Annotated in this window: 102 protein-coding genes and 1 other RNA gene (1 of these 103 cut by a window edge); 65 read left to right on the top strand and 38 right to left on the bottom strand. The window is 71.3% G+C overall.

Annotation, left to right across the window (positions count from 1 at the left end; genetic code table 11):
- The 4 genes in view from D9C15_RS19995 to D9C15_RS19980 are tightly spaced (at most 46 nt apart) and all read left to right on the top strand, a layout consistent with a single transcriptional unit that may run on beyond the window.
- Positions 1-571: the 3' portion of an alpha/beta hydrolase gene (locus D9C15_RS19995; protein ID WP_205854853.1), read on the top strand. 281 nt of this gene lie to the left of the window's left edge; 571 of the gene's 852 nt are visible here — the last part of the coding sequence; its start codon lies beyond the left edge, outside the window; its stop codon occupies positions 569-571.
- A gap of 27 nt (positions 572-598) precedes the next feature.
- Positions 599-1558 carry a pseudouridine synthase gene (locus tag D9C15_RS19990; RefSeq protein ID WP_128000228.1) on the top strand — a complete coding sequence of 320 codons (960 nt, stop codon included), beginning with the start codon at positions 599-601 and terminating at the stop codon, positions 1556-1558.
- 7 nt (positions 1559-1565) lie between these two features.
- On the top strand, positions 1566-2645 hold the full coding sequence (locus D9C15_RS19985) for a cupin-like domain-containing protein (protein WP_128000227.1): 1080 nt from the start codon (positions 1566-1568) through the stop codon (positions 2643-2645).
- A gap of 46 nt (positions 2646-2691) precedes the next feature.
- Positions 2692-3216 (top strand): MarR family winged helix-turn-helix transcriptional regulator, encoded by a 525-nt coding sequence (locus D9C15_RS19980; RefSeq protein WP_128000226.1) that lies wholly within the window; start codon positions 2692-2694, stop codon positions 3214-3216.
- Here the strand turns inward: D9C15_RS19980 and D9C15_RS19975 are convergent.
- Positions 3213-4121 (bottom strand): mechanosensitive ion channel family protein, encoded by a 909-nt coding sequence (locus D9C15_RS19975; protein ID WP_128000225.1) that lies wholly within the window; start codon positions 4119-4121, stop codon positions 3213-3215. The genes D9C15_RS19980 and D9C15_RS19975 overlap by 4 nt on opposite strands.
- Before the next feature lie 200 nt (positions 4122-4321).
- On the opposite strand from D9C15_RS19975, the gene D9C15_RS19970 reads away from it, so the two are divergent.
- The 5 genes from D9C15_RS19970 to D9C15_RS19950 are packed head-to-tail and all read left to right on the top strand — an operon-like array spanning position 4322 to position 9259.
- Entirely contained in the window at positions 4322-5098 is a 777-nt protein-coding gene (locus tag D9C15_RS19970) for a class I SAM-dependent DNA methyltransferase (RefSeq protein ID WP_205854852.1), read from the top strand.
- A gap of 2 nt (positions 5099-5100) precedes the next feature.
- Positions 5101-6099 carry an ABC transporter substrate-binding protein gene (locus D9C15_RS19965; protein WP_128000224.1) on the top strand — a complete coding sequence of 333 codons (999 nt, stop codon included), beginning with the start codon at positions 5101-5103 and terminating at the stop codon, positions 6097-6099.
- Positions 6096-6962 carry an ABC transporter permease gene (locus tag D9C15_RS19960; RefSeq protein ID WP_240668483.1) on the top strand — a complete coding sequence of 289 codons (867 nt, stop codon included), beginning with the start codon at positions 6096-6098 and terminating at the stop codon, positions 6960-6962. The genes D9C15_RS19965 and D9C15_RS19960 overlap by 4 nt, the downstream gene beginning before the upstream one ends.
- 12 nt (positions 6963-6974) lie before the next feature.
- Complete coding sequence (locus tag D9C15_RS19955) at positions 6975-7994, top strand: ATP-binding cassette domain-containing protein (protein ID WP_128000223.1); 1020 nt, start codon at positions 6975-6977, stop codon at positions 7992-7994.
- The gene (locus tag D9C15_RS19950; RefSeq protein WP_128000222.1) at positions 7991-9259 is read left to right on the top strand and encodes an MFS transporter; all 1269 of its coding nucleotides are present in this window, start codon (positions 7991-7993) and stop codon (positions 9257-9259) included. Before D9C15_RS19955 ends, D9C15_RS19950 begins: the two co-directional genes overlap by 4 nt.
- Before the next feature lie 7 nt (positions 9260-9266).
- Here the strand turns inward: D9C15_RS19950 and D9C15_RS19945 are convergent, their stop codons facing one another.
- Both D9C15_RS19945 and D9C15_RS19940 read right to left on the bottom strand, forming a co-directional pair.
- Entirely contained in the window at positions 9267-10202 is a 936-nt protein-coding gene (locus D9C15_RS19945) for a PA2778 family cysteine peptidase (RefSeq protein ID WP_128000221.1), read from the bottom strand.
- A gap of 7 nt (positions 10203-10209) precedes the next feature.
- Positions 10210-10611, bottom strand: a complete 402-nt coding sequence (locus D9C15_RS19940; protein WP_128000220.1) for a PA2779 family protein — start codon at positions 10609-10611, stop codon at positions 10210-10212.
- A gap of 99 nt (positions 10612-10710) precedes the next feature.
- Between D9C15_RS19940 and D9C15_RS19935 the strand changes: the two genes are divergently transcribed.
- The 6 genes from D9C15_RS19935 to D9C15_RS19910 all read left to right on the top strand — a co-directional run bounded on the left by D9C15_RS19935 (position 10711) and on the right by D9C15_RS19910 (position 18226).
- Positions 10711-11952 carry a multidrug effflux MFS transporter gene (locus D9C15_RS19935; RefSeq protein ID WP_128000219.1) on the top strand — a complete coding sequence of 414 codons (1242 nt, stop codon included), beginning with the start codon at positions 10711-10713 and terminating at the stop codon, positions 11950-11952.
- Entirely contained in the window at positions 11949-12887 is a 939-nt protein-coding gene (gene miaA / locus D9C15_RS19930) for a tRNA (adenosine(37)-N6)-dimethylallyltransferase MiaA (RefSeq protein ID WP_128000218.1), read from the top strand. The genes D9C15_RS19935 and miaA overlap by 4 nt, the downstream gene beginning before the upstream one ends.
- Positions 12880-13542, top strand: coding sequence for an ABC transporter ATP-binding protein (locus tag D9C15_RS19925; RefSeq protein WP_128000217.1), 663 nt, complete (start codon positions 12880-12882; stop codon positions 13540-13542). The genes miaA and D9C15_RS19925 overlap by 8 nt, the downstream gene beginning before the upstream one ends.
- 63 nt (positions 13543-13605) lie before the next feature.
- Complete coding sequence (locus D9C15_RS19920; RefSeq protein WP_128000216.1) at positions 13606-14376, top strand: oxygen-binding di-iron domain-containing protein; 771 nt, start codon at positions 13606-13608, stop codon at positions 14374-14376.
- A gap of 246 nt (positions 14377-14622) precedes the next feature.
- Positions 14623-15672 (top strand): AraC family transcriptional regulator, encoded by a 1050-nt coding sequence (locus tag D9C15_RS19915; protein WP_164886792.1) that lies wholly within the window; start codon positions 14623-14625, stop codon positions 15670-15672.
- Between the two features lie 91 nt (positions 15673-15763).
- Positions 15764-18226, top strand: coding sequence for an ABC transporter permease (locus D9C15_RS19910; RefSeq protein ID WP_128000402.1), 2463 nt, complete (start codon positions 15764-15766; stop codon positions 18224-18226).
- Here the strand turns inward: D9C15_RS19910 and D9C15_RS19905 are convergent.
- The gene (locus D9C15_RS19905; RefSeq protein ID WP_128000214.1) at positions 18210-19127 is read right to left on the bottom strand and encodes a glycerophosphodiester phosphodiesterase; all 918 of its coding nucleotides are present in this window, start codon (positions 19125-19127) and stop codon (positions 18210-18212) included. The two genes, D9C15_RS19910 and D9C15_RS19905, sit on opposite strands and share 17 nt — an antisense overlap.
- A 121-nt stretch (positions 19128-19248) precedes the next feature.
- Between D9C15_RS19905 and D9C15_RS19900 the strand changes: the two genes are divergently transcribed.
- Both D9C15_RS19900 and D9C15_RS19895 read left to right on the top strand, forming a co-directional pair.
- Positions 19249-20268 (top strand): lipocalin-like domain-containing protein, encoded by a 1020-nt coding sequence (locus tag D9C15_RS19900; protein ID WP_240668482.1) that lies wholly within the window; start codon positions 19249-19251, stop codon positions 20266-20268.
- 71 nt (positions 20269-20339) lie between these two features.
- On the top strand, positions 20340-22469 hold the full coding sequence (locus D9C15_RS19895) for an acetyl-CoA hydrolase/transferase C-terminal domain-containing protein (RefSeq protein WP_128000212.1): 2130 nt from the start codon (positions 20340-20342) through the stop codon (positions 22467-22469).
- On the opposite strand, the gene D9C15_RS19890 is transcribed toward D9C15_RS19895, so the two are convergent.
- Together D9C15_RS19890 and D9C15_RS19885 are read right to left on the bottom strand one after the other, a co-directional pair.
- Positions 22470-22955 (bottom strand): SRPBCC family protein, encoded by a 486-nt coding sequence (locus D9C15_RS19890; protein ID WP_240668481.1) that lies wholly within the window; start codon positions 22953-22955, stop codon positions 22470-22472.
- Positions 22927-23295: an ArsR/SmtB family transcription factor gene (locus D9C15_RS19885; protein ID WP_128000210.1), complete on the bottom strand. Its 369-nt coding sequence runs from the start codon at positions 23293-23295 to the stop codon at positions 22927-22929. The genes D9C15_RS19890 and D9C15_RS19885 overlap by 29 nt, the downstream gene beginning before the upstream one ends.
- A 64-nt stretch (positions 23296-23359) precedes the next feature.
- On the opposite strand from D9C15_RS19885, the gene D9C15_RS19880 reads away from it, so the two are divergent.
- From D9C15_RS19880 to D9C15_RS19860, 5 genes are all read left to right on the top strand, one after another.
- On the top strand, positions 23360-24241 hold the full coding sequence (locus D9C15_RS19880; protein WP_128000209.1) for a fructosamine kinase family protein: 882 nt from the start codon (positions 23360-23362) through the stop codon (positions 24239-24241).
- Positions 24242-24250: 9 nt separating this feature from the next.
- Positions 24251-26065, top strand: a complete 1815-nt coding sequence (locus D9C15_RS19875) for an ABC transporter transmembrane domain-containing protein (protein WP_128000208.1) — start codon at positions 24251-24253, stop codon at positions 26063-26065.
- Between the two features lie 88 nt (positions 26066-26153).
- Complete coding sequence (locus D9C15_RS19870) at positions 26154-26804, top strand: YiaD family glycine zipper/OmpA-like lipoprotein (protein ID WP_128000207.1); 651 nt, start codon at positions 26154-26156, stop codon at positions 26802-26804.
- Between the two features lie 36 nt (positions 26805-26840).
- A complete protein-coding gene (locus tag D9C15_RS19865; protein ID WP_128000401.1) occupies positions 26841-27656 on the top strand; it encodes a thymidylate synthase in 816 nt (271 codons plus the stop codon).
- A 23-nt stretch (positions 27657-27679) separates the two neighbouring features.
- Positions 27680-27997 carry a hypothetical protein gene (locus D9C15_RS19860; protein WP_128000206.1) on the top strand — a complete coding sequence of 106 codons (318 nt, stop codon included), beginning with the start codon at positions 27680-27682 and terminating at the stop codon, positions 27995-27997.
- Here D9C15_RS19860 and D9C15_RS19855 read toward each other — a convergent pair whose 3' ends face one another.
- The gene (locus D9C15_RS19855; protein ID WP_164886791.1) at positions 27998-28756 is read right to left on the bottom strand and encodes a Crp/Fnr family transcriptional regulator; all 759 of its coding nucleotides are present in this window, start codon (positions 28754-28756) and stop codon (positions 27998-28000) included.
- 185 nt (positions 28757-28941) lie between these two features.
- Here D9C15_RS19855 and D9C15_RS19850 point away from each other — a divergent pair, with 185 nt between their 5' ends.
- Complete coding sequence (locus D9C15_RS19850) at positions 28942-30435, top strand: PAS domain-containing sensor histidine kinase (protein WP_128000204.1); 1494 nt, start codon at positions 28942-28944, stop codon at positions 30433-30435.
- A complete protein-coding gene (locus D9C15_RS19845; RefSeq protein WP_128000203.1) occupies positions 30420-31097 on the top strand; it encodes a response regulator transcription factor in 678 nt (225 codons plus the stop codon). Before D9C15_RS19850 ends, D9C15_RS19845 begins: the two co-directional genes overlap by 16 nt.
- Before the next feature lie 5 nt (positions 31098-31102).
- Here the strand turns inward: D9C15_RS19845 and D9C15_RS19840 are convergent, their stop codons facing one another.
- Both D9C15_RS19840 and D9C15_RS19835 read right to left on the bottom strand, forming a co-directional pair.
- Complete coding sequence (locus tag D9C15_RS19840) at positions 31103-31645, bottom strand: hypothetical protein (RefSeq protein ID WP_128000202.1); 543 nt, start codon at positions 31643-31645, stop codon at positions 31103-31105.
- 43 nt (positions 31646-31688) lie between these two features.
- Positions 31689-32324, bottom strand: coding sequence for an alpha/beta fold hydrolase (locus D9C15_RS19835; RefSeq protein WP_128000201.1), 636 nt, complete (start codon positions 32322-32324; stop codon positions 31689-31691).
- 198 nt (positions 32325-32522) lie between these two features.
- On the opposite strand from D9C15_RS19835, the gene D9C15_RS19830 reads away from it, so the two are divergent.
- Positions 32523-33500, top strand: coding sequence for a gluconeogenesis factor YvcK family protein (locus tag D9C15_RS19830; protein ID WP_128000200.1), 978 nt, complete (start codon positions 32523-32525; stop codon positions 33498-33500).
- A gap of 105 nt (positions 33501-33605) precedes the next feature.
- On the opposite strand, the gene D9C15_RS33750 is transcribed toward D9C15_RS19830, so the two are convergent.
- Positions 33606-37622 (bottom strand): hypothetical protein, encoded by a 4017-nt coding sequence (locus D9C15_RS33750; RefSeq protein ID WP_205854851.1) that lies wholly within the window; start codon positions 37620-37622, stop codon positions 33606-33608.
- Positions 37623-37885: 263 nt separating this feature from the next.
- On the opposite strand from D9C15_RS33750, the gene D9C15_RS19820 reads away from it, so the two are divergent.
- Positions 37886-40885, top strand: coding sequence for a winged helix-turn-helix domain-containing protein (locus tag D9C15_RS19820; protein WP_164886790.1), 3000 nt, complete (start codon positions 37886-37888; stop codon positions 40883-40885).
- A gap of 110 nt (positions 40886-40995) precedes the next feature.
- Positions 40996-45525 carry a hybrid sensor histidine kinase/response regulator gene (locus D9C15_RS19815; RefSeq protein WP_128000198.1) on the top strand — a complete coding sequence of 1510 codons (4530 nt, stop codon included), beginning with the start codon at positions 40996-40998 and terminating at the stop codon, positions 45523-45525.
- 203 nt (positions 45526-45728) lie between these two features.
- Here the strand turns inward: D9C15_RS19815 and D9C15_RS19810 are convergent, their stop codons facing one another.
- Both D9C15_RS19810 and D9C15_RS19805 read right to left on the bottom strand, forming a co-directional pair.
- Positions 45729-46376 (bottom strand): hypothetical protein, encoded by a 648-nt coding sequence (locus D9C15_RS19810; RefSeq protein ID WP_128000197.1) that lies wholly within the window; start codon positions 46374-46376, stop codon positions 45729-45731.
- A gap of 533 nt (positions 46377-46909) precedes the next feature.
- Positions 46910-47170 (bottom strand): hypothetical protein, encoded by a 261-nt coding sequence (locus D9C15_RS19805; protein ID WP_128000196.1) that lies wholly within the window; start codon positions 47168-47170, stop codon positions 46910-46912.
- 11 nt (positions 47171-47181) lie between these two features.
- Between D9C15_RS19805 and D9C15_RS19800 the strand changes: the two genes are divergently transcribed.
- Positions 47182-47451, top strand: coding sequence for a hypothetical protein (locus tag D9C15_RS19800; protein WP_128000195.1), 270 nt, complete (start codon positions 47182-47184; stop codon positions 47449-47451).
- A gap of 120 nt (positions 47452-47571) precedes the next feature.
- Positions 47572-48849: a GIY-YIG nuclease family protein gene (locus D9C15_RS19795; protein WP_128000194.1), complete on the top strand. Its 1278-nt coding sequence runs from the start codon at positions 47572-47574 to the stop codon at positions 48847-48849.
- Between the two features lie 97 nt (positions 48850-48946).
- On the opposite strand, the gene D9C15_RS19790 is transcribed toward D9C15_RS19795, so the two are convergent.
- The 5 genes from D9C15_RS19790 to D9C15_RS33460 form a co-directional block, all read right to left on the bottom strand.
- Positions 48947-49444 (bottom strand): hypothetical protein, encoded by a 498-nt coding sequence (locus tag D9C15_RS19790; RefSeq protein ID WP_128000193.1) that lies wholly within the window; start codon positions 49442-49444, stop codon positions 48947-48949.
- A 130-nt stretch (positions 49445-49574) separates the two neighbouring features.
- Positions 49575-50123, bottom strand: coding sequence for a hypothetical protein (locus tag D9C15_RS19785; protein WP_128000192.1), 549 nt, complete (start codon positions 50121-50123; stop codon positions 49575-49577).
- Between the two features lie 3 nt (positions 50124-50126).
- Entirely contained in the window at positions 50127-51002 is an 876-nt protein-coding gene (locus D9C15_RS19780) for a hypothetical protein (RefSeq protein WP_128000191.1), read from the bottom strand.
- Positions 51003-51234: 232 nt separating this feature from the next.
- Positions 51235-51942, bottom strand: a complete 708-nt coding sequence (locus tag D9C15_RS19775; protein WP_164886789.1) for a DUF1028 domain-containing protein — start codon at positions 51940-51942, stop codon at positions 51235-51237.
- Positions 51939-52259 carry a helix-turn-helix transcriptional regulator gene (locus D9C15_RS33460; protein WP_164886788.1) on the bottom strand — a complete coding sequence of 107 codons (321 nt, stop codon included), beginning with the start codon at positions 52257-52259 and terminating at the stop codon, positions 51939-51941. Before D9C15_RS33460 ends, D9C15_RS19775 begins: the two co-directional genes overlap by 4 nt.
- Before the next feature lie 231 nt (positions 52260-52490).
- Between D9C15_RS33460 and D9C15_RS19770 the strand changes: the two genes are divergently transcribed.
- Positions 52491-52883, top strand: a complete 393-nt coding sequence (locus D9C15_RS19770) for a hypothetical protein (protein WP_164886787.1) — start codon at positions 52491-52493, stop codon at positions 52881-52883.
- Here the strand turns inward: D9C15_RS19770 and D9C15_RS19765 are convergent.
- Positions 52861-53370 carry a hypothetical protein gene (locus D9C15_RS19765; protein WP_128000188.1) on the bottom strand — a complete coding sequence of 170 codons (510 nt, stop codon included), beginning with the start codon at positions 53368-53370 and terminating at the stop codon, positions 52861-52863. The genes D9C15_RS19770 and D9C15_RS19765 overlap by 23 nt on opposite strands.
- Positions 53371-53524: 154 nt before the next feature.
- Here D9C15_RS19765 and D9C15_RS19760 point away from each other — a divergent pair, with 154 nt between their 5' ends.
- The 3 genes from D9C15_RS19760 (at position 53525) to D9C15_RS19750 (ending at position 57858) form a co-directional block, all read left to right on the top strand.
- A complete protein-coding gene (locus tag D9C15_RS19760; protein WP_128000187.1) occupies positions 53525-53713 on the top strand; it encodes a hypothetical protein in 189 nt (62 codons plus the stop codon).
- Positions 53714-53813: 100 nt separating this feature from the next.
- Positions 53814-54179: a hypothetical protein gene (locus tag D9C15_RS19755; protein WP_128000186.1), complete on the top strand. Its 366-nt coding sequence runs from the start codon at positions 53814-53816 to the stop codon at positions 54177-54179.
- Between the two features lie 166 nt (positions 54180-54345).
- Positions 54346-57858 carry a class I SAM-dependent DNA methyltransferase gene (locus D9C15_RS19750; protein WP_128000185.1) on the top strand — a complete coding sequence of 1171 codons (3513 nt, stop codon included), beginning with the start codon at positions 54346-54348 and terminating at the stop codon, positions 57856-57858.
- A 45-nt stretch (positions 57859-57903) separates the two neighbouring features.
- Here D9C15_RS19750 and D9C15_RS19745 read toward each other — a convergent pair whose 3' ends face one another.
- The 5 genes from D9C15_RS19745 to ompA form a co-directional block, all read right to left on the bottom strand.
- Positions 57904-59208, bottom strand: coding sequence for a tyrosine-type recombinase/integrase (locus tag D9C15_RS19745; protein WP_128000184.1), 1305 nt, complete (start codon positions 59206-59208; stop codon positions 57904-57906).
- A 173-nt stretch (positions 59209-59381) separates the two neighbouring features.
- Positions 59382-59752: a transfer-messenger RNA gene (gene ssrA, locus D9C15_RS19740) on the bottom strand.
- A 12-nt stretch (positions 59753-59764) separates the two neighbouring features.
- Complete coding sequence (gph, locus tag D9C15_RS19735; protein ID WP_128000183.1) at positions 59765-60430, bottom strand: phosphoglycolate phosphatase; 666 nt, start codon at positions 60428-60430, stop codon at positions 59765-59767.
- The gene (ubiG, locus tag D9C15_RS19730; RefSeq protein WP_128000182.1) at positions 60427-61137 is read right to left on the bottom strand and encodes a bifunctional 2-polyprenyl-6-hydroxyphenol methylase/3-demethylubiquinol 3-O-methyltransferase UbiG; all 711 of its coding nucleotides are present in this window, start codon (positions 61135-61137) and stop codon (positions 60427-60429) included. The genes gph and ubiG overlap by 4 nt, the downstream gene beginning before the upstream one ends.
- 76 nt (positions 61138-61213) lie before the next feature.
- A complete protein-coding gene (gene ompA, locus D9C15_RS19725) occupies positions 61214-61885 on the bottom strand; it encodes an outer membrane protein OmpA (RefSeq protein WP_128000399.1) in 672 nt (223 codons plus the stop codon).
- A gap of 259 nt (positions 61886-62144) precedes the next feature.
- Between ompA and gyrA the strand changes: the two genes are divergently transcribed.
- From gyrA to D9C15_RS19670, 11 genes are all read left to right on the top strand, one after another.
- On the top strand, positions 62145-64748 hold the full coding sequence (gene gyrA / locus D9C15_RS19720; protein ID WP_128000181.1) for a DNA gyrase subunit A: 2604 nt from the start codon (positions 62145-62147) through the stop codon (positions 64746-64748).
- A 74-nt stretch (positions 64749-64822) separates the two neighbouring features.
- Positions 64823-65929 (top strand): prephenate dehydratase, encoded by a 1107-nt coding sequence (gene pheA / locus D9C15_RS19715; protein ID WP_128000180.1) that lies wholly within the window; start codon positions 64823-64825, stop codon positions 65927-65929.
- Positions 65930-65946: 17 nt separating this feature from the next.
- Positions 65947-66831, top strand: coding sequence for a prephenate dehydrogenase (locus tag D9C15_RS19710; protein WP_128000179.1), 885 nt, complete (start codon positions 65947-65949; stop codon positions 66829-66831).
- A 10-nt stretch (positions 66832-66841) separates the two neighbouring features.
- Positions 66842-68842 (top strand): bifunctional 3-phosphoshikimate 1-carboxyvinyltransferase/cytidylate kinase, encoded by a 2001-nt coding sequence (locus D9C15_RS19705; RefSeq protein WP_128000178.1) that lies wholly within the window; start codon positions 66842-66844, stop codon positions 68840-68842.
- A gap of 96 nt (positions 68843-68938) precedes the next feature.
- A complete protein-coding gene (gene rpsA, locus D9C15_RS19700; RefSeq protein ID WP_128000177.1) occupies positions 68939-70654 on the top strand; it encodes a 30S ribosomal protein S1 in 1716 nt (571 codons plus the stop codon).
- A gap of 24 nt (positions 70655-70678) precedes the next feature.
- On the top strand, positions 70679-71002 hold the full coding sequence (locus D9C15_RS19695; protein ID WP_128000176.1) for an integration host factor subunit beta: 324 nt from the start codon (positions 70679-70681) through the stop codon (positions 71000-71002).
- 40 nt (positions 71003-71042) lie between these two features.
- A complete protein-coding gene (locus D9C15_RS19690) occupies positions 71043-71354 on the top strand; it encodes a lipopolysaccharide assembly protein LapA domain-containing protein (RefSeq protein ID WP_128000175.1) in 312 nt (103 codons plus the stop codon).
- Complete coding sequence (lapB, locus tag D9C15_RS19685) at positions 71344-72492, top strand: lipopolysaccharide assembly protein LapB (protein ID WP_128000174.1); 1149 nt, start codon at positions 71344-71346, stop codon at positions 72490-72492. The genes D9C15_RS19690 and lapB overlap by 11 nt, the downstream gene beginning before the upstream one ends.
- Positions 72492-73439, top strand: coding sequence for a D-glycero-beta-D-manno-heptose-7-phosphate kinase (rfaE1, locus tag D9C15_RS19680; RefSeq protein WP_128000173.1), 948 nt, complete (start codon positions 72492-72494; stop codon positions 73437-73439). The genes lapB and rfaE1 overlap by 1 nt, the downstream gene beginning before the upstream one ends.
- Before the next feature lie 70 nt (positions 73440-73509).
- Positions 73510-74508, top strand: coding sequence for an ADP-glyceromanno-heptose 6-epimerase (gene rfaD, locus D9C15_RS19675; RefSeq protein ID WP_128000398.1), 999 nt, complete (start codon positions 73510-73512; stop codon positions 74506-74508).
- Positions 74509-74634: 126 nt separating this feature from the next.
- Positions 74635-74979, top strand: a complete 345-nt coding sequence (locus D9C15_RS19670) for a ComEA family DNA-binding protein (protein WP_128000172.1) — start codon at positions 74635-74637, stop codon at positions 74977-74979.
- A gap of 7 nt (positions 74980-74986) precedes the next feature.
- Here D9C15_RS19670 and D9C15_RS19665 read toward each other — a convergent pair whose 3' ends face one another.
- Both D9C15_RS19665 and dnaE read right to left on the bottom strand, forming a co-directional pair.
- Positions 74987-76168, bottom strand: coding sequence for a patatin-like phospholipase family protein (locus D9C15_RS19665; RefSeq protein WP_128000171.1), 1182 nt, complete (start codon positions 76166-76168; stop codon positions 74987-74989).
- A complete protein-coding gene (gene dnaE, locus D9C15_RS19660) occupies positions 76165-79668 on the bottom strand; it encodes a DNA polymerase III subunit alpha (RefSeq protein WP_128000170.1) in 3504 nt (1167 codons plus the stop codon). The genes D9C15_RS19665 and dnaE overlap by 4 nt, the downstream gene beginning before the upstream one ends.
- 42 nt (positions 79669-79710) lie before the next feature.
- On the opposite strand from dnaE, the gene D9C15_RS19655 reads away from it, so the two are divergent.
- Together D9C15_RS19655 and egtB are read left to right on the top strand one after the other, a co-directional pair.
- Entirely contained in the window at positions 79711-80445 is a 735-nt protein-coding gene (locus D9C15_RS19655) for a sulfurtransferase (protein ID WP_128000169.1), read from the top strand.
- 42 nt (positions 80446-80487) lie between these two features.
- Positions 80488-81684: an ergothioneine biosynthesis protein EgtB gene (gene egtB / locus D9C15_RS19650; protein ID WP_128000168.1), complete on the top strand. Its 1197-nt coding sequence runs from the start codon at positions 80488-80490 to the stop codon at positions 81682-81684.
- Here egtB and D9C15_RS19645 read toward each other — a convergent pair whose 3' ends face one another.
- From D9C15_RS19645 to D9C15_RS19625, 5 genes are all read right to left on the bottom strand, one after another.
- Positions 81685-85074, bottom strand: a complete 3390-nt coding sequence (locus tag D9C15_RS19645) for a beta strand repeat-containing protein (protein ID WP_128000167.1) — start codon at positions 85072-85074, stop codon at positions 81685-81687.
- An 85-nt stretch (positions 85075-85159) separates the two neighbouring features.
- Positions 85160-85879 carry a DUF599 domain-containing protein gene (locus tag D9C15_RS19640; protein ID WP_128000166.1) on the bottom strand — a complete coding sequence of 240 codons (720 nt, stop codon included), beginning with the start codon at positions 85877-85879 and terminating at the stop codon, positions 85160-85162.
- Positions 85880-85895: 16 nt separating this feature from the next.
- The gene (locus D9C15_RS19635) at positions 85896-86489 is read right to left on the bottom strand and encodes an NADPH-dependent FMN reductase (RefSeq protein WP_128000165.1); all 594 of its coding nucleotides are present in this window, start codon (positions 86487-86489) and stop codon (positions 85896-85898) included.
- A 7-nt stretch (positions 86490-86496) separates the two neighbouring features.
- Entirely contained in the window at positions 86497-87051 is a 555-nt protein-coding gene (locus D9C15_RS19630; protein WP_128000164.1) for a flavodoxin family protein, read from the bottom strand.
- 33 nt (positions 87052-87084) lie between these two features.
- Positions 87085-87813, bottom strand: a complete 729-nt coding sequence (locus D9C15_RS19625; RefSeq protein WP_128000163.1) for a pirin family protein — start codon at positions 87811-87813, stop codon at positions 87085-87087.
- Between the two features lie 132 nt (positions 87814-87945).
- Between D9C15_RS19625 and D9C15_RS19620 the strand changes: the two genes are divergently transcribed.
- The 5 genes from D9C15_RS19620 (at position 87946) to D9C15_RS19600 (ending at position 91568) form a co-directional block, all read left to right on the top strand.
- Positions 87946-88929 (top strand): LysR family transcriptional regulator, encoded by a 984-nt coding sequence (locus D9C15_RS19620; RefSeq protein ID WP_128000162.1) that lies wholly within the window; start codon positions 87946-87948, stop codon positions 88927-88929.
- A 7-nt stretch (positions 88930-88936) separates the two neighbouring features.
- Positions 88937-89812 carry a tRNA glutamyl-Q(34) synthetase GluQRS gene (gene gluQRS / locus D9C15_RS19615; RefSeq protein ID WP_128000161.1) on the top strand — a complete coding sequence of 292 codons (876 nt, stop codon included), beginning with the start codon at positions 88937-88939 and terminating at the stop codon, positions 89810-89812.
- Positions 89813-89843: 31 nt separating this feature from the next.
- Positions 89844-90191, top strand: a complete 348-nt coding sequence (locus tag D9C15_RS19610; protein ID WP_128000160.1) for an FKBP-type peptidyl-prolyl cis-trans isomerase — start codon at positions 89844-89846, stop codon at positions 90189-90191.
- Positions 90188-91087 carry a transglutaminase family protein gene (locus tag D9C15_RS19605; RefSeq protein ID WP_128000159.1) on the top strand — a complete coding sequence of 300 codons (900 nt, stop codon included), beginning with the start codon at positions 90188-90190 and terminating at the stop codon, positions 91085-91087. Before D9C15_RS19610 ends, D9C15_RS19605 begins: the two co-directional genes overlap by 4 nt.
- A 91-nt stretch (positions 91088-91178) precedes the next feature.
- Positions 91179-91568, top strand: coding sequence for a response regulator (locus D9C15_RS19600; RefSeq protein WP_112184426.1), 390 nt, complete (start codon positions 91179-91181; stop codon positions 91566-91568).
- A gap of 20 nt (positions 91569-91588) precedes the next feature.
- Here D9C15_RS19600 and D9C15_RS19595 read toward each other — a convergent pair whose 3' ends face one another.
- On the bottom strand, positions 91589-92221 hold the full coding sequence (locus D9C15_RS19595; RefSeq protein WP_128000158.1) for a response regulator: 633 nt from the start codon (positions 92219-92221) through the stop codon (positions 91589-91591).
- A gap of 27 nt (positions 92222-92248) precedes the next feature.
- Between D9C15_RS19595 and D9C15_RS19590 the strand changes: the two genes are divergently transcribed.
- The 6 genes from D9C15_RS19590 (at position 92249) to D9C15_RS19570 (ending at position 95436) form a co-directional block, all read left to right on the top strand.
- Positions 92249-93610 carry a CHASE3 domain-containing protein gene (locus D9C15_RS19590; RefSeq protein ID WP_128000157.1) on the top strand — a complete coding sequence of 454 codons (1362 nt, stop codon included), beginning with the start codon at positions 92249-92251 and terminating at the stop codon, positions 93608-93610.
- Positions 93611-93736: 126 nt separating this feature from the next.
- Entirely contained in the window at positions 93737-93895 is a 159-nt protein-coding gene (locus D9C15_RS19585) for a DUF1328 domain-containing protein (protein ID WP_128000156.1), read from the top strand.
- A 34-nt stretch (positions 93896-93929) separates the two neighbouring features.
- The gene (locus tag D9C15_RS19580) at positions 93930-94250 is read left to right on the top strand and encodes a hypothetical protein (protein ID WP_128000155.1); all 321 of its coding nucleotides are present in this window, start codon (positions 93930-93932) and stop codon (positions 94248-94250) included.
- Positions 94251-94264: 14 nt separating this feature from the next.
- Positions 94265-94945, top strand: a complete 681-nt coding sequence (locus D9C15_RS19575; RefSeq protein WP_128000154.1) for a serine/threonine-protein kinase — start codon at positions 94265-94267, stop codon at positions 94943-94945.
- A 3-nt stretch (positions 94946-94948) separates the two neighbouring features.
- Positions 94949-95071, top strand: a complete 123-nt coding sequence (locus tag D9C15_RS34375; protein ID WP_259372611.1) for a hypothetical protein — start codon at positions 94949-94951, stop codon at positions 95069-95071.
- A 44-nt stretch (positions 95072-95115) separates the two neighbouring features.
- On the top strand, positions 95116-95436 hold the full coding sequence (locus tag D9C15_RS19570) for a BON domain-containing protein (RefSeq protein ID WP_128000153.1): 321 nt from the start codon (positions 95116-95118) through the stop codon (positions 95434-95436).
- On the opposite strand, the gene D9C15_RS19565 is transcribed toward D9C15_RS19570, so the two are convergent.
- Positions 95414-96721: a DEAD/DEAH box helicase gene (locus D9C15_RS19565; protein ID WP_128000152.1), complete on the bottom strand. Its 1308-nt coding sequence runs from the start codon at positions 96719-96721 to the stop codon at positions 95414-95416. The genes D9C15_RS19570 and D9C15_RS19565 overlap by 23 nt on opposite strands.
- 272 nt (positions 96722-96993) lie before the next feature.
- Here D9C15_RS19565 and D9C15_RS19560 point away from each other — a divergent pair, with 272 nt between their 5' ends.
- Genes D9C15_RS19560 through D9C15_RS19550 form a run of 3 tightly spaced genes read left to right on the top strand, consistent with a single transcriptional unit; the run spans position 96994 to position 98616 of the window.
- Positions 96994-97782 carry a DUF2189 domain-containing protein gene (locus tag D9C15_RS19560; protein ID WP_128000151.1) on the top strand — a complete coding sequence of 263 codons (789 nt, stop codon included), beginning with the start codon at positions 96994-96996 and terminating at the stop codon, positions 97780-97782.
- A gap of 13 nt (positions 97783-97795) precedes the next feature.
- Positions 97796-98014 (top strand): DUF2788 domain-containing protein, encoded by a 219-nt coding sequence (locus D9C15_RS19555; protein ID WP_128000150.1) that lies wholly within the window; start codon positions 97796-97798, stop codon positions 98012-98014.
- A complete protein-coding gene (locus D9C15_RS19550) occupies positions 98011-98616 on the top strand; it encodes a YitT family protein (protein ID WP_240668480.1) in 606 nt (201 codons plus the stop codon). Before D9C15_RS19555 ends, D9C15_RS19550 begins: the two co-directional genes overlap by 4 nt.
- 54 nt (positions 98617-98670) lie before the next feature.
- Here D9C15_RS19550 and D9C15_RS19545 read toward each other — a convergent pair whose 3' ends face one another.
- The 3 genes from D9C15_RS19545 to phaC form a co-directional block, all read right to left on the bottom strand.
- Positions 98671-99408, bottom strand: coding sequence for a 3-ketoacyl-ACP reductase (locus D9C15_RS19545; protein WP_128000149.1), 738 nt, complete (start codon positions 99406-99408; stop codon positions 98671-98673).
- 40 nt (positions 99409-99448) lie between these two features.
- Positions 99449-100630 carry an acetyl-CoA C-acetyltransferase gene (locus tag D9C15_RS19540; RefSeq protein ID WP_128000148.1) on the bottom strand — a complete coding sequence of 394 codons (1182 nt, stop codon included), beginning with the start codon at positions 100628-100630 and terminating at the stop codon, positions 99449-99451.
- Positions 100631-100717: 87 nt separating this feature from the next.
- On the bottom strand, positions 100718-102340 hold the full coding sequence (gene phaC, locus D9C15_RS19535; RefSeq protein WP_128000396.1) for a class I poly(R)-hydroxyalkanoic acid synthase: 1623 nt from the start codon (positions 102338-102340) through the stop codon (positions 100718-100720).
- A gap of 248 nt (positions 102341-102588) precedes the next feature.
- Here phaC and D9C15_RS19530 point away from each other — a divergent pair, with 248 nt between their 5' ends.
- Positions 102589-102867: a hypothetical protein gene (locus D9C15_RS19530; RefSeq protein ID WP_375138809.1), complete on the top strand. Its 279-nt coding sequence runs from the start codon at positions 102589-102591 to the stop codon at positions 102865-102867.
- Here the strand turns inward: D9C15_RS19530 and pgeF are convergent.
- Genes pgeF through D9C15_RS19515 form a run of 3 tightly spaced genes read right to left on the bottom strand, consistent with a single transcriptional unit; the run spans position 102796 to position 104903 of the window.
- Complete coding sequence (gene pgeF / locus D9C15_RS19525; protein ID WP_240668479.1) at positions 102796-103542, bottom strand: peptidoglycan editing factor PgeF; 747 nt, start codon at positions 103540-103542, stop codon at positions 102796-102798. The two genes, D9C15_RS19530 and pgeF, sit on opposite strands and share 72 nt — an antisense overlap.
- Positions 103543-104184, bottom strand: coding sequence for a maleylacetoacetate isomerase (gene maiA, locus D9C15_RS19520; RefSeq protein ID WP_128000147.1), 642 nt, complete (start codon positions 104182-104184; stop codon positions 103543-103545).
- A gap of 5 nt (positions 104185-104189) precedes the next feature.
- Complete coding sequence (locus D9C15_RS19515; protein ID WP_128000146.1) at positions 104190-104903, bottom strand: fumarylacetoacetate hydrolase family protein; 714 nt, start codon at positions 104901-104903, stop codon at positions 104190-104192.
- Between the two features lie 89 nt (positions 104904-104992).
- Between D9C15_RS19515 and D9C15_RS19510 the strand changes: the two genes are divergently transcribed.
- The 4 genes from D9C15_RS19510 to D9C15_RS19495 form a co-directional block, all read left to right on the top strand.
- Positions 104993-105538 carry an NUDIX hydrolase gene (locus tag D9C15_RS19510; RefSeq protein WP_128000145.1) on the top strand — a complete coding sequence of 182 codons (546 nt, stop codon included), beginning with the start codon at positions 104993-104995 and terminating at the stop codon, positions 105536-105538.
- 16 nt (positions 105539-105554) lie between these two features.
- On the top strand, positions 105555-107735 hold the full coding sequence (locus D9C15_RS19505; protein ID WP_128000144.1) for a type I secretion system permease/ATPase: 2181 nt from the start codon (positions 105555-105557) through the stop codon (positions 107733-107735).
- Positions 107736-107793: 58 nt separating this feature from the next.
- The gene (locus D9C15_RS19500) at positions 107794-109170 is read left to right on the top strand and encodes an HlyD family type I secretion periplasmic adaptor subunit (RefSeq protein ID WP_128000143.1); all 1377 of its coding nucleotides are present in this window, start codon (positions 107794-107796) and stop codon (positions 109168-109170) included.
- A gap of 219 nt (positions 109171-109389) precedes the next feature.
- A partial coding sequence (locus D9C15_RS19495; protein WP_240668478.1) for an Ig-like domain-containing protein occupies positions 109390-112222 on the top strand: 2833 nt, incomplete at its 3' end.

Here is a 112222-nt window from a genome sequence, read left to right as displayed (position 1 = left end):
CATCTGGGGCAGCACCTTCCGCATCCGCAACATGCACGAGCTGGGCTTCTCGGTGCTGGCCATCGACTACCGCGGCTTCGGCCGCAGCAGCGACGAGCTGCCCTCCGAAGCGGCAGTGGTGGAGGACGCCCGCGCCGCCTGGGACTGGCTGGCGCGCAGCGAGCCGCAGCGGCCGCGCTACGTGTTCGGGCATTCGCTCGGCGGCGCGATCGCGGTGCAGCTGGCCGGTGCGGTGGACGACGCGCGCGGGCTGATCGTCGAGGGCACCTTCACCTCGATCCCCGACGTGTTCCGCAGCCTCAAGTGGGGCTGGCTGCCGATCACGCCGCTGATCACGCAGCGCTTCGACTCGACCGAGCACATCCGCCGCGTGCGTGCCCCGGTGCTGGTGGTGCACGGCAGCGAGGACCGGCTGATCCGCCCCGAACTCGGCCGCGCGCTGTTCGAGCAGGCCGGCGTGCCCAAGCGCTTCGTGCTGGTGCAAGGCGGCACGCACTACAGCACCAACGGCGTCGGCCAGGCGCTGTACCGCGACGCGCTGCGCGAGCTGTTCGGCCTCGCGGGCAGCTGAGCGCGCCGGGCGTGGTCCAATCCGCGCATGGCCACGCTGAAACTCAAACGCCCCGCGGTCGCCCGCGGCGACCGCGCCCCGGTGCGCGGCCAGACGCCGCGGGCCCGGCCGACGCTGGCCGAGGCCCAGGCGCGGCGCGAGGCGGCCCCGCCCCGTGCGCAGCCCGCGGCGCCGCGCCCGCCGGCATCCCGCCCGCCCGCCCCCCGCCCTCCGGCGCCGGCTGCTGCGGCCGCGCATCCGCCCGGCAGCCTGCGCCTGTCCAAGCGCATGGCCGAGCTCGGCCTGGCCTCGCGCCGCGAGGCCGACGAGTGGATCGCCCACGGCTGGGTGCGGGTCGACGGCCAGGTGGTCGACCAGCTCGGCGCGCGCGTGCTGCCGTCACAGCAGGTGACGATCGACCGCCGCGCCCGCGAGCAGCAGGCCGAGCGCGTCACCGTGCTGCTGAACAAGCCGGTGGGTTACGTCAGCGGCCAGGCCGAGGACGGCTACGAGCCGGCGGTGGTGCTGGTCACGCCCGAGAACCACTGGTCCGAGGACCCGAGCGGCCGGGCCTTCCGGCGCGAGCACCTGCGCCACCTGGCGCCGGCCGGCCGGCTCGACATCGACTCGGTCGGCCTGCTGGTGCTGACGCAGGACGGCCGCATCGCGCGCCAGCTGATCGGCGCGGACAGCGAGGTCGAGAAGGAGTACCTGGTGCGCGTCGCGCCGCAGGAGGGCACGCCGCTGTCCGACGACGGCCTGCGGCTCCTGCGCCACGGCCTCGAACTCGACGGCGTGGCGCTCGCGCCGGCGCAGGTGGACTGGGTCAACGCGGACCAGCTGCGCTTCGTGCTCACCGAGGGCCGCAAGCGCCAGATCCGCCGCATGTGCGAGGCCGTGGGCCTGAAGGTGACCGGACTCAAGCGGGTGCGCATCGGGCGCGTGATGCTCGGCAACCTGCCGCCCGGGCAATGGCGCTATCTTGAGGCGGGTGAAACTTTCGACTGAGTCCGCGATGACCCTCCCTTCAACCGTGACCCGCGCCGCGCCGCTGCCGCAGGCCGCGCCGCAGGCGCCGGCGGCGGCCGCATCGATCGACGACGGCTGGATCCAGTGGATGGCCGAGAACCGGCTGCGCAACTGCACGCCCGAGTCGATGGCGCAGACCATGGCCGCGGCCGGCCACGATCCGGCCCTGGCGCTGGCGGCGATCCGCGAGCTCGAGCGCGACCCGGTGTTCCTGGCCGCGCGGCGCCACCAGCAGCTGCTGCGCAAGCTCGAGTCGGTGGTCGGCAACCTGCAGAAGATCTGGGAACTGGCGCCCGGCTACACCCACGTCGAGAAGCGCCGCATGCCCACGCGCGACGAGTTCCTCGAGCGCTACGTGGTCGGCTGCCGGCCGGTGGTGCTGACCGACGTGGCGCGCGACTGGCCGGCGCTGCAGCGCTGGTCGCCGGCCGACCTGAAGGCGCGCTTCGGCATGCACCAGGTGGAGATCCAGGCCGAACGCAACGCCGACCCGCGCTACGAGGAGAACAAGCTCGCGCTGAAGCGCCAGGTGCGCCTCTCCGACTTCGTCGACCAGGTGCTGGCCGGCGGCAGCACCAACGACTACTACCTGACCGCCAACAACGAGGTGCTGCGCCGGCCCGAGTTCGCGCCGCTGCTGGCCGACATCGGCCCGCTGCCGTCGGTGTGCGACCGCGGCCAGCTCGCCGCGCGCTCCTCGTTCTGGTTCGGCCCGGGCGGCACGGTGACGCCGCTGCACCACGACACGATCATGCTGTTCCACACCCAGATCGTCGGGCGCAAGCGCTGGCGCTTCATCTCGCCGCTGGAGTGGCCGAAGCTCTACAACTACAACAACGTGTTCAGCCCGATCGACATCGACCGGCCCGACCTGCAGCGCTTTCCCGACTTCGCCGGCGTGAAGGTGCTGGAGGTGGTGGCCGAGCCCGGCGAGACGGTGTTCCTGCCGCTGGGCTGGTGGCACCAGGTGGCCTCGCTCGACGTGAGCCTGTCCTTCTCGTACTCCAACCTGGCGCTGCCGAACCACTACCTCTACACCAACCCCGAGATCACGAACTGGACCTGAAGGCGCGCCGCGCAGGCTGCGCGGGCGGCGCCCGTATGATCCGCGCATGCCTTCCAGGAAGCCCCCCGGCGGCGCCACCGTCCGAGCGGCCGGGGCGCTGGCCAGCAGCGAGATCGGCGAACCCGCCGCACGGGTGCTGCGCCGCTTCCGCATCGTCTTCAACGCGGTCAAGACGCACTTCCAGCAGGTCGAGAAGCTCGCCGGCGTCGGCGGGGCGCAGCTCTGGGCGCTGAGCGTGGTGCGGGCCCATCCGGGCATCGGCATCGGCGACCTGGCGCGCTCGATGGACGTGCACCAGTCCACTGCCAGCAACCTGGTGCGCACGCTGGTCGAGCGGGGTCTCGTCGCCACTATGCGTGACGGCATCGACCGCCGCGCGGTGCAGCTGCAGCTGCTGCCGGCCGGACGGGCGGTGCTGCGCCGCGCGCCGGGCCCGTTCGCCGGCGTGCTGCCGCAGGCGCTGGGACGGCTCGACGCCGCCACGCTGGCACGCCTGGACGAGGACCTCGCCGCGCTGATCGCCGTGCTGGACGTCGACCGGCGCTCGCCCAACATCCCGCTGGGCCGCTAGGGGCGCGAACGCACCACCCGCAGCGGCAGCGGCGGCGCCTGGCCGCTGCGGTCGGCCCCGGCGTACACGGTGAGGTGCGGGAACGGGATCTCGATGCCGGCCGCATCGAAGGCCGCCTTGAGCCGGCGCAGGTACTCACGGCGCACGCCCCACTGCTGCAGCGGCGCCACCCGGAAGCGGCAGCGCAGCACGACCGCGGAGTCGTCCCAGCGCTCGACACCGGCGACCTCGAGCTCGGACAGGATGGCCGGTCCCAGCTGCGGGTCTGCACGCAGCGCCGCGCCGACCGCCTTCATCTCGGCGATCACCTGATCGACGTCCTCGCGGTAGGCCACGCCCACGTCCACCACCGCCTGCGCGAAGTCGCGGCCCATGTTCGTGACGGTGCTGATCAGGCCGTTGGGCACGAAATGCACATTGCCGTGGTAGTCGCGCAGCCGCACATGGCGCAGCGTGATGTCCTCGACGACGCCGGTCAGCTCCGCCACCGTCACCACGTCGCCGGTGCGGATCTGGTCCTCGAGCAGAAGGAAGAAGCCGGTGAAGTAGTCCTTCACCAGGCTCTGCGCGCCGAAGCCGATCGCCAGGCCCACCACGCCGGCGGCGCCGAGGATGGGCGCCAGCGTGACGCCGAGTTCGGCCATCACCAGCATGAACGCGATCGCGCCGACCACCAGCGCGACCAGGTAACGCACCACGCGTCCCAGCGTCTCGGCGCGGCGCGCCGTGTCGGCGCCGCCGAGGCGCTCGGCCACACGCACGCGCACCAGGCGCACGAGGCGCTGCAGCAGCACGATGGCCAGCCACGCGCCGAGCACGATGCCGACGATGCGCAGCCCCGCCGCGGCAGGCGCGCCCCAGCGGGACCAGTCGAGATCGGCGAGGCGCTGCAGCAGGTCGTTCATGGCAGTCGTCGTGGGGTGATTTCCGGAAGGGTATGTCGCCGATGTTATATTTGGACAAATCCACATCGGCGTCGGGGCACCTTCGCGGCCCCCGTCCGACTCCGATGCGCCGGCCCCGCTGCGTCGGGGTGGCGTCTGGCTTCGCCCACCTTCGGGTGCCCCTGCTCCCGCCCCGGGAGCGTCCACACTGAGGAGTCGCCATGGCCATGGTCAGACAGGTCCACAACATCAGCTTCCCGATCTCCGAGCCCGGTGCGCTCGCGCAGGACGAGGCCTACTTCCTGCTCAAGGAGGACGGGCGCGAACTGCGCCTGCGCTTCCACGACTACGACGCGATCTACGATCGCCCGGGCCTGTACGAGCAGCTCTTCTACCAGCGCCTGCGCTGCGCCTCGCCGCGCAAGGCGCGCGACCTGCTCGCCAAGGTGCTGCAGGAGAACCGCATCGAGCTCAGCGAGCTGCGCGTGCTCGACCTCGGCGCGGGCAACGGCATGGTCGGCGAGCTGCTGGATGCGGCGCGCGTGATCGGCGTGGACATCTCCGAGAGCGCGCGCCAGGCCTGCGAGCGCGACCGGCCCGACGCCTACGACGCCTACTACGTGACCGACATGAGCCGGCTGCAGGAGCCGCTGGCCGGCGAGATGAAGAGCTGGCAGCTCGACCTGCTCACCTGCATCGCGGCGCTGGGCTTCGGCGACATCCCGGTGCGCGCCTTCGCCAACGCGTTCAACCTGATCCGCAACGACGGCTGGGTGGTGTTCAACATCAAGGAGACCTTCCTGCAGGAAGGCGACCGCACCGGCTTCTCGATGCTGGTCAAGCACCTGCTGGTCAGCGACACGCTGGAGGTGCACCACCTGGAGCGCTACCGCCACCGCATCTCGATCGACGGCCGTGCGCTCTTCTACTACGTGCTGGTCGGACGCAAGCATGCCGACATCCCGGCCGGCGTGATGAGCAGCCTCGGGCACGATTGAGCATGCGCCGGTTGCTCGTCGCCGCGGGGCTGGCGCTCGCCGCGCTGCGCACCGCCGCCTGCGAGGTGGAGCATCCGGTCGTGTTCGCCGGGCTGGACTGGGATTCGAACGCCTTCCACACCGCCGTCGCGCAGCGCATCGTGCGCGACGGCTACGGCTGCCGGGTCGACCTGGTGCCCGGCTCGACCATCCCGCTGCACAACGGCATGGCACGTGGCGACATCCACGTGATGATGGAGGTCTGGAAGTCCAACACGCCGCCGAGCTGGACCCGGGGCGTGGCCGAGGGCAAGCTGGTCGAACTCGGCGTCAACTTCCCGGATGCGACGCAGGGCTGGTTCGTGCCGCGCTACCTCGTCGAAGGCCCGAAGGCGGCCGCGCCGGGACTGCGCTCGGTGCGCGACCTGCCGCGCTACAAGGCCCTGTTCCGCGACCCGGAGGAGCCGGGCAAGGGCCGCTTCCTGAACTGCATCGCCGGCTGGCAGTGCGAGCTGACCAACACCAAGAAGCTGCATGCCTACGGCCTGGACCGCGACTTCACCAACGTCCGCCCGGGCACCGGCGCGGCGCTCGACGCGGCGATCCTGTCGGCACTGAAACGGCACCGCCCGGTGCTCTTCTACTACTGGGGCCCGACCTGGCTGCTCGGCCAGATCGGCCGTGAGGTGGTGATGCTCGAGGAGCCCGCGTACGACCCGGCGCGCTGGGACGCGCTGATGGCGCTGAAGGACCCGGCCCAGGCACGCGACGCGACCGCCTACCCGGTGGTCGAGGTGCTGGTCGGGGCAAACAGGGCCTTCGCCGAGCGCGCCCCGTCGCTGGCCGCCTTCCTGGCACGCTACCGCACCAGCGCCGCACTCGTCTCCGAGGCGCTGGCCTACCTGCAGCGCACCCGCGGCAGCGTCGACGACGCGGCGCGCCACTTCCTGCGCACGCACCCGGAGGTCTGGACGGCCTGGGTGCCGGCCGACGTGGCGGCGCGGGTGAAGAGCGCGCTGTGACGGACCCGCCCGCCACTGCCGCGCTCTTCCCGGACTGGCAGCCGGTCGTGCGCGACGGCGCCAACGCCGCGGTCGATGCGCTGGTGCTGCACCACGGCGACCGGCTCGAGGCCGCGGCCGACGGCCTGCTCGCCCTGCTGGTCACGTTCGAGCAGGCCCTGCGTGCGGTGCATCCCTGGCTGCTCATCGTCCTGGTGGCCGGGCTCGCGCTGGCCGCCAGCCGGCAGTGGACCGTGGCGCTGATCGGTGCGGGCGGGCTGTGGCTGGTCGGTGCGCTCGGCCAGTGGGAGCAGGCGATGCAGTCGCTTGCGCTGGTGCTGGTGTCGGTGGCGATCTGCCTGCTGCTGGGCCTGCCGCTGGGCATCGCCAGCGGCCGCTCGCGCTGGGTGCGGCGCGCGCTGGCACCGTTGCTCGACCTGATGCAGACCATCCCGAGCTTCGTCTACCTGATCCCGGCGGCGATGCTGTTCGGCCTGGGCAAGGTGCCGGCCATCCTGGCCACGGTGGTGTACGCGCTGCCGCCGCTGGTGCGGCTGACCGACCTCGGCCTGCGCCAGGTCGGCGGCGAGGCGGTCGAGGCGGCACGCGCCTTCGGTGCGACCCGCTGGCAGCTGCTCGCCAAGGTGCAGATCCCGCTGTCGCTGCCGTCCATCCTGCAGGGCGTCAACCAGTGCACGATGATGGCGCTGGCGATGGTGGTGATCGCCTCGATGATCGGCGCACGTGGCGTCGGCGAGACGGTCCTGGTGGGCCTGCAGCGCAACGACCCGGGCACCGGCCTGGTCGGCGGGCTGGTGATCGTGATCCTGGCCATCGTGCTCGACCGGCTGCTGCAGGCCGCCGGGCGCCGCCTGCAGCCCTGAGAAGGTGTACCGGTGGCGCTGATCGAGGTCCGCGGGCTCACGACGCTGTTCGGGCCGCGTCCGCAGGCCGGCCTGGCGCTGTGGCGCCAGGGCCTGGACAAGGCGGCGCTGCTCGCGCACGGCCATGTGCTGGCGCTGCAGAGCGTCTCGCTGGACATCCAGCCCGGCGAGATCTTCGTGATCATGGGCCTGTCCGGCTCGGGCAAGTCGACGCTGGTGCGCCACCTCAACGGGCTGCAGCGGCCCACGGCCGGCCAGGTCTGGATCGGCGAGGACGAGCTCACCGTGCTGCCCTCGCGCCGCCTGAACGCGCTGCGCCGCCAGCGCCTGGCGATGGTGTTCCAGCGCTTCGGCCTGCTGGCCCACCGCAGCGTGCTCGACAACGTCGCCTTCGGCCTGGAGCTGCGCGGCGTCGCGGCGCGCGAGCGCGAGGCGCGGGCGCGGCACTGGATCGAGCGGGTCGGCCTGCAGGGCTGGGAGGCGCATCGGCCGGCGCAACTGTCCGGCGGCATGCAGCAGCGCGTCGGCCTCGCGCGTGCGCTGTGCAGCGACACCGACATCATCCTGATGGACGAGGCCTTCTCGGCCCTCGACCCGCTGATCCGCTCGCAGCTGCAGGGCGAGCTGCTGTCGCTGCAGGCCGAACTCGGCCGCACCATCGTCTTCATCACGCACGACCTGGACGAGGCGCTGCGCATCGGCAGCCGGGTGGCGATCCTGCGCGATGGCGCGGTGCTGCAGGTCGGCACGCCGCGCGAGCTGCTGCTGCAGCCCACCGACGCGCACGTGGCCGCCTTCGTGGCCGACGTCAACCGGGCACGCGCGCTGCGTGTCGACAGCGCGCTCGCGCCCTGGCCGGCCGGCCAGCCGGCCCCGGCGCCCGAGCGCGCGGTCGACGCCGACGCGACGCTCGAGCAGGTGCTGCCGCGCCTGGTCGGGCGCCAGGCACCGCTGGCGGTGCGCCGCGGCGGCGCCGTGGTCGGCCAGGTGGCGCTCGACGAAGTGCGCGCCCTGCTCGTGCCGCCCGAGTGAGCCGCACCGACACCGCCTCGCTGCAGGGCCTGCGCGTGCCGCTGGCCGCGCTGCTCGGCGGCGTGGCGCTGCTGGTGGTCGGGGTCGGCCTGCTGTTCTCGACGCTCGGCCTGCGTGCCGGCCTGGAGGGTTTCCCGACCGTCGTGACCGGGCTGGTGACCTCGGCCTACTTCGCCGGCTTCGTGCTCGGCACGCGAATCTGCCCGCTGCTGATCCGCCGCGTCGGCCATGTGCGTGCCTTCGCGGCACTCGCCTCGCTCGCCTCGACCATGCCGATCCTGCACGTGCTGTGGGTGGCGCCGGCCTGGTGGGCGCTGCTGCGCGGCCTCACCGGGGTCTGCCTGGTCGGCCTGTACATCGTGGTCGAGAGCTGGCTCAACGTGCTGGCAGCGCCGGCCCAGCGCGGCCGCGTGTTCTCGCTCTACCTGGCCGTCAGCGGGCTGGCGATGGCGCTCGGCCAGGGCCTGCTGCTGGTGGGCGACCGGCTCGGCTTCGTGCCCTTCGCCCTGGTGTCGGTGCTGCTGTCCTTCGCGCTGCTGCCGCTCACGCTGACGCCGGTGGTCGAGCCCGAGCCGCTGCCCGCGCCTCGGCTCGGGCTGCGCGCGCTGTACCGGCTGTCGCCGCTGGGGCTGGCCGGTGCGTTCGGCTCGGGCGCCCTGGCCGGCGCGCTGTACGGCCTCGGTGCGGTGTTCGTGCAGCGCCTGGGCTACGGCGACGCGGCCGCGGCCGGGTTCATGGCCTCGGCGATCCTCGGCGGCGCCTTGTTCCAGTGGCCGATCGGCCAGTGGTCGGACCGCCACGACCGCCGTGTCGTGCTGCTCGCGTCGGCCGTCGGCATAGCGCTGCTGGCAGGCGCGGGCTTCGTGCTGGTTCGCCTGTGGCCGTCAGCGCTGGTGCCGCTCGGATTTGCGATCGGGGCGCTGCTGTTCGCGCTGTACGGACTCTCGGCAGCGCATGTCAACGACCTGGTCGAGCCGGCGCGTGCCCTCGAGACCAGCGGCGGGCTGCTGCTGGTGCACGGCGCCGGCGCAGCGCTCGGGCCGACGCTGGCCGGCGCGCTGATGGCCGCGCTCGGGCCCGGCAGCCTGCTGCTCTACTTCGCTGGCGTCGCGGCGCTGCTGGCAGCCTACACGCTGCAGCGCATGCGCGCCGCGCCCGCAGTGCCGGCGCAAGACAAGACCGGCTTCGTGCCGATGGGCGACGTGGGCCCGGCCGCACTGCACCTGGACCCGCGCATCTCCCGCTTTCCGGACGAGCGGACCTGAGCCGGGGCTAGGGCGACTGCAGCCGTGCGAGCAGGTCCGCCGCCGCCCGTGCCCACGGGCCGCCGGCGGCGCGCCGCTCGGCCTCGCGGGCCGCGGCCAGGGCCTCGCTCGGCCGGCCCAGCTCGGACAAGGTGCTGGCGAGGTTCAGCCAGGCCGGGGCGCTGTCTGGATGGGCCTGCGCGGCGGCCTCGAATGCGGCCGCGGCGGCGGCCCGGTCGCCGGCCGCGTGCAGCGCGTTGCCCAGGCCGATCTGCAGGCTCAGGCGCCCCGGGTGGCGAGCCAGCGCGCTGCGGTAGACCGGCACCGCCACGGCCGGCGCCGCGCTGCGCTCGACGCCGACCGCGGCCTCGACGACGGCGTCCTCGGTGGCGGTGCTCGGCCAGTCGCCCGGGCGCGTCGCGACGAAGGCCCAGGCGCCGGCACGCACCCAGGTGCGCTCGAAGACCGAGAGCGAGAACACGGCGCGCTCGGTCCTGCCCGAGCGCAGCAGCATCTCGCCGCGCGCGAGGTCGTAGCCCACCGGCACGGCGTAGTGCCAGACCGGCGCCCAGCCGAGCCCGAGGTTGAGCAGCACCACCGGCGCATGGCCGGCCTGCAGTTCGCGCAGCAGCGCCTCCAGCGTGCCGGGCAGCCGGGTGGCCACCGCGCCCTGGCGCCGCGCGCCGGCGATCATCTCGATCTGCAAGGTGCCGGCGCGCGCGGGCAGGAACACCTGTTCGCCCAGCAGCGCCGGATCGGCCGGCAGGCCGAGCGCCGCCAGCACCGTGGCCAGCGCAGCCGGGCCGCAGTGGTAGGCGGTCTGCGCGAAGAACGGCGTGGCCGTCAGCTCGACGCGCGGCGCCAGCCCGGCCGGCGGCGCCTGCGTCAGGGCATCGGTCTGCACGGCGGCGCAGCCGCCCAGCCCGGACAGTGCCGCGCCGGCCAGCAGCGCGCGGCGGCGCATCGGCGCGTCAGCGGATCGAGCGGGTGAAGGGGAAGACCTTGGTGAAGCCGAGGATGTCGGTGATCAGCAGCAGCAGGAAGATGAACACGATCGTGCCCAGCACGTCGGAGGCACCGGCCGGCGCGGTGTCCAGCGTGTGCGCCAGGTGCTCGACCTCGGCATCGGTCAGCGCGGCGATGCGGGCCTGCGCCTGCGCCAGGTCGACCCCACGCTCCTGCAGCGCGGCGGCCACGTCGGCGCGGTTCAGCAGCTGGCTGACGCGCTCGCGCTGTGCGGCGGCGCTCAGCACGCCCTCGGCCGCGGCCACCTGCTCGGTGCCCACCAACGTGGCCTGCGCGCTGTGCACGAAGCCGGCGAAGCTGAGGCTGGCGGCGACGATGCGGGTGGTCCAACGGATGCTGTTCTTCATGGGGTCCTCGCGACGGTGGGAAGCGGTGCGCGGATCGTACTCATCCGCGGTGCACGGCCGTCACCGATTGCAACCGCGCGGCCCTGCTACGCTCGCAGCATGTCGTCTCCCGCTCCGGCACGCCAGGGCATGACCCCGGCCGTCGTGGTGCTGCTGCTCACGCTGCTGCTGGGCATTCAGCCCATCGCCACCGACCTCTACCTGCCCGCGCTGCCGACGCTGCAGCGCGAACTCGGCGCCTCGATCGGCGCAACGCAGCTGACGCTGTCGGTGCTGATCATCTGCTTCGGCCTCGCGCAGCTGGTGTGCGGCCCGCTGGCCGACCGCTTCGGCCGCCGCCCGGTGCTGCTCGCCGGCCTGGCGCTGTTCACGCTCGCCAGCGTCGGCTGCGCGCTCTCGCGCAGCATCGAGGCGCTGATCGCCGCGCGTGCGCTGCAGGGCGCGGCGATGGCCGCGGCAGTGACCTGCGGCCGCTCGATCGTGCGCGACCTGTACGCGCCGCAGGAAGGCGCGCGCGTGATGTCCAAGGCGCTCAGCGGCCTGGGCGTGATCGCGATGGCCAGCCCGCTGGTCGGCGGCTTCGTGGTGCAGGCCTTCGACTGGCATGCCACGCTGGCCGTGGTCGCTGCCTTCGGCGCCGCCTCGCTGGCGCTGGTGGCCTGGCGCTACGAGGAGACCGTGCCGCAGCGCAACCCGCTCGCCACCCGGCCCTGGGCGCTGCTGCGCAACTGGGCCGTGGTGGCGGCCCACCCGAGCTTCCGCGCCTGGACGCTGCTGTCGGGCTTCGCCTACGGCGGGCTGTTCTTCCTGCTGGCCGGCTCGTCCTTCGTCTACATCGAGGTGCTGGGCACCTCGCGCGTGGCCTACGGCGCGATCATGCTCAGCCAGTCGGCCACCTACCTGGCCGGCACCTTCTGGTGCCGCCGCCTGCTGGCACGCCACGGGCTGCGCGGCGCGGTGCGGCGCGGCGCGCTGTTCAGCCTGGCCGGCGGCGTGGCGATGGCCGGCTTCGCGCTGGCCGGGGTGCACACGGTGTGGGCGGTGCTGCTGCCCTCGTGGCTGTTCATGATCGGCCATGGCGTGCACCAGCCCTGCGGCCAGGCCGGCGCGGTCGGCCCCTTCCCCGACAAGGCCGGCACCGCGGCCTCGCTGTCGGGCTTCTGGATGATGCTGGTGGCCTTCGGCGTCGGCCAGATCCTGGGCGCGACGATGAACGGCACGGTGTTCCCGATGGCCCTGGGCCTGGCGGCCTGCGCGCTGCTGGTCACCGGCATTGCCTGGACGCTGGTGCAGCGCCACGGCGACCCGGTGGCCGAACACCTGGCCGCGCGGCCGGCATGAGGCGCCCGGGCTGCCTTTGCCTGGCCGGGCCGACGGCTGCCGGCAAGACCGCCGCCGCGCTGGCCATCGCGCAGGTGCTGCCGGTGGAGATCGTCAGCGTCGACTCGGCGCTGGTCTACCGCGGCATGGACATCGGCACCGCCAAGCCCAGCGCGGCCGAACGCGCGCAGGTGCCGCACCACCTGATCGACATCCTCGATCCGGCCGAGGCCTATTCCGCCGCGCGCTTCGTCGCCGAGGCGCAGGCGCTGGTCGAGGGGATCCGTGCGCGCGGCCGCCTGCCGCTGCTGGTGGGCGGCACCATGCTCTACTTCAAGGCACTGTTCGACGGACTGGATGTGATGCCCGCGGCCGATCCGGCCGTGCGCGCCGCGCTCGACGCGCAAGCCGCCGAACGCGGCTGGCCGGCGTTGCACGCCGAACTGGCGCGCGTCGACCCGGCCACGGCGGCGCGCCTGCCGCCCACCGACGCGCAGCGCATCCAGCGCGCGCTGGAGGTGTTCCGCCAGACCGGCCGGCCGATCTCGGCGTTCCAGCGCGGTACGCGCCCGGCGCATCCGCTGCCGCCGCTGCTCTCGCTCGAGCCTGGCTCGCGCGCCTGGCTGCACGAGCGCATCGGGCAGCGCTTCGACACGATGCTGCGCGCCGGCCTGGTCGACGAGGTGGCCGCGCTGCGCGCGCGCGGCGACCTGCACCCCGGCCTGCCGTCGATGCGCTGCGTCGGCTACCGCCAGGCCTGGGAGGCGCTCGAGGCGGACAACCTGGCCGCGCTGCCCGAACGCGGCCGCGCCGCGACGCGCCAGCTCGCCAAGCGCCAGCTCACCTGGCTGCGCGCCATGCCGCAGCGCGAGACCGTCGCCGCCGATGCGCCCGATGCGATCGCACGCGTGGTGGATGCAGCCCGGCGCCACGCGGAGGCCCTGACCCATGCTTGAGCTGCGCGGTCTGGCCAAGCGCTACGCCGGCGTGCCGGTGTTCGAGGGCGTGGACCTCGACCTCGCCGCCGGCGAGTTCGTCGCGGTGGTCGGCGAGTCGGGCGTCGGCAAGTCGACGCTGCTCAACGGCATCGCCGCGCTCGATACGCTCGATGCCGGCACGGTGCGGCTCGACGGCGAGCCCATGCTCGGCCTGCCCGAAGCGCGCCACGCCCTGCGCCGGCGTGCCGAACTGGGCTTCGTGTTCCAGGCCTTCCACGTGCTGCCGCACCTGAGCGTGGCGCAGAACGTCGCGCTGCCCCTGTTGCTGCTGCAGTGCCCCGACGACGCGCAGGTCGAGACCATGCTCGCCGAGGTCGGCCTGGCCGGGCTGGGCACGCGCCTGCCCGAGACGCTGTCGGGCGGCCAGCTGCAGCGCGTGGCGATCGCCCGTGCGCTGGTGCATCGCCCCAAACTGATCCTGGCCGACGAGCCGACCGGCAACCTCGACCCCGGCAATGCGGAGCGCGTGCTGGAACTGCTCGCGCAGCGCGTGCGCGAACACCGCACGGCCTGCCTGCTGGTGACGCACTCGCTGGCGGCCGCCGCACGGGCCGACCGTGTGATGGAGTTGCGCCGCAACGGCCTGGTCGCGCGCCCCGACCTGCGCCCTTGACGCGCCGCAACCGGCAGCGACTGAGGGCTGCCTACAGTCCGGCGCTTCGCGTCAGGAGCTCACATGCCGATCCCGCTCTACAACCGTGACGGGCACCAGTGCCTGATGTTCACCGACCTCTGCCAGGAGGGCGGCGACGTGGTGCAGTCGAACCAGTTCCTGATCGTCGATGGCGACACCGGTGCACTGATCGACCCGGGCGGCAACCTCGCCTATGGCGAGCTCTACCTCGCGATGACGCGGCACTTCGCGCCGGCGCAGCTCAGCGCGATCCTCGCCTCGCACGCCGACCCGGACATCATCGCGGGGCTGGACCGCTGGATGACCGCCACCAGCAGCGCGAAGCTCTACATCTCGCGCATCTGGGAGCGCTTCGTGCCGCACTTCTGCAAGGCCGGCAAGACGGCCGGGCGCATCGTCGGCATCCCGGACGCGGGGCAGCGCATTTATATCGGCCGAAGCGAACTCATCGCATTGCCAGCGCATTTCATGCATTCGGAAGGCAACTTTCAGTTCTACGACCCGGTCAGCCGCATCTTGTTCTCGGGCGATCTCGGCGCCTCGATGACGGGCGGGCTGGAGGCCCAGCAGCCGGTCGGTTCGCTGGCCGCGCAGTTGCCCAAGATGGAGGCGTTCCACCGCCGCTACATGGTGTCGAACAAGGTGCTGCGCCTGTGGGCGCGCATGGTGCGCACGCTGGACATCGCGATGATCGTGCCGCAGCACGGCGCGCCGCTGAAGGGGCGTGCGGTGGCCGAATTCATCGACTGGGTCGAGGGCCTGCCCTGCGGCGTGGACCTGCTGAACGAACGCGATTACGCGGTGCCGGCCTAGACCAGGTCGGGGCGAACCCCGATACGCCCGCGACAGCGAGGGACTGCATCGGACACTCATGGGGTCCCCATCCGGCCAACGTGAAGGGTGATGGCGCGAGAGCGGCCTGCTGCGTCGTATCGTCGTGCCCCGAAACAAGCCGCCACCGCATTGAAAGGCCGGGGCACGCGTCGCCGGTTGGGTGGCGAGCGGACGAACCGGACGGCAGTCGGCGGTGGGATCTCTCTCAGCGTCGCCGAACCCATCGTGGACATCGAAACCCAACCCGACCCGGCCGCGCTGCGGCGCAGCCACCGTGCCACCATCGCCGACGCCGAACCGATCCTCGTGCGCCAGCTGGTCGGCGAGTTCACCCGACGCGACATGGACGCCGCCGCGCTGGTCCGCGGCCTCGGCTTCGGACTCGAGGACCTCACCGCGTTCGAGTTCCGCGTCTCGTATGCGCAGACCTCGCGCCTGATCCGCCGCGCCACGCTGCTGCTGCCGCAGCAGCAGCTCGGGCTGCTGCTGGCGCGGGCCTCCAGCCTCGCGTCCTGGGGCCTGGGCCTGATCGGGCTGATGGCCAGTGCCGACACGGTCGACATGCTCGATCTGGCGACCGAGTACCTGCGCTCGACCGACCACTTCGTCTCGCTGCATCGCAGCGATGGCGAGGGCGGGATCGAGCTGATCGCCGAACCGCGCTTCCCGGACCCGGACGTCTCCGCCGTGCTGGTGGAGAACGCCTTCGCCGCGCTGGTGCGGCTGAGCCGCTTCGTCGCCGGGCCGAACTTCGCGCCGCTGTCGGTCGGCTTCGGCTGCGCCGCACCGCCGGCGGCCGCGGCGCTGGAGGAGTACTTCCGCTGCCCGGTGCAGTTCGGTCAGGGGCAGAACCGGATCGTCTTCCCCGCCGCGCCGCAGCCGATCGCCAGCGCCGACCTGCTCACGGCGCAGCTGTGCCGGCAACTGCTGGCGCAGCGCCAGCGCGGCGAGCGTGCCGCCTCCGAACTCGAGGAGGCGATCGTGCGCGCGCTGCGTGCCGACCTGCGTCGGCCGCCGCCGGTCAAGTCCATCGCGCAGTCGGTCAACCTGAGCGAACGCACGCTGCGCCGGCGCCTGCAGCAGTCGGGCCTGAGCTACGCGGCGCTGCTGGACAACGAGCGCATGCGCCGCGCCGTCGCGCTGCTGGCCGAGTCCGAGCGCTCGCTGGTGGAGGTGGCCGAGCAGTCCGGCTTCACCGACACGCGCAGCCTGCGCCGCGCCATCAAGCGCTGGACCGGGCGCACGCCGACGCAGGTGCGGCGCGGCGAGGGCTGAGCCCGGGCATCGCCTTGGGCGCCGGCGCCACAATGCGCCGGTGACCTCGCCCCTGCGCTCGCTGCTGCGCCACGTCTCGTGGCGCCAGGTGATGCACGAGCCGATGCGCCATGCCGTGGTGGTGCTGGCGGTCGCGCTCGGCGTCGCACTTGCCTTCTCGGTGCACCTGATCAACCAGTCCGCGCTCGACGAGTTCAGCGGCGCGGTGCGCCAGGTCAACGGCCAGCCCGACTTCGAGCTGCGTGCGCAGCGCGACGGCTTCGACGAGGCGCTGCTCGAGCGGGTGGCCGCGCATCCGCAGGTGGCGCTGGCCAGCCCGGTGGTCGAGCTCAGCACCCAGGCGCTGGCCGCAGACGGCCCGCCCGTCGCGCTGCGCGTGATCGGCCTGGACGCGCTGGTGGCCGCGCCGCTGACGCCGGCGCTGATGCCGCGCCCGCGCGAGGGCGAGGACCGGCTCGCGCTGGTCGACCCCACGGCCGTCTACCTCAACCCGGCCGCGGCGCAGAAGCTCGGCGAGCACGCACCGCTGCGCCTGCGGCACGGCGCGCAGCAGGTGCTGCTGACGCCGCGCGGCCAGGTGCTGGTCGACGGCCCGCCGCTGGCGGTGATGGACATCGCCGGCGCGCAGGCCGGCTTCGGCTGGCTCGGCCGGCTCAGCCGCATCGACGTGCGCCTGGTGCCCGGCGCCGACCGCGCGCGCGTGCTGCAGGAGCTCGCGCTGCCGCCCGCGCTGCGCGCCGCCGCGCCGGACGAATCGGCGCAGCGCGTCTCCAACCTGTCGCGCGCCTACCGCGTCAACCTGAGCGTGCTGTCGCTGGTGGCGCTGTTCACCGGTGCCTTCCTGGTGTTCTCGATCCTGTCGCTGTCGATCGCCCGGCGCGCACCGCAGCTCGCGCTGCTGGGCGTGCTCGGCCTCGGCGCACGCGAGCGCCTGGTGCTGGTGCTGGCCGAGTCGGCGCTGCTCGGGCTGGCGGGCAGCCTGCTCGGGCTGGCACTCGGCACCGCGCTGGCCCAGCTCGCGCTGCGCCTGCTGGCCGGCGACCTGGGCGGGGCCTACTTCCCCGGCGTGCAGCCGCGCCTGCAGTTCGGCCTCGGCGCCGCGGCGCTGTACGGCGCCCTCGGCCTGGCGGTGGCCGTGGCCGGCGGCTGGCTGCCGGCCCGGCAGGCGCAGCGCCTCGCGCCGGCGCGCGTGCTCAAGGGCCTGGGCGAACGCGACAGCGGTGGCCGCCATGCCTGGGCCGGCCCGGCGCTGCTGGCCCTCGGCGCAGGGCTGAGCCTGCTGCCGCCCTGGGGCGGCATCCCCCTGGCGGCCTACCTGGCGGTGGCCTGCCTGCTGCTCGGCGGCATCGCCTGCGTGCCGGCCGGCGTCGGGCTGCTGCTGGGCGGCATCGCGCCGACCCGGCGGCCGCTCTGGCTGCTGGCGGTGGAGCGTGCCCGCCACCTGCGCCGCAGCGCGACGATCGCGGTGGCCGGCGTGGTGGCGAGCCTGGCGCTCGCGGTGGCGTTGACGGTGATGGTGGCGAGCTTCCGCGACGCGGTCGACCGCTGGCTCGAGCAGGTGCTGCCGGCCGACCTGTACGCGCGCAGCGCGACCACCTTGTCGGTGGTCGACACGGTGTTCATCGAGCCGGCGCTGCTTGACGCGGTGGCACGGCTGCCCGGCGTGGCGCGTGTCGAGGGCCAGCGCACGGTCGGCGTGCAGCTCGACCCGCGCCGGCCCGACGTGCTGGTGCTGGCGCGCCCGCTGGGCGCGCCCGAGCAGCGCCTGCCGATGCTCGGCGGCCTGCTGCCGGCGCCGGCCGGCCAGCTGGCGGTGTATGCCAGCGAGCCGCTGGCCCAGCTCTACGGCCTGCGTGCCGGGCAGACGCTGGAGCTGCCGCTGCCCGACGGCCGGCGCGTGCCGACCTTCGTGCGCGGCGTGTGGCGCGACTACGCCCGACAGCACGGCGCGCTGGCGATCGACACGCCCGACTGGCAGCGACTCACCGGCGACCGGCGCGTGAACGACCTGGCGCTGTGGCTCGCGCCCGGCGCCGACGCGCCAGCCGTGCAGGCGGCGATCCGCACGCTGGCGGGAGCGCAGACGCCGCTCGAGTTCTCGGCGCCGGGCGAGATCCGCGCGCTCTCGCTGCGCATCTTCGACCGCAGCTTCGCCGTCACCTACTGGCTGCAGGCGGTGGCCATCGCGATCGGCCTGGCCGGCATCGCCGCCAGCTTCTCGGCCCAGGTGCTGGCACGGCGGCGCGAGTTCGGCCTGCTCGCGCACCTCGGGCTGACCCGCGGCCAGGTGCTCGCCGTGGTGGCCGGCGAAGGCGCGGTGTGGAGCGCCACCGGCGTGGCGCTCGGGCTGCTGCTGGGCATCGCCGTGGCGGCGGTGCTGGTGCACGTGGTGAACCCGCAGAGCTTCCACTGGACCATGGAGCTGCTGCTGCCCGCCGGGCGCCTGGCGGCGCTGTGCGGCGCGATGTTCGCTGCCGGCACGCTGACCGCCTGGTGGGCCGGCCGCGCCGCCGCCTCGCGCAGCGCCGTGCTGGCCGTCAAGGACGACTGGTGACGAGCGGGAAGCGGTTCGGGTAGTCGGTGATGATGCCGCTCACGCCGGCCTCGGCCAGCGTGCGCATCTGGGCCGGATCGTTGCAGGTCCAGACGAACACGCCGCGGCCGCTGGCACGCACCGCGTCGAGGCCGCGGGTCTCCAGCGTGCCGGCCACCGAATGGAAGCCGAGCGAATCGCTCTCGCCGCTGCAGCCCGGGTGGTACGCGTCGGCATCCAGCAGCGCGAGGTAACGCTCGGGCTGCGCCAGCCGCTCGGCCACCAGCACGCCGAGCGCGAGCGAGGCGTCCAGCGCGCGCAGCGCGACCAGCTGCTCGTGGTCGAACGAGGACACGATCACGCGTTCGCGCAGGCCGCTGCGGTCGATGTCCTGCAGCACGCGTGCCGCGATGCCCGGGTACATGCGCGGGATCGACTTGATCTCGACATTGACACCGAGGCCGAGCGACCGGGCCGCATCGAGCACCTCGCTCAGGGTCGGAATACGGACCCGGCCGCCGCCGAAGGCCGCGTGGTGCCCGGGGCTCAGATGCAGCGCCTGCTCCTCGTCCGACAGCGTACGCAGGAAGGGCTGGCGCTGCGCCGCCGGCAGCGCGAGCTCGCGCAGGTACCAGCTGCCGGCGTCCAGCGACTGCAGCTCGGCGAGCGTGAAATCCGACAGCCAGGCGTCGGCCCGATCGGGGAAGCGTTCGGCCACGTCGGTGCAGCGCCGCAGCGTGTCGTCGTGGTGGACCACCGGCACGCCGTCGCGGCTCAGGTGCACGTCGATCTCGACCATCGCACAGCCGAACTCGGCGGCGCGTTCGATCGCCGGCAGCGTGTTCTCGGGCGCGAAGGCACGCGCGCCGCGGTGGCCGATCAGCAGCGGCGCGGGGCCGAGTTCGGGCAGGCGTGAGGGCATCGTCGGCCTTGTCTCATGGGGGCTGCGCAGCCGGCCCACAATGCATCGCATGCACCCGCGCGCCCTGCCTCGCCGGACGATTCTGGCATGCCCCCTTTTCGCGTGGCCGCTGCCGGCGCGCATGCAGCCGGTCGGGCCGCGCCGGCTCGAGTTCCCGCGCGACCACGGCGCGCACCCGGCGCAGCGCACCGAGTGGTGGTACGCCACCGGCTGGCTGGCCGCGCCGGGGCGCTCCGAGCCGGCCTACGGCTTCCAGGTGACCTTCTTCCGCGCCCGCACCGAGGTGGCGGCGGAGCACCCGAGCCGCTTCGCTGCGCGCCAGCTGCTGTTCGCCCATGCGGCACTGACCGACCTGGCCGCGGGCCGGCTGCTGCACGACCAGCGCATCGCCCGCGCCGCCTTCGGCGAGCGGGCCGACGAGCATGACACCCGCATTGCGCTGCGCCACTGGCGCTTCGAGCGCGCCGGCCCGGTCGACGCGAGCCGCTACCGGGCCGAACTGGCGAGCGATGCCGGCGGCTTCGCCTTCGCGCTCGAGCTGGCGGCCACCCAGCCGCTGCTGCTGCAGGGCGAGGCCGGGCTGTCGCGCAAGGGCCCGCGCCCGGAGCAGGCGAGCCACTACTACAGCCAGCCGCAGCTCGCCGTGAGCGGCACGCTGACGCGCCAGGGCCGGCCGCAGCCCGTGCAGGGCCGCGCCTGGCTGGACCACGAGTGGAGCGACGAGTACCTCGCCGCCGAGGCCCAGGGCTGGGACTGGGTCGGGCTGAACCTCGCCGACGGCAGCGCGCTGATGGCCTTCCGCATCCGGCGTCCGGACGACAGCGCCTACTGGGCCGGCGGCACGCTGCGCCGCGCCGACGGCACGCTGCGCCGCTTCGGCCCGGACGAGCTGCGCTTCGAGCCGCTGCGGCGCTGGACGAGCCCGGCCTCGCGCGCCACCTACCCGGTGCAGTGGCGCCTGGCCACGCCGGCCGGCGTCTTCGTCGTGCGTGCCCTGCTCGACCCGCAGGAACTCGACAGTCGCGACAGCACCGGCGCGATCTACTGGGAGGGCCTGTCGGAGGTGCTCGACGAGGCCGGCCGGCGCATCGGCCTGGGTTACCTCGAGATGACCGGCCGGGCCGAGCGGCTTCGCATGTAGCGCTTGCTCGTGGTCAATCCGGGCCGGGCCGCGCGGGCGCACCATCGGCACCAAAGACCCAGGAGACAACCGTGACCTTGCCGCTGTTCATCGATTCGATCGAAGCCGCCGTCGACCATGTGCTGGACACCGTGTCCGGCGACATCGTGCTCGGCATCCCGCTGGCCATCGGCAAGCCCAACCCCTTCGTCAATGCGCTGTACCGCCGCATCAAGGCCAACCCGGCGCGGCGGCTGCGCATCGTCACCGCGCTGTCGCTCGAGAAGCCGGTCGGCAAGAGCGAGCTCGAGCAGCATTTCCTCGGGCCCCTGGTCGAGCGTGTGTTCGAGGACTACCCCGACCTGCTGTACGTGAAGGACCTGCGCGCCGGTGCGCTGCCGCCCAACGTCGAGGTGCGCGAGTTCTTCATGAAGACCGGCGACTACCTCGGCAACCCGGCCGCGCAGCAGAACTACATCTCGACGAACTACACCTTCGTCGCGCGCGACATGGCGGTGCAGGGCATGAACGTGATCGCCCAGGCGGTGGCCGCACGCGGCGAGGGCGAGGCGATGCGGCTGTCGCTGTCGAGCAACCCGGAGGTCACCTTCGAGGTGGTGGAGAAGCTGCGCGCGGCCGGCCAGCCGCTGCTGACCGTCGGCGTGGTGAACCGGAAGATGCCCTTCATGCCCAACGGCGCCGAGGTCGGGCCGGCGTTCTTCGACCTGGTGATCACCGACCCGGCCGGCACGCATGCGGTGTTCGCGCCGCCGAACAACAAGGTCAGCCTGGCCGACTACGCGATCGGCCTGCACGCGGCGAGCCTGGTGGCCGATGGCGGCACGCTGCAGATCGGCATCGGCTCGCTGGGCGACGCGATCGCCCAGGCGCTGATCGTGCGCGACCGGCAGGGCGACGCGTTCCGCGCCATCCTCGAGTCGCTCTGCCCGGACGGCACCGCGGGGCGCGAGCTGGGCCGCTTCGACCAGGGCCTGTACGGCTGCTCGGAGATGTTCGTCAACGGCTTCCTGAAGCTGATCGAGGCCGGCATCATCCGCCGCGAGGTGTTCGCCGACGTGCTGCTGCAGCAGCTCGTCAACGACGGCGAGATCGACGAGGTCGTCACGCCGGCCACGCTCTCCGTGCTGCTGCGCCACGGCCGCATCCGCTCGCCGCTGGTGCCCGACGACCTGCGCTGGCTGCAGCACTGGGGCATCCTGCGCCCCGAGGTGACGCTGGAGGAGGGCCAGCTGGCGATCGACGGCAAGCGGCTGCGCAACGACATGGTCGACCCGGAGAACCTGGCGCGCATCGGCGAGACGATGCTCGGCGGCCGGCTCGCGCACGGCATCTTCATGACCGGCGGCTTCTTCCTCGGCCCGCGCGACTTCTACGAGCGCCTGCGCACCATGCCCCCGCAGGAGCTGGCGAAGATCGACATGACCCGCATCGACTTCATCAACCAGCTCTACTCCGAGGACGGCACGCAGGGCGCGCTGAAGCGTGTGCAGCGGCGCAAGGCACGCTTCATGAACACGACGATGATCGTCACGCTGCTCGGCGCCGCCTGCAGCGACGCGCTGGAGACCGGCCAGGTGGTCAGCGGCGTGGGCGGGCAGTACAACTTCGTGGCGATGGCGCACGCGCTGCCCGATGCGCGGCTGCTGATGATGCTGCGTGCCACGCACGACAACAAGGACGGCCTGACCAGCAGCATCGTCTGGAACTACGGCCATGTGACCATCCCGCGCCACCTGCGCGACATCGTCGTCACCGAGTACGGCGTGGCCGACCTGCGCGGCCAGTCCGACGGCGAGGTGATCAAGCGCCTGATCGCGATCGCCGACTCGCGCTTCCAGGACGAGCTCGTGCGCCAGGCCAAGGCGCACGGCAAGCTGGAGGCGGGCTACGAGCTGCCCGAGCGCTACCGCCACAACCTGCCGCAGGCGCTCGAGGACAAGCTCGAGCCCTGGGTGCAGGCCGGGCTGCTGCCCGACTTCCCGTTCGGCACCGACCTGACCGACGACGAGCTGAAGATCGTGCGCGCGCTCAAGAAGCTCAAGCACGCCAGCCAGCACCCGGCCGAGATGGTGACCCTGATCCTGAAGAGCCTGTGGGAGGGCAAGGAGGCGCCGCTGCCCTACCTCGAGCGCCTCGGCCTGGCCGACGCGCACAGCTTCAAGGACCTGTTCGTGCGACGCCTGTTCGCCAACAACCTGTGATCAGGCGAGGCCCTGCGCGAACTCGTCGAGCTGCGTGATGCAGGTGTTCCAGCCCTCGAAGAAGCCGAGCTGCTCGTGCCGCTCGCGCGTGGCCGGGTCCGGGTGCATCACGCGCGCGACGTAGCGCGTGCCGCCGACCGCGTCGTCCAGCGTGATGACGGCGGTGAACCCCATCCACGGCGTGGCCGGGCGCCAGCCGCCGGTCAGCATCGAGGTGAACACGAGCCGCTGCTGCGGCACGATCTCGAGGAAGCAGCCGGGGTTGTCGCTCTGCCCGCCGTCGGGGCCGCGCATGAAGGTGTGGAAGGCACCGCCCGGCCGCAGCTCGAAGGCGCGCACCTCGGTGGTCCAGGGTTTCGGGCACCACCACTGCTTCAGCAGCGTCGGGTCCGTCCAGGCGCGCCAGAGACTGGCACGCGGCGCCTTGACGAGGCGGTCGATGAGGAGGTCGTGCCGCTCAGCGGCGGGGGTGTCGGACGGGGTCAACTGGCTGCTCCTGTTCATGCAGGGTTTCGACGAATCGCGCCATGCGCTCGGTGCGCGCCTCCCACACGGTGCGCTGCTGCGCGAGCCAGCGCTCGGCCTGGGTCAGGGTGCGCGGCACCAGCTCGCAGGTGCGCACCCGCCCCGTCTTGTGCGAGCGCACCACGCCGCTGCGCTCGAGCACCGACAGGTGCTTCATGAACGAGGGCAGCGCCATCTCGAACGGTGCGGCGAGTGCCGACACCGTCTGCGGCCCGCGGCCGAGCGCGCCGACGATGGCGCGCCGGGTCGGGTCGGCGAGCGCGCAGAACACGTCGGTGAGCTGGGCCACTTGGTTGGCCATTTTGTTAGCCATTCGGCTAACTGTATGCGACGCCGCCGGTCCCGGCAAGCGGCATGATGCACACATGGATGCCGCCGTCGCCACCCTGCTCGCGCAGCGCCTCGGCGGGCGCTGGACGCTGCGCCCGGCCGGCGGCAGCGGCTTCGCCGCCACCTGGCACGCGCGCGGCGGCGCGGGCGATCTGTTCGTCAAGTCGGCGCCGCCCGCGCAGCACGCGATGCTGGAAGCCGAGGCCGACGGGCTGGCGGCCCTGGGCGCCACCGGCACGGTCCGTGTGCCCGCGGTGGTCGATTGCTGGACCACCGAAACCGCCTGCGTTCTCGCGATCGAGGGTCTGACGTTCGCGCCGCCGCCGCCCGATTTCGGCGCGCGCTTCGGCGCGGTGCTGGCCGCCCTGCACCGCGCGAGCGCCCCGGGCGAGGGCCGCTACGGCTGGCAGCGCGACAACTGGATCGGCGGCACGCCGCAGACCAACCGCTGGCACGACGACTGGCCCGGCTTCTTCGCGCACGAACGGCTCGGCGCGCTGGCCGCGCAGCTCGCGCAGCGCGGCGCGCCGGCCCGGCTGCTCGACGGCGTGGCGGCGCTGGCCGAGCGGCTCGGGGACTTCTTCGACGACGGCCACGCGCCGCGCCCGGCGCTGGTCCACGGCGACCTGTGGAGCGGCAACTGGGCCGCCCTGGCCGACGGCACGCCGGTCGTCTACGACCCGGCGGTGTCGGTCTCCGACGCCGAGGCCGAGCTGGCGATGATGGAGCTGTTCGGCGGCCCGCCCGCGGGCTTCTGGGAGAAGTACCGCGCCGCGGCGGGGTTGGCGCCAGGGTATGCGCACCGGCGCGGCCTGTACCAGCTCTACCACCTGCTCAACCACGCGCTGCTGTTCGGCGGCGGCTACCTCGGCTCGGCGCAGCGCCTGCTCGACACGCTGCGGCACGCGCGCCCCTAGACTCGGCTCATGGCTGTCACCCCTCCCTCGCGCCCCGGCGCGGCCGACAAGCGCCCCGTGCGCTCGCTCTCCGGCCTGCTGCCCTTCCTGCGCCCGTACCGCGGCCGCATCGCGCTCGCGCTGCTGTTCCTCGTGCTGGCGGCGCTCGCCACGCTGGCCTTCCCGATCGCGCTGAAGTCGCTGATCGACCAGGGCCTGGTCGCGAGCGACCCCGGCGAGCGCGTGATGGCGCTGCGCGGCCACTTCTTCGCGCTGTTCGGCGTCGGCGCGGCGCTGGGCGTGTTCTCGGCGGCGCGCTTCTACATGGTCACCTGGCTGGGCGAGCGCGTCACCGCCGACCTGCGCAACGCCGTCTATGCCCATGTGGTGCGGCAGAGCCCGCAGTTCTTCGAGACCACGCAGACCGGCGAGGTGATCTCGCGCCTGACCACCGACACGACGCTGGTGCAGACCGTGGTCGGTTCGAGCCTCAGCATGGGCCTGCGCAACACGGTGATGGGCATCGGCGCGCTCGGCATGCTGATCGTCACCAACCCCTACGTGATGTCTCAGGTGCTGGGCACGCTGGTGCTGGTGGTGCTGCCGAGCGTGTGGCTCGGCCGGCGCGTGCGCAAGCTCAGCCGCGCCAGCCAGGACCGTGTGGCCGACTCGAGCGCCATCGCCGCCGAGGTGCTGAACGCAATCCCCGTGGTGCAGAGCTACGTGCAGGAGGCGCGCGAGGCACGGCGCTTCGACGCCGCCACCGAGAACGCCTTCGACACCGCGCGGCGCCGCACCCGGGTGCGCTCGTTCCTGGTCGCCTTCATCATCACCGCCACCTTCGGCGCGCTGCTGTGGGGCCTGTACCAGGGCACGCAGGCGGTGCTGGACGGCAAGACCAGCGCCGGCCACCTGGCGCAGACGGTGGTGTTCGTGACCATCCTGATCGGCTCGGTGGCGGTGCTGTCCGAGGTCTACGGCGACCTGCTGCGCGCCGCCGGCGCCACCGAGCGGCTGATGGAGCTGCTCGCGGCGCGCTCGCCGATCGAGTCGCCGAGCGACCCGAAGCCGCTGCCGCCCACGCGCGGCGGCTCGTCGCTGGCGCTGCGCGGCGTGACCTTCCGCTACCCCTCGCGCCCGCAGCACGCGGCGCTGGACGGTTTCGAGCTCGAGGTGCGGCCGGGCGAGACGGTCGCGCTGGTGGGCCCGAGCGGCGCCGGCAAGACCACCGTGTTCCAGCTCCTGCTGCGCTACTACGACGCCGACGTCGGCCGCATCGAACTCGACGGCGTGCCGGTGCGCGAGGCCGCGCTGGAGGCGCTGCGCGGCCGCATCGGCATCGTGCCGCAGGACAGCGTGATCTTCTCGGCCGACGCGCTGGAGAACATCCGCTACGGCCGGCCCGGGGCGAGCGATGCGGACGTGATGGCCGCGGCGCAGGCGGCCTTCGCGCACGACTTCATCAGCGCCCTGCCCGAGGGCTACAAGACCTTCCTCGGCGAGCGTGGCGTGCGCCTGTCGGGCGGGCAGCGCCAGCGCATCAGCATCGCGCGGGCGATCCTGAAGAACCCGCCGCTGCTGCTGCTCGACGAGGCCACCAGCGCGCTCGACGCCGAAAGCGAGCGCGCCGTGCAGGCCGCGCTCGAGGCGGCGATGAAGGACCGCACCACGCTCGTGATCGCGCACCGCCTGGCCACGGTGCAGAGCGCCGACCGCATCGTGGTGATGGAGGCTGGCCGCATCGTCGAGACCGGCACGCATGCTCAGCTGGCCGCCGCCGGCGGCCTGTACGCCCGGCTGGCGGCGCTGCAGTTCGACCAGCCGGCCTCCGCCGTCACCGCCTGACACAGCCGGAAACCTTGCCGCGCCGGCGGGGTCGAACTCGGTAACGGGCCTTGGGGTCGATCCGGGGTCCATTGCCGAGGAGATCACCATGCACGAACGTCTTCGCCCCATCACGTCCGTCGCGCTCGCCGCCGCGCTGCTGACCGGCTGCGCCAACATGAGCGAGCGCCAGAAGGGCACGGCCATCGGCGCTGGCGTGGGCGCCGGCGTCGGCGCGGTGCTGAGCTCCGCCACCGGCGGCAAGGCCGGCACCGGCGCGGTGGTCGGCGGCGCGATCGGCGCGGTGGCCGGCAACCTCTGGTCCAAGCGCATGGAGGAGAAGCGCGCCGCCATGCAGCAGGCCACCCAGGGCACCGGCATCGACGTGAGCCGCACCGCCGACAACCAGCTCAAGGTCAACGTGCCGAGCGACTTCTCGTTCGACGTCGGCCGCGCCGCCATCAAGCCGGCGATGCGGCCGGTGCTCGACCAGTTCGCCGCCGGGCTCGACCCCGCGATGCGCGTGCGCATCGTCGGCCACACCGACAGCACCGGCAGCGACGCGATCAACAACCCGCTGTCCATCGAGCGCGCACAGAGCGTGCGCGACTACCTGGCCACGCGCGGCGTGGTGCCGGCGCGTGTCGAGACCGAGGGCCGCGGCTCGCACGAGCCGGTGGCCGACAACGCCAGCGAGGCCGGCCGGGCGCAGAACCGGCGCGTGGAGATCTTCCTGAGGGAGCCGGCGCCACAGGGGTGAACACCTAGAATCGGGTGCATGCCGGCTCACTCGCAGATGCACCCCACGCGCCCCGTCCGCTCGCAGTACGAGGACTTCATGCGCCATGTGTTCGAACATGGCGTGGACCGCGGCGACCGCACCGGTACTGGCACGCGCAGCGTGTTCGGCCACCAGATGCGCTTCGACCTGCGCGAGGGCTTCCCGCTGGTCACCACGAAGAAGGTGCACCTGAAGTCCATCATCCTCGAGCTGCTGTGGTTCCTGCGCGGCGACAGCAACGTGCGCTGGCTGCAGGAGCGCGGCGTGACGATCTGGGACGAATGGGCGCGCGCGGACGGCGAACTCGGCCCCGTCTACGGCGTGCAGTGGCGCTCCTGGCCCACGCCCGACGGCGGGCATGTCGACCAGATCGCCGAGGTGGTGCGCCAGATCAAGACCACGCCCGAATCGCGCCGCATCATCGTCAGCGCGTGGAACGTGGCCGAGCTGTCGAAGATGGCGCTGCTGCCCTGCCACGCGTTCTTCCAGTTCTACGTCGCCGAGGGCCGCCTGAGTTGCCAGCTCTACCAGCGCAGCGCCGACATCTTCCTCGGCGTGCCGTTCAACATCGCGAGCTACGCGCTGCTGACCCACATGCTGGCGCAGCAGTGCGATCTCGAGGTCGGCGATTTCGTCTGGACCGGCGGCGACTGCCACATCTACAGCAACCACACCGACCAGGTGCGCGAGCAGCTCTCGCGCTCGCCCTTCCCCTACCCGGTGCTGGCGATCAAGCGGCGCCCGGCGTCGATCTTCGAGTACGCGTACGAGGATTTCGAGGTGCTCGAGTACCAGCACCACGCGGCGATCAAGGCGCCCGTCGCCGTGTAGCCGCGCCACCCAGGAGCATCAGCATGGCAAGAGGCAAGCCGGCGGCCGAGGCCGTCGTGACCGACGTCCGCTTCGATTCGAACGAGGCGCTGGACAGCTGGATCGGGCAGCAGCGCGAGTGGTTCGACGCTGTGCTGGGAAGCTGGACCCAGCAGCAGCAGATCGCCACGCAGGCCTGGCTGAGCTGGCTCGACGCCCTGTCCGCGCCGGCCTCGGCCTGGATGCAGGCCGCCTGGCCTGCCGTGCCCGACAACCCGCTGATGGCCGGCCCGCGCCTGCTGCAGGCCTGGTGGGCTCCCTGGGCACCCTTCCTCGAGCGCGGCGGCGAGCAGCTGGGCTGATCAGGCGGCCAGCACGGGCGCGCGCCGCGTCGCGGCCGTGGCCGGCAGGTCCACCAGCGAGCTGCGCGTGGCGCGTGTGCAGCGGCGCAGGCCGTCCAGGTCGAGCAGTTCCACGTCGCGGTTCTCGACGCGCAGCAGCCCCAGCTCGGTGAGTGCCGAGAAGGCCCGGCTGACGGTCTCGTGGGCGATGCCCAGCAGGCTGGCGATGTCGCGCCGGCTCATGCGCAGCAGCAGCCGGCGCGGCGACTGGCCGCGCGTGGCCATGCTCTCCGACAGCCAGAGCAGGAAGCGCCCGAGCCGCACCTCGGCGGCCACGGCCGACATCATCTCGACCGCGCGGCGCGCATCGGCCAGCTGGCGCGCCACGGCGCGCTGCAGGCCCTGGTCGAGCGCCGGGTGCAGCAGGCGCAGCCGGTCGAGTTCGCGTGCCGGCAGCGCGTAGACGGTGCTGTCCTCCAGCGCGACCACGCTGCAGCTCTGCCGGCCCGACCCGAGGGCATCGATGCCCGGCACGTCGCCCGGGCCGAGGAAGGCCAGCACCTGTTCGTAGCCGTCCTCGCCGACCCGCTGGCACTTGAAGGAGCCGGTGCGGACCACGTGCACCAGGTCCGCCGGGGCACCTTCCAGCAGCAGCGGCGCGCCGGCGCGCACGCGCCATACCGGCAGCACCGTCTGCCCGGCACAGGCGGCGCGTGGCAGGTCGCCGCCCCACAGGCGCAGCAGATCGTTGAGCGACTCGGACAGGGACACGACGGGCATGGCAGTCTCCGGGGTTCGAGGCATCCAGCATCCGCGCGGCGCCGCGGCACGGCAATCGGCCGTTCCTGCGGGCCGGCGTCGGCCCTTTCCGGACCCGCGTTAGGACGATTCCGACCCCGCTGCGAGGGCCGCGTTTCTTGCGCTGCGTCATCCCGCCGCGGCGCGATCCGGGCAGGGTATGGGTCATGAGCGACGCGACGCCGGCGGGGGGTCTGGACCTTTTCGCGCTGCCCCTGGGCGGCGTACTGCAGGCCGCGCACGAGGCCATCCTGATGGTCGACGAGAGCCAGCAGGTGGTCGCGCTGAACCCGGCGGCGCAGCGCATCTTCGGCTGCAGCGCCGGGCAGGCACTCGGCCGGCGGCTGGAGGAGTTCATCCCGACGCGCCACCGCGGCCTGCACGAGCAGCTGGTGCGCGACTGGTCGGCCGCGCTTGGCGACGACCACTCGGTGCGCACGCACCGCCAGGTGACGGCACTGCGCGCCGACGGCCGCGAGTTCCCGGCCGAGGTGTGGCTCAGCGGGGTCGACGTGGCCGGCCCGGAAGGCACGCGCCGCTTCGTTGCCGCGCTGCTGCACGACCTGAGCGGCGAGCGCGGGCTGCGCGACGAGCTGCGCAGCCTGCAGCAGCGCCTGCGTGCGGTGTTCGAGCTGGCGCCGGTGGCGCTGTGGATCGCCGACAGCGACCGCATCGTGTTCGCCAACCGGGCGGCCGGGCGCCTGCTCGGCGACGCCCACCCGCTGGTGGGCGAATCGGTCTACTCGCTGCTGCAGCCGGATTCGCACGCGGCACTGCGAGACCAGGTCGCCGGCGTGCTCGCGGGCGCACATGGCGTCGGCATGGTGCAGGGCCGCCTGCTGCGCCCCGACGGACAGCCGCGCGAGGTCGAGATCGCGCTGGCCGCCCTGCCCGACCACGGCCGCACCACGGTGCAGATGGTGGTGGCCGACGTCACCCAGCGGCGCGCCGAGGCCCGCGAGGCACGGCGCACGCAGCGCCAGCTGCGGCAGCTCTCGGTCAGCGTGATGGAGGCGCGCGAGGAGGAGCGCCGCCGCATCGCGCGCGAGCTGCACGACGAGCTCGGCCAGCGCCTGACCGCGCTGAAGATGGAGCTGTCCAGCCTGTCGGACGGCGGCACGGACCGCGGCACGCGCCTGCCGGCCATGCTCGGGATGCTCGACGAGACGGTGGCCGCGCTGCGCCGCATCGCGGCCGACCTGCGGCCGCTGATGCTCGACGACCTCGGCCTGAACGCCGCGATCGAGTGGCTGGGCAACGAGGCGTCGCGCCGGCTCGGCATCCGCGTGCAGGTCGACCTGGACGAGGTGCCGGACGTCGACGAGCGCGTCGCGATCGCGCTCTACCGCATGGTGCAGGAGGCGCTGACCAACGTGGCCCGCCACGCCCGCGCGCGCCAGGCCAGCGTGCAGCTGCGCCGGCGCAACGACGGCCTGCACCTGAGCGTGCGCGACGACGGGGTCGGCTTCCCCGAGCGGGCGCTGCAGCGCGAGGGACGCTGGGGGTTGCTGGGCATGCGCGAGCGCGCCGAGCTGCTCGGCGGCCGGCTCGAGATCGACAATCCGCCGGGCGGCGGCGCGCGGGTGCGGGTGCACCTGCCGCCGGCGCACGACACACGTACCGCGGCCACCGCGGACGACGAACCATGGCCGACCCCCTGAGCCTGCGCGGCGAGCCGCTGCGCCTGCTGATCGCTGACGATCACGCGATCGTGCGCGAGGGCATGAAGCGCATCCTCGACGCCACCGCCGAGGGCTGGTCGATCACCGAGGCCAGCACCGGCTTCCAGGCGCTCGAGGTGCTGCGCCGCGCGCCGGTGGACATCGCGATCGTCGACCTGTCGATGCCCGGCATGAACGGCCTGGAGCTGATCCGGCGCATCCGGGCCGAGTACCCGCGCGTCGGCGTGCTGGTGCTGTCGATGCATGCGGAGGAGCAGTACGCGATACGCGCGTTCAAGAACGGCGCCAATGGTTATGTCACCAAGGACGGTGCCGCGGCCGAACTGGTGCAGGCGGTGCGCAAGGTGGCCGGCGGCGGCGCCTACGTGACGCCGGCGCTGGCCGAACGCGTGGTGCTGCAGCTGCAGCGCGGCAGCGAGCCCGAGGCGCACGACGGGCTGTCGAACCGCGAGCTCGAGGTGCTGCGCCGGCTGGTGGCCGGCGAGCGGCCGACGCAGATCGCCGCGGCGCTGCACCTGTCGGTCAAGACCGTGAGCACGCACAAGAGCCGCATCATGGACAAGCTGCAGCTGCCCAACACCGCGGCGCTGATCCGCTACGGCATGGAACACGGCCTGGCCGGCGACACCACGCTCGGCTGAGCCGCTCAGGCGTGCGGCGGCTCGGCCAGGTGGCTGGCGAACCAGGCCGCAGCCAGCTCGGCCAGGGCGTGCTGCGCCGCCGGCTCGTCGACGCCGCCGGGCACCACCTCGAGCCGCTTGCGGCAGGCCAGGCGCTGCATCGCCGCGCGCCCGGCGGCCAGCGTCCCGGGCTGGTCGGCGCCGAGCAGCAGCAGGGTCGGCGCCTGCACGGCCGCCAGCGCCCGCCCGGCCCGGTCGGGGCGGCCTTCGCAGGTCACCACCGCGGCCACGACCGCGGGCGCCGCGGCCGCGACACGCAGCACCGCCAGCACCGCCGGACCGCTGCCGAACAGGCCGACGCGCCGACCCGTCAGGTCGGTGCCTTGCAGCCGTTCGCGCAGCGCCGCCTCGAAGGCCGCGGCCGAACGTGGTGCGCCGGTCACGGCGATCACTCGCAGCCCCTGCCGCTGCAGCGCGGCCCCCAGCACGCCGGCATGCCTCTCGCCCGCCGGCATCGCCACCAGCACCGGACCACCGGTAGGTCCGTACTGCTGCTGCGTGTCGGCCATGTCGGCAATCTAGGCTGCCCCCTGGCGCACGCGTTGAGCGCGCTCACCGCGCGGGCGGGGGCCCGAGGTGGGCGAGGAACCAGTCACCTGCATGCTGGGCCACCGCGTCGAGCGCCCCGGCCTCGAGGAACAGGTGCGTGGCACGCGGCACGAGGTCGATGCGCTTCTCGCCGCGCAGCCGCGCGTAGGCCTGGCGGTTCAGCTCCAGCACCTCGGCATCGGCCGCTCCCACCAGCAGCAGCGTGGGCGCGCGCACGTCGCCGAGCGCGGCGCCGGCCAGGTCCGGCCGGCCGCCGCGCGAGACCACGGCGCGCACCTGCTGCGGACGGCGTGCCGCCACCACCAGGGCCGCCGCGGCCCCGGCATCGGTGCCGATCAGGCCGATCGGCACATGCTTCAGCTCGGGCGGCAGGGCCTGCAGCACCTGCTCGAGGCGGGCCGTCAGCAGGGGCACGTCCTGCGCCAGCGTGGCGTGCGACTCCTCCGGCCCGAGCAGGTCGAACAGCAGCGTGCCGAGTTCGCGCCGCTGCAGGCGCAGCGCCAGGTCGGCACTGCGGCGGGTGGTGCGCGCCTCGCCGTCGGCGTGGGCAAACACCACCAGCCCCGCCCCGCCCGGCACCACGCAGAGTTCCCCGGGGGCGAGCGGCGCCCCGAGGTCCAGCAAGGATCGTTCGTACATGCTCCGATGAGCTCCGGTTGGTTCACTTCAATTCCGTCATCTGCGCAGGGTGGGACCCGGCCCGGCGATCCGAGTTCAGCGCGCGACCGGCCCGCACGACCTGCACGAACCCTTAGCTGCGGCGCAGCAGCCGGGGCGCGCCCGCGCGGTGGCAACATCGCGCTCCCGTCCCCCGCGCCCCCTTGGGGCCTGTGTTCCATGCGCCAGCAGATCAACGACCGGATCGTCACCGTCGGCGGCGGCACCGGCTCGTTCGCGATGCTCTCCGAGCTGAAGAAGGTCGCGACGCGGCTCACGGCGATCGTCGCGATGACCGATTCGGGCGGTTCCTCGCGCCGCCTGATGGACGAGTTCGGCCGGCCGCTGCCCCTGGGCGACCTGCGCCAGGCGCTGGTGGCGCTGGCGCGCTCGAGCACCTTGTGGCGCGACCTGTTCAGCTACCGCTTTCCGGCCGGGCCGAACGACAACGTCGGCGGCCACTCGCTCGGCAACCTGATCCTGCATGCGCTGCAGGACCGCAACGGCGGCGACCTGCTCGACGCGCTCGAGGACGCGCAGCAGATGCTCGATGCGGCCGGCCGCGTGCTGCCGGTGACGCTCGGCCAGGCGACGCTGTGCGCCGAGCTCGGCGACGGCAGCCTGGTGCGTGGGGAGGACGCGATCGACTGCCCCGGCGAGCGGCCGGTGCAGCCGATCCGGCGCGTCTTCCTCGATCCGCCGGCCGGCGTGCTGGCGGCCGCGCGCAAGGCGCTGATGCGTGCCGACACGCTGCTGATCGGGCCGGGCGACCTGTACACCAGCGTGCTGCCCTGCCTGCTGGTGGACGGCGTGGCCGAGGCGATCCGCGCCTGCGAGGGCGAGGTGGTGTACGTGTGCAACGTGATGACCAAACACGGCGAGACCGACGGCTTCGGCGCCGCGGACTTCGTGGCCGAGGTGCACCGCCACCTGGGCCGGCGCGTCGACACGGTGGTCGTCAACACCGGCATGCCGCCGCCGGCGCTCGCGGCGCGCTACGCCGAGCAAGGCGCGCACCCGGTGGCGCCGCAGCTCGAGCGGCTGCACGCGCTGGTGCCGCGCCTCATCGCCGGCTCCTTCATGAAGGGCGAATCGCTCGCCCGGCACGACGCCGAACGCGTGGTGCTGGCGCTGTGGCCGGATCTCGCCGGGGCGTAGCGCCCTGCGTCGGGCGGCCTGTGGCGATGGCTGCGTTCGGCGACGGTGCCGAAGAGCTTCACCTGGGCGCTTTCCGTGTCGCTCCCGGCCGGTGCGTGGCTTCGTTCAGTTGCTGTAGTACATGCCGCGGCAGCCGCCGGCGGCGTAGATGCGGCCATAGACGTTCTGGTCGGCCGCCATCAGGTTGAATCCGCCGTACTGGTGCGCGTCGTCGTTGAAACGTGTCCAGGTGGCTCCGGCGTCATCGGAGCGGTACACGCCCCACACGCCGTTGATCACGCCCACCACGTAGACCGCGGCAGAGTACGGGGCGCCTGCCTTCGCCTTGCCGAGTGCCACCACGCTCGCGCCCTGCACCTCGGGCCACTGCCAGGTCTGGCGACTGCCCCAGATCGACGCGAAGTTGTCGAGCCGGGTCCAGGTCGCACCCGAATCCACCGAGTGGTAGAGGGCGTTGCCGTCGGCCAGCCAGAGGTCGCCCTCGAGGTTCGGGTTGACCACCATCGACGTGGTCCCGAACGGGTTGGCGCGCAGGTTGGCCGACACCGACCCCTGGCTCAGCGTGAACGTGTGCCCGCCGTCGGTCGAGACGTAGACCTTGCCCGGCGTGCCCCACCAGGCGCCGCCCGAGTCGTAGGCATAGACCTTGTCCGGGTTCCTGCGGTCGGCCACCAGGCGGTAGCTGCGCGGGAACCCGCCGATGGCGGCGAGCGCGGGCAGGTTGGTCGCCGTCCAGGTCGCGCCGTTGTCGGTGGTGTAGGACGGCACCGAATCGGCCGGCGCCCAGACCGCCCTGTTGCGTGCGGTGACGGCGATGTTGGACGCGTCGCTGGTGCTGGATGCGCCGCCGGGAGGGAGCGTGGCGAAGCTCGCCCAGGTCTTGCCGCCATCACCGGACCAGAAGCCCGTGCCGAGGCCGCTCGAGTTGATCACGCCGATGCCGGCGATGTAGAGCGGATCGGACCACGCCACATCGGTGGAGTTGCCGTTGCTCCACTGGTCGAAAGGGCCCTGGGTCGGCTTCTTCGCGAGGTCCGTGTAGACCCAGGTGCCGACGTCGCCCGAGGCGTTGATCACCAGGTACGGCGCGCCGGCCGGCGGCGTCGTGAGGGCCAGCGCGCAGGTCTCCTCGAGCCCGTCGACCGCGAAGGTCCAGCTCGGCGTCGACGCGGAGGCGTTCCGCGTCTCCCAGATGCCGCCGCCGAAGACGTGCAGGACGCGGTCCCGGTCGAACGGATCGATCTCGACATCGTCGATCCAGCCGGAGAAGTCGCCGCCGGCGGGCGTGTGCGGCATCGTGGCCGCGATCTCGCGCCAGGTGCCGCCGGCGTCGTCGGACAGTTGCACGATCTTCTGGCCGCTGTAGTTGCCCCAGGTGTTGGTCACGCCCAGGGCGATGCGGGTGTCCGCGCCGGAGCCGGAGACGGACACGCCCCCGTAGCCCGACGAGTCGTTGCTGGCGAGCAGCGACCAGTTGCTGCCGTCGAACCGGTAGAGGCGGGCGGGGCCGGGCGAACTCGGGCCCGCACCCTGGGTGAACACCACGTAGAACCGGCCATTGGCGGCACGCACCATGTGCGGGATGTGGTAGCCGGACACCGGCGTCGCCACCGCGGTCCATGAGGCCCCGCCATTGCTGGACCGGTACAGGTTCGAGCTCAGGCCGGCCACGCCGGCGTAGTCCGGCGCGATGGCGGCGTAGAGGGTCTGCGTGGCCGTGCCCGTGCCCCGGGTTCCGGTGTCGTAGACCACCAGCCCCACGCCCACCGCGCTGCCGCCGGCCGCCGTGATCTGGTCGCCGGTCATCCGGGTGGCCGACAACGAGCTGACCTGGGTCCACGTGGTCCCCGAGTCCACGCTCTTCCACAGGCCCGCCGTGCGCGAGCCGAAGAACAGCGTGGACGGCTTGTTGGGGTCGACCATCAGGCGTTCGCCGATGGCCCGGCCGCCGTTGTTGCCGCCCGCGGAGAACGGCAGGTCGATGCGTGTCCAGCGGTCGCCGCGGTCGCTCGAGCGGTACAGCCGGGCGGTGGCATCCGCCGAGTTGTACATGCCGGTGACCATGTAGACGAGCCGATCGTCGTTCGGATCGAGGGCGATGCTTTCGACGCCGTGATGGAAGCCCTCGGCGCCGCTGAACCCGTCGGTGATCGGCACCCAGGCCAGCGTGGCCTGGTTCCAGCGGTAGGCCCCGCCGACGTCGGTGCGGGCATACAGGACGTTCGCGGACGCCGGATGGAAGATCAGGCCGGTGACGTAGCCGCCGCCGCCGAACTTCGCGTTGCGCCAGGCGGTGCCGTGCGTCACGGTCGCCGCGGCGGAGGCCGCCCCTTCCCCGGCGGCATTCGACGCCGTCACGACGTAGGAGTAGGCCGTGCCGTTGACGACCGTGCCGTCGGCCAGGCTGGTCGCCGCGGTCGTGCCGATCAGCGTGCCGCGCTGGCCCGGCGTCGTCGAGCGGTAGACCCGGTACGACGTGGCGCCGGACACGGCGCTCCAGCTGACGGTCACCTGGGCCGCGGCGTCGGTGGCATTCACGCTCGCCGGTGCCGCCGGCACGCTGAGCGGGATCGCCGGTGTCGCCCCCGCCGACTGCGTCGAGGCCGTGCCCTCGCCGGCTGCGTTCACGGCCGAGACCTGGTAGTAGTAGGTCGTCCCGTTGACGGCCGTCGAGTCCGCATACGCCGCCGTCGCGCTCGAGCCGATCTTCGTGCCCTGCACGCCCGGGAGGGTGGAGCGGTAGACGTTGTACGAGGTCGCCGTCGCCGCGGCGGTCCAGGTCAGCGTCACCTGCGCATTGCCGGCCGTCACGTTGACGCCGGTGGGCGCCGGCGGCCGGGCCAGCGGAACCTGCGGCGTCGCGGCGGCGGACTGCGACGACGCCGGCCCCTCCCCGGCCGCATTGGCCGCGGTGACGACGTAGTAGTAGGTCGTGCCGTTGACCACCGCGAGGTCGCTGTAGCCCGGCGTCGGGCTCGAGCCGATCGCGCTGCCCCGGGACCCCGGGGTCGTCGATCGATAGACGTTGTAGGAGGTCGCCGAGGGCGCTGCCGTCCAGGTCAGCGTCACCTGCGCATTGCCGGCCGTCGCGTTGACGCCGGTGGGCGCCGGCGGCGCGGAGAGCGGGACGCTCGGGGTGACACCCGCCGATGCGGCGGAGGCCGGCCCTTCGCCGGCCGCGTTGTTCGCCGTGACGACGTAGTAGTAGGTCGTGCCGTTGACCGCGCTGGTGTCGTCGAATCGGTTGGTCGCGCTCGAGCCGATCTTCGCGCCTTGTGCCGCCGCGGTGGTCGACCGGTAGACGTTGTACGACGTCGCTCCGGCCACGGCCGTCCAGCTCACACCGACCTGGGCATTGCCCGCAACGACGCTGAGGCCGGCGGGCGCCGCCGGCGGGCCGAGCGGCGCGCTCGGCGTCACGCCCGCGGTGGGTGCCGAGGCAGGCCCCTCGCCGGCGGCGTTGTCGGCGCTGACCGCGTAGTAGTAGGTGGTGCCGTTGGTTACCGCCAGGTCGACGTACTGCGCGGTCGAACTCGACCCGATCTTCGTGCCGGGCGATCCCGGATCGGTCGACCGGAGGACGTTGTACGAGCGGGCCCCGGCCACCGGCGTCCAGTCCAGCGTCACCCGTGCATCGCCGGCGCTGGCCTGCAGCCCCGTGGGTGCAGGGGGCACCGTGGCCGGCACCGCGGGCGTGACGCCGGGTGATTGTGTCGAGGCGGTTCCTTCGCCGGCGGCGTTGTCGGCCGTCACCTGGTAGTAGTAGGTCGTGCCGTTGGCCGCGCTCGAATCCACGAAGGAAGTCGACGAGGTCGCGGCGATCTTTGCACCCTGCACGCCCGCGGTCGTGGAGCGGTAGATGTTGTAGGAGCTCGCTGCAGCAACCGCGCTCCAGCGCAGCGTGGCCTCGCCGTCGCCGGCCGTCACCGTCAACGACGCAGGGGCGCGCGGAGGCGACGTGGGACCGGGCGTGGACCCGGCCGTGGCGCCGCCGCCGCAGCCCACCAGCAGCACCATGAGGCAGGCCGACAGCCACAGCCAGACGATGCCCCGCAGCGGGCGCCCGGCGGGCCGTCCGCCGGTCTGGTCGGGTCGCGAGGGGAGCACCTGATGTGTCGGCATGTCGGCTTCGTCGTGTGGGGAGCGGTTCGGTCGGCACGGCACCACGCGGCCCGTGGGTGTCGTGGTCGACGGGCGTCGAGTCTGCGCAGGCGCCGGGGCGCCTTCTTGATCAACCCGTGACGGGCGGCTGCCGGAGGGCCCCGAAACGTATCAAGGTGCACGAATGTGCTTGCGCAACAATCGCCGCCAATGCCTCGGCTGCCCTCCCCCGCCACGTCCCGGCATGCCGTGCTGCGGCCGTTCCCAGCACGCCGGGTGGGTCCGTGACCGAGCCCGTCATCGCACTGCCCGGCGGGTCGCTCGACCTGCTCGCCGGACGTGTGCTGCGCGACGGGAAGCCGGTGAAGGTGGAGCCGCGGGCGTGGCGCGTGCTGAACCAGCTGGTGCGCCTGCGCCACCGCGTGGTCACGAAGGAAGAACTGCTGGCGGCCCTGGGCTCCGAAGGCCCGGTTTCCGACGCTGCGCTTCGGCAGGCGGTGCGTGCGGCGCGACGGGCCATCGGCGACGACGGGCCCGCGCCGATCATCCGCTCGATCCCGCGGGTGGGCTACATCTTCGAGGTCCCGCCGGCAACGGCGCCCGCGGCGGTCTCCACGGGCGCGCCGCACGAGGGCATGCCCTCGGTGATCATCGGCCCGTTGCGCAACGAGACCGGGCGGCCCGGCCTGCAGTGGACGGCGCACGGCCTGATGGCGTGCATCGCGCATGGCCTGTCGCTGGACACGCGCCTGCAGGTCCAGGACACGCAGTCGCTGGAGGTGTCGTGGTCGCACAAGCCCTCGCGCATGCTGCAGACCCTGCACGCGGCGGGTGCGCGGCAGGCCGTGGTCGGCTCGTTGCGTCTGGCGGACGGCGGCTTCACGCTCGAGCTGGAGGTCCACGACCACGCCGAGAGGACCCTCGTGCCGATCCGCGCCGCCACGCTGGCCGGCCTGGTGATCCCCGCCGTCGAGGCCTTGCGGCGCCGCCTGCTCGGGGTCGGCGGGCGCCGCGCCCCGGCCGCGCGGCTGCAGGGCTGCTCGCTGCTGTCGATCGAGCTGTTCGCACGGGCCGGGCACTGGGCGGCGATGCACCACCAGGCCGCCGCGCTGCGCGCCCTCGAGCTGCTGCAGGAGCTGGAACCGGGCTTTCCCGGCCTCGATCTGGAGCTGCTGCGCGCCCAGGCCGTCTGCGGCAGCGACGCCGGGCCGGCCACGGCGCAACGGCTGCTGGAGGCCGCGCGGCGCGACGGCGACCAGGTCCTCGAGGCGCAGGTCTTGCAGCGGCTCGGGTCGCTGCACCACGTGAAGGGCCGCCTGCGCGAGGCGGCACAGAGCCTGGAGCAGGCCCACGCGCTGGGCCGCCGCTGGATGGCGCCGCACTGGCAGGGGACCACCTTGACGCTGCTGGCCTCCGTGGAGTGCCGCCTCGGCGAACTGCACTCCGTGCACACGCGCCTGGACGAGGCGCAGGCGATCTTCACGCGCATCGGCAGCCGCTGGGGGCTTCTGAACGTGTTGTGGCTGCGGGCGATCATGAGCTCGCTGTCGGGCCATGCCGAGCAGTCCATCCGCTGGAACAGGAGGCTCGCCAACGCAGCCCGCCGCCTCGGCGCCAACACCGCGCTCGTCAGCGTGAGCCTCAATCTGGCCGGCGAACTGGTCTACGCGGACCGGCTGGACGAGGCCCGGGAAGCGGCCGAGGAGGCGACCGGCACCGCGCTGGCGATCGAGGCCGAGGTGAACCTGTCGGGCACGGTGGCCAATGTCCACTGCCTGGTCCATCGCATGCAGGGCCGCCCGGATGCCGCCGCCGAGCTGCTCTCGCTGCTGCCGCAGCCGGCCGGGGTGGAGGACGACGGCTTTCTCTGGCAGGCCCACGGACATGCGGCCATGGCGGCCGGCCGCGTCGGCGAGGCGGCCGAGTGCTTCCTGCAGGCGGCAGCCGAGTGTCGCCGCCGCGGCAACCGCATGGCCGAAGCGCCGCTGCTGCCCTGGCTGGTCGAGGCCCTGGTGCGCAGCGGGCGCCTGCCGCTGGCGCAGGCGGAACTGGAGCGCGCGCAGGCCCAGGCCCATCTGCAGGACGAGGTCACCGCCGCGAACCTGCTGTACCCGCGCGCGCTGCTGGCCCGGCGGCGCCGGCAGGAGCCCGAGGCCCAGGCGCTGCTGGCCCGCCTGGCGTCGGCGCCGGCCGCGAAGCCCCTGTTCCGGCGCCTGGGGCAGGAGCTGTTGGCGACGCCCGCCGGCCCGCAGGGCATGCCGCGGGTACCGATGGTGCCGAGCGCCGTGATGCGGCGGCAGTACCGGTTCGCCAACTGCGTGCTCGACGTCGAGCGCCGAGAACTGTGGGTCGATGGCCGGCGCCAGACCGTCGCGCCGAAGCCTTTCGACGTGCTCGTGCACCTCTACCGCAACCGCCATCGCGTGGTGACGCGCGACGAACTGCTCGACACCGTGTGGGACGGGGCGGCCGGCTCGCCGGAGGTGGTCGCGCAGGCGATCGCGACGATCCGCCGCGCGATGCGGCAGAGCCGGACGCACGCGGTGCACGTCCGGGCCATCTACGGCCAAGGCTACCGGCTGCTGGCCGAGGCACGGGTGGAGCCCGACGACGACGCCGCAGCGGCGCTGCTGCCGGACCTGCCCCCCGCGCCATCGGGTCGCCTGGCCATCGTGCCGCTGCCGGGGGCGACGCCCGACACGGCCGGCGCCGAGGATGACCTCGCCTACGCGCTGGCCGTGCTCGGCCACGCGCTGGCCGTGCATGCGCGGCTGCACCTCCTGTCCGCGGCCGAGATGCAGGCGGGGCTGGACGGCAGCGCGGCCGCGACGCCGGCCGCGACGCCGGCCGCGATCGCCGCGGCCATCACCCACCGCAGCCCCGGCGTGCAGGTCCTGCTGGCCCGGCTGGCGCGCCGCGACGACGCCCTGACGCTCGAGTACGTGCTCCTCTCGCCCCTGGCCCGGACCGAAGGCAGCCTGCGCGACCGGTCGCCGACCGCGCTGGGCCGGCGGCTGGCCGCAAGAATGCTGCGGCGGCTGCCCGCCGCCGGCGTGCAGGCGCGCGCGCGGGCCGTGGACGATGACAGCTGGACGACGCAGATGCTCGACCTCGCGTCGCGCGCCGCCGAAGAACACCGCTGGAGCACGGCGCTGCGCATGCTCGACGTGGTGCTCGACCAGGACCCCGACCACGCCCTGGCGGCGGACCTCAAGGCACGCATCGAGGCCCGCAGCGGCAGCCCGGAGGGCACCCCCCTCCCGCGCCCGCCGCGCCCCGTGTAATCCAGGGCAGGCCACCGCAGCGCCCAGAGCGATACTCGACCTGCAGGGGTGAGTTCCACCACTCGATCGTCGATACCGGCGCCGCCGGAGGATGCAGAGGTGCGCGGGGCATGAAGAGGTGGATCCGTGGCGTCGTCGCACTGTCGGCCGCGCTTGCAGCGCTGGTGACTTGCGGGCCCTCCCGGGCACAGGACATCACGGTGGTCGACGTCGCGCTCGTCGCGGGCGCACCGTTGCAGTTTCACCCGCTGTCGGCGCCGTCCGCACCGCTCGCGCTGCAGCGGATGGTGCAGGACCGTTACGGGTTCCTGTGGCTGAGCGCCTCGGACGGATTGCGCCGCTACGACGGCTACGGCTTCATGAAGGTCCCGGAGGGCACGGGCACCGGCAGCGTCGGCCACGTCATCGGCCACTCGCTCGCCAGTGACCGGGCGGGCCGGCTGTGGATCGGCGCCGACGACTCGCTCAATCGCTACGACCCGGCGACCGGCAGCTTCACGCAGTACCGGTCGCCCAACGACGACTGCGGCACCGTCGCGATCGCCCACGACATCGTCGAGGACCCCGACGGGGTGATCTGGCTGGCGACGGACGACGGCGTGACGGCCCTCGACCCGGTCACCTCGAAGACGACCTGCCACCGTCCGCGCTACACGCCCTCGGTCGGCGAGACACGGGTCATCGGAATGGCCGCCGCGAACGACGGGACCCTCTGGGTCACCAGCAGCGAGGGGCTCCACGTGCTCGACCGGCGCTCGGGCAAGGTCCTCCGCCACCTCCCGCTCGCGGCGGGGCCGGGACGCCGGTTCGTCTGCACGGGCTTTCCGTCGCGGCCGTTTCAGGACCGCAGCGGCAGGCTGTGGATCGGGCTGTCCTCGGGCGCGGACCTGGCCTCGGTCGACGTCGCCAGCGGCGAGGTCACGGTCTACGCGTTCCGCAACGGCGGGCTGGCGCCGAACGCGTCCTCCGGCGTCGTCTCGATCCAGGAGGGCAGCGACGGGGCGCTCTGGCTCGGCACCAACAGGCTCGGCCTCGTGAAGCTGACCCCGGACCGCAGGCAGGCGATCTGGTACCAGAGCAACCCCGACGATCCGGACGGCCTGCGCGACGACCTCGTGGTCGGCCTGTTCAAGGATCGCGACGGGAACTTCTGGTCGGTGACCAAGGCGGGCGCCGTGCACCGCTTCGACACCGAGCCGCCGCGTTTCCGGTCCTACCGCCACCAGCAGGCCGTCGCGCAGAGCCTGGGCAAGGGCGCGGTGACCGCGGCCTACGCCGAAGACCCCGACACGCTGTGGATCGGCACGGACCGCGGCCTGAACCGGGTCGACCGCAGGACGGATTGGATCACGCGGGTCGAGCAGCCGGCCTTCGCCAGAGGTGTCAGCGCGATCGCGAAGGACGGCGCCGGCCACCTGTGGTTCGGCACGAACGGCAGCGGCCTGGTTCGCCTCGACCCCGGTTCCGGCCGCTACACCACGTACACGCACGATGCCTCCGATCCACGATCGCTGAACCACGACCGGGTCACGGCCCTGCGGGTCGACCGGGGCGGCAGCCTGTGGGCCGCGACGGATTTCGGGCTCAGCCGCTGGGAGCCCGCGTCGCAGTCCTTCGCGACCTTCCGGCCGCCGGCCACCGGCCTGGCGCAGTACCGCTCGATCGCGGAGGACGCCAGCGGCGCCCTGTGGCTGGCCACGTCGTCGCGCGGCGTGCACAGGTTCGAGCCCCGCACGGGCACGTTCACGGTCTTCGATGCAGCGTTGCGCGCCGCGCATCCGCCCGGCCACAACCGCGTCAACGCCGTCCACGTCGACCGCAGCGGGACGGTGTGGGCCGCGACCTTCCGCGGCCTCGGCAAGCTCGATCCGCGCCATGGGACATTCACGTCCTACGCCTCGCGCTCCGGGCTTCCCGCCGACACGGCCCTGGGCATCCTGGAAGAAGACGACGGGCGCCTGTGGATCAGCACCCCGAACGGGCTGTCGCGCTTCGACCCGCACGCCGAGACCTTCACCAACTATCACGCATCGGACGGTCTGCTGACCGATCGGTTCGCCAACCCCGTGGTCGCCGCCCAGAGCCCGGGCGGGGAAATGTTCTTCGGTTCGCCGAAGGGGCTGGTGGCGTTCTTCCCCGGGCAGATCGTCGAGCGCGAGCGCACGCTGCCGGTGTACCTGACCGACCTGCGCCTGTTCGGCGAGCCGGTGCGGCCAGGAAGCTCGCCGCTGCAGCAGCCCATCTGGTCCACCGCGTCGCTGGAACTGGAACCGCGCAGCATCGTGTCCTTCGAGTTCGCCGCCCTGAACTACGTCGATCCGGCGCGCACGCGCTATCGGTACCGGCTCGAAGGGCTCGAAGCGAAGTGGAACGAGACGGACAGTGCCCGGCGCAGCGCGACCTACACGACGCTGCCGCCGGGCGACTACACGTTCCGGGTCCAGGCCCGCGGCCCGCGCGGCGACTGGAACGAGAGCACGCCTGCACTGCGGATCCACATTCCGCCGCCGTGGTACGCGACATGGCCCGTCCTGCTCCTGATCGCTGCCCTGCTGCTCGCAGCGCTCGGACTGGCCTACCGCCTGCGGGTGCGCCAGCTGCAGCGCCGATTCGAGGAGCGCGCCCGCATCGCCCACGAGGTGGCCCAGGGCCTGGAGCAGCGCGTGCTCGAACGCACCGAAGCGCTGGCCCGCGCGCAGCATGCCGCCGAGGCCTCGACGCGCGCCAAGAGCGAGTTCCTGGCCAACATGAGCCACGAGATCCGCACGCCGATGAACGCCATCCTCGGCATGTCGTACCTGGCGCTGCAGACCGGGCTGGACCCGCGCCAGCGCAACTACGTCGACAAGGTGCACCGCGCCGCCGAGTCGCTGCTGGGCATCATCAACGACATCCTCGACTTCTCGAAGATCGAAGCCGGCCGGCTGGAGATCGAGGAGATCCCGTTCCAGCTCGGCGACGTGCTGGACCAGCTCGCCACGCTGGTGGGCATGCGCGCCGAGGAGAAGGGGCTGGAGCTGCTGTTCGCGCTGCCGCCCGGGCTGCCGACCGCGCTCGTCGGCGACCCTTCGCGGCTCGGCCAGGTGCTGCTGAACCTGAGCAACAACGCGGTCAAGTTCACCGATCGCGGCGAGGTCACGGTGGCGGTGACCGAGTGCGCGCGCGACGGCCAGCGCGTGAGGCTGCGCTTCGAGGTGCGCGACACCGGCATCGGCCTCGCACCGGAGGCCCTCGCGCGCCTGTTCCAGCCCTTCACGCAGGCCGACGCCTCGACCAGCCGGCGCTACGGCGGCAGCGGGCTCGGCCTGGCCATCTGCCGTCACCTGGTGGAGCGCATGGGCGGCGAGATCGGGGTCGAGAGCGAGCCCGGGCGCGGCAGCTGCTTCCATTTCAGCCTGTCCTTCGGCCTGCAGCCGCAGGCCGCGCCGCCGCCGGATGCCGACCTGCCGGGCCTGCGCGTGCTCGTCGTCGACGACAACCCGGCGGCGCGCGAGCTGCTGTGCACGCTGGCATCGGCCTTCGGCCTGCAGGCCGAGACGGCGCCCGACGGCACCGCGGCGCTGCAGGCGGTGGCGCAGGCCGATGCGCAGGACCGGCCGTTCGAGCTGCTGCTGCTCGACTGGCACATGCCGGGGCTGGACGGCGTCGCCTGCCTCGAACGGCTGGCGCACGTGGCCGGCCGGCACGCCCCGCCCACCGTGCTGATGGTGACGGCCTTCAACCTCGAGGAGGCCGAGCGCCAGCTCGCCGCGCGCGGGCTGCGCGTGGCCGGGCTGCTGCCCAAGCCGGTCACGCCGTCGGGGCTGCAGGATGCCTGCGCGAACGCGCTGGGCCGTCCGCGCCCCGGGCCCAGGCGCAACGAGCAGCGCCAGGAGCTGCTGCAGGCACGCCAGGCCGGCATGGCCGGAGCGCATGTCCTGGTGGTCGAGGACAACCCGATCAACCAGGAACTCGCGCGCGATCTGCTGAACCGCGCCGGCATCGTCGTCAACATCGCCGGCGACGGCCAGGAGGCGCTGGCGATCCTGTCACGCGAGCGCTTCGACGCCGTGCTGATGGACTGCCAGATGCCGGTGATGGACGGCTACGAGGCGACGCGAGCGCTGCGCCAGCGCCCCGAGCTGAAGGACCTGCCGGTCATCGCGATGACGGCCAATGCGATGGCCGGCGACCGCGAGAAGGTGCTGCAGGCGGGCATGAGCGACCACGTCGCCAAGCCGATCCGCGTCGACGACCTTTTCGCCACGCTGGCGCGTTGGGTGCATCCGGCGCTGACCCCCTCCGTGCGGGAGACGCCGCTGCCGACGCTGGACAAGCGCGCCGGCGTGGCCGCGGTGATGGGCGACGAGGCGCTCTACCGGCGGCTGCTGGGGCTGTTCCGCGAGCGCGAGTCCGACTTCGTCGCCCGCTTCCGCCAGGCCCGTAGGCAGGGCGACGAGGAGGCCTCCACGCGCCACGCACACGATCTGAAGAGCGTCGCCGGCACCCTGGGCATGCCCGCGCTGCAGCGGGCCGCCGCAGCGCTGGAGGAAGCCTGCCGGCAGCGCACGGAAGCGTCGTCCCTGGAGCCGCTGCTGCAGGCCGTGGAGCGCGAACTCGCGCCGGTCCTCGCCAGCCTAGCGGAGGCGCCAGGTCGTTGATCGACCTGGCGCCTTGGTTTCGAGCGGTCCGTTGTGGACCATTGTTTGGGGCTGGGGTCTATCGAACAGTTGGCCGGAAGCCTCGTGGATACTCAATCGCTGCCGTGCGATGCCTGTCAGTTGTACGAAAAGTTGTACGTCCAGATTCCTGTGACACCGCGGGCAGGTAGCGGCTCGCAGCCAGTCGGCCACGAGCGGGGCGGTCAAGTTGCCGGATCGAGCCTCTCCCAGTGCGCCGCAATCTCCTCGCACGCCGCAGCCACGCTTGCCATTCGGCGCAGAGTCGCCGCCGGTGCATGAACAATGGACCGGCGGAAGATGTCCACTGACAAGCACAACGAGGGAAGCACTTTCACACCGCGCGGCCCGTACTCCGCCAGCCAGTGAAGTAGAAGGGTTGCGACGTACTCGCCGCCCTCTCGGCCAAGCGCTCGCTCGTCGGACTTCGGGAAGTGCAGCTTCAACGCCCCAACACAAGGGACTCCACGTTGCTCGGAGAACAGGAGAAGGTTCGGGCAGACCGAGATGTCCACCGACTTGATGCGCAAGTGCGGTGCCTGGTCCGGTCCACGTTCGTACCGCACTTCCTCGGGAGGCAAACCGTTGGCGACCTGGAGGAACTCCTCAAGCGCGTCAGCGGTGTTGCGCGCGTCGTCCATCGCCCACTTGGTGCCCGAGCTTGCCCGCAGCCGCAGCACGGCGCGGTCGACGATGGATTCGTCGTTGGCTCCAGCCGCCATGAACTCGGCAATCGGCTTGGTAGCGAGTCGGTACAACTGGGGTATCGGGTCGCTGGGCTTCTTCTGATCGGAGATGATGCGGCGACGGCGTGCGGGACTCGACGAGATCATGTACTCGCCGAGCTTGTTTGCTGAGATGCGTGGCATAGGTAACGACAAGCCCTTCCGTAGAACTACGAACGGCCCCAACGCCCACCCACGCATAGAATCTCTGGGTTCGATCCGGAGGTCCGCGAGGGCCCCATTCCCCGGCGCCTATTTGGGCTGGGACGCAGCGCCAAGGCCGGCAAGCCTTGGCGTTTGCGTTTGGGCGCCACCATCATAGGGCGCCTCGCCACGATCGCCTGTGCGCAAGCCTGTGGAAATTCGGGGTCATCGGTTGATAACCTCCCTCATTTGCTCGCCTACGTACCGCTAAGTCGTTGACGCAGCCTCTTTCGGGCCGCGACGGCCTGGATCTGCGACATTTCAGAGCAGGTGCAGGAAAATCATGCGGTACTCGCCGGCGAGCGCGAGAAGTCGATCACCTTCTGCCAGGGTTGTAGAACACGACCGAAGTCGACTACTACATTCGAGCCGCCGTCCCTCACGCCGTTGACCACGCCGCCGCTCGCGAACGAAGCTGCACGGCCCCGACACGGGGCTTACCCTACGAAGCCCCACGGGCAGCCGCGCGCCATGTCGGCCTCGGTGACGGGCACGTAGTCGTGATCGACCGGCGTGGAGCCGGGCTCCACTTCGGGTGATTTCTTCGTGGAGCCGGGCTCCACCTGGGCCGGCAGCTTCCAGGCGCGCGCGACCTCGATCACTGGGCATTGCCAGCCGGCTCCGTCTTTTCGATGATGCTCGTGCCGTCGCGTCAGGCTGCGGGCGCGGTGGAGTTGCAGCCGGTCGAGCAGCGACAAGGGAGCCGTCGATGGAGCTCTATCGTCACAAGGCCTACCCAGCGCCGGCGCGCGAGGCGCTGCTTCGTCAAGGGCCCCTCGCCGTGGAGGTAGCGAACCGCTGGATGCTTGGGTGGCCGGGGCGAGTGCGCACGCTGCTTGAGGCCGGGGCATACGTGCCAGCGCTGATCGCGCAGGTGGAACGAGAAAGGGATGCGCTGAGTCAACCCGGCAATGGGCACTTGGCCCGCCACGAGATTGCCGAGCTGTACGGGTTGGATGCCGCGCCGCCGGCGCCGTAGGGCCAGTCGAGAGCCGCAACGCCACATCAGTGATGCGATGAGCAGGAGCAAACGCCAACGCGCCGCTGACCCGAGTTCGGCTACGAGCCACGCTTGTGCTGCCATCGCCGAGGCCGCAGAGTGAACTGGGGCGGCATCTTCGTTCTTGCTGGCGTGCTCTACGTGGCCTACGTCGCTTGGCCATGGGGCGCGCTTGTTTTCGCGGTCGCGGGCGCCGCCCTCTTGGTGCTCATGGCACCGACGCGGAGAAGAGACCGAACGCCCCTGCCGCAGGCCGTCACCGTGATGGCGGAGTCGGACGCAGGATCGTCGTTTGACGCATCGCCCTCTGCACAACGTCGACTGCCGCCGTTGACTTCTCCGCCGAGCGCGCCGCAGCAGGTTCAGAGGCCGGCGCGCCATCGCCGGCCAGACGGTTCGAAAGACGGGCCTCATGCGGAAGGCCACTTCGCGCGCCACGCGACCACGCCTGGATGGCTGTACGTCTTTCGGAACGATCTGCACGCGCCCAACCTCTACAAGATCGGGTACACGACGGTCGGCACCGCTGTTCGACTCCGGTTCATGAACGAGCAACTGCGGGGTGTCTCCGGCGCAGTTGGTAAGTTCCGTGTCATCTACGAGCGACGGGTGCCTGAATCCTTCAACGCCGAGCAACGAGTCTTCGCCCGGCTTGCGCCATTCCGGGCGCGCTCGAACCGCGAGTTCTTCCAGGCGCCGCTGGAAGCCATCCGATCAGCGATCGATGCGGTAGCCGATGAGGCGACGCGCATGTCAGTCCCGCGCGCCCAACCCTCTCGCTCCATCGATGTGCGCTGCCCGGAGTGCGGCCGCACCCACCATGTCGACATTGGTTCGGCCGCCCACGAGATCGAGCTGTGCTGCCCGCCGTGCGGATGTCAGTGGCTCGAGCCCATCGCTGACGCGGAAGAGACCACGGCGACGCCGGATGGGGACTGCATGACCGCCGCCGACTCCAATGACGGGCACCCCCTGGCGGCACGAGTCGCGTGGAGCCCGCCGGGGATGGACCCGGCACTGGCGGCGGTGATGGTTCCCCGCGGGGAGCTGACGGAGGCGCAGTGGTGGTCGGCACTGGCCGACCGACTGACGACGATGGTGCTCAAGGAGCCGGACCCCGAGGCGGCGATGCGCGAGGCGGCGACGGCGCTGGAAGCGCCGGTGCCCGACAGCCCGGAGCAGGCCGGGGAGACGCTGCTGCAGCACAACCTCAACCTGCGAACGGCGATGACGCTCGCGGTGATGGCTCGAACCGACCCGTTCCCGGTGCAGGTGTCGCTGGGCAACAGCGCGGCGAGCGAGGCGCTGCAGGCGACCGACCTGGAGACGTGGCTGGAGATGGCAAGCTCGATGGTGAGCGGCTCCAGCCTCGACTGAGCGACCGATTTGCGGATGTTGACCTGGAGCCTGTACCCGAGTAGCGCTGGCGGGAGTTGCCGCCGATGGATGCGGTTCACGGCGCACGCCGTCCCGATCACACCGGCAGCCGCAGGCGAACCATTGCCCAGGCTCGAAACGCCGCCGCGCGCGCCTGCTCGGCCTCTACGAGCGCGCGCCGCAGCCGCAGGTAGCCTTTGTTGTGCATGCGCGCCTGGCGAAGCTGCACCAGCAGATCGTTACACCGCCGCTCCGCCATGTCGAAGGGGCTCAAGCGCTGACTCGGGTACGTCACCCTGGCACAGCGGCCGCAGGCAAACCCGCTGGAGCGCTCAGGAGGCCAGTACAGCCGCATGCATCGTCTGCCACAGTCCTCGCGCGGGCAGCGCAACCACCAGCGCTGCCCAACGCCGAGGTTCGCGCGTGTCGAGTCGATCCCGACAGTCTGGAACACGCAGCCCTCGGGCGCCCGGCGGAGCACAACCAGGTCGCCCATGGTGCGGTACCACAGTCGCGGCCCATGCCCAACGTCGATCGCGCCATGATCGCCGGGGCGCAGTGCCCCCTTGGCCCGGAGCCGGCGCACGTCGAGCACGGCGCAGTCCTCGATGCGCGGCCGAGTTGCCGGACGGCCCGCGCCGTAGCGGCTGCCACCGCGGCTCATCGGGCTGCCTCGCCTGAAATCGAAGATGCCTGGGCGAGTCGAAGGCCACCGTGCGACCGCATCACCGATCTCCTTCGAGGATCGTGGTCCTCAGCGTCGCCTCCACGCGATCGAGCTCCGCCTTGAGCTCAGCTCGCTCGTCGGCGCTCAGCTTGGTCGGCTTGACATGCACCCATTCGCCGCGGCCAGTGACGAGGCCGAGCCTGCGCAGGATCCCCTGTCGCTCATGCAAGAGGTCGTGCACGTCGGCCTGCTCGGGCGAGTCGCAGAACTTGCCTGCGCACCTCTTGCAGACGAAGCCCACGCCGGGTCGGGCGTAGAACAAGACGCTGGCATCGCCGCAGCGGCACACCAGCCTCTCGCGCGGCGTTCCGAACGGCATCCTCACGATCGGAAGTCGTTGTCGGACCAGCGGCCCGAACAGCGAGTGTTCGATGCACACGGCCTCCCGCTCGACCCGGAAGGAGGCCACGTTGCCCCCGGACAGGCGCACGACACCGGCACCGCGACGGGGGATCGTATCCGGCTCAGCGATTCCCGTTCGGATGTCGAGCCTCGGGACGCCACGGAGCGGCGCGCGCAGGCCTTGGGTGATGGGATAGGCGAGCACGGGTCAGTCCTCCATGGTTTCGAGAGTCGCGGGCGTGAGCGCAGGCTGCAAGCCGTCCGGCAACACCCAGGGTCGCCGGGCAATCGTTGCGTCATGGTCAGCCGCGATCGGCAGCGCGACAGCCGGCTTCGCGTCAGTCGCCGCGTGCACCGCAGATCGCCGCCGCAGATGGCAATGCTCTAGAGAGCGACTGTCCGACAGTCCACTCGGTGGATGCTTTGTGGCGCCCTTTGGACTGCCCGACAGTCCATTGCTCACATGCGGTTGACTGTCCGACAGTCCATAGCCGTGGCTCTTGGCACTGTTCGACAGTCCAAGGGAATCGTTCTTGCGGGGGTGCTTCGCGGCACGAGCCGCACGCGCCTTAGCCGTCCGATCCACCTTCGGCAGAGCTACCGGCTTGTTGGGCCGCATGTAGGCGCCGCGGTGTACGCGGTCCCAAAGCAACGGGTCGATCTCAAGCTGGTAGTCGCCACCGGTCCCGAGCGCCAGCCACGTCGCCGCATAGAGACCTGGGCGCCGGCGCGCGCCCTGACGCGTGAGGCAAAGCAGGCCGCACGCAACCAACTCCCGCACGCACTTGCCCACCACCGACTTTGACTTCCAGCCCCTGGGCACCAATCGCTGCTCCCACTCGATCATGAGCCCACCGTTGGGCCGTCCGGGCTCACTGCCGCCACCGCCGCGGAAGAGCGGCGCAACGAAATCCAGGAGCAGGGCGCGCGCCTGAGGAGAGGCCCGCCGCCACCCAGGACTATCTAGAACGACATGCGGGAGCGGTACGTGCGTCTTGCCGTCGCGTCCTTCCTGCGCCGCCTTGATCTTGTCAAAGCGGAGGCGATCTGCGTGCCGCTGTGTCGCCTTGTCTTCTCGGCTCATGGGGCGCACCCCCGAATAGCGCAGGGGTTGGCTCCCGTGGCTCTGCGTCGTGCACGCAGGCTCGTGCCGGGGTGCGCGCGGACGCCAATCACAGCGCCGCGGCGCGCTTGGCTTCCCGCACCGTTCTCGGCACAATCGCAACTGTTCGAGTAGTACCCCAAGGCGGCCGGACGCTGGCAGGCGTCGTGGCCGTCGTTCTTTTCGGGCGGCGATGCCCGTGCCGTAGCCGTCATCAAAGTGCTCCCGGGAGCGGCGGGGCCGACGCGTCCTGAGGGACCTGCACTCCGCGCGAGGCGAACACCGCCATGCGTCCGCCGGCGGGCGAACGGGCAGGCGGCTGACGCACGGCGCCGACGTAGGCGCGTCGCAGTTGCTGCACTGGGTCCGGGTCGTCGTCGGCGCGAAGATCGAGCATCGCGTGCCGCGCCGCGCCGCTGACTTTCAGCGCTGCTGACCTTCGGCCGCGTCTATCGCCACCCGCCGCGTCACCGGCCGAGAGCGCCATCAGCAGCTGCTCCGCGAGAGGCAGGTGCGCGCTGGACTGCATCGCGTGGGCCATCGCGCGCAGAACGCCGGGGCCGGCAAGCGTGTTCCCGAGCAAGACGAACGAGCCGTCGATGGAGTGGCCTGCCCATCGCGTGCATCTGGACCCCGTCCAGCCGTGTGGGCGTCCGCGCGCGTCAACCATGCCCACTTGGCGAGCGGCGCGGTGAGGGTCCTGGGCGAGCACCATGCGCATCGCAGTCTCCGCGGCGTCGCCCGCGCGCAGGCGATCGAGCATCTGCGTCACCAACCGAGGATCGGGCTGCCCTTGGAAGGCCACGGCACCGACGCCCGCTTCGACATGCGGCACGACACCACCGACAGCCGGCAATGCGGTAGCCACTGCGATGCCGAGCTCACCCGACTGCCGGGAGTGCGCCACGATCGCGTACGTCACGTCGGCGCCCCAGCTACTCGCTTGGCCTTGGCCGCGGCGCTTGCGGTCGCCGCACGCGCCTTCAACTCGGAGGCAGCGCGACTGTCGGCAGCCGCCGCTTGTTCGCACCGTCGCATGAAGTCCTTGATCGAACCGACGCGCCATCTCGTGAAGCGCGGCTTCCGGATCACCGGCTCGGGAAAGTGGCCCGAGGCGAGTTGTTCGTAGATCAGGCTGACGGACATCGAGGTCAGCCTCCGCACAGCTTGAACGTCGACCCATGCATCGTCGTCGGACATCAGCATCGGCAACGCTCGTTCCTTGATCTTCTCCTGCATCGCAGTCTCTCCGGTATGTTTGCCGCGCAATTGCCCACGCGGGCAGTTGGGGCCGCTTGATTCCACCAGGACCAGCGCGGGGGGCAACCCCTTCGGGATCGAATCCCCGGCCGCGGTTCAGGCCGAGGTGCTCACGAGCGGCAGCGCAGCGCGATCCTGTTCTCGCTCGGCACGAACGCCGACCACGGCCTGCGCCGCACGACCGAGGACAAGCGCAAGGTGGTGCGCACGATGCTCGATGACCCCGAGTGGGGCCAGTGGAGCGATCGGGAGATCGCCAAGGCGTGCGCCGTCTCCCACACGTTCGTCGCCTCGGTGCGCAACCCGGTCACCGCGCAGAAGCGCAGCGAGAACCGGGCCAAGAGCGCGGTCAAGCAGGTGGAGCCGGCTCCAGTCGCCACCCCGGCTCCGGTTGCGCCGCCCGCGCCGCCCACAGACGCCGAGCAAGTGGCCCAGGAAGCGCACGGCGACGTGGGAGTCGCAATCCGCTGGCCAATCGGCTCCGTCCGACCACGACCAGTGGAGCCCGGCTCCAGTCCCGAGCTGGAAGTGGAGCCGGCTCCACTTGGGCCGGAGGCTTCCAGCCTGCCGCCTGGCGGCTTCAGCTCCTTCGAATCTCGATGACCGTTGCGATCGGACGCGACAGAGGCTGGACTGGAGTCTCCTTCCATGGGGGTGTGCGGTCCTCCCAGATGATGCGCGGCTCTCCAGCCTCATGCGCTCGGATCGACTCTAGGCAGCCCTCGACCACTGCGCGCATCACCCCACAGCGAGCGCTTCCGTTGGTGCCACGCAGGTGTCGCACCAGTCCGCCCGGCAGTTGGAACCCCTCAACATCAGGAGACATGGCGCCGTCTCCGCAGAGGGGACACCGCGCCCTAAACGTGCCAGGCTCGCCGCCCATCTCCTCGCCCGGGAACTTCTCAGCCAAGTCGACGAGCGAACGGACGGCCCACAGCATCCACTCGTCGAAGTCGCTCATGGTGTCGCAGTAGTAGCTCGCATCGAGCAGCTTGCGGCGATCCACCGGCAACAGGTCGAGGATCGTCTGACGCGCCAGGAACAGCTCCGTTTCGAGGCGTCGCATCTCGTCCCTGAAGTCATCGGGCACGCGAGTCGTTCGACGCGGCATTGGCTACCCCCTTCGCCCCGGAATCGGTGCGTCGCCGCATTCTCCCAACGGCGCCAATCACGTTGGTGTTTGCGCTCAACGGCACCGCGCGAAAGTGCTTGCTTTGTCTTGAATACGTATTACCATAAACAACATGGAGAAGGCGAAGAGCACATGGGGCGGCAGCCGCAAGAAGGCTGGTCGCAAGCCCCTTCATGCAGACGAGCGCACCGTGATTTGGTCGATGAAGATGAGCGAGTCGCAGCGGGAGAAGCTGGACAGGCTGGGCGGGGCGCCCTGGGTCCGCGAACGCATCGACAAGGCTCGCGAACCGAAGGAGTGAATACGCCAAACCCCGCGGCGAAGGGCGGGGCAAAGAACGAGGGCCGGCAGCGCGCCAACGCTCCCGACCCTCTGACTCCCAACGATCATAGGAGGATCGAATGGAAGCTCGGAACAATGTACCGCAGTCGAGCGCTTCGGCGAAGCCCGGGGCCGCAACGATGCGCCGGATGCTGGCGCCCAATGTCATCTGCCTCCATCCGGACAACCGACCGGCGGTGACTCAATCTCGCCGGCGCGGTTCGCTCCCGGCCAACGTCAGGCCGATCAGGCAGGCGGCCCCGCTGAAACCGGGCGACGTGGTGTTGGCGCTTCGGTATGGGCCGACCGACAACCGCGTGCGGCTGGTAGAGCGCGTTGAGTCGAGCGCGGGCTGGATCGCCCAACTGCTGGAAGGTGAGCTTCAAGGCGCACTTGTGCCGGTGATGGATCGAGCGATCCGCAGGTTGCCCCGCAACAATGGCTGAAGCAGGCGCGAGGGTTCGGGGCATCGGGACCAGAACTCCCGCGCCCCGGCCGCTCGGGCTCGTGCCGCGCAGCGCACAAATCACTCTGCGTTGGGGTCGCGACGCAATTCGCAAGACGCGCCAGCCGTGAGTGAACCAATCCGAGGCGCCTCTATGATCTTGCGCCATGCACGAGAACAACGCGCCAGCGGGATTCGTCCAGCGCTGGCAGGGAGTCACCGGTTCGGAGAGAGCCAACTACCAGCTCTTCGTCACCGAGCTATGCCGTCTGCTTGGTGTCGAGGAGCCTGGGCCGGCCAGCGAAGACACGCGCGACAACGCGTACGTGTTCGAGCGCCGCGTTACCTTCGCGCACGGCGACGGCACTGAGAGCAACGGCTTCATCGACTGCTACCGCCGCGGTCACTTCGTGCTGGAGGCCAAGAAGATCAAGGTCGGTGCGCACACCAAGGGTTTCGATGACGCACTGCTGCGCGCCCGAGCCCAGGCGGAGAGCTACGCACGCGCCCTGCCCGCCGCCGAAGGCCGGCCACCGTTCCTCATCGTGGTCGACGTTGGGCACGTCATCGAGCTCTACGCCGAGTTCACGCGCAGTGGCGCCACCTACACACCCTTCCCCGACGCGCGCAGCCACCGCATGCGCCTCTCCGAACTGGCCGATGAACGTGTGCGCGAGCGCCTGCGCGCACTATGGCTCGACCCGATGTCGCTGGACCCTTCGCGGGCCAGCGCCAAGGTCACGCGCGAGGTTGCCACGCAGCTCGCCGCCCTGGCGCGTAGCCTGGAATCCGCCGGCCACGGCGCGCAGAAGGTTGCCGCCTTCCTCACTCGCTGCCTGTTCAGCATGTTCGCCGAGGACGTAGGCCTGCTGCCCAAGACGGACGCCGGCGACGGTGCCTTCGTCGCGCTGCTCAAGCGCTACCAGGACGAGCCGGTCACCTTGCAGAAGATGCTCGCCGTTCTGTGGGCAGACATGGACCGCGGCGGGTTCAGCGCGGCGTTGGCGAAGGATCTGCTGCGCTTCAATGGCAAGCTGTTCAAGGGCTGGCAGACGGTCGACTTCGTGCTGCCGCTCACCCGGGACCAGATCGACGGCCTGCTCGCGGCAGCTCGCGCGAACTGGCGCGAGGTCGAGCCGGCCATCTTCGGCACTCTGCTCGAACGGGCGCTGGATCCGGCCGAGCGACACGCCCTTGGCGCCCACTACACACCGCGCGCCTATGTGGAGCGGCTGGTGCTGCCTACCGTCGTCGAGCCGCTGCGTGCCGACTGGAGCAATGCCCAGGCCGCGGCGTTGCTGCTGGCCACCGAGGCCGCCGCGATGCCCGAAGGCCGCGATCGCGAGAAGAAGCTCGCCGAGGCACGCGCCGAGGTGCGCCGCTTCCATCACCAGCTTTGCACAACCCGAGTGCTCGACCCGGCCTGCGGAAGTGGCAACTTCCTGTATGTCACGCTCGAACACCTCAAGCGCCTGGAAGGCGAGGTCATGGCGCAGCTCGACGCGCTGGGCGACACGCAGGCGAAGCTGGGCCTCGAAGGCGAGACGGTCACGCTGAAGCAATTGCTCGGCATCGAGCTAAACGAGCGCGCCGCCGCACTGGCCGAACTGGTGCTGTGGATCGGCTACCTCCAGTGGCACATCCGCACCTTCGGCAGCGCGGCCGTGGCCGAGCCGGTAATCCACGACTACGGCAACATCGAGTGCCATGACGCCGTGCTCGCATGGGACCGCCAGGAGCCGATGCTCGATGAAGCCGGCAAGCTGGTGTCGCGCTGGGACGGCGTCACGTTCAAGCGCCACTCGGTCACGGGCGAGGACGTGCCTGACGAGACGGCACAGGTACCGCAGTGGCGCTACGTCAACCCGCGGGCGGCCCAGTGGCCGGTCGCCGAGTTCGTCGTCGGCAACCCCCCGTTCATTGGGAACAAGCGGATGCGCGACGCGCTTGGTGATGGCTACGTCGAGGCATTGCGCGCGGCATGGCCATCGGTTCCAGAGAGCGCGGACTTCGTCATGTACTGGTGGGATCACGCAGCAGACAAGCTGCGTGCGGGCAAGACCAAGCGCTTCGGCCTCATCACAACCAACAGCTTGACGATGATCTTCAACCGGCGCGTCGTCGAAGCGGCCCAAGACGCGAAGCCGCCGCTGCGCATTGTCTTTGCCATCCCCGACCATCCCTGGGTCGACAGCGCAGATGGCGCAGCCGTGCGAATCGCAATGACGGTCGGCGCCAACGACAGTGGCGAAGGGCGTCTATTGCGAGTCGTTCGAGAGTTCGATCAAGCCGAAGGCGAGGTTCACGTCGAGTTTGTGGAACGCCTGGGCACCATTCACGCTGACCTCACAATCGGCGCAGACGTACTTTCCGCATGGCCTCTCCGGGCAAACTCGGGCCTGTCCAATAGGGGAGTGATTCCTCACGGTGCCGCGTTCATCGTTACCCCCGAACAAGCCGCGGCGCTTGGGCGCTTCTCGGTGCCGGGCACATCAGCCGTCATTAGAGAGTACCGGAACGGACGCGATCTGACGGACAGGCCCCGGGGACACTTGGTGATCGACACGATCGGCCTGTCTGAGAATGGTCTACGCGACCGATTCCCACTCATCTTTCAGTGGCTCTACGAACGTGCGAAGCCCGAGCGTGATCTGGTTCGTCGCCAGTCAATACGCGAGAACTGGTGGCTGCATGCTTGGTCGCGTAGTTCGTTTCGTCCAGCGCTCCAGTCGGTGGACCGATTCATTGCGACACCTCAAGTAGCGAAGCACCGAGTCTTTCAGTGGTTGGATTCTGTGATTCTCCCTGACGACAAGCTCATTGCCATTGCTTCAGGGGACGCGTTGCATCTCGGCGTGCTGTCCAGTCAGGTACACCTGCATTGGGCATTGGCAACCGGCGGTCGGCTTGGGGTTGGCAACGACCCGGTATATAGCAAGTCCGCGTGCTTCGAGAAGTTCCCCTTCCCTGACAGCGACACCGGCCTCGCGCCAATACTTGCGGATCGCATCCGCGCGCTGGCCGAGCAGATTGACGCGCACCGCAAGGCCAGACAGGCGGCCCATGACGCCGTGACGCTCACCGGCCTATACAACGTGCTCGCCAAGCTGCGCTCCAGGGAGCCGCTGACCGCGAAGGAGAAGACCATCCACGAGCAAGGCCTCGTCGCGGTGCTGCGGTCGCTGCACGACGAACTGGACGCGGCGGTGCTCGAAGCCTACGGCTGGTCGGACCTGCAATCGGCCCTGGCCGACCACACGCCGGCTGGCGCCGAGCCGCGCGCCGCTGCAGTGGAGGCGCTGCTCGAACGCCTCGTCGCCTTGAACACCAAGCGCGCCGCCGAGGAAGAAGCCGGCACCGTGCGCTGGCTGCGCCCCGAGTTCCAGCTTCGCGGCCAGCAAGGCGAGCAAGCCGGCGTTGAATTCGAGGAGGTGCCCGAAGCTGTGGCGGCGCCTGCCGCGGCCGTCGAGAAGCGGCCATGGCCGGCTGGGCTGCCTGAGCAGATCAAGGCGGTCGCCGAGGTACTCGCCGCCTCGGCACGGCCGATCGCGCTGCCCGACCTCGAAGGGCAGTTCAAGGCGCGTGGGCGCTGGCGCGATCGACTGCCCACGATCCTCGATACGCTCGAAGCCCTGGGCCGCGTGCGACGTACCGCGGCCGATCGCTGGCAAGGCATCTGACGCCGGCAGCGGTTCTGCGGCGTAGTTCCCTCGACGGCTTGCGACCTACGCCCGCTTGCTCGGCATCTCGATCACCTGCGCGCCTGCGCGAAGGCGGTCAAGGTAGTCGGCCCACTTCTGCATGAGTTCCCGGCGCTGCTCAAGGTACTGCGTGCGGTTGTAGGCGCGGCCGAGCGAGTCGGCCACCTCGTGCGCCAGCTGCGCCTCGATCACCTCAGGCGCGACGCCCAGGCGTTCTGCCGCCATCGTGCGTGCCATGGCTCGGAACCCATGGGCCGTCATGTCGTCGTTGGTGTAGCCCATACGACGAAGTGAGACGCGAACCGTGTTGTCGCTCATCGGCCTCTCGCCGGTGAGCAGCGAAGGGAACAGGTAGCGCCCATGTCCCGTGAGCGCGTGGAGTTCGCGCAGGATCGCCTGCGCCTGCCGGGCAAGCGGCACTATGTGCGGCGCGCCGTTGACCTTCTCGGCCTTGCGGCGCTTCATCAAGGTCGACGGCACGACGATCACCGCCTGCTCCTGGTCGACCCAAGCCCACTCGAGCTGGCGCAGTTCACCCGGCCGTAGGAAGACGAGCGCCGATAGTGCGAGAGCAGCGCGCGTCACCGGGTGCCCCTTGTAGTCCATCATGGCCCGAAGCAGTTCGGCAGCGCGCTTGGGCTCCACGATGGCCGCAAGGTGTCGCGTCGGCACCGGAGGCAGTGCGTCTCGCAGATCGGCTGCCGGGTTGCGCTCGCAGTAGCCGGACGCCACTCCGAACCGGAACACCTGAGAACAGGCGTCCTTGATGCGGTGCGCCGTCTCGATCGCGCCGCGCGCCGTCACACGCCGGAGACATGTCAGCAGTTCGGGCGCGTCGATCGAGGCGATGGGCCGGGCGCCGAGCCACGGAAAAACGTCCTGCTCGAACCGGATACGTGTGCGGTCCGAGTGTCCCTCGCTAACCTTGACCTGATGCACGGTCTCCAGCCACTCGCGGGCGACGCACTCAAAGGTGCCAGGGCCGGGCTTGCCGGCAGCCGCAAGACGCTTGGCCTCCGCGCTGGCAGTCGCGGCTGCCTTGTCGGCTTTCCGCGCGTCACTGGGGTCGGTGCCGGCCGCGACGAGCTTCCGCGCCTCGTCGCGCCGCTGGCGCGCGTCCTTCAGGCTCACCTCCGGGTAGGTGCCCAGGCTCAGGCGGTTCTCGCGACCACCGAAGCTGTACCGCAGCCGCCACCAGCCAGAGCCGCTCGGCTGGGCCTCCAGCATGAGCCCACCGCCGTCACCCAGCGCCCTCGCCTTGCCCGCCGTGGCCGCACTCTTCAGGGCAGCCTGAATCGCCTTGTCGGTCAACTTGCCTGTCGCTGCCATCTCGTACAACTCCCGCAGTCGCCAAGACCAGAACCTCGGCTTGTACGGATTGTTGTACGTCGAACTGCTGGATGCAAGCCCAGTTGTACGGGCTCATGTGGACACGAAAAAGGCGCTAAGTCGTTGATTGACTTAGCGCCTCGGTCGCTTCTGGCCCCTGCCGGAGCCTCATTTGGTGGAGCTGGGGGGAATCGAACCCCCGTCCGCAAGCCATCACCGGCCAGTTCTACATGCTTAGCTGACTGATTTGAGTTTGATGGTGCCGGCCGCGCAGCAGCACGCTGCCGTCACCACGAGTCACTTGATTTGATCCTGGGCCGAGTGACCCGGCTCAGGACGATCCCATGTGAATGACCTCGCAGTCCTCCGGTTTCCCGTCAGACCCAGCCCATGGGCCAGCTGTTGCGAGGCTCACCGGTTTTAAGCGGCGAGAGCGTACGAAGAGTCGTTCGCAGTTACTTTGTTTCCAGTGGATTTACGAGCTTACTGGTGCTCGGCATGCCCTGAACCGACTCCGCACCCACGTCGAAGCCAGGTCAGCCCCTCGATGCGTAGTTTAGGCCAGGGACAGCAAGTTCAAGAGCTCGCCGGGTTCGGCGATCACGTGGTCGGCGCCCCAGCCGTCGATCGGCTCGCCGTCGCCCAGGTAGCCCCAGGCGGCGGCCACGGTGGCCATGCCGGCCGCCCGGCCGGCCTGCACGTCGCGCAGGTCGTCGCCCACGTAGACACACTCGCCCGGCTCGAGCCCGATGCGGCGCGCCGCCTCGAGCAGCGGGGCTGGGTGCGGCTTGGCGTGCGGCGTGGTGTCGCCGCACACCACCACCGCCGCCGCCTCGGCCAGCCCGAGCGCACGCACGATGGGCTCGGTGTAGCGCGTCACCTTGTTGGTGACGATGCCCCAGGGGCGCTGTCGCGAGGCCAGCGCCACGAGCACCGGCTCGATCGCCTCGAACACACGTGTCTCGCGCGTCATGCGCGCCTCGTAGCGCTGCAGGAACTCGTCGCGCAGCGCCTCGAACTCGGCCTGCCCCGGCGCCACGCCGAGGGCCCGCCCGACCATGCCGCGGGCGCCGGCGCCGACCATCGGCCGCAGCTGATCCAGCGGCAGCAGCGGCAGCCCGCGCGCCGCACGCATGTCGTTGCCGGTGCCCGCCAGGTCGGGGGCGCTGTCGATCAGGGTGCCGTCCAGGTCGAACAGCACCGCCCGCGCGGCGATCCTCATGCGCTCTTGCGGCAGGCCACGAGGTAGTTGACGCTGGTGTCGGCGTTCAGGGCGTAGCGCCGGGTCAGCGGGTTGTAGCCCAGGCCGCGCGTGGCTGCGGCGTCCAGCCCGGCGTCGCGGCACCAGCGTGCCAGTTCGCTCGGCCGGATGAAGCGGGCGTACTCGTGCGTGCCGCGCGGCAGCAGGCGCAGCACGTACTCTGCGCCGACGATCGCGAACAGGAAGGACTTCGGGTTGCGGTTCAGCGTCGAGAAGAACACCCAGCCGCCGGGCTTGGCGAGCGCCGCGCAGGCCTGCACCGTGGAGGCCGGGTCGGGCACGTGCTCGAGCATCTCCATGCAGGTGACGGCGTCGAAGCTGCCGGGTTGCTCCGCCGCCAGCGCCTCGGCCGCGATCTCGCGGTAGGCCACCGAGGTGGTACCGGCCTCGAGCGCGTGCAGCTGCGCCACCCGCAGCGGCTTGGTGGCGAGGTCGATGCCCAGCACGTCGGCGCCGCGGCGTGCCATCGCGTCGGCCAGGATGCCGCCGCCGCAGCCCACGTCGACAACGCGCTTGCCCGCCAGCGGCATCAGCGAGGCGATCCAGTCCAGCCGCAGCGGATTGATCTGGTGCAGGGGGCGGAACTCGCTCTCCGGGTCCCACCAGCGGTGAGCCAGTTCGCTGAACTTGGCGAGTTCCTGCGGGTCGACGTTGGCGCTCGTGGTCATGCGCGGATGTTAGCGAAGGCCAGAAACAACAAACCCCGCCGGGGCGGGGTTTGTCTGCGTCCGAAGGACCGTCAGGTCACTTCTTGGTGCGGGTGCCGACGACCTCGATCTCGACGCGGCGGTTCTTCGCCTTGCCTTCCTTGGTCTTGTTGTCGGCCACGGGCTGCTTCTCGCCCTTGCCTTCGGTGTAGACGCGGTTCTTCTCGACGCCCTTGCTCGTCAGGTACTCCTTGACGGCTTCGGCGCGGCGCACCGACAGCTTCTGGTTGTACGCATCCGAGCCGTCGCTGTCGGTGTGGCCGACGGCGATGATGACTTCGAGGTTGATGCCGGAGATCTTGCTGGTCAGGTCGTCCAGCTTGGCCTTGCCCTCGGGCTTCAGCACGGCCTTGTCGGTGTCGAAGAACGCGTCGGCCGCGAACGTGACCTTCTCGCTCACCGGGGCGGCCGGCGGCGGGGGCGGCGGGGGCGGCGGCGCGGCCGGGGCGGGCGCGGGGGCCGGAGCGGGCGCGGGGGCCGGGGCGGGCGCCGGGGCCGGAGCGGCCTTCTTCAGCGCGCCGTCGCAGTCTTCCTTGGCGGTGGCGGGCGTCCAGTTGGCATCACGCCAGCACAGCTCGTTGGTGCCGTTCTTCCAGGTGATGCCGGTGCTGTTGACCCAGTTGTCGATCGTCTGGGCGGACACACCCGACGCGGAGGCGGCAAGCGCGGCGGTTGCGAAGAGCGACGCCACCTTGTTCAGTTTCTTCATGATTCTCCTCTCGAGGGAATTGAGCAGTTGGTCTTCGTGAACGACTGGGACAAGCCCTCGTCCGCGGGTGCCGACCACCGACGGCGGATTGTGCCATAGGGCCTTTCCGTGACTTGATTTTGGCCTCGGGCCTGCGGTACGTCGGTGACGATGTTGCGCTGGTGCCACAAGGTGGCGCAATTAGAATCAATCGTTTTGCGTGGCGCCGGCTCCAGCCCCGCGACGCCACCTCCTCCACGAGCCCTGTCTCGAGCGCCGCATGACCCAGTTCGCCAAGGAAACCCTGCCCGTCAGCCTCGAAGAGGAGATGCGGCGCTCGTACCTCGACTACGCGATGAGCGTGATCGTCGGCCGTGCGCTGCCCGACGCGCGCGACGGCCTGAAGCCGGTGCACCGGCGCGTGCTGTTCGGCATGCACGAGCAGAACAACGACTGGAACCGGCCGTTCAAGAAGAGCGCCCGCATCGTCGGCGACGTGATGGGCAAGTACCACCCGCACGGTGACGCCTCGATCTACGACACGATCGTGCGCATGGCCCAGCCCTTCTCGCTGCGCCACATGCTGGTCGACGGCCAGGGCAACTTCGGCTCGGTCGACGGCGACAACGCGGCGGCGATGCGCTACACCGAGATCCGCCTGGCCAAGATCGCGCACGAGATGCTGGCCGATCTGGACAAGGAGACGGTCGACTTCGCGCCCAACTACGACGGCTCCGAGAAGGAACCGGTCGTCCTGCCGACGAAGCTGCCGAACCTGCTGGTCAACGGCTCGGCCGGCATCGCGGTGGGCATGGCCACCAACATCCCGCCGCACAACCTCAACGAGGTGGTCGACGCCTGCCTGCACCTGCTGAAGAACCCGTCGGCCTCGATCGACGAGTTGATGGAGATCATTCCGGCGCCGGACTTCCCGACCGCCGGCATCGTCTACGGCCTCGCGGGCGTGCGCGAGGGCTACCGCACCGGCCGCGGCAAGGTGGTGATGCGCGCCAAGTGCCACTTCGAGGACATCGACCGCGGCCAGCGCCAGGCCATCGTGGTCGACGAGATCCCCTACCAGGTCAACAAGAAGAACCTGCTCGAGCGCATCGCCGAGCTCGTGCACGAGAAGAAGCTCGAGGGCATCAGCCACATCCAGGACGAGTCCGACAAGTCGGGCATGCGCGTGGTGATCGAGCTCAAGCGCGGCGAAGTGCCCGAGGTGGTGCTGAACAACCTGTACAAGCAGACCCAGCTGCAGGACAGCTTCGGCATCAACATGGTGGCGCTGGTCGACAACCAGCCCAAGCTCTGCAACCTGAAGGACCTGGTCGAGATCTTCCTCGAGCACCGCCGCGAGGTGGTGACCCGCCGGACGATCTTCGAGCTGCGCAAGGCGCGCGAGCGCGGCCACGTGCTGGAGGGCCTGGCGGTGGCGCTGGCCAACATCGACGAGTTCATCGAGACGATCAAGAACTCGCCGACCCCGCCGATCGCCAAGACGGCGCTGATGGCCAAGAGCTGGGACAGCTCGCTGGTGCGCGAGATGCTCGCGCGCATGGAAGGCGGATACGACGCCTACCGCCCCGAAGGCCTGCCGCGCCACTACGGCCTGCAGCCCGACGGCCTGTACCGCCTCTCCGACGACCAGGCCAGCGAGATCCTGCAGATGCGCCTGCAGCGCCTCACCGGCCTGGAGCAGGACAAGATCATCGGCGAGTACAAGGAGGTGATGGACCAGATCACCGACCTGCTGGACATCCTCGCCAAGCCGGCCCGCGTGACCATCATCATCGGCGAGGAACTCGCCGCGCTGAAGCAGGAGTTCGGCCAGACCAAGCTGGGCGCGCGCCGCACGACCATCGAGCACAACGTGCAGGACCTCGGCACCGAGGACCTGATCACGCCCACCGACATGGTGGTGACGCTCTCGCACACCGGCTACATCAAGAGCCAGCCGCTCGCGGAGTACCGCGCGCAGAAGCGCGGCGGCCGGGGCAAGCAGGCCACGACGACCAAGGAAGACGACTGGATCGACCAGCTCTTCATCGCCAACACGCACGACTACATCCTGTGCTTCACCAACCACGGGCGGGTGTACTGGCTCAAGGTGTGGGAGGTGCCGCAGGGCTCGCGCAACTCGCGCGGCAAGCCGATCGTCAACATGTTCCCGCTGCAGGCCGGCGAGAAGGTCAACGTGGTGCTGCCGCTGAACGACGGCTTCCGCAGCTTCCCGCCCGACCACTACGTGTTCATGGCCACCGCGCAGGGCACGGTGAAGAAGACGGCGTTGGACGAGTTCAGCAACCCGCGCAAGGCCGGCATCATCGCGGTCGACCTGGACGAGGGCGACTTCCTGATCGGCGCCGCGCTCACCGACGGCAAGCATGACGTGATGCTGTTCTCCGACGGCGGCAAGGCGGTGCGCTTCGACGAGGACGACGTGCGCCCGATGGGCCGCAACGCACGCGGCGTGCGCGGCATGGCGCTCGAGCCGGGGCAGAGCGTGATCGCGATGCTGGTGGCCGAGGACGAGTCGCAGTCCGTGCTGACCGCCACCGAGAACGGCTACGGCAAGCGCACCTCGATCGTCGAGTACACGCGCCACGGCCGCGGCACCAAGGGCATGATCGCCATCCAGCAGAGCGAGCGCAACGGCCGCGTGGTGGCCGCCACGCTGGTGCGCCCGGACGACGAGATCATGCTGATCACCGACAAGGGCGTGCTGGTGCGCACCCGCGTGGCCGAGATCCGCGAGCTGGGCCGCGCAACGCAAGGCGTCACGCTGATCGCGCTGGATGCCGGCGCCAAGCTGATCGGCCTGCAGCGCATCGTCGAGAACGACGCCAACGGCGACGAGCAGCCGGCCGAAGAGACCCCCTGAGGCCACGTGCCCGGCCCGGCCCGGCGGCCTGCGCTGCCGGGCCGGGCCGCAAGTGATGCGACAATTTCGGGCCCATGGCTGACTCTCCCGCTTCGCCCCTGCCCGAGCTGCTCTCGCTGCGCACGCAGATCGACGGGCTCGACCGCGAACTGCTCGCGCTGCTGAACCGGCGCGCGCAGCTGGCCCAGCAGGTCGGCGAGCTGAAGAAGAAGGAAGGCTCGGTGGTGTTCCGCCCCGAGCGCGAGGCACAGGTGATTGACGGCCTGAAGAGCGCCAACCCGGGCCCGCTGAAGTCCGAGAGCGTGGCGCCGATCTGGCGCGAGATCATGTCGGCCTGCCGCGCGCTGGAGACACCCACGCGCGTGGCCTACCTCGGCCCGGCCGGCACCTTCAGCGAGGAGGCCGCGCTCGGCTTCTTCGGCTCGTCGATCGTGCGCGTGCCCTGCGCCAACTTCGACGAGGTGCTGCACCAGACGGTGGCCGGCGCCGCCGACTTCGGCGTCGTGCCGGTGGAGAACTCCACCGAGGGCGTGGTGACACGCTCGCTCGACCTGTTCCTGACCACGCCGCTGTTCATCATCGGCGAGACCAGCCTGGTCGTGAAGCACAACCTGCTGCGCCGCGAGAACGCGCTCGAAGGCATCCGCGCCGTCTGCGCGCATCCGCAGGCGCTGGCGCAATGCCACGGCTGGCTGTCCAACCACCTGCCGCAGGTGGAGCGCCGTCCGGTGTCCAGCAACGCCGAGGGCGCGCGCCTGGCGGCCGCCGATGCCGGCCTGGCGGCGATCGCCAGCGAGCGCGCCGGCAGCGAGTTCGGCCTGCACGTCGTGGCCCCGGCGATCCAGGACGAGGCGCACAACCGCACCCGTTTCGCCATCCTGGCCCACCCGGACCGCCAGCCGCGCCCGGCCGCCTCGGGCCACGACTGCACCAGCCTGGTGGTCTCGGTGCCGAACCGGCCCGGCGCGGTGCACGACATGCTGGTGCCGCTCAAGCAGCACGGCGTGTCGATGAGCCGCTTCGAGTCGCGCCCGGCGCGCTCGGGCCAGTGGGAGTACTACTTCTACATCGACCTGCAGGGCCACCCGGACCAGCCGCAGGTGGCGCAGGCACTCAAGGAACTGCGCAGCGTGTGCGCGTTCTTCAAGGTGCTGGGCACCTACCCGATCGACGTGCACTGACCAGGACCGACTCGCAGATGTTCAACCAGCTCGGTGTCATCGGTTGCGGCTTGATGGGCGGCTCGTTCGCGCTGGCGCTCAAGCGCGCCGGTCTGGTCAAGCGCGTGATCGGCTACAGCAAGTCGCCTTCCACCACCGAGCGCGCGCGTCAGCTCGGCGTGATCGACCAGGCGGCCGAGTCGGCGCTGCTGGCCGTCTCCGGCTCCGACGTGGTGCTGATCGCGGTGCCGGTGTCGGCCACCGAATCCACCTTCAAGGCGATCCGCCACCTGGTGGAGCCGGGCGTGCTGTTCATGGACGTCGGCTCGACCAAGCGCGACGTGGTCGATGCGGCGCGCCGCGTGCTCAAGGAACGCGTGCCCTCGTTCGTGCCGGCGCACCCGATCGCCGGCAAGGAGGTGGCCGGCATCACCCACGCCGACGCCGCGCTCTACAGCGGGCGGCAGGTGATCCTCACGCCGCTGCCGCAGACCACGCCCGAGCTGGTGCAGAAGGCCACCGACTGCTGGGCCGCGATCGGCGCGCAGGTGCTGCGCATGACGCCCGAGAACCACGACGCCGCGTTCGCTGCCGTCAGCCACCTGCCGCACATGCTGGCCTTCGCCTACTTCAACTCGGTGGCGCGCCAGCCCGCCGGGCGCGACTTCCTGTCTCTTGCCGGTCCGGGTTTCCGCGACTTCACCCGCATCGCCGCCAGCGACCCGACGGTCTGGCGCGACATCCTGATGTCCAACCGCGAAGAGATCCTCAAGCAGTCGCAGCGTTTCCGGCACACGCTGGACGCGATGGAACACGTCATCAAGACCGGCAACGCCGAGGCGCTGGAGGACCTGATCCGCAAGGCCTCCGAGGCGCGTGCCGGCTGGCAGATGGGCAGCGGCAAGCCGGGCAGCAACCGCTGACGCTCGGCCCATGTACGCCACCGAGTTCCTCGACCTCCCTCCCCTGCAGACCGCCGCCGGGCTGGTGCGCCTGCCGGGCTCCAAGAGCATCTCCAACCGCGTGCTGCTGCTCGCCGGCCTGTGCGAGGGCACGACGCTCGTGCACGACCTGCTCGACTCCGACGACACGCGCGTGATGCTCGAGGCGCTGCGCACGCTGGGCTGCGGCCTCGAGCGCGAGGGCGAGGCGCTGCGTGTCACCGGGCTCGGCGCGCGGCTGAAGACGAACGAGGCAAAGCTCTTCCTCGGCAACGCCGGCACCGCGATGCGGCCGCTGACCGCCGCGCTGGCCGTGCTCGCGGCCACCCAGGGCGGCCGCTTCGAGCTTTCCGGCGTGCCGCGCATGCACGAGCGCCCGATCGGCGACCTGGTCGATGCGCTGCGCCAGCTCGGCTGCACGGTGGACTACCTGGGCCAGGACGGTTACCCGCCGCTGCGCCTGTCGGCCGGCGCGCTGCGCACCGACGCGCCGATCCGGGTGCGGGGCGACGTCTCGAGCCAGTTCCTGACCGCGCTGCTGCTCGCGCTGCCGCTGGTCGCGCAAGGCAACGACATCGTCATCGAGGTCGACGGCGAGCTGATCTCCAAGCCCTACGTCGAGATCACGCTGAACCTGCTGGCCCGCTTCGGCATCGCAGTGCGGCGCGAGGGCTGGCAGCGCTTCACGATCCCGCGGGGCAGCGCCTACCGTTCTCCCGGCAGCATCCACGTCGAGGGGGACGCCTCGTCCGCCTCGTACTTCATCGCACTAGGCGCGATCGCGGCGCCCGACGCCCCGGTGCGCATCGAGGGCGTGGGCAGCGATTCGATCCAGGGCGACATCCGCTTCGTCGAGGCCGCGCAGGCCATGGGCGCGGACGTGACGAGCGGCCCCGGCTGGCTGGAGGTCAAGCGCGGCCGCTTCCCGCTGCAGGCGATCACGCTGGACTGCAACCACATCCCGGACGCCGCGATGACGCTGGCGGTCATGGCGCTCTTTGCCAAGGGCACCACGCGGTTGACCAACATCGCCAGCTGGCGCGTCAAGGAGACCGACCGCATCGCCGCGATGGCGGCCGAGCTGCGCAAACTCGGGGCGACGGTCGAGGAAGGCCCCGACGTCATCGCCGTGACACCGCCCGAGCGCACCCTGCCCGCGGCGATCCGCACCTACGACGACCACCGCATCGCGATGTGCTTCTCGCTGGCCGCCTTCGCCGGCGCGCCGGTGCGCATCCTCGACCCGAAGTGCGTCGGCAAGACCTTCCCGGAGTACTTCGAGGCGCTGTTCGGGCTGGTGCGCACGCGGATGGACGACATCCCGGTGATCACGGTCGACGGTCCCACCGCCTCCGGCAAGGGCACGCTGGCCAGCGCCGTGGCCAAGGCGCTCGGCTACCACTTCCTGGATTCCGGCGCGGTCTACCGCGCCACCGCGCTGACCGCGATGCGCCAGGGCGTGCCCGGCGACGACGAAGCCGCGCTGGCCCGCGTGGCGGCCGGGCTGGACCTGCATTTCGTGGGCGGCGAGGCCCACCTGGGCGCCGAGAACGTGGCCGAGGCGCTGCGCGACGAGCAGGTCGGCCTGATGGCCTCGCGCGTGGCCGCCTGGCCGGCGGTGCGCGAGGCGCTGCGCCAGCTGCAACTGGGCTTCCGCCGCGTGCCTGGCCTGGTGGCCGACGGGCGCGACATGGGCACCGTGATCTTCCCCGCCGCCGACTTCAAGGTGTTCCTCACGGCGAGCGCCGCCACGCGCGCGCAGCGCCGCTACAAGCAGTTGATTTCAAAGGGAATTCCGGCTAGCATCGACGACCTCCGAGCCGACCTCGAGGCGCGCGATGCAAGAGACTCGAACCGCAGCGTCGCGCCCTTGAAACCGGCCCCGGAGGCGCTGCTGCTGGACAACTCGGCCCTGAGCGTCGAGGCCTCGATGGCCCTGGTGCTGGAAGCCTGGGAGCAGCGCCGGCCCTTCGCTTCGGCAAGGGGCCGCTGAAGAAGGCCCGTCGCCTCCCCTCCAGCGCCGCAAGGCGCGCCGGGGCGACGGATCATCAACCGCAACCCGCGGCGCGAGCCGCACCCGAAAGTCCCCATGTCCCAAGTTCAACAAGCCACCAGCTCGGGCGGCGAATCGTTTGCCGCCCTGTTCGAAGAATCGCTGAAGCGCTCGGAGATGCGCAGCGGCGAGGTCATCACGGCCGAGGTCGTCCGTGTCGACTACAACTTCGTGGTGGTCAATGCCGGCCTGAAGTCGGAAGCCTACATCCCCATCGACGAATTCAAGAACGACACCGGCGGCCTGGAAGTCCAGGTCGGCGATTTCGTCTCGGTGGCCATCGACGCGCTCGAGAACGGCTACGGCGACACCATCCTGTCGCGCGACAAGGCCAAGCGCCTGGCTTCCTGGCTGGCGCTCGAGAAGGCGCTCGAATCCGGCGACTTCGTCACCGGCACGGTGAACGGCAAGGTCAAGGGCGGCCTGACGGTGCTGGTCAACGGCATCCGCGCCTTCCTCCCCGGCTCGCTGCTCGACACGCGTCCCGTCAAGGACATGACGCCGTTCGAGGGCAAGACCATGGAGTTCAAGGTCATCAAGCTCGACCGCAAGCGCAACAACGTGGTGCTGTCGCGCCGCGCGGTGGTCGAGGCCTCGATGGGCGAGGAGCGCGCCAAGCTGCTCGAGACGCTGCATGAAGGCGCGATCGTGCACGGCGTGGTCAAGAACATCACCGAGTACGGCGCCTTCGTCGACCTCGGCGGCATCGACGGCCTGCTGCACATCACCGACATGGCCTGGCGCCGCGTGCGCCACCCGAGCGAGGTGGTGCAGGTCGGCCAGGAGCTCGACGCCAAGGTGCTGAAGTTCGACGCCGAGAAGAACCGCGTGTCGCTCGGCCTCAAGCAGCTCGGCGACGACCCGTGGCACGGCGTCTCGCGCCGCTACCCGCAGGGCACGCGCCTGTTCGGCAAGGTCACCAACATCGCCGACTACGGCGCCTTCGTCGAGATCGAGCCGGGCATCGAAGGCCTGGTGCACGTCTCCGAGATGGACTGGACCAACAAGAACGTCGCCCCGAACAAGGTGGTCTCCCTCGGCGAGGAAGTCGAGGTCATGGTGCTCGAGATCGACGAGGACAAGCGCCGCATCAGCCTGGGCATGAAGCAGTGCAAGGCGAACCCCTGGGAGGAGTTCGCCGCCACCGTGCAGCGCGGCGACAAGGTCAAGGGCCCGGTCAAGTCGATCACCGACTTCGGCGTGTTCGTCGGCCTGGCCGCCGGCATCGACGGCCTGGTGCACCTGTCCGACCTGTCCTGGAACGAGCCGGGCGAGAGCGCGGTGCGCAACTACAAGAAGGGCCAGGAGGTCGAGGCCGTGGTGCTGGCCGTCGACGTGGACCGCGAGCGCATCTCGCTGGGCATCAAGCAGCTCGATTCCGACCCGTTCACCAGCTACACCTCGGTCAACGACCGCGGCGCGACGGTGACGGGCAAGGTCAAGAGCGTGGATGCACGCGGCGCCGAGATCCAGCTCAACGCCGACGTGACGGGTTACCTGCGCGCGTCCGAGATCAGCCGCGACCGCGTGGAAGACGCGCGCAACGTGCTGAAGGAAGGCGACGAGGTCACCGCCCTGATCATCAACATCGACCGCAAGACGCGCTCGATCCAGTTGTCGATCAAGGCCAAGGACAGCGCCGACCAGCAGGAAGCGATGCAGCGCCTGGCGCAGACCAACGAGCGCGAGAGCGCCGGCACGACGAGCCTCGGTGCGCTGCTGCGCGCCAAGCTCGACAACAAGAGCGAGTAAGGTCCTCACCGCCGAACGCCCGTCATGACCCGTTCCGACCTGGTGACCAGGCTGGCCGAGCGCTTCGGCCAGCTGACCCACCGCGACACCGAGTTCGCGGTCAAGACGATCCTCGATGCGATGTCCGACGCGCTCGCGCGCGGGCACCGCATCGAGATCCGCGGCTTCGGCAGCTTCTCGATCAACCGCCGCCCGCCGCGCGTGGGCCGCAACCCGCGCAGCGGCGAGCAGGTGATCATCCCCGAGAAGCTGGTGCCCCATTTCAAGCCCGGCAAGGCCCTGCGCGAGGCGGTCGACGCCCACGTGCCGGTGCGCGACGAGCCGGGCCCCGTCGACAAGACGGGCTGATTCCCGGGGGTCGCGTCGCTAGAATCGGCGCGACCCACCGATGCGCATCGTCGTCTGGCTCGCCCGGGCCTTCCTCTTCTTCGTTCTCTTCGCGTTCGCGCTGAACAACCAGCACGACGCGGCCATCCGCTGGTTCTTCGGCTACGAGTGGCGCACCTCGATGGTGTTCGTCGTGCTCGCCGCCTTCGCGCTCGGCTGCGTGGCCGGCGTGCTGGCGATGCTGCCGAGCTGGTGGCGGCACCGCCGCGTGGCGCGCCGCCGGGCCACCGACGACGATCCCGGCGCCGCCACCGACACCTCGCAGCTCGTGGTGCCCCCCACTCCGGAACACCCGCCGCGCGATGGAATTTGACCTGCAGTGGCTGCTGCTCGGGCTGCCGGTGGCCTTTGCGCTCGGCTGGCTCGCCTCGCGCCTGGACCTGCGCCAGTGGAAGCGCGAGCAGCAGGAGTCGCCCAAGGCCTACTACAAGGGCCTGAACCTGCTGCTCAACGAGCAGCACGACAAGGCGATCGACGCCTTCATCGAGGCCGTCCAGCACGACCCCGACACCACCGAGCTGCATTTCGCGCTCGGCAACCTGTTCCGCCGCCGCGGCGAGTACGAGCGGGCGGTGCGCGTGCACGAGCACCTGCTGCAGCGCGGCGACCTGGCCAGCGCCGACCGCGAACGCGCCCAGCACGCGCTGGCGCAGGACTTCATGAAGGCCGGCCTGTTCGACCGCGCCGAGCAGGCCTTCGAGGCGCTCGAGGGCTCGCCCTTCGACACCGAGGCGCGCCTGGCGCTGCTGGCGCTGCACGAGCGTTCGCGCGAATGGCGCGCCGCCGCCGAGGTGGCGGCGCGGCTCGAGCGGGCCGGCAGCGGCTCGTTCAAGGCCCGCATCGCGCATTACTGGTGCGAGCTGGCCCAGGAGGCGCAGGCGCGCCAGCAGGAGGCCGAGGCGACCGAGGCCCTGCAGCGTGCCCGCGAGGCCGCGCCGCAGGCGCCGCGCCCGCTGATCCTGGCCGGCCAGCGCGCCCGCGCACGCGGCGAGCACCGCGAGGTGCTGCAGGCCTGGGGCACGCTGATGGCGGCGCACCCGGCCGCGTTCAACCTGGTCGCGTGCGACTATGCCGACAGCGCCCGGCAGCTCGGCGAGCCCGGCCCGGCCTACGAACAGCTGGAAGCGCTGTACCGGCGCAGCCCGAGCAGCGACCTGCTGGCCGCACTCGCGCTGCTGGACGAGGATCCTGAGCGACACCGCCGGCGGCTGCTCGCGCACCTGCAGCAGCACCCCTCGCTCGCGGCCGCACAGGGCCTGCTGCAGGTCGGCGGCACGGCCTTCGACGAGGCCGAGGCGCTCGCGCTGCGCGAGGCCGTGGGCCGCTCGGCCAAGCCGCTGCAGCGCTACCGCTGCGCCGCCTGCGCCTTCGAGGCGCAGAACTACTTCTGGCAATGTCCCGCCTGCCTGGGCTGGGACACCTACCCGCCGCAGCGGCTGGAGGACCTGTGATGAACACCCCCCGACCGACGCGCGAGCAGATCGCGCGCGCCCGCGTGCTGGTGGTCGGCGACGCGATGCTGGACCGCTACTGGTTCGGCGCCGTCGACCGCATCTCGCCCGAGGCGCCGGTGCCGGTGGTGCGCGTGAACCGCGCCAAGGAGCAGGAGCGCCTGGGCGGTGCCGCCAACGTCGCCTGGAACGCCCGCGCGCTCGGCGCCACCGCGCGGCTGCTGACCGCCATCGGCGACGACGAACACGGCCACCGGCTCGAGGCGCTGCTGGCGAAAAGCGGGGTCGAGTCGCTCTTCAAGCGCGACCCGCGCATGACCACCATCGTCAAGCTGCGCGTGATCGGCCGCTCGCAGCAGCTGCTGCGCGTCGACTTCGAGGAGGAGCCCGACCACGAGGTGCTGGAGGACCTGCTCGCGCAGTACGAGCAGACGCTGGCGGTCTCCGACGTGGTGCTGTTCTCCGACTACGGCAAGGGCGGCCTGACCCACATCCCGCGCATGATCGAGCTGGCACGCTCGGCGAACCGCGCCGTGCTGGTCGACCCCAAGGGCAGCGACTACGAGCGCTACCGCGGCGCCACGGTGATCACGCCGAATCGCGCCGAGCTGGCACAGGTGATCGGCGCCTGGAGCAGCGAGGCGCAGCTGCACGAGCGTGCCTTCGCGCTGCGCGAGCGGCTCGGCCTCGGCGGCCTGCTGCTCACGCGCAGCGAGGAAGGCATGTCGCTCTTCGACGCCCAGGGCCATGTGCGCATCCCGGCCCAGGCGCGCGAGGTGTTCGACGTCACCGGCGCCGGCGACACCGTGATCGCCACCATGGCCGTGATGCTCGCCAGCGGCCTGGGCCTGCGCGAGGCGATGGAGCACGCCAACCGCGCCGGCGGCATCGTGGTCGGCAAGTTCGGCACCGCCAGCGTCAGCTTCGAGGAGCTGTTTGCAGCATGACGCCGAGCCGTCTCAAGTCTTGCGCTCCCCCTTGGGGGGACGCGCGCAGCGCAAGGGGGTTGTCATGAGCATTCGAGTCGTCGTCACCGGTGCGGCCGGCATGATCGGCAGCAACATGGTGCAGGGGCTGAACGCGCTGGGCATCGACGACGTCATCGCCGTCGACAACCTCACCAACGGCCCGAAGTACCGCAACCTGCTCGGCGCGAGGATCGCCGACTACTACGACAAGACCGACTTCTACGCCCGCTTCGCGCGTGGCGACTTCGGCCGCGTCGAGGCGGTGCTGCACGAGGGCGCCTGCTCCGACACGATGGAGCACAACGGCCGCTACATGATGGACACCAACTACCGGTGTTCGAAGGACCTGCTCGACGCCTGCCAGGCGCAGGGCACGCGGCTGCTGTACGCCTCGTCGGCGGCCACCTACGGCGGCAGCGCCAGCTTCCGCGAGGAACCGCAGTTCGAGCAGCCGCTGAACGTGTACGGGTACAGCAAGCTGCTGTTCGACAACGTCGTGCGTCGCATGCTGCCGGGCTCGAAGGCGCAGGTGGCGGGCTTCCGCTACTTCAACGTCTACGGCCCGCGCGAGCAGCACAAGGCACGCATGGCCTCGGTGGCCTTCCACCACTTCCACCAGTTCCGCGAGCACGGCAAGGTCAAGCTGTTCGGCGAGTACGGCGGCTATGGCCCGGGCATGCAGTCGCGCGACTTCGTCTTCGTCGATGACGTGGTGGCCGTCAAGCTGTGGTTCCTGCAGCACCCGGACAGGAGCGGCATCTTCAACCTCGGCACCGGCCGCGCCCAGCCGTTCAACGACGTGGCGCACGCGACGGTCAACGCGGCACGCGCCCTGAAGGGGGAGGCGTCGCTGCCGCTGGCCGAGCTCGTCTCGCGCGGGCTGGTCGAGTACATCCCCTTCCCCGACGCGCTGGTGGGCAAGTACCAGTGTTTCACCCAGGCCGACCTGGCCGCGCTGCGCGGCGCCGGCTGCGATCACGCCTTCGCCGACGTGGCCACCGGCGTGACGCGCTACGTGAACTGGCTGGCGGCGCAGCCCGCCGCGTAGGGCGGCCCCCGTCGGGGGGAGGTCCGCGGGGGAACCCACGGTGGCGATTCACGCCGCGCGGCCTGCTTCGAACAATGGCTCCGAGCCCGCAATACCGCGGCTCGTCAACCGACCAGGAGCCTCATCATGTTCAAGTTCATCGCCGCCGCCGCCCTTGCCCTCGCCACGACGCTGGCCGCCGCCGCCACCGACATCAACAAGGCCGGCCAGGCCGAGCTCGAGGCCGTCAAGGGCATCGGCCCCAGCATGGCCCAGCGCATGCTCGACGCGCGCAAGAGCGGTCCGTTCGCCGACTGGGCCGACCTGCGCACCCGCGTCAAGGGCGTGGGCGAGGGCAAGGCACACAAGCTCTCCGAGAACGGCCTGACGGTCAACGGCAAGGCCTACACCGCCTCCGCGCCGGCGGTCTACAAGGCACCCAAGGCCAAGTCGGAGAAGAACGAGAAGAAGGCCGACAAGCCGGCCTCGTGAGCGAGCCTCAGGCCCAGCCGAAGAAGTCCTTCACCTCGTCGCGGCGCGCCAGCGTGTCCGCCGCGCCGAGGGCCACCAGCTCGCGTGTGTAGGGCGACTCGAACAGCAGGTAGCTGGCCAGCGCCGCGCCGCGCGCGTCCTCGCCGCTGCCCGTCACGCCGACGCCGCGCAGCATCGCGCGCACCGGCGCCGGCAGGCTGCGCAGGTGCTTGGCAGCCAGGTCGTCCAGGCGCTGGCTGGGCGCGATCACCAGGGTCTCGATCGGCCGCAGCGTGGTGCGCGCCAGCGCGTCGGCCGGCAGCAGCTTCAGCGTCGCGTTGATGCGCTGCAGCCGCTCCACGTCCACCGCCAGCGCGTCGAGGAAGATGTTCGACATCGCATGGCCGGCGATCTGGGCCAGGTTCGGGTACTCCTCGCTGTGCGCCCGTGCGCCCGGCGGCTCGTGCATGCGGCCGGCGCCGATGATCAGGATGCGGGTGGCGCCCAGGTGCACGGCCGGCGAGATCGGCGCGGCCTGGCGCATCGAGCCGTCGCCGAAGTACTCGGTGCGGCCCTCGATCGGCAGCGCGACGGCCGGGAAGACGAACGGGATCGCCGACGAGGCCATCAGGTGCGGCACGCCGATCTCCGAGCGCACCGCGATGCGCTGCGAGCGGGTCCACGGCACGATCTCCTGCAGCGCGTCGTAGAAGGTCACGTGCAGGCCAGAGCCGTAGCTCGACGCGGTGACGGCGATCGCGTGCAGGTGACCCTCGTGCATCATCTGGCGCAGCCGCTCGCTGCTGACCATGCGGCGCAGCAGGTTCGCCGCCGGCGAGTTGTCCAGCAGCGACTTCGGCCGCGCGCGGCGCCAGCGCGCGATCAGCCAGCCGATCGAGAACAGCGTCAGCCAGCGCGCGCCGGTGCGGATCACGCCCAGCGAGTCGGCGCGGTACACCTGCTCGGCGTGGAAGTTCTCCCACACCTCGACGAGCGCGCGCACGCCGGCGTCGAAGTCGTTGCAGCGGCAGGCCAGCGCGGCCGCGTTGATCGCGCCGGCGGAGGTGCCGGTGATCACCGGGAAAGGGTTCTGCGCAGGCGCCTTCGACTCGCGCCGGATCTGCGCCACCGCCTTGAGCACGCCGACCTGGTAGGCCGCGCGCGCCCCACCCCCGGTCAGCACCAGCCCGGTGACGGTGGCGTCACTCACTCGTAGACGACCTCGGCCCGGCCTTCGTGCGCACTCGAGCGCCAGCGCGCCAGCGCGTCGTCGGTCGGGTAGAAACGCGCCGCGTCGCCGAGGTCGATCTCGCCGCTGGCGCGTTCGCGCTTGAGCGCAAGGCGCACGGTCAGGCCCTGCGGCAGGTCGCCATGCTCGGTGACGAGGCGGCGCGAGGGGTAGTCGCGCAGCACCTCGGCCACCGGCGGCACGCTGCCGTTGACCTCGACGCGCAGGTACTTGCCGAAGCGGCAGCGCGCGGCGGCCAGGTCCCACACCTGGTTGACGTTCAGCCGCAGCCCGCCGGAGAAGCGGTCGGGCTGCAGCTTGCCCTGCACGATGACGAGTTCGTCGTCCTTCAGCAGTTCCTTGTTGGCGTTGAGCAGGTCCTCGTTGGCCACCGCCTCGATCGCTTCGGTCTTGTCGTCGAGCTTGAAGATCGCCACGCGGCCGCGCTGGCCGTTGACCACCCGCAGGTCGCCGACGATGCCGGCCAGCAGCTGCGGCTCGCGCGAGTCGATCAGGTCGGCGTTCCTGCGGCGAACGATGTGGCGCACCTCGTCGGCGCTCTGGTCGAACAGGTGGCCGGAGAGGTAGAAGCCGAGCGCGGTCTTCTCGAAGCCGAGCCGCTCCTTGATGCTCCAGGGCTCGGCGGCCACCAGCGCGGGCTCCTGGGTGCTCGCGGCATGGGAGTCGCCGAAGTCGAACAGCCCGCCCTGGTTGGCATTGGCCGCCTGCGTCTCGGCATAGTCGAACGCGAGGCCGACGCTGGCCACCATCGCGGCGCGTTCCGGGTGCAGCTTGTCGAAGGCACCGGCCTTGATCAGCGCCTCGACGGTGCGCTTGTTGACACGCCCGCGGTCGACCCGGTTGCAGAAGTCGAACAGGCTCCTGAACGCCCCGCCCTCCTCGCGCGCGGCGATGATCGCCTCGATCGCGCTCTGCCCGGTGCCCTTGACGGCGCCCAGGCCGTAGCGCACCACGTCGTCGGCCACCGGCTCGAAGCGGTACGCCCCGGTGTTGACGTCCGGCGGCTCGAAGCGCAGGCCGAGCGTGCCGACGGCGTCGTCGTGGAAGATCTTCAGCTTGTCGGTGTCGTCCAGCGCCACGCTCATGTTGGCGGCGGTGAACTCGGCCGGGTAATGTGCCTTCAGGTAGGCCGTGTGGTAGGCGAGCAGCGCGTACGCGGCGGCGTGCGACTTGTTGAAGCCGTAGCCCGCGAACTTCTCCATCAGGTCGAAGATCTCGTTGGCCTGCGGCTCCGGGATGCCCTTCTTCGCGGCGCCTTCGGCGAAGGTGACGCGGTGCTTGGCCATCTCCTCGGGCTTCTTCTTGCCCATCGCGCGGCGCAGCAGGTCGGCGCCGCCGAGCGAGTAGCCGCCGACGATCTGGGCCACCTGCATCACCTGCTCCTGGTAGACCATGATCCCGTAGGTCTCCTCGAGCACCTCCTTCATCAGCGGATGCGGGTACTCCACCTCCTCGCGCCCGTGCTTGCGCGCGCAGAAGGTCGGGATCAGGTCCATCGGCCCGGGGCGGTACAGCGCCACGAGCGCGATCACGTCCTCGAACACGCTCGGCTTGGCGTCCTTCAGCATGCGCTGCATGCCGGAGGATTCGAGCTGGAACACCGCCACCGTCTTGCCCTCGGCCATCAGCCGGTACGAGGCCTTGTCGTCCAGCGGCAGGGTCTCGAAGGCGAACTGCTCCTGCCCCTTGCGGCGCGCCCGGATGAAGTCCTTCGCGAGCTCGAGGATGGTCAGCGTGGCCAGGCCCAGGAAGTCGAACTTCACCAGGCCGATCGCCTCGACATCGTCCTTGTCGTACTGGCTGACTGCGCTGTCGCTGCCGGGCTGCTGGTAGAGCGGGCAGAAGTCGGTGATCCTGCCCGGCGCGATCAGCACGCCGCCGGCATGCATGCCGACGTTGCGCACCATGCCCTCGACGCGCTCGGCGAGCGCGAGCAGCTCGGCCACCTCCTCCTCGTTCTTCTCGCGCTCCTCGATCTCGGGCGCCTCCTTGCGCGCGTAGATCACCGAGTTGTCCGGCGGCTCGGGCGGGCGGCGCAGCGTCACCGTCTTGCCCGGCGGCGCGGGCACCAGCTTGGCGACGCTGTCCACGTGGCCGTAGCCCATGCCGAGCACACGCCCCACGTCGCGCAGCGCGGCCTTGGCGGCCATGGTGCCGAAGGTGGCGATCTGGCTCACGGCGTCGCGGCCGTACTTCTGCTTGACGTAGTCGATCACCCGGTCGCGGTTGCCCTGGCAGAAGTCGACGTCGAAGTCGGGCATCGACACGCGCTCGGGGTTCAGGAAGCGCTCGAACAGCAGGTTGTAGCGCAGCGGGTCGAGGTCGGTGATCTTCAGCGAGTAGGCCACCAGCGAGCCGGCGCCCGAGCCGCGGCCGGGACCGACCGGGCAGCCGTGGTTCTTGGCCCAGTTGATGAAGTCGGCCACGATCAGGAAGTAGCCCGGGAAGCCCATCTTCAGGATCGTGCCGATCTCGAAGTCCAGGCGCTGCACGTAGCGCGGGCGCTGCCGCTCGCGCTCGGCCGCGTCCGGGTAGAGGTGCTGCAGCCGCTCCTCCAGGCCCTGGTGCGAGAGCTGGCGGAAGTAGTCGGCCATCGGCATCGGCGTGCCGTCGACGAGCGGGGTCGGAAAGTCGGGCAGCTGCGGCTTGCCGAGCACCAGGCTCAGGTTGCAGCGCTTGCCGATCTCCACCGCGTTGGCCAGCGCAGAGGGGATGTCGGCGAACAGCGCGGCCATCTGCGCGCGCGTCTTGAAGTACTGCTCGCGGCCGAAGCGCTTGATGCGCTTGGGGTTGCCGAGCGCCTCGCCCTCGGCGATGCAGACGCGCGCCTCGTGCGCCTCGTAGTCTTCCGGGGTGAGGAACTGCACCGGGTGTGTGGCTACCACCGGCAGGCCGAGCTCGGCGGCCAGCGGCACCGCGGCGCGCACCTGGGCCTCGTGGCCGGGCAGCCCGGCGCGCTGCAGCTCGAGGTAGAAGCGGCGCGGGAAGACTTCCGCCAGGCGCCGCGCGATCGTGCGGGCGCGTTCGGTGTCGCCGGCCAGCAGCGCCTGGCCGATGGCGCCCTCGGTGGCGCCCGACAGCACGATCAGCCCGGCGCCGTGCTCGCGCAGCCACTCCCACTTCACCCAGGCCTGGCCACGCTGCACGTTGACCAGCCAGGCGCGCGAGAGGATCTCGCACAGGTTCAGGTAGCCGGGCTGGTCCTGCACCAGCAGCAGCAGCCGGCTCGCACCCTGGCCGGCCACTTCGGGTTCGAGCCAGATGTCGGCGCCGAGGATGGGCTTGATGCCCTTCTTGCGCGCCGCGTTGTAGAACTTGACCGCGCCGAACAGGTTGGACAGGTCGGTGACGGCCAGCGCGCCCTGCCGGTCGGCGGCCGCGCTGGCCACCAGATCGTCGCTGCGCAGGGTCCCGTCGACGACCGAGAACTCGGTATGCGCACGCAGGTGAACGAAGTCCATGAGCCGCATTCTAGGCAGGGGCGGCTGCCTAGAATCCGGCCCGTGGACCGCGTCCTGAACCTCAGTGCCTACCGCTTTGTCGCGCTGGCCGACCTGCCGGGCTGGCGCGAGCGCGTCCTCGTGCACGCGGCCGGCCTGAAAGGCACGGTGCTGCTGGCCGAGGAAGGCATCAACCTGTTCCTGGCCGGCCCGCCCGACACGCTGCGCGGCTTCGTGGCCTGGCTGCGTGCACAGCCGCCGTTCGCGGGCCTGGAGACCAAGGAGAGCTGGTCCGACGAACTGCCGTTCCGCCGCCTGAAGGTCAAGGTCAAGCGCGAGATCATCCGCATGAACCACCCGACCATCCGGCCGCAGCAGCGCCGCGCGCCAATGCTGGACGCGCGGACGCTGGCGCGCTGGCTCGACACCGGCCGCGACGACGCCGGCCGCGAGGTGGTGACGCTGGACACGCGCAACGCCTTCGAGGTGGACGCCGGGCGCTTCACGGGGGCGCTCGACTGGCGCCTGGCACGCTTCAGCGACTTCCCCGCCGCGGTTCGGGCGCAGGCCGCGGCGCTGGCCGGCAAGACGGTGGTGAGCTATTGCACCGGCGGCATCCGCTGCGAAAAGGCGGCGCTCCTCCTCGAGGAAGCCGGCGTCGAGTCGGTGTGGCAGCTCGACGGCGGCATCCTGAAGTACCTCGAGCAGACCGGCGGCCGGCATTTCGAGGGCCGCTGCTTCGTGTTCGACGAACGCCAGCTGCTCGACGCCGCGCTGCAGCCGGCCGGCCCGGCGTAAGCTGCCGCCGCCCGGCACGACCGAACCCGGAGGAGCCGGCCGATGAACCAACCCGCCACCCTGCTCGACGAGTACCGCCGCGTGCGCGCGCACAGCCAGTGGCTGGCCGCGCCGCTCGCGGCCGAGGACTGCCAGGTGCAGTCGATGCCGGACGCCAGCCCCGTCAAGTGGCACCTGGCGCATGTCACCTGGTTCTTCGAGACCTTCGTGCTGGAGCGCCACGAGCGCGGCTTCCGCGCCTTCGACGAGCGCTTCCGGGTGCTCTTCAACAGCTACTACCAGGGCGTGGGCGCGATGCATCCGCGCCCGCAACGCGGCCTGATCCTGGCGCCCACGCTGGACACGGTGCAGCGCTGGCGCGCGCAGGTGGACGAACGCATCGCCGAGCTGCTGCAACGCCATGGCGACGACCCTGCCGTGGCCACGCTGGTGCGGCTGGGCCTGCAGCACGAGCAGCAGCACCAGGAGCTGATGGTCACCGACCTGCTGCACGCGCTCTCGTTCAACCCGGGCCATGCGCCGTGGTCGGCGCAGTGGCCGCAGGCGCCGGCTCCGGCGCGAGCGCTGGCCTGGTTCGGCTTCGACGGCGGCCTGGTCGACACCGGCCACGACCCCGCACGCGACGGCGCGTTCTGCTTCGACAACGAGACCCCGCGCCACCGCGCCTGGCTGGCGCCGTTCGAGATCGCGTCGCGGCCGGTGAGCAACGGCGAGTTCCTGGCGTTCATGCACGACGGCGGCTACACGCGGCCCGAGCTCTGGCTCTCGCTCGGCTGGGACTGGGTGCGTGCCGGCGCGCGCCGCGCGCCGTTCTACTGGCGCGAGCAGGACGGGCACTGGCTGCAGCACCAGGTGCATGGCCTGGTCGGACTCGACCCCCATGCCAGCGTGTGCCACCTGAGCCACTTCGAGGCCGACGCCTATGCCCGCTGGGCCGGTGCGCGGCTGCCCACCGAGCATGAATGGGAGCTGGCCGCGCGCCAGGGCGATGGGCGCCTGCATGGGCTGTTCGGCGAGGTGTGGCAATGGACCGCCTCGGCCTACCTGCCCTACCCGGGCTTTCGCCCGCTGCCCGGCGCGGTAGGCGAATACAACGGCAAGTTCATGAGCCAGCAGCAGGTACTGCGTGGCAGCTCCTGGGCCACGCCTGCGGGCCACGCCCGCGCCAGCTACCGCAACTTCTTCCCGCCCGAGGCGCAGTGGCAGTTCAGCGGGCTGCGCCTGGCGCGGGATCGGTGATCAGGCGATCCAGGCGAAGTCCGCGCTCGAGACCCCCGTCGCGCCGTTCAGCACTGCCAGCAGGCTCAGCTCCGCGGCCTCGACGGCCGCCTCCTCGCCGGCCGACACGAAGCGGTAAAGCGCGACGCCCTCGTCGACACGGACCGCAAACAGCGTGGCCTGCCCGGCCGCGTAGTCTGCGCTGGCCGAGCCGATGGCGGCTGCCGCGGACGCCAGGTTGGCGGCCGGACCCTCGGCCATGAAGCCGGACACGAGCTCTGCCGCCGGCGCAAAGCCGCCGGGTGCGCCGGCGACGGTGGCCCCGTCGATCACCAGGTCGCCGTTGCCGAGGGCGAGGCCGGACTGGTCGATCGCGATCCGGTCGCTGCCGGAGACAAAATCGAGCAGTTCGTCCGCCGTCGCGTTCCACAGCTCGAAGCGGTCGTGGCCGGCGCCGCCGGCCAGGCGGTTGGCGTCGAAGCTGCCGCGCAGGGTGTCGTCGAAGGCGCTGCCGCGCGCGCCGCGGAAATGGGACAGCTGGTCGCTGCCGAATCCGCTCGCACTGCCGGCCTCCAGGTCGACCCGCACCGCAGCAGTGGCATTCGCGTAGCTGACGGTGTTCTGGCCGCCGATGCCGTCGAGCCGATTGTCGCCCGCATTGCCGGCGATGGTCACGTTCGAGACCCGGCAGGTCACGTCGAGGTCCGCACTGCCGGTCAGCGTGATGGTCTCGATCCAGCCCCAGCCACCGTCGACGGATGCCGAGGACAGCACGCGGTCGGTGCCACCGTCCCAGTCCTCCTGGAGGTAGTCGCCGATGTCGTCCACCAGGTAGACGTCGTCGCCGGCGCCGCCGACCAGCGTGTCTGCGCCGGCCCGGCCATCCAGCCGGTTCGCGCCGGCGTTGCCGCGCATGGTGTTGGCCGCGGCGTTGCCGGTGGCGTTCAGGTTCTCCGTGCCGAGCAGCGTGATCGTCTCGATGCCGTTCCACAGCGCCGCGATGCTGACGCTGCTGAGCACCGAGTCGCCCAGGGAGCTGCCACTGTCGAAGACGACGTCGCCGGCGTTGTCGACCATGTAGCCATCCTGCCCCTCGCCGCCCTTCAGCGTGTCGGCCCCGGCGCCGCCGTCCAGCAGGTTGGAGTCCGCGTTGCCGCTCAGCGTGTTGTCCAGCGTGTTGCCGATCAGCTCGCGGCCGATGGCGCCGGCCCGCAGCACGCCGTTCTCGACGTGGTCCGGCAAGGTCATCGCCACCAGGGTGCGGATGGTGTCCGTGCCGGCGTTGGCGGCCTCGATCACCTGGTCTCTCCCGAAGTCGATCAGGTAGGTGTCGTCCCCCGCGCCGCCGTACAGCAGGTCGAAGCCTTCGCCACCGTCGAGCAGGTTGGCGCCGGAGTTGCCGACGAGCAGGTTGTCCCGGGTGTTGCCCGTGGCGTCGACGGACGCCGTGCCGGTGAGGCGGAACTGCTCGACGTTGTCGGCCAGCACCCCCCCGATCGCGCTGTAGACGACGTCGGTGCCGGCGTTCCAGGCCTCCACGACCTGGTCGGCAGCGGAGTCGACGAGGTAGACGTCGTCGCCGAGCCCGCCGCTCAGCGTGTCGGCGCCGGCACCGCCGTCCAGGCGGTTGTCGCCGGCGTTGCCCTCGAGGTGGTTCGCGGCCGCATTGCCCGTTCCCCACAGCGCGGCGCTGCCGCTGAGCAGCAGGTCCTCGAATTGCGCGGCAAGGGTCCAGCTCACGCTGCTCGTCACGCGGTCGGTGCCGCCGCCGCTGGCCTCGACCAGCACGTCGAAGCGGCTGTCGACGAGGTAGGCGTCATCGCCCCGCCCGCCGCTCAGCGTGTCGGCACCGGCACCGCCGTCCAGCAGGTTGGCAGCGGCGTTGCCGGTGATCTGGTTGGCCAGCGTGTTGCCGGTGCCCGCGATCGCCAGGTTGCCGGTGAGCTGCAGGTTCTCGACGTTGGCCGCGAGCCCGTGCGACACGCCGGTGCGCACCTGGTCGATGCCGCCGCCGGCCAGTTCGACCACCCGGTCGCCGGCCTGGTCCACCACGTAGCGGTCGTCGCCGGTGCCGCCTTGCAGCGTGTCGGCACCGAGGCCCCCGTCGAGCAGGTTGGCCGCCGCGGTGCCGACGAGCCGGTTCGCGCAGGCATTGCCGGTGGCGTTCAGGGCGGTCCCGGAGAGCGTCAGGGTCTCGATGGCCGCCGCGCCGAGCGTGTAGTCCACGCTGGCGATCACGCTGTCGATCCCGCCGGCATCGGCCACGATCACGTCGAGCGCGTCACCGACCAGGTAGCGGTCGTCACCCGCACCGCCGTCCAGGCGGTCTGCGCCGAGGCCGCCCTCCAGCGTGTCGCTGCCGGCGGCACCTTCGAGCGTGTCGTTGCCCGACCCGCCGCGCAGATGGTTGGTGGCGGCATTGCCGACGATGCGGTTGGCCAGCGCGTTGCCGGTGCCGTCGAGCGCGGCGCTGCCGCCGAGCTGCAGGTTCTCGAGATGGGCCCCCAGGGTCACCGCGAGGCTCGTGAGGACGGTATCGCGCCCGCCGCCCGGGGCCTCGACGATCACGTCTCCCGCCTGGCGCAGCACGTAGGTGTCGTCGCCGAGGCCGCCGCGCATCGTGTCGTTGCCCGCAGCGCCGTCGAGCCGGTTGGCGTCGTCGCTGCCCACCAGCAGATCCGCAGCGCTGCCGCCGATGGCGTTCTCGATGTTGCCCAGCGTGTCGTTGCCCTCGCCGCGGCCGGTGCCGGCGGCGAGGTTGATCTGCACTGCGGTCGTGGCGTGCACATAGCGCACCGTGTCGATCCCGGCGCCGCCGTTGATCAGGTTGTCGCCGGCGCTGCCGGCAAGCGTGTCGTCGCCCGTCGAGCCGAGCAGGTTCTCCACCGATCGCAGGCGCAGCACCCCGCCGGAGGAATCGCCCTGCCGGATCACCTGGCCGGTGCCCAGGTCGGCCGACACCGCGCCGTACATCGCCTGGAAGGTGTCGATGCCCGCACCGCCGTCGAACAGGCCGGACATCGAGCCGCTGCCGATGGTGTCGTCGCCCGTGAGCCCGAGCACCGTGCCGCCGCCCGTGCCGTGGAAGAGATCGTTGCCGGCCAGCACGTAGGCGTAGAACTGCGCCTCGCCGTTCGGTGTCGGCACCAGCTGCTGCAGCCGGGCCGCGTCGAGACTCAACCCGGTGATGTCGTAGACCGCGAACGGACCGACCGTCATGTAGATGCGATCGACCGTGCCGTGCACCTGCGGGTTGCTGGTGGTGCCGGTGTAGGTCAGCGTGCCGTAGAAGGTCTGGGTCTTCTCGGCATCGCTGAGGGTCAGCTGGCTCGCGCCCCCCGTGGCATAGAAGGTGGTCCAGCGGGGCGGGTTCGCGAAGTCGAACGAACCCGACATCACCACGGTGGCCATCGATGAATCCCCCTGTTCGCCGCGGTCGTTGCCGCAGCGCTGTTGTGTCGTCGGCAGGTGCCGATTCTAGGCGGCTCCCCGCGCCTCACTCGCGCAGCGCCTCCAGCACCTCGGAGCGGAACTCGCGCTGGTAGAGGATCCACACCACGCCCGCCGTCGCGATGGCGAACACCAGCGGCGAGAAGAACCAGCCGATCGCGGCGAACGCGAAGTAGTAGCCGCGCAGCCCGTCGTTGAAGGTCTCGGCGGCCATCGCCACCACGCGCCCGGCACGTTCGGCGAAGGCCTCGCGCTGCGCCTCGCCGGCGGCGCCCATCGCGTTGAGCTTGTCGCGCTCGGGCGCCGCGGCCACCAGCAGCGCGCCGAAGGTGTACTGGCGCATCGACCAGGTGAAGCGGAAGAAGGCGTAGACGAAGATGCCCAGCAGCAGCACCACCTTCAGGTCGAACACCAGCACCGAGGTGCGCGCGGCGAACGGGATCTCGCGCACCAGCTCGCTCGCCTTCTCGGTGGTGCCCAGCACCGCGAGCAGGCCGCCGATGATCAGGATGGTGGTGGAGGCGAAGAACGACGGGCTGGTCGACAGGCTCTGGATCACGATCCCGTCGATCACCCGCACCTCGCGGTAGGTGGACTGCAGCATCCACTGGCGGCGGATGCGGTTGGTGGTGTCCAGCACCGAGGGCTGCGCGGTGCTGCGCCGCTTGGCGAACACCACGTAGCCGCCCCAGCCGGCAAAGAAGAACAGCAGCGCCACCCAGTCCGTCCAGGGCAGCAGCGCGAGCACCTTGATCGCCGGCTCCATGGCCGGGGACTGTAGCTCAGGCCGTCTTCAGCGCCCCGGCCACGCGCAGCAGCGCGTTGACCACGTTCTCGACGGCGGCCTGCTGCTTGGCGTCCTTCAGCGCGCCGTGCTCGTCGAAGGCCTCGTTCGCCCGGGCCAGCGCGAACTGCTGCGGCACCGCCAGCATCGCGAACGTCATCGACAGGAACTGCTTGGTGTAGTTGAGTGAACGCAGGCCGCCGAGCAGGCCGGGCGACGCAGCGAGCATGCCGAGCGGCTTGTTCGCCGTGGTGCCCAGGCCGGAAGGCTTGCCGTCCTCGGGCTGCAGGCGCGACAGCCAGTCGAAGCTGTTGATCACCAGCGGCGTCGGGAAGCCGTTGTACTCGGGCGTCGAGAGCAGCACGGCGTCGCTGGCCAGCAGCGCGTCGCGCAGCGCGCGCGCGCCGGCCGGCACGCCCTGCGCCTTCTCGAGGTCGCCGTCGTACAGCGGCAGCGCGAGCGCGCGCAGGTCCAGCGGCGCGACCTCGGCGCCGGCGCGCCGCGCCGCCTCGGCAGCCACCGCGGCCAGCTTCTTGTTGAACGAGCCCTGCCGTTCGCTGCCCGACAGCAGCAGCACGCGCACGCCGCTCATGGGCGCCTCACTTCGCGAAGCCTGCAACCGCCTCGGCGATGCGTTCGCCGAAGGCCCTGGCCGTCTTCAGGTCGCCCGGCACCATCTCGTCGACCGAGGCGTCCGAGGGCGTGGCGGTGATCAGGCCGGCGTAGCCGCCCAGGTTGTTCAGGTCGTCGCGGGTGTGCGCCTTGGCATTGCTCGGGTGCATGCCGGAGCCGACCCAGAACATGCCGTGCTGCTGCGACAGGGTGAAGAAGTAGGTGATGGTCGAGAACTTGTCGCCGTTGAGCGTGGCCGAGTTGGTGAAGCCGGCGGCCAGCTTGTTGCGCCAGACCTTCATGAACCAGGGCTTGGACGAGGCGTCGGCGAACTTCTTGAACTGCCAGCTCGGGCCGCCCATGTAGGTGGGCGCGCCGAACACGATGGCGCTCGCGGCCGCGAGCTGCTCCCAGCCGCCCTCGGGCAGGTTGCCCTCGGGGTCGATGGCCAGCAGCGTGCCGCCCGAGCCCGCGGCCACGGCCTCCGCGACCTTCTTGGTGTGGCCGTAGCCGCTGTGGTAGACGATGACGATCTTCGACATTCGACTTCTCCGTCGTGAGGGGGTGATGAAGGTTCAGGCCGCGAGGTCGAACACGATGACCTCGGCGTCGCGGCCCTCGGCCAGCTGCAGGCGCGACTCCTCGGTCAGCGCCAGCGCATCGCCTGCACGCAGCCGCTGGCCGTTGGCGGACAGCTCGCCGCGCACCAGGTGCACGTAGCTGCGCCGCGCCGGGTCGAGCACGAGCTCGGCATTCTCGCCAGCGTCGAACAACCCGGCGTACATGCGGGCATCGGCATGGATGGTCACCGAGCCGTCGGCGCCGTCGGGGCTGGCCACCAGGCGCAGCCGGCCGCGCTTGTCGGCCGCGTCGAAGCGCTTCTGCTCGTAGCCGGGCTCGATGCCGAGCTGGTCGCGGTCGGGCAGGATCCAGATCTGCAGGAAGTGCGTGGTGGCGTGCGGCGCGTGGTTGAACTCGCTGTGCAGCACGCCGCGCCCGGCGCTCATGCGCTGCACGTCGCCGGGGCGGATCACGCCGGCGTTCGCGCCGCCGGCCGTGCCGTTGCCCATGCTGTCCTTGTGCGCGAGTTCGCCCTCGAGCACGTAGCTGATGATCTCCATGTCGCGGTGGCCGTGCGTGCCGAAGCCGGTGCCCGGCGCGATGCGGTCTTCGTTGATCACCCGCAGGTTGCCGAAGCCCATGTGCTTCGGGTCGTGGTAGTCGGCGAAGGAGAAGCTGTGGAAGCTCTTCAGCCAGCCATGGTCCGCGTATCCCCGTTCGCAGGATTTGCGCAGCGCGATCATGAGTCCTGATCTCCGAGTGAAGTGGTGGGGTCGATGGAGCCAATGTAGGGGCCGCCTGCGGCGCAGGGGGGGCGCGGGCTTGAAGCTCGCGTTCAAATAAGATGAAGGCCTTTCTCCCCCGCCTGCCCGCCCATGCCCGACCGCCGCAACGTGCTGACGCCCGAAGCCCTGGCGATGATGGACACCATCGCGCGCACCGGCAGCTTCGCCGCCGCGGCGCGCGAACTCGGCAAGGTGCCCTCCGCGCTGACCTACAACGTGCGCCAGCTCGAGGACGCGCTCGACGTGCTGCTGTTCGACCGCAGCTCGCGCCAGGCCCAGCTCACCGCCGCGGGCGAGGAACTGCTGCACGAGGGCCGCCGCCTGCTGACCGAGATCGACGCCGTGGCCAACCGCGTCAGGCGCGTGGCCACCGGCTGGGAGACGCAGCTGACGGTCGCGGTCGACGGCGTGATCTCGCAGGTCACCGTGTTCGAGCTGTGCGAGGCCTTCTTCACCGCCTCGCGCGAGCAGGCCGAGGGCCAGGGCACGCGGCTGCGCCTGCGCACCGAGGTGCTGGCCGGCACCTGGGAGGCGCTGCTGTCGGGCGAGGCCGACCTGGCGATCGGCGTCGGCCCGCGCACCGCGCCGCCGGCGGGCATCGAGTACGCGCCGCTGGGCGAGCTGGAGTTCGTGTTCGCGGTCGCGCCGCACCACCCGCTGGCCGCGGCACCCGAGCCGATCAGCGACACCGAGCTGCTCAAGCACCGCGCCGTCGCCGTCGCCGACTCGGCGCAGCGACTCGCGCCGCTGACCGTCAACCTGCTGCCCGGCCAGGACGTGCTGACGGTGGCCAGCACCGAGGCCAAGATCGAGGCACAGCTGCGCTGCCTGGGCTGCGGCTTCATCCCCGAGCCGATGGCGCGTTACCACCTCGAGGCCGGGCGACTGGTGGCCAAGCAGGTGCAGCGCCATCGCCAGCCCGCCGCGATGGGCTATGCCTGGCGCTGCGGCACCGGGCCGAAGGGCCAGCGTGCGCCGCTCGGCCTGGCGCTGCAGTGGTGGCTCAAGCAGCTCGACAGCCCGGCCACGCGGCGTGCGCTGCTCGAGCGCCACGCCGGACCCTGGGGAGGATGAACGGCGGATGACGCCGTACGTCGGTCGCTTCGCCCCCTCGCCCACCGGGCCGCTGCACGCCGGCTCGCTGGTGGCCGCGCTGGCCTCGTGGCTGGATGCGCGCGCACACGGCGGGCGCTGGCTGGTGCGGCTGGAGGACGTGGACGGACCGCGCTGCGTGGCCGGCGCCGACCGGCTGATCCTGCAGCAACTGGCCGCCTGCGGCCTGCGGCCCGACGAACCGCCGGTGTGGCAGTCGCAGCGCGGCGCGCTCTACCAGGACGCGCTCGACACGCTGGTGGCCGCCGGCCGCGCCTACCCCTGCGGCTGCACGCGGCGCGACATCGAGCTGGCCTGGGCGGCACGCGGCGTGGCGCGGCCACGCCACGGCGAGCTGGTCTACCCGGGCACCTGCCGCGCGGGCCTGCAGGGCAAGCCGGCGCGCGCCTGGCGGCTGCACTGCGAGGCCGGCGTGGTGGACTGGCACGACCGGCGCCTCGGGCTGCAGCGGCAGGACGTTCAGGCCGAGGTCGGCGACTTCGTGCTGCGCCGCGCCGACGGCCTGTGGGCCTACCAGCTGGCCGTGGTCGTCGACGATGCGGCGCAGGGCATCACCGACGTGGTGCGCGGCGAGGACCTGGCCGACAACACGCCGCGCCAGATCCTGCTGCAGCGTGCGCTCGGCCTGCCCACGCCGCGTTACCTGCACACGCCGCTGGTGCTCGGCGACGACGGCGAGAAGCTGTCGAAGCAAAACGGCGCGCGGGCCCTCGAGCTGTCCGAGCCGCTGGCGGCGCTGCGTGCCGCAGGCGCGGTGCTCGGCCTGCAGGTCGACGGGGCCGACACGGCCGGCTGGCTCGGCGCTGCCGTCCGCGCCTGGCGTGCCACCTGGGGCCCACTATGATGGCGCCCCTTCCCGCACCCGAGGACCCGCCATGATCACCACCGCATCCGGCCTGCAGTACGAGGACACCGTCGTCGGCACCGGCCCCGAGGCCAGCGCCGGCCGCCACGTCAGCGTGCACTACACCGGCTGGCTGCACGAGAACGGCGCCAAGGGCGCGAAGTTCGACAGCAGCAAGGACCGCGGCGACCCGTTCGACTTCCCGCTCGGCGCCGGCATGGTGATCCGCGGCTGGGACGAGGGCGTGCAGGGCATGAAGGTCGGCGGCACGCGGGTACTCCTGATCCCGCCGCAACTCGGCTACGGCGCGCGCGGCGCCGGCGGCGTGATCCCGCCGAACGCGACGCTGCTGTTCGAGGTCGAGTTGCTCGGGACATGACCATCCGGTACGACATCGTCCACACGACGGTGTACCGCTACCGCGAGCCGGTGCGCTTCGGCGAGCACCGCGTGATGTTCCGCCCGCGCGAGAGCCACGACCTGCGCGTGCTGGCCACCGACCTCGAGGTCAGCCCGCAGGCCGAGGTGCGGCTGATCCAGGACCCGCACTCCAACTCGGTGGCGCTGGTGCAGCCGCTCGCGCCGGCCGCCGAGCTGCGCATCGTCTGCACCTTCACGATCGAGCACGCCCACAGCCACAACCTCGAGCTGCCGCTGGCGCCCTCGGCCGAGCACTTTCCGTTTGCCTACTCGGTGGAGGAGCGCTTCGACCTGGAGCACTACCTGCGCCCGCACCACGACGACCCGGACGGCAAGCTCACCGCCTGGGCGCGCCAGTTCATCCGCACCGACGGCCCGACCGGCACGCGCGAGCTGCTGGTGCAGATGAACCAGCACATCCGCGACCACTTCGAGTACGCCGCGCGCGACGAGGAAGGCACGCAGGGGCCGTTGGAGACGCTCGAGCGCGGCCGCGGCAGTTGCCGCGACTTCGCGCTGCTGATGATGGAGGCCGCACGCCGGCTCGGCGTGGCCACGCGCTTCGTCTCCGGCTACCTGTACGACCCGGCGCTGGACGACACCGCCGCGGCAGCGGCGGGCGAGCCCGAGACGCTGGGCGCCGGCAGCACCCACGCCTGGCTGCAGGCCTACCTGCCGGGCGCCGGCTGGGTGCCGTTCGACCCGACCAACAACCTGCTCGGCGGCTACTCGCTGATCCGCGTCGGCGTGGCGCGCCACCCCGGCCAGGCGGCGCCCGTCGCGGGCACCTGGTACGGCGCCGCCGACGCCTACCTGGGCATGGACGTCCAGGTGCAGGTGCGTCGCCAGCGCTGATGTAGGACCTGTCCTACAGCGCCACGGTGCGGCGCCTGATTCAATCGGACACGCTTCGTTGCCACCATCGGTATCCCGAAGGACCGTCGCCGTGCCCGCCTTGAAGACCTACATCGTCGAAGACAGTCCCGTCATCCGCGAGAACCTGATCGCGACGCTGGAGGAGATGGCCCCGGTGCAGGTGGTCGGCAGCGCGGAGGACGAGCGCGGCGCGCGGCTCTGGCTCGACGACCCGGCGCACGACTGCGACCTCGTGATCGTCGACATCTTCCTGCGCCAGGGCTCCGGACTCGGCCTGCTGCAGGCGCTGCAGGCCACCGGCCGCGCCTGCAAGCGCGTCGTGCTGAGCAACTTCGCCACGCCCGACCTGCGCCGGCGCTGCCTCGCGCTCGGCGCCGACGCGGTGTTCGACAAGTCCAACGACATCGAGGCGCTGCTCGACTGGTGCGCCGGGCTCGCGGCGGGCCGCGGCACCGCATGAGCGGTGCACGCGGCGGGCCGTCACTGGATCAGGCCGTTCTTCACTGCGTAGTAGGTCAGCTCGCTGTTGGAGGCGAGCTTCATCTTCTCGAGCACACGCGAGCGGTAGGTGCTGACCGTCTTGACCGACAGCGACAGCGCCTCGGCCAGCTGGCCCACCGTCGCGCCGCGCGCCAGGTGCAGGAAGACCTGCAGCTCGCGCTCGGACAGCAGCTCGTGCGGCAGCTTCTCCGCGCCCGGGTTCAGCGTGTCGGCCAGCAGCTCGGCCACCGCCGGCGTGATGTAGCGCCGGCCCAGCGCGAGCGTGCGGATCGCCTTGACGATCTCCTCCGGGTCGCATTCCTTGTTCAGGTAGCCGCTCGCCCCCTGGCGCAGCAGCGTGGTCGCATACTGCGCCTCCGGGAAGCCCGACAGGATCAGCACCGGCAGCTGCGGTGCACGCGCCTTGATGGCCGCCAGCGCATCGACGCCGCCCTGCCCGGGCATGCTCAGGTCGAGCACCATCACGTCGATGTCCTGCGCACGCAGCAGGTCGAGCGCCTCGCGCGCGCTGGCCGCCTCGCCGACCACGCGCAGGTCCACCTGCTCGGAGAAGAACTGCCGCAGCCCGGTGCGCACGATGGCGTGGTCGTCGACGATGGCAACTCGGATCATGATGGGGCCCTCGGCCGGAGAGTGTAGATGCTCGACACCTCGCGTCAGATCGCTACGCGGCTGCGTCGCAGCGCCTTCGCCTTCCCGCTCGCGGCGCTTGCGGCGCTGGCGCTGCTGTTCGTCAGCGAGAGTTCGTACTGGCGCGCGCGCGGCTCGATGAACGAGCTCGGCGCGCTGGGCCAGGCACGCAGCGCGATCCAGGCGCTGCACCGCCTGATGCTCGACGCCGAGACCGGCCAGCGTGGTTACCTGCTGACCGGCCGCAAGGAGTACCTCTCCCCCTACCGGGAGGCCAACGAGGAGCTGCAGGGCACCCTGAAGCACCTGCGCGCCCACTACGCCGGCGGCGCCCAGCAGGCCACGATGACCGAGCTGGACCAGCTGGTGCAAGGCAAGATGTCCGAGCTGGACACCTCGCTCGCGCTGTACGACCAGGGCAAGGAGGAGAACTGGCGCGCCCTGCTGTCCACCGACATCGGCAAGGAGCAGATGGACCGCATCCGCGCCTTGTCGGAACAGCTGCTGGCGCAGGAGTCGCGCAAGGTCGAGGCCAGCCGGCGCGACGTGTACGACACGCTGCAGCTCAGCCGCATCGGCGTCGGCACGCTGGCCGCGCTGGCGCTGCTGGCGGTGTACCTGTACCTGCGCCAGTCGGCGGCGCTGGAGCGCCAGCGCGCGCAGCAGGCCCGGGCCATCCAGGACGAGCGCGACCAGCTCGAGCGCCAGGTGCAGCGCCGCACCGCGCAGCTGGCCGAGCTGGCGCGCCACCTGCAGACCGCGCGCGAGGACGAGCGCAGCCACCTGGCGCGCGAGCTGCACGACGAGCTCGGCGCGCTGCTGACCGCCGCCAAGCTCGACGCGGCGCGCCTGAAGACGCGCGTGGCGGGGCTCGGCCCCGAGGTGCAGGAGCGGCTCGCGCACCTGACGCAGACGCTGAACAGCGGCATCGCGCTGAAGCGCCGCATCATCGAGGACCTGCGCCCCTCGGCGCTGTCCAACCTCGGCCTGGTGCCGGCGCTGGAGAACCTGACCAGCGAGCATGCGCAGCGCTCCGGACTCGACATCGAGGCGCGCCTGGCCGAGGTGGCGCTCGACCCGGCCGCCGAGCTCACCGCCTACCGCCTGGTGCAGGAGGCGCTGACCAACATCAGCAAACATGCCGGCGCGCGCCGCGTGACGGTGCTGCTGCAGGGCACGCCGGACGGCCAGGTGCGCGTGGCCGTCGAGGACGACGGCTGCGGCTTCGACCCGGCCACCAGCAAGCCCTCCTCGCACGGTCTGCTGGGCATGCACTACCGCGTCGAGTCCGCCGGCGGCCGGCTGCGCATCGACGCCGCCCCGGGTCGCGGCACGCGGCTCGAGGCCCTGCTGCCGGCGCGCACAGGCTGAGCCGGACGGCGCCGGCCGGGCGACGGGGCGCCGTCCTACACGGCGATGCGGCCCGCGGCGATGTCCGCCGTGGCGCGTGCTTCCTAAGCTGGAGTCATCACGAACCCAGCCCCACGGAGGCCCGCCTTGCTGCACTACGCCGTCGTCTTCTTCGTCATCGCGCTGATCGCGGCGCTGTTCGGCTTCGGCGGCATCGCCGCCAGCGCGGCGGGCATCGCCAAGATCCTGTTCGTCCTGTTCGCCATCCTGGCCGTCGCGAGCTTCGTGATCGGCCTGTTCCGCTAGTCCCGTCCCGCTAACCTGTCAAAGGAGTTGCATCATGACCATGACCCCCCGCACCGCCGCCCGTCGCGTCGACGACGCCCTGCAGACCGTGGCCGACCAGGCCGATGCCGTGCAGGCGCAGGCCGCGCCGGCGCTGCTGCGCGTGGCCGAGCAGGCCGGCGCGCTGCTCGAGCGCGGCGCCGATGTCGTGCGCGACGGATCGCGCCAGCTGCGCGACGGCGCGCTGCGCGCCTCCGACCGCACCGTCGACTACATCCGCGACGAGCCGCTCAAGTCGGTGCTGATCGCCGCGGCCGGCGGTGCGGCGCTGATGGCCCTGGCCCAGCTGGTCAACCGCCGGCGTCGCGCCGACTGAGCCCGGGCCGCGCCATGCCGAGCACGCTGCTGTCGATGCTGGCCCAGCGCCGCCCCGAGGCGCTGGCCGAGCAGCTCGCCCGTTGCGGCGAGCTGATCGGCGCGGAGCTGGCCGAGTCGGCGGCGCGCTGGCAGCGCCGCCTCGCCTGGCAGGCCGCCGCCGGCGCCTTCGCGCTGCTGGCGCTGATGCTCGGCGGCACGGCGGCGCTGCTCGCGGCCCTGCCCACGCGCGCCGACGCGGCGCTGCCGAGCGCCTTCTGGGCCGTGCCGGGTGGCGCCGCCGTGCTGGCCCTGCTGTGCGGCCTGGCTGCCGGCCCGGCCCCCGCCGGGCCGCGCCTGGCGCAGCTGCAGGCACGCCTGGCCGAAGCCGTCGAGCCCGCGGCGGACGGCGCGTCCGGTACCGCTTCGCCGGCCTCGGCGCCGGACGCCCTGTCCGCGGTCGGCGCGCTGGCGGCCGATGCCGGCCGGGAGGCGCTGCGCCCGTTCGCGCGGCAGCACCCGGTGGCGCTGGTCACGCTGGCGGCGGCCGGCGGCGCGCTGCTGGTCGTCACGCGGCCGTGGCGGCTGCTCGCCTCGCCCGAGGTCTCGCGCCTGGGCGTGAGGCTGGGCGGCCGCTGGCTCGAGCGCCAGGGCGGCGCGCTGATCGCCGAACTGCTGACCGCGGTCCCTGCCGGGCGCCCGGGCCCCGGGCGATGAGCGATGAGCGGGCTCTGGAGCCTGTTTCTGCTGGCCCTGCTGGCGTTCGTGGTCGCCGTCGTGCTGGCCCTGCGCGGCATCGGTCTCGGGACGCGCTCGTCCGACGACAAGGGCGCCAACGAATGAACCCCGACAACACCCCTTCCACCACCGCTCGAAAGGAGCACACCATGCAAGTCCGTCATGCCCTCGCCGCGGCGCTGGCCGCCACCACCCTGATCGTCCTGCCCGGCTGCGCCGTCACGCGCGGTCAGTCGACGGTGGGCGAATACATCGACGATTCGACCATCACCACGCAGGTCAAGGCCCGCATGGTGGAGGACAAGCAGGTCGACGCCGCCGCGATCAGCGTCGAGACGCTGAACGGCACGGTGCTGCTGTCCGGCTTCGCGAAGAGCTCGGCCGAACGCGACGCCGCGGAGAGCATCGCCCGCGGCGTGAAGGGCGTGAAGGCCGTGAAGAACGAGATCAGCGTGCGCGCGGCCGGCTGAAGCCGGCGCCCGGCCGGCCGCCCGGCTTGCGCGGGGCGAACGGCTTCTTGCCGAACGGCGGCCGTTCGCCGAAGCGCCCGGGCTCACGCGCCGGGCGCGGCGCATGCAGGCGCGGCGCCGGCTGGCGCGGCTCCAGGCCGGCCACGGTGGCCACCGGGATGTCCTGCGTCGTGAACTGCTGGATGCGGCGGATCATGCCGGCATCCATGCGCTCGGCCAGCGTGATCGCCAGGCCCTGGCGGCCCGCGCGGCCGGTGCGGCCGATGCGGTGCACGTAGTCCTCGGCCTTCATCGGCAGGCCGTAGTTGATCACGTGGCTGATGGTCGGCACGTCGATGCCGCGCGCGGCCACGTCGGTGGCGACGAGCACGCGCAGGTGGCGGTTGCGCAGGCCCTGCAGCACGCGGTTGCGCCGGCCCTGCGGCATGCCGCCGTGCAGCGAGGCCACCGCGTGGCCCATGTCGGCCAAGCGGTCGGCCAGCCAGTCGGCATCGCGCTGCGTGCTGGTGAAGATCACCGCCTGCTCGAGGTCGCGCTCGGTCAGCAGGTGCTCGAGCAGCGCGTTCTTGTGGCCCGCGTCGTCGGCCCAGTGCAGGCGCTGCTCGATGTGCTCGTGGGTGTCGGTGTGCGAGGCCACGTCGATGCGCTGCGGCTCGCGCAGCAGGTTGGCCGCCAGCCGGCCCACGTGGCCGGCGAAGGTGGCGCTGTACATCAGCGTCTGGCGTTGCGCGGGCACGTGGTCGGCGATGGTGTTGATGTCGTCGATGAAGCCCATGTCGAGCATGCGGTCGGCCTCGTCGAGCACCAGGGTCTCGACGTGGTCGAGCACCGCCTTGCCGGTCTGCAGGTGGTCGAGCAGGCGGCCGGGCGTGGAGATCAGGATGTCCAGCGGGCCGCGCAGGGCCTTGATCTGCGCCGGGTACGGCACGCCGCCGACGACGGTGGCCACGCGCAGGCCCGGGACGTGGCGGCCGTAGCTGTCGGCCGCCTTCGCGACCTGCATGGCGAGTTCGCGTGTCGGGCACAGCACGAGGATGCGCGGGCCGTACACCACACCCTTCTCGCGGCGCTTCGTGTTGTCGCCGCGCGCGGCGAGCACGCGCTGCAGCGCCGGCAGGATGAACGAGGCGGTCTTGCCGCTGCCGGTGCTGGAGGAGACCATCAGGTCGGCGCCGGCGAGCGCCGGCGGGATGGCCTTGGCCTGCACCTCGGTGGCGGTGCTGTAGCCCGCATCGGCAACAGCGCGGGTGAGGGCCTCGTGCAGGCCCAGGGAAACGAAACTCATGGCAGTCTTTCGAGCATGAACGGCCGCGCTTCGGCGCCGGCCGTGGAGAGGTCGCGGTGTGCGACGGCATCGCCGCCGACCGGGACCCGCACGAAAGTGCTGCGGGAGACCTGGAGTGGTCAGAGGAGACGAACGAAAAGCCGGCGCAGTGCGCCGGCCGAGAAGCGCATTGTAGCCGCTTGTGCGCTGGTCTGCTGCGGCGCAGCAAGCCGCGGGGTCCGCGTGACGTCCGTCAAGCCCGCTGGGGCCTGGAACTGGCAGACTGCGGCCCCATGCGTGAAAGCCCCGCCCTCGTCGAATCGCGCCGCTTCGGCACCCGCAGCGTGCCCTGGCTGCGCCCGCTGGGCTGGCTGATCGCGGGCTGGCGCGACTTCATGCGTTGCCCCGTGCCGGGCCTGCTGCACGGCCTGCTGTGCGCGCTGTTCGGCGGCACGCTGTTCTGGGTCGCGCGCAACCATTTCTGGCTGCTGTCGGGTGCGTTCTCGGGCTTCCTGATCGTCGCGCCGATCGTCGCCACCGGCCTGTATGCCATCAGCCGGGCGCTCGAGCGCAACGGCCGCGCCAGCCTCGCCGACGCCCTGGCGGCCTGGCGCCCGCGCGACGGCCGCCTGATCGTGTTCGGCCTGCTGCTGGCCTTCGCCGGCACCGGCTGGGTGATGACCTCCGCGGCGCTGATCACCGGCTTCACCAGCGCGCCGGTTCGCAACCCGATCGAGTTCCTGCGCGTGGTGGTGCTGGCCGACCAGGGCTACCTGTTCGAGGCCTGGCTGGCGCTGGGCGGCGTGCTGGCCGCCCCGGTGTTCGCCTCCAGCGTGGTGGCGATCCCGCTGCTGCTGGACCGCGAGATCGGCGTGCTCGGCGCGGTCTTCACCAGTTGGCGCGTGGTGATGGAGAACCCGGTGCCGCTGGCACTGTGGGCCGGACTCCTGCTCGGCCTGACGCTGGCCGGCATGGCCACGCTGATGATCGGGCTGGTGGTCGTCGTGCCCTGGCTCGGGCATGCGAGCTGGCACGCCTACCGCGACCTGGTAGACACCTCCGGCCTGGCCGAGCGACCCTAGGGCGGCACCGGCGATGTTCGGCTACACCGAAGAGCAGATCTCGCAGTTCGGCCTGACGGTCGGCGTCACGGCCTTCATGGTGTACATGGTGTTCATCATCCTGCAACTGGCGCGCGAGTCCAAGGCGGGGCGCTTCGGCACCTTCGTGCTGCTGCTCGGCCTCGGGGTCGGGCTGATCGGCTTCGCGGCCAAGGGCCTGATCAAGTACTTCCTCGCGGGAGTGGGCGATTGAACACCGCCGCGCTGCGCCATGCCTGGTACGACGACCTGCTGGCCTTCGGCACAGGCACGCTGTTCATCGCCATCGGCGTGGTGATGTTCTCGCACGCCGGGCTGCTGACCGGCGGCACCGCGGGCCTGGCCTTCCTGGCCCACTACGCCAGCGGCATCGGCTTCGGGCCGCTGTTCTTCCTCGTCAACCTGCCCTTCTATGCGCTCGCCTGGAGGCGCATGGGTCGGGCCTTCACGCTGAAGACCTTCGCGGCCGTGAGCCTGCTCGCGCTGCTGACCAGCGCGGTGCCGCGCTGGGCCGGCTTCGCGACGCTGGACCCGTGGTTCGCCGCCATCGCCGGCGGGCTGCTGATGGGGGCGGGCTTCCTGATGCTGTTCCGCCACCACGCCAGCCTGGGCGGGTTGAACGTGCTGGTGCTGTGGCTGCAGCAGCGCTTCGGCTGGCGCGCCGGCTGGGTGCAGATGGGCATCGACGGCGTGATCCTGCTCGGCGCGCTGGCGCTGTTGCCGCCGCAGCGCGTGGGGCTGTCCATCGTCGGCGCGCTGGCGCTGAACCTGACGCTTGCGCTGAACCACCGGCCGGGGCGCTACGCGGCGTTCTGAAAGAAAAAGGGGCCTGGTGCGCGACCAGGCCCCGGTGGAACGCGCGACGCGCGTTCAGCCCATGTGCAGACCGCCGTTGCAGGAGAAGTCCGCGCCGGTCGTGAAGCCCGAATCCTCGCCGGCCAGCCAGCCGACGATCGAGGCGATCTCCTCCGGCGTGCCCAGGCGCTTGACCGGGATGCCGGCGATGATCTTGTCCAGCACGTCCTGGCGGATCGCGCGGACCATGTCGGTGCCGATGTAGCCCGGGCTGACGGTGTTCACCGTCACGCCCTTGTTGGCCACTTCCTGCGCCAGGGCCATCGTGAAGCCGTGCATGCCGGCCTTGGCGGCCGAGTAGTTGGTCTGGCCGAACTGGCCCTTCTCGCCGTTCACCGAGCTGATGTTGATGATGCGGCCCCAGCCCTTCTCGAGCATGCCGTCGATCACCTGCTTGGTGACGTTGAAGAGGCTGGTCAGGTTGGTCTCGATCACCGCGTCCCAGTCGGCACGGCTCATCTTGCGGAACACGCCGTCGCGCGTGATGCCGGCGTTGTTGACCAGCACGTCGACCGTGCCGTACTCGGCCTTGACCTTCTCGAAGGCGGCGACGGTGGAGTCCCAGTCGCCAACGTTGCCCACCGAGGCGTAGAAGTCGTAGCCCAGCGCCTTCTGCTCGGCCAGCCACTTGGCGTGGTCGCGGCTCGGGCCGCAGCCGGCGATGACCTTGAAGCCGTCCTTGTGCAGGCGCTGGCACATCGCGGTGCCGATGCCGCCCATGCCGCCGGTGACGTACGCGAGTTTCTGAGCCATTTGTCTTCTCCTGGTTGAATCCGTTGGTGGTGGGAAAGCTTCAGCGCTCGACCGTCAGCGCCACGCCCATGCCGCCGCCGATGCACAGCGAGGCGATGCCCTTCTTGGCATTGCGCTTCTGCATCTCGTGCAGCAGCGTGACGAGGATGCGGCAGCCGGAGGCGCCGATCGGGTGGCCGATGGCGATCGCGCCGCCGTTGACGTTGACCTTGCTGGTGTCCCAGCCCATCTCGTTGTGCACGGCGCAGGCCTGCGCGGCGAAGGCCTCGTTGATCTCGAGCAGGTCGAGGTCGGCAGGCTTCCAGCCGGCGCGCTGCAGTGCGCGCTGGCTGGCCGGCACCGGGCCCATGCCCATCGTGGCGGGGTCCAGGCCCGCGGAGGCGTACGAGGCGATGCGCGCCAGCGGGGTGAGGCCCAGCTTGTCGGCGGTCTTGGCACTCATCACCACCACGCCGGCCGCGCCGTCGTTGAGGCCCGAGGCGTTGCCGGCGGTCACGCTGCCGGCCTTGTCGAACGCCGGGCGCAGGCCGGCCAGGCCTTCGGCGCTGGTCTTGCGGTTGATGAACTCGTCGTTGGCGAAGACGATCGGGTCGCCCTTCTTCTGGGCGATGCTGAAGGGCACGATCTCGTCCTTGAAGCGCCCGGCGTCCTGCGCGGCCGCGGCCTTCTGCTGGCTGGCCAGCGCCAGCGCGTCCTGCGCCTCGCGGCTGATGCCGTACTGCTTGGCCACGTTCTCGGCCGTGATGCCCATGTGGTACTGGTTGTACACGTCCCACAGGCCGTCGACGATCATCGAGTCGACCAGCTTCCAGTCGCCCATGCGCGCGCCGTTGCGCGAGTTCGGCAGCACGTGCGGGGCCAGGCTCATGTTCTCCTGGCCGCCGGCGATGACGATCTCGCTGTCGCCGTCGCGGATGGCCTGCGCCGCCAGCATCACCGCCTTCAGGCCCGAGCCGCAGACCTTGTTGATGGTCATCGCCGGCACCGACTTGGGGAATCCGGCCTTGATGACCGACTGGCGCGCCGGGTTCTGGCCGGCACCGGCCTGCAGCACCTGGCCGAGGATGACCTCACCGATCTGGCCGCCCTCGAGCCTGGCGCGCTTGAGCAGCTCGGTCAGCACGGCCGCGCCGAGCTCGGGAGCGGGGGTCGAGGCGAGGGTGCCGCCGAACTTGCCGACGGCGGTGCGGGCCGCGGCGACGATGACGATGTCGGTGCTCATGGATGTCTCCTGCTGAACGGGTGAGAGGGGGAGCGGACAAGGCGCACTGTCGCGCTTCGTCCGCGTGGCATCAAGCCTTTTCCAGCATCAAGCCTTCTGCTTGACATAGCGGCCGGGCGCCGGCTCGATGGCCTTGTGGGTGCGGTTGCCGTAGGCCTTGGGCGCCGGGATCTGCTTGCCGGCCTGGGACTTCAGCCAGGCGGCCCAGTCGGGCCACCAGCTGCCGGGCTGCTCCTTGGCCTTGTCGAACCAGTCCTGGGCCTGCGCCGGGAAGGCCCCGGCGGCGCCGACCCAGTGGCTGCGCTTGTTCTTGGCCGGCGGGTTGATCACGCCGGCGATGTGGCCCGAGGCGCCGAGCATGAAGCGGATCTTGCCCTTCGCGCCGGGCAGCGCCTGGATGCTGCGGTAGGCACCGTCCCAGGGCACGATGTGGTCTTCGCGCGAGGCGTACAGGTAGGTCGGCCAGTCGATCCGGCCGAGGTCGATCTGCTCGCCGCAGACCGTCACCTTGCCCGGCTTGACCAGGTTGTTCTCGAGGTAGGTGTTGCGCAGGTACCAGCAGTACATCGGCCCCGGCAGGTTGGTGCTGTCGCTGTTCCAGTACAGCAGGTCGAACGGCGGCGGGGTTTCGCCCTTCAGGTAGTTGCCGACGACATAGTTCCACACCAGGTCGTTCGGGCGCAGGAAGCTGAAGGTGGACGACAGTTCCTGCCCCTTCAGCAGGTTGCCGCCGCCGGGGCTGGCGGGCCCGAGTGTCATCTCGCGCACCTGCACCAGCGCCTCGTCGACGAACAGGTCGAGGATGCCGGTGTCGGTGAAGTCGAGGAAGGTGGTCAGCAGCGTCATGCTGGCGGCCGGCTTGTCGCCGCGCGCGGCCAGCACCGCCAGCGCGGTGGCGAGGATCGTGCCGCCGACGCAGAAGCCCAGCGTGTTGATCTGCTCGACGCCGGAGATGTCCTGCACCTCCTTGATGGCGCGGATCGCGGCGTCCTCGATGTACTGGTCCCAGGTGAAGCGGGCCATCGATTCGTCCGGGTTGCGCCAGCTGACGACGAACACCCGGTGGCCCTGCTCGACGGTGTAGCGGATGAAGGAGTTCTCCGGCTGCAGGTCGAGGATGTAGTACTTGTTGATGCACGGCGGCACGAACAGCATCGGCCGCTCGAACACCTTGGCCGTCAGCGGCTTGTACTCGATCAGCTGGAACAGCTCGTTCTCGAACACCACCGCGCCCTCGGTCGTGGCGACGTTGCGCCCGACCTCGAACACGCTCTCGTCGGTCTGCGACAGGTGGCCCTGCTGGATGTCGTTCCACAGCAGCTTCATGCCCTGCGCGATGCTCTCGCCCTTGCTCTCCAGCGCCTTGCGCTGCGCCTCGGGGTTGAGCGCGAGGTAGTTGCTCGGCGCCGCGGCGTCCACCCACTGCTGCACCGCGAAGCGGATGCGCTGGCGCGTCTTGCGGTCGCCCTCGACGCGGTCGGCCATCTGCATCAGCGTGCGCGCATTCAGCAGGTACATCTGCGCAAGGTAGGCACTGGCCGGGTTCTCGGCCCAGGCCTGGGCCGAGAAGCGCCGGTCGCCGTGGGGCGCAGCCGGCTTGCCGCTGTCCTGCACCTGCTGCAGGTTCTGGTTCCACAGCTCGGTGGCCTGCTTCAGGTAGTCGGCCTGCAGTTCGGTGAGCGCCGGCAGCGGCAGGGACAGGCCCTGCATGGACTTCCAGATCTCACCCACGGTCGAGCCGAAGGCCTTGGCCGATTCGGCCACGTCAGGAACAGGGGCGGATGCAGGGCCGGATGCAGGGGCGGATCTGGGGGCATTGGCCCGCTTGGTCGGTTTCACGTCAGTCTCCTCGCGCAAACTCTCGGTGGGCGTGAACTGGTTCTTGTTCGATCGTTTGTACGGTCGATAGCTTACCACATCATGACAGCGCGTTTCACCATTTGGTAGAAGTACGTACGATGCTGCCGATGCTCCTGGTCACCGTGGCGTGGCTGTACGTGACGCTGATGATGGCCGTCGCCGAAGCCACCAGCCCTCATGGGACTGTGCTCGGCGCGGTCTTCAGCTTCCTCGGCTACGGCGTGCTGCCGCTGTCGCTGGTGCTCTACGTGATGGCCACGCCGATGCGCAAGCGCGTCCGCGCGGCGCGCGAGCTGGCCGCGGCCTCAGCGCTCGAGCCAGATGGCGGCCGCCATGCGGCCGGTGACACCGTCGCGCCGGAACGAAAAGAACCGTGACGCGTCCTCGACGGTGCACCAGGCGCCGCCGCTGAGCCGCTGCACGCCGGCAGCGGCGAGCCGCTCGCGCGCCAGGCCGGGCAGGTCGGCCAGCCACTTGCCTTCGCGCTGCGGGCGAAAGTGCGCCTCGGCCGACGCGCCGAAGGCCTGCAGCACGTCCGGCCCGACCTCGAAGCGGCGCGGCCCGATGCAGGCGCCCAGCCAGACCTGGACCTCCTGCGGCGCGGCGCCAGTGGCCTCGCACAGCGCAGCGAGCGTGGCCTCCAGCACGCCGGCGGCCAGGCCGCGCCAGCCGGCGTGGGCCGCCGCCACGCCGCGCGCGCCGGGCGCAGCGAACAGCACCGGCAGGCAATCCGCCACCTGCACCACGCAGGCGACGCCGGGCTCGGTGGTCAGGCTCGCGTCGGCGCGCGGCCGGTCGCCGGCGGCACGCGGCAGGCGCACCACCTCGCGCCCGTGCACCTGCTCCAGCCACTGCGGCACGCCGCCGATCGCCTGCGCGAAGCGCGCCTGGTTGGCCGCCACGGCCGCCTCGTCGTCGCCCAGGCCGGGCTTCAGATTCAGGCTCTCGAAGGCGCCGCCGCTGGCCCCGCCGCGGCGCGTGCTCATCAGCGCGCCGACGCCCGGCGCGTGCCAGTCCGGCCGCAGCCAGTCCGGGTGCTGCGCAGCGGCCATTCAGGCCGCCGCGTCCGGACAGGCCGAGGGCTGCGTCTGCGCAAACGCCGGGAGCGCCATGCAGGCCTCGAACACCCGCATCACGGTCGGCACGTGGTCGAGCCGGCAGTCGAAGCGCTGCGCGTTGTGGATCTGCGGCACCAGCACGCAGTCGGCCAGCGTCGGCGTGTCGCCGTGGCAGAAGCGCCCGGTGGCCGGGTGGCGCGCGATCTGCGTCTCCACCGCCTCCAGGCCGGTCTCGACCCAGTGGCGGTACCAGCGGTTCTTGTCGTCCTCCACCACCTTCAGGTCGCGCACCAGGTAACGCAGCACACGCAGGTTGTTCAGCGGGTGGATCTCGCAGGCGACGTCCAGCGCCAGCGCGCGGATGCGCGCACGCGCCACGGCGTCGCCCGGCAGCAGCGCCGGCTCGGGGTGCGTCTCGTCGAGGTACTCGATGATCGCGAGCGACTGGTGCAGGTAGCTCTCGCCGTCCTTCAGCAGCGGCACCAGGCGGGCCGGCGACAGCGCCGCGTAGGACTCCTGCAGCTGCTCGTTCTTCTGCAGGTGCACCGGCAGGTAGTCGTAGTCCAGGCCCTTGAGCGCCAGCGCGATGCGCACCCGGTACGAGGCCGAGGAGCGGAAGTAGTTGTAGAGCTGCATGGGGTTCAGGGCGTCGGCTCGCCGATGCGCAGCTGCAGGCTGCCGAGGCCGTCGATGCGCGCCGCGAGCAGGTCGCCCGGCACGACCGCGGCCACGCCCTCGGGGGTGCCGGTGAAGATCAGGTCGCCGGGCTGCAGTTCCCAGGCGGCCGACAGGTGTTCGATGATCTCCGGCACGCTCCAGATCAGCTTGCCGAGGGTGCTCTTCTGGCGCGGTGCGCCGTTGACGTCGAGCACGATGGCGGTCTCCGGGCCGATCGTGCAATCGGCGGCGCGGCGGATCGTCCCGATCGGCGCCGACGCGTCGAATCCCTTGCCGATGCACCACGGGCGGCCCTGCTTCTTGGCCTCGCCCTGCAGGTCGCGCCGGGTCATGTCCAGGCCGACGGCGTAGCCCCAGACATGGCGCAGCGCGTCGGCCGCCTTGATGGCCCGGCCGCCCTGCCCGATGGCCACCACCAGCTCCACCTCGTGGTGCAGGTCCTTCGTCAGGCTCGGGTAGGCCATCGTGCCGACCTGGCCTTCGGCCACCGGCAGCACCGCGTCGGCCGGCTTCATGAAGAAGAACGGCGGCTCGCGGCCGGTGAAGCCCATCTCCTTGGCATGCTCGACGTAGTTGCGGCCCACGCAGTAGATGCGGTGCACCGGGAACAGGGCCCCCGGAGCCACGCCGGCAACGGGCACGGCGGCAACAGGCGGCGGGTTCAGCACGAAGCTCATGGCAGCGCTTTCTCGGGCAGCGACGGAGCGCGGAATGATGCCACGCAGCCCCCGGGACACCGACGGGGCGCGCGCTAAACTCGCCGGCCATGCTCGTGCCCCGCGCCATCAAGCATTGCCGGACCTGCGGCGCGCCGACCCGCTACCTCGTGCCCGAGGGCGACAACCGCGAACGCGCCACCTGCAGCGCCTGCGGCACCATCCACTACGAGAACCCGACCAACATCGTCGGCACCGTGCCCGTGTGGGGCGAGCAGGTGCTGCTGTGCCGGCGCAACATCGAGCCGCGCTACGGGTTGTGGACGCTGCCGGCCGGCTTCATGGAACTCGGCGAGACCACCGCCGAGGGCGCGCTGCGCGAGACGGTCGAGGAGGCCGGCGCGAACATCGAGCTGCAGGAGCTGTTCTCGGTGATGAACGTGGTCAAGGTCGGCCAGGTCCACCTCTACTACCGCGCCCGGCTGCGCGACACCCGCTTCGAGCCCGGGCCGGAGACCATCGAGGCGCGCCTGTTCGACGAGGCCGAGGTGCCCTGGGAGGATCTGGCCTTCCGCACCGTGAAGGAAACCCTGCGCTGCTTCTTCGAGGACCGCCGGCGGGGTCAGTTCGGCCTGCATTGCGCCGATATCGGCTGATCGCCTCCCGGACACCATGAGCCAGCCCCCCGCGCCGCCCACCGCCGCCCAGGCGGTCCGCCTGCGCGAAGACCTGATCCAACCGGACCCGCTGCTGGACTGCCTGGTCGAGCTGTGCCGCCTGAACGGCCAGGCGGCCACGCGCGCCTCGCTGTCCGCCGCGCTGCCGCTGCGCGACGGGCGCCTGACCATCGAGCTGGCCGAGCGCGCCGCCGCGCGCGCCGGCATGGCCACCCGGCTGCAGCGCCTGCCGCTGGCGCAGATCGACACGGCCGCGCTGCCGGCCATCCTGATCCTGAAGGACAACCACGCCTGCGTGCTGCTGGGCTGGAGCGAGACCGGCGAGGCGCGCCTGCTGCTGCCCGAAACCGGCCAGGGGTCGGTGAGCCTGCCGCGCGAGCACCTGGACAGCCGCTATGCCGGCGTGGTGCTGTTCGCCCGGCCGCATTTCCGCTTCGATGCGCGCACCGAGAGCGCGCGGGCGAAGCCACCGCGCTCGGCGCACTGGTTCTGGGGCGCGCTGCTCGAGCAGCGCTTCGTCTACCGCGACGTGCTGTGGGCGGCGCTGCTGGTGAACCTGTTTGCGATCGTGTTCCCGATGTTCTCGATGAACGTCTACGACCGCGTGGTGCCCAACCACGCCGTCGAGACGCTCTGGGCGCTGGCCATCGGCGTGGTGCTGGTGATCGCGGGCGACCTGTTCATGCGGATGCTGCGCAGCCGCTTCGTCGACGAGGCGAGCGCGCGCATCGACGTGAAGATCTCCGCCGCGCTGATGGAGCGGGTGCTGGGCATGCGGCTGGAGCACCGGCCGGAGTCGGTGGGCTCCTTCGCGTCCAACCTGCGCGGCTTCGAGCAGGTGCGCGACTTCATCGCCTCGGGCACCGTGACCGCGCTGATCGACCTGCCCTTCGCGCTGCTGTTCGTCGCCGTGCTGATCTGGATCTCGCCCTGGCTGGCGCTGCCGGTGCTCGTGGCGGGCGCGCTGATCCTCGGCCTGGGCTGGGCGCTGCAGCACCGCCTGCACGAGCTCTCGCAGACCACCTGGCGCGCCGGCGCGCAGCGCAATGCCACGCTGGTGGAGAGCCTGACCGGCATCGAGACCATCAAGTCGCAGGGTGCCGAAGGCGTGGTGCAGGCGCGCTGGGAGCGCGCCAACAACTTCCTGGCGCAGACCAACGTGCAGATGCGCGCGGTCTCCTCGACGGCGCTGTACACCAGCAATTTCCTGTCCCAGGCGGTGACGATCGCGATCGTGATCATCGGCGTCTACCTGATCGGCGAACGCGAGCTGACCATGGGCGCGCTGATCGCCGCCTCGATGCTGGCCGGCCGGGCGCTCGCGCCGGCCGGGCAGATCGTCGGCCTGCTGATGCAGTACCAGGGCGCACGCACCGCGATGGACGGGCTCGAGCAGGTGATGGCCAAGCCGGTGGAGCGACCCGCCGGCGACAACTTCATCCACCGCCCGCAGCTCAGCGGCGAGATCGAGTTCCGCAACGTCAAGTTCAGCTACCCGAACCGGCAGGACAGCGCGCTGGACGGCATCAGCTTCAAGATCAACCCGGGCGAGCACGTGGCGCTGATCGGGCGCGTGGGCTCGGGCAAGTCGACCATCCAGCGCCTGATCATGGGCCTGTACCAGCCCACCGACGGCGCGGTGCTGCTGGACGGCATCGACCTGCGCCAGCTCGACCCGGCCGACGTGCGGCGCAACCTCGGCTGCGTGTCGCAGGACGTGATGCTCTTCTATGGCAGCCTGCGCGAGAACATCACGCTCGGCCTGCCCTTCGCCGACGACGCCGCCGTGCTGGCCGCCGCCGAGACCGCCGGCCTGGCGGAGTTCGTCAACCGCCACCCGCGCGGCTTCGACATGCCGGTGGGCGAGCGCGGCGAGTCGCTCTCGGGCGGGCAGCGCCAGTCGGTCGGCCTGGCGCGCGCGCTGCTGCACAACGCGCCCATCCTGCTGCTGGACGAGCCGACCAGCGCGATGGACTTCAGCTCCGAGGCCCAGGTCACCCAGCGCATGACGCCCTTCGCGCAGGGCAAGACGGTGGTGCTGGTGACGCACCGCACCTCGCTGCTGGCACTGGTGCAGCGGGTGATCGTGATCGACGGCGGGCGCATCGTGGCCGACGGTCCGCGCGACCGCATCATGGAAGCGCTCGCCAGTGGGCGCATCGCGAAGGCCGCATGAACGCGTCGGGCCGATCCCAAGCGTTCATCCCGAAGCGCCCAGCGCGGAGGGACACCGAATGAACGCCATCGTGACGCCACCGTTGTGGAAGCGCATCCTGCGCGAGCTGTTCGCCGCGCCGGACCCGAGCGCCGATGCCGGACTGGCCAGCTTCGAGGCCCAGGCCGACGCGGTGATGTCGCGCAGCCGCACCCAGCGCGCCCAGCTGATCGTGCGCACCGCGCTGGTGTTCGTGCTGCTGCTGGTCGTCTGGGCCGCTTTGGCGCATGTGGACGAGGTGACACGCGGCGACGCCCGGGTGATTCCGTCGCGCCAGCTGCAGACCGTGCAGTCGCTCGATGGCGGCGTGGTGTCGGAGATCCTCGTCACCGAGGGCCAGGTGGTCGAGCGCGACCAGCTCCTGCTGAAGATCGACGAGACCCGCGCCACCTCCGGCGTGCGCGAAAGCGCGGCGCAGGGCCTGGCGCTGCGCGCCCGGCTGGCCCGGCTGCGCGCGCTGGCCGAGGGCAGCGCCTTCGCGCCGCCGGTGCCCGCCGGCCCCGAGGAGGAGCGCATCGTCGGCGACGAGCGGCGCCTGTACGAATCGCGCCGCTCCGAGCTGGAGACGCTGCTGGCCATCAACCGGCAGCAGCTGCAGCAACGCGAGCAGGAGCTCTCCGAGGTGCGCGCCCGGCGCGCCTCGGCCGAGCGCAGCCTGGACCTGAGCCAGCAGGAACTCGCCAAGACCCGCCCCTTGCTGGCCAGCGGCGCCGTCTCCGAGGTGGACATCCTGCGCCTGGAGCGCGACGTGGCGCGCGCCCGCGGCGAGGCCGAGCAGTCCGGCGCGCAGATCGCCAGGGTGCAGGCGGCCATCGGCGAGGCGCAGCGCAAGATCCAGGAGACCGACCTCACCTTCCGCAACGAGGCGCGCAAGGAGATGGCCGAGGTGCTGGGCAAGCTCAACGCGCTCAACGAGGGCGCGGTGGCGCTGGCCGACAAGGTGGACAAGAGCCAGATCAGGAGTCCGGTGCGTGGCCGCGTGCAGCGCCTGCTGGCCAACACCGTGGGCGGCGTGGTGCAGCCGGGCAAGGACATCGTCGAGATCGTGCCGCTGGACGACGCGCTGGTGCTGGAGGCGCGCGTGCAGCCCAAGGACATCGCCTTCATCGCCCCGGGCCAGGCCGCGACGGTGAAGTTCAGCGCCTACGACTTCGCCATCTATGGCGGCATGGCCGCCGAGGTGGAGAACATCAGCCCCGACACCATCGTCGACGAGAAGGGCAACGCCTTCTACCTGGTGCGGGTGCGCACCAAGGGCGCCAAGTTCAACGACAAGCTGCCCATCATCCCGGGCATGACCGCCGAGGTGGACATCCTGACCGGCAACAAGTCGGTGCTGTCCTACCTGCTCAAGCCGGTGCTCAAGGCCAAGGCCTACGCGCTGCGCGAGCGCTGACCCCCGCCCCCTCAAGTTCCCTGGCTGCCGGCCGACAACCCGGTCGGCGGGCTTGCGCGCGCGCCGACGGCCGGTCTTCCGTCCGTGCCTTAAGCGCGCCGGTTTGCCGATGTTCGGTGCAGAACCTCACGAACGGTACACGCACTCACAGGTTTAAGGCATCCCGGCTCAGTTACTCTCGGTTTCGCATTTATGACTCGTGCAGATCAAGGCTCGACCATGCCCACCATCGCCCAAGCCGCCCAGGGAGTTGTCACCGCGCTGTGGGGGCGCGCCCTGATCCGGAACGCGGACGGAACCATGCGCGAGCTGAAGGTCGGCGACCGGGTGCAGCGCGGCGACCAGATCCTGACGACGCAGGACGGCATCGTGCAGATCGACCCGGACGACGGATCGGCCACGGCGACGGCGGCCAAGCCCAAGGAAGCGCCCGCGCAGAGCGAGCTCGAGCAGGTCATCACCGGGCTGAACCGCGGCGACGCCGGCACGGCCCCCGGGGCCGGCCTGGCCGGCGGCGGCGATGGCAGCCTGCAGGAAGGGCTGCGGGTCGAGCGGATCGCCGAGAACCTGACCGGCGGCAACGGCCCCGGCAGCGGCAGCCAGGCGGTGCCGCGTGTCGAGTTCGTCAACGGTGCAGCCGGGGCAACGCGGGAGGCATCGTCTTCCGACGGGGCGCCGAGCATCACGGTCGATGCGCCGGCGCTGACGAACGACTCGACGCCGACCATCACCGGCACCACCAACCTGCCGGCCGGCGCCACCGTCGGCCTGGTGGTCACCGATGCCGATGGTGTTCAGCAGACGGTGCTGGCCACCGTCCAGCCGGGTGGTACCTACTCGGTCGATGTGCCCTCGCCGCTCGCCGAGGGCAACTACGCCGTCGTGGCCACGGCCACCGATGCGGCCGGCAACGCCGCTTCGGCCAACGACACCGGCGCGATCGATCTGACCGCACCGAGCATCACCGTCGATGCACCGGCGCTGACCAGCGACGCGACACCGACCATCACCGGCACCACCAACCTCCCTGCTGGCTCCACCGTCAGCCTGGTGGTCACCGATTCCAACGGCGTGGCCCAGACCCTCTCCGCCACAGTCCAGCCGGGTGGCACCTACTCGGTCGAGGTGCCCTCGCCACTCGCCGAGGGCAACTACAGCGTCGTGGCCACAGCCGTCGATGCCGCGGGCAATGCTGCGACCGCCAACGATGCGGGCGCCATCGACCTGACCGCACCGAACGTCACCGTCGATGCCCCGGCCCTGACGAACGACTCGACGCCGACCATCACCGGCACGACCAACCTGCCGGCTGGCTCCACCGTCAGCCTGGTGGTCACCGATGCCAACGGCGTGGCCCAGACCCTCTCCGCCACGGTCCAGCCCGGTGGCACCTACTCGGTCGACGTGCCCAACCCTCTCGCCGAGGGCAGCTACACCGTCGTGGCCACGGCCACCGATGCCGCGGGCAATGCCGCTTCGGCCGATGATGCGGGGGCGATCGATCTGACGGCACCGAGCATCACGGTCGACGCCCCGGCACTGACCAACGACGCCACGCCGACGATCACCGGCACGACCAACCTCCCTGCCGGCGCCGCCGTCAGCTTGGTAGTCACCGATGCGAACGGCGTGCAGCAGACCGTGCTGGCCACGGTCCAGCCCGGTGGCACCTACTCGGTCGATGTGCCCTCGCCACTCGCCGAGGGCAACTACTCCGTCGTCGCCTCCGCCACCGATGCGGCAGGCAATGCCGCTTCGGCCAATGATGTGGGGGCGATCGACCTGACCGCACCGAGCGTCACCGTCGATGCGCCGGCGCTCACGAACGACTCGACGCCGACCATCACCGGCACGACCAACCTCCCTGCCGGTTCGACCGTCAGCCTGGTGGTCACCGATGCCAACGGCGTGCAGCAGACCGTGCTGGCCACGGTCCAGCCCGGTGGCACCTACTCGGTCGATGTGCCAAGTGCACTCGCCGAGGGCAGCTACTCCGTCGTGGCCACGGCCACCGATGCCGCGGGCAACTCGGCCAATGCCAATGACGCGGGCGCGATCGATCTGACCGCACCGAGCATCTCCGTCGATGCGCCGGCGCTGACCAACGATGCCACGCCGACCATCACCGGCACCACCAACCTGCCGGCCGGCGCCACCGTCAGCCTGGTGGTCACCGATGCCAACGGCGTTCAGCAGACGGTGCTGGCCACCGTTGCCGAGGGCAACTACTCCGTCGTGGCCACGGCCACCGACGCGGCGGGTAACTCGGCCAATGCCAACGATGCTGGCGCGATCGACCTGACCGCGCCGAGCATCACCGTCGATGCGCCGGCGCTGACCAACGACTCGACGCCCACGATCACCGGCACGACCAACCTGCCGGCTGGCTCCACCGTCAGCCTGGTGGTCACGGATGCGAACGGCGTCCAGCAGACCGTGCTGGCCACCGTCCAGCCGGGCGGCACCTACTCGGTCGACGTGCCCACGCCGCTCGCCGAGGGCAACTATTCCGTCGTGGCCACAGGCATCGATGCGGCGGGCAACGCCGCTTCGGCCAACGACACCGGCGCAATCGATCTGACTGCACCGAGCATCACCGTCGATGCCCCGGCGCTGACCAACGACGCCACGCCGACCATCACCGGCACAACCAACCTGCCGGCGGGTTCGACCGTCAGCCTGGTGGTCACCGACGCCAACGGCGTCCAGCAGACAGTGCTGGCCACCGTCCAGCCCGGTGGCACCTACTCGGTCGATGTGTCCTCGCCACTCGCCGAGGGCAACTTCTCCGTCGTCGCCACCGCCACCGATGCCGCGGGCAACTCGGCCAACGCCAACGACACCGGCGCGATCGATCTGACCGCACCGAGCATTACCGTCGATGCACCGGCGCTGACCAACGACGCCACGCCGACCATCACTGGCACCACCAACCTCCCTGCCGGTTCGACCGTCAGCCTGGTGGTCACCGATGCCAACGGCGTTCAGCAGAGCGTGCTGGCCACCGTCCAGCCGGGTGGCACCTACTCGGTCGACGTGCCCTCGCCGCTCG

Origin of the sequence: Piscinibacter defluvii, assembly GCF_004011805.1 — a bacterium.
In the GTDB taxonomy this organism is placed as follows: domain Bacteria; phylum Pseudomonadota; class Gammaproteobacteria; order Burkholderiales; family Burkholderiaceae_C; genus Piscinibacter; species Piscinibacter defluvii.
Note: the sequence above shows the minus strand (reverse complement) of the source record. Positions and strands in the feature narration are given on the sequence as shown.

Excerpts from the sequence above, each read along its gene's own strand:
- D9C15_RS19990 (WP_128000228.1), top strand. The coding sequence starts at position 599 with ATGGCCACGCTGAAACTCAAACGCCCCGCGGTCGCCCGCGGCGACCGC.
- D9C15_RS19985 (WP_128000227.1), top strand. The coding sequence starts at position 1,566 with ATGACCCTCCCTTCAACCGTGACCCGCGCCGCGCCGCTGCCGCAGGCC.
- D9C15_RS19980 (WP_128000226.1), top strand. The coding sequence starts at position 2,692 with ATGCCTTCCAGGAAGCCCCCCGGCGGCGCCACCGTCCGAGCGGCCGGG.
- D9C15_RS19975 (WP_128000225.1), bottom strand. The coding sequence starts at position 4,121 with ATGAACGACCTGCTGCAGCGCCTCGCCGATCTCGACTGGTCCCGCTGG.
- D9C15_RS19970 (WP_205854852.1), top strand. The coding sequence starts at position 4,322 with ATGGCCATGGTCAGACAGGTCCACAACATCAGCTTCCCGATCTCCGAG.
- D9C15_RS19965 (WP_128000224.1), top strand. The coding sequence starts at position 5,101 with ATGCGCCGGTTGCTCGTCGCCGCGGGGCTGGCGCTCGCCGCGCTGCGC.
- D9C15_RS19945 (WP_128000221.1), bottom strand. The coding sequence starts at position 10,202 with ATGCGCCGCCGCGCGCTGCTGGCCGGCGCGGCACTGTCCGGGCTGGGC.
- D9C15_RS19940 (WP_128000220.1), bottom strand. The coding sequence starts at position 10,611 with ATGAAGAACAGCATCCGTTGGACCACCCGCATCGTCGCCGCCAGCCTC.
- D9C15_RS19935 (WP_128000219.1), top strand. The coding sequence starts at position 10,711 with ATGTCGTCTCCCGCTCCGGCACGCCAGGGCATGACCCCGGCCGTCGTG.
- miaA (WP_128000218.1), top strand. The coding sequence starts at position 11,949 with ATGAGGCGCCCGGGCTGCCTTTGCCTGGCCGGGCCGACGGCTGCCGGC.
- D9C15_RS19925 (WP_128000217.1), top strand. The coding sequence starts at position 12,880 with ATGCTTGAGCTGCGCGGTCTGGCCAAGCGCTACGCCGGCGTGCCGGTG.
- D9C15_RS19920 (WP_128000216.1), top strand. The coding sequence starts at position 13,606 with ATGCCGATCCCGCTCTACAACCGTGACGGGCACCAGTGCCTGATGTTC.
- D9C15_RS19910 (WP_128000402.1), top strand. The coding sequence starts at position 15,764 with ATGCACGAGCCGATGCGCCATGCCGTGGTGGTGCTGGCGGTCGCGCTC.
- D9C15_RS19905 (WP_128000214.1), bottom strand. The coding sequence starts at position 19,127 with ATGCCCTCACGCCTGCCCGAACTCGGCCCCGCGCCGCTGCTGATCGGC.
- D9C15_RS19900 (WP_240668482.1), top strand. The coding sequence starts at position 19,249 with ATGCAGCCGGTCGGGCCGCGCCGGCTCGAGTTCCCGCGCGACCACGGC.
- D9C15_RS19885 (WP_128000210.1), bottom strand. The coding sequence starts at position 23,295 with ATGGCCAACCAAGTGGCCCAGCTCACCGACGTGTTCTGCGCGCTCGCC.
- D9C15_RS19880 (WP_128000209.1), top strand. The coding sequence starts at position 23,360 with ATGGATGCCGCCGTCGCCACCCTGCTCGCGCAGCGCCTCGGCGGGCGC.
- D9C15_RS19875 (WP_128000208.1), top strand. The coding sequence starts at position 24,251 with ATGGCTGTCACCCCTCCCTCGCGCCCCGGCGCGGCCGACAAGCGCCCC.
- D9C15_RS19870 (WP_128000207.1), top strand. The coding sequence starts at position 26,154 with ATGCACGAACGTCTTCGCCCCATCACGTCCGTCGCGCTCGCCGCCGCG.
- D9C15_RS19865 (WP_128000401.1), top strand. The coding sequence starts at position 26,841 with ATGCACCCCACGCGCCCCGTCCGCTCGCAGTACGAGGACTTCATGCGC.
- D9C15_RS19860 (WP_128000206.1), top strand. The coding sequence starts at position 27,680 with ATGGCAAGAGGCAAGCCGGCGGCCGAGGCCGTCGTGACCGACGTCCGC.
- D9C15_RS19855 (WP_164886791.1), bottom strand. The coding sequence starts at position 28,756 with ATGCCCGTCGTGTCCCTGTCCGAGTCGCTCAACGATCTGCTGCGCCTG.
- D9C15_RS19850 (WP_128000204.1), top strand. The coding sequence starts at position 28,942 with ATGAGCGACGCGACGCCGGCGGGGGGTCTGGACCTTTTCGCGCTGCCC.
- D9C15_RS19845 (WP_128000203.1), top strand. The coding sequence starts at position 30,420 with ATGGCCGACCCCCTGAGCCTGCGCGGCGAGCCGCTGCGCCTGCTGATC.
- D9C15_RS19840 (WP_128000202.1), bottom strand. The coding sequence starts at position 31,645 with ATGGCCGACACGCAGCAGCAGTACGGACCTACCGGTGGTCCGGTGCTG.
- D9C15_RS19835 (WP_128000201.1), bottom strand. The coding sequence starts at position 32,324 with ATGTACGAACGATCCTTGCTGGACCTCGGGGCGCCGCTCGCCCCCGGG.
- D9C15_RS19830 (WP_128000200.1), top strand. The coding sequence starts at position 32,523 with ATGCGCCAGCAGATCAACGACCGGATCGTCACCGTCGGCGGCGGCACC.
- D9C15_RS33750 (WP_205854851.1), bottom strand. The coding sequence starts at position 37,622 with ATGCCGACACATCAGGTGCTCCCCTCGCGACCCGACCAGACCGGCGGA.
- D9C15_RS19815 (WP_128000198.1), top strand. The coding sequence starts at position 40,996 with ATGAAGAGGTGGATCCGTGGCGTCGTCGCACTGTCGGCCGCGCTTGCA.
- D9C15_RS19810 (WP_128000197.1), bottom strand. The coding sequence starts at position 46,376 with ATGATCTCGTCGAGTCCCGCACGCCGTCGCCGCATCATCTCCGATCAG.
- D9C15_RS19800 (WP_128000195.1), top strand. The coding sequence starts at position 47,182 with ATGGAGCTCTATCGTCACAAGGCCTACCCAGCGCCGGCGCGCGAGGCG.
- D9C15_RS19780 (WP_128000191.1), bottom strand. The coding sequence starts at position 51,002 with ATGAGCCGAGAAGACAAGGCGACACAGCGGCACGCAGATCGCCTCCGC.
- D9C15_RS33460 (WP_164886788.1), bottom strand. The coding sequence starts at position 52,259 with ATGCAGGAGAAGATCAAGGAACGAGCGTTGCCGATGCTGATGTCCGAC.
- D9C15_RS19770 (WP_164886787.1), top strand. The coding sequence starts at position 52,491 with ATGCTCGATGACCCCGAGTGGGGCCAGTGGAGCGATCGGGAGATCGCC.
- D9C15_RS19760 (WP_128000187.1), top strand. The coding sequence starts at position 53,525 with ATGGAGAAGGCGAAGAGCACATGGGGCGGCAGCCGCAAGAAGGCTGGT.
- D9C15_RS19755 (WP_128000186.1), top strand. The coding sequence starts at position 53,814 with ATGGAAGCTCGGAACAATGTACCGCAGTCGAGCGCTTCGGCGAAGCCC.
- D9C15_RS19750 (WP_128000185.1), top strand. The coding sequence starts at position 54,346 with ATGCACGAGAACAACGCGCCAGCGGGATTCGTCCAGCGCTGGCAGGGA.
- D9C15_RS19745 (WP_128000184.1), bottom strand. The coding sequence starts at position 59,208 with ATGGCAGCGACAGGCAAGTTGACCGACAAGGCGATTCAGGCTGCCCTG.
- gph (WP_128000183.1), bottom strand. The coding sequence starts at position 60,430 with ATGAGGATCGCCGCGCGGGCGGTGCTGTTCGACCTGGACGGCACCCTG.
- ubiG (WP_128000182.1), bottom strand. The coding sequence starts at position 61,137 with ATGACCACGAGCGCCAACGTCGACCCGCAGGAACTCGCCAAGTTCAGC.
- ompA (WP_128000399.1), bottom strand. The coding sequence starts at position 61,885 with ATGAAGAAACTGAACAAGGTGGCGTCGCTCTTCGCAACCGCCGCGCTT.
- gyrA (WP_128000181.1), top strand. The coding sequence starts at position 62,145 with ATGACCCAGTTCGCCAAGGAAACCCTGCCCGTCAGCCTCGAAGAGGAG.
- pheA (WP_128000180.1), top strand. The coding sequence starts at position 64,823 with ATGGCTGACTCTCCCGCTTCGCCCCTGCCCGAGCTGCTCTCGCTGCGC.
- D9C15_RS19710 (WP_128000179.1), top strand. The coding sequence starts at position 65,947 with ATGTTCAACCAGCTCGGTGTCATCGGTTGCGGCTTGATGGGCGGCTCG.
- D9C15_RS19705 (WP_128000178.1), top strand. The coding sequence starts at position 66,842 with ATGTACGCCACCGAGTTCCTCGACCTCCCTCCCCTGCAGACCGCCGCC.
- rpsA (WP_128000177.1), top strand. The coding sequence starts at position 68,939 with ATGTCCCAAGTTCAACAAGCCACCAGCTCGGGCGGCGAATCGTTTGCC.
- D9C15_RS19695 (WP_128000176.1), top strand. The coding sequence starts at position 70,679 with ATGACCCGTTCCGACCTGGTGACCAGGCTGGCCGAGCGCTTCGGCCAG.
- D9C15_RS19690 (WP_128000175.1), top strand. The coding sequence starts at position 71,043 with ATGCGCATCGTCGTCTGGCTCGCCCGGGCCTTCCTCTTCTTCGTTCTC.
- lapB (WP_128000174.1), top strand. The coding sequence starts at position 71,344 with ATGGAATTTGACCTGCAGTGGCTGCTGCTCGGGCTGCCGGTGGCCTTT.
- rfaE1 (WP_128000173.1), top strand. The coding sequence starts at position 72,492 with ATGAACACCCCCCGACCGACGCGCGAGCAGATCGCGCGCGCCCGCGTG.
- D9C15_RS19670 (WP_128000172.1), top strand. The coding sequence starts at position 74,635 with ATGTTCAAGTTCATCGCCGCCGCCGCCCTTGCCCTCGCCACGACGCTG.
- dnaE (WP_128000170.1), bottom strand. The coding sequence starts at position 79,668 with ATGGACTTCGTTCACCTGCGTGCGCATACCGAGTTCTCGGTCGTCGAC.
- egtB (WP_128000168.1), top strand. The coding sequence starts at position 80,488 with ATGAACCAACCCGCCACCCTGCTCGACGAGTACCGCCGCGTGCGCGCG.
- D9C15_RS19645 (WP_128000167.1), bottom strand. The coding sequence starts at position 85,074 with ATGGCCACCGTGGTGATGTCGGGTTCGTTCGACTTCGCGAACCCGCCC.
- D9C15_RS19640 (WP_128000166.1), bottom strand. The coding sequence starts at position 85,879 with ATGGAGCCGGCGATCAAGGTGCTCGCGCTGCTGCCCTGGACGGACTGG.
- D9C15_RS19635 (WP_128000165.1), bottom strand. The coding sequence starts at position 86,489 with ATGAGCGGCGTGCGCGTGCTGCTGCTGTCGGGCAGCGAACGGCAGGGC.
- D9C15_RS19630 (WP_128000164.1), bottom strand. The coding sequence starts at position 87,051 with ATGTCGAAGATCGTCATCGTCTACCACAGCGGCTACGGCCACACCAAG.
- D9C15_RS19625 (WP_128000163.1), bottom strand. The coding sequence starts at position 87,813 with ATGATCGCGCTGCGCAAATCCTGCGAACGGGGATACGCGGACCATGGC.
- D9C15_RS19620 (WP_128000162.1), top strand. The coding sequence starts at position 87,946 with ATGCCCGACCGCCGCAACGTGCTGACGCCCGAAGCCCTGGCGATGATG.
- gluQRS (WP_128000161.1), top strand. The coding sequence starts at position 88,937 with ATGACGCCGTACGTCGGTCGCTTCGCCCCCTCGCCCACCGGGCCGCTG.
- D9C15_RS19610 (WP_128000160.1), top strand. The coding sequence starts at position 89,844 with ATGATCACCACCGCATCCGGCCTGCAGTACGAGGACACCGTCGTCGGC.
- D9C15_RS19605 (WP_128000159.1), top strand. The coding sequence starts at position 90,188 with ATGACCATCCGGTACGACATCGTCCACACGACGGTGTACCGCTACCGC.
- D9C15_RS19595 (WP_128000158.1), bottom strand. The coding sequence starts at position 92,221 with ATGATCCGAGTTGCCATCGTCGACGACCACGCCATCGTGCGCACCGGG.
- D9C15_RS19590 (WP_128000157.1), top strand. The coding sequence starts at position 92,249 with ATGCTCGACACCTCGCGTCAGATCGCTACGCGGCTGCGTCGCAGCGCC.
- D9C15_RS19580 (WP_128000155.1), top strand. The coding sequence starts at position 93,930 with ATGACCATGACCCCCCGCACCGCCGCCCGTCGCGTCGACGACGCCCTG.
- D9C15_RS19575 (WP_128000154.1), top strand. The coding sequence starts at position 94,265 with ATGCCGAGCACGCTGCTGTCGATGCTGGCCCAGCGCCGCCCCGAGGCG.
- D9C15_RS34375 (WP_259372611.1), top strand. The coding sequence starts at position 94,949 with ATGAGCGGGCTCTGGAGCCTGTTTCTGCTGGCCCTGCTGGCGTTCGTG.
- D9C15_RS19570 (WP_128000153.1), top strand. The coding sequence starts at position 95,116 with ATGCAAGTCCGTCATGCCCTCGCCGCGGCGCTGGCCGCCACCACCCTG.
- D9C15_RS19565 (WP_128000152.1), bottom strand. The coding sequence starts at position 96,721 with ATGAGTTTCGTTTCCCTGGGCCTGCACGAGGCCCTCACCCGCGCTGTT.
- D9C15_RS19560 (WP_128000151.1), top strand. The coding sequence starts at position 96,994 with ATGCGTGAAAGCCCCGCCCTCGTCGAATCGCGCCGCTTCGGCACCCGC.
- D9C15_RS19555 (WP_128000150.1), top strand. The coding sequence starts at position 97,796 with ATGTTCGGCTACACCGAAGAGCAGATCTCGCAGTTCGGCCTGACGGTC.
- D9C15_RS19545 (WP_128000149.1), bottom strand. The coding sequence starts at position 99,408 with ATGGCTCAGAAACTCGCGTACGTCACCGGCGGCATGGGCGGCATCGGC.
- D9C15_RS19540 (WP_128000148.1), bottom strand. The coding sequence starts at position 100,630 with ATGAGCACCGACATCGTCATCGTCGCCGCGGCCCGCACCGCCGTCGGC.
- phaC (WP_128000396.1), bottom strand. The coding sequence starts at position 102,340 with ATGCAGGGCCTGTCCCTGCCGCTGCCGGCGCTCACCGAACTGCAGGCC.
- D9C15_RS19530 (WP_375138809.1), top strand. The coding sequence starts at position 102,589 with ATGCTGCCGATGCTCCTGGTCACCGTGGCGTGGCTGTACGTGACGCTG.
- pgeF (WP_240668479.1), bottom strand. The coding sequence starts at position 103,542 with ATGGCCGCTGCGCAGCACCCGGACTGGCTGCGGCCGGACTGGCACGCG.
- maiA (WP_128000147.1), bottom strand. The coding sequence starts at position 104,184 with ATGCAGCTCTACAACTACTTCCGCTCCTCGGCCTCGTACCGGGTGCGC.
- D9C15_RS19515 (WP_128000146.1), bottom strand. The coding sequence starts at position 104,903 with ATGAGCTTCGTGCTGAACCCGCCGCCTGTTGCCGCCGTGCCCGTTGCC.
- D9C15_RS19510 (WP_128000145.1), top strand. The coding sequence starts at position 104,993 with ATGCTCGTGCCCCGCGCCATCAAGCATTGCCGGACCTGCGGCGCGCCG.
- D9C15_RS19505 (WP_128000144.1), top strand. The coding sequence starts at position 105,555 with ATGAGCCAGCCCCCCGCGCCGCCCACCGCCGCCCAGGCGGTCCGCCTG.
- D9C15_RS19500 (WP_128000143.1), top strand. The coding sequence starts at position 107,794 with ATGAACGCCATCGTGACGCCACCGTTGTGGAAGCGCATCCTGCGCGAG.